Origin of the sequence: Gudongella ferriphila, from assembly GCF_046224405.1 — a bacterium.
Lineage (GTDB): Bacteria > Bacillota > Clostridia > Tissierellales > Tissierellaceae > Gudongella.
In genome coordinates this window covers 1-107,436 of sequence record NZ_JBJXRK010000006.1, presented here as the reverse complement: position 1 = coordinate 107,436, position 107,436 = coordinate 1, and the positions used below count along the sequence as shown (strand labels likewise).

Annotated in this window: 106 protein-coding genes, 1 tRNA gene, 1 other RNA gene, 2 pseudogenes and 3 riboswitches; of the genes and pseudogenes, 13 read left to right on the top strand and 97 right to left on the bottom strand. The window is 41.7% G+C overall.

Annotated elements, in window-relative coordinates; all coding sequences use genetic code 11:
- Positions 1–25: 25 nt before the first annotated feature.
- The 41 genes and pseudogenes from ACKVDP_RS06020 to queG all read right to left on the bottom strand — a co-directional run bounded on the left by ACKVDP_RS06020 (position 26) and on the right by queG (position 43,075).
- Positions 26–202: a hypothetical protein gene (locus ACKVDP_RS06020; RefSeq protein WP_409227909.1), complete on the bottom strand. Its 177-nt coding sequence runs from the start codon at positions 200–202 to the stop codon at positions 26–28.
- 100 nt (positions 203–302) lie between these two features.
- Positions 303–1,475, bottom strand: a complete 1,173-nt coding sequence (locus ACKVDP_RS06015) for a cation:proton antiporter (protein WP_409227908.1) — start codon at positions 1,473–1,475, stop codon at positions 303–305.
- Between the two features lie 355 nt (positions 1,476–1,830).
- A complete protein-coding gene (locus tag ACKVDP_RS06010) occupies positions 1,831–2,277 on the bottom strand; it encodes an SRPBCC family protein (RefSeq protein WP_409227907.1) in 447 nt (148 codons plus the stop codon).
- A gap of 327 nt (positions 2,278–2,604) precedes the next feature.
- Positions 2,605–2,955, bottom strand: a transfer-messenger RNA (tmRNA) gene (ssrA, locus tag ACKVDP_RS06005).
- A 55-nt stretch (positions 2,956–3,010) separates the two neighbouring features.
- Positions 3,011–3,475, bottom strand: a complete 465-nt coding sequence (smpB, locus tag ACKVDP_RS06000) for an SsrA-binding protein SmpB (RefSeq protein ID WP_409227906.1) — start codon at positions 3,473–3,475, stop codon at positions 3,011–3,013.
- Between the two features lie 44 nt (positions 3,476–3,519).
- On the bottom strand, positions 3,520–5,652 hold the full coding sequence (rnr, locus tag ACKVDP_RS05995) for a ribonuclease R (protein ID WP_409227905.1): 2,133 nt from the start codon (positions 5,650–5,652) through the stop codon (positions 3,520–3,522).
- Positions 5,653–5,724: 72 nt separating this feature from the next.
- On the bottom strand, positions 5,725–6,894 hold the full coding sequence (locus tag ACKVDP_RS05990) for a D-alanine--D-alanine ligase family protein (RefSeq protein ID WP_409227904.1): 1,170 nt from the start codon (positions 6,892–6,894) through the stop codon (positions 5,725–5,727).
- Between the two features lie 17 nt (positions 6,895–6,911).
- Positions 6,912–8,426, bottom strand: a complete 1,515-nt coding sequence (locus ACKVDP_RS05985; protein ID WP_409227903.1) for a UDP-N-acetylmuramoyl-tripeptide--D-alanyl-D-alanine ligase — start codon at positions 8,424–8,426, stop codon at positions 6,912–6,914.
- Between the two features lie 30 nt (positions 8,427–8,456).
- Positions 8,457–9,233, bottom strand: coding sequence for an alpha/beta fold hydrolase (locus ACKVDP_RS05980; RefSeq protein ID WP_409227902.1), 777 nt, complete (start codon positions 9,231–9,233; stop codon positions 8,457–8,459).
- Between the two features lie 111 nt (positions 9,234–9,344).
- Positions 9,345–11,345: a sodium-translocating pyrophosphatase gene (locus tag ACKVDP_RS05975; protein WP_409227901.1), complete on the bottom strand. Its 2,001-nt coding sequence runs from the start codon at positions 11,343–11,345 to the stop codon at positions 9,345–9,347.
- 16 nt (positions 11,346–11,361) lie between these two features.
- Positions 11,362–11,586 carry a preprotein translocase subunit SecG gene (gene secG / locus ACKVDP_RS05970; protein WP_409227900.1) on the bottom strand — a complete coding sequence of 75 codons (225 nt, stop codon included), beginning with the start codon at positions 11,584–11,586 and terminating at the stop codon, positions 11,362–11,364.
- Between the two features lie 101 nt (positions 11,587–11,687).
- Complete coding sequence (locus ACKVDP_RS05965; RefSeq protein WP_409227899.1) at positions 11,688–12,134, bottom strand: Fur family transcriptional regulator; 447 nt, start codon at positions 12,132–12,134, stop codon at positions 11,688–11,690.
- 18 nt (positions 12,135–12,152) lie between these two features.
- Positions 12,153–12,977, bottom strand: coding sequence for a metal ABC transporter permease (locus ACKVDP_RS05960; RefSeq protein ID WP_409227898.1), 825 nt, complete (start codon positions 12,975–12,977; stop codon positions 12,153–12,155).
- A complete protein-coding gene (locus tag ACKVDP_RS05955; RefSeq protein ID WP_409227897.1) occupies positions 12,977–13,705 on the bottom strand; it encodes a metal ABC transporter ATP-binding protein in 729 nt (242 codons plus the stop codon). The genes ACKVDP_RS05960 and ACKVDP_RS05955 overlap by 1 nt, the downstream gene beginning before the upstream one ends.
- Entirely contained in the window at positions 13,698–14,696 is a 999-nt protein-coding gene (locus tag ACKVDP_RS05950) for a metal ABC transporter solute-binding protein, Zn/Mn family (RefSeq protein ID WP_409227896.1), read from the bottom strand. The genes ACKVDP_RS05955 and ACKVDP_RS05950 overlap by 8 nt, the downstream gene beginning before the upstream one ends.
- A 145-nt stretch (positions 14,697–14,841) precedes the next feature.
- Positions 14,842–16,134 (bottom strand): phosphopyruvate hydratase, encoded by a 1,293-nt coding sequence (eno, locus tag ACKVDP_RS05945; RefSeq protein ID WP_409227895.1) that lies wholly within the window; start codon positions 16,132–16,134, stop codon positions 14,842–14,844.
- A 19-nt stretch (positions 16,135–16,153) separates the two neighbouring features.
- On the bottom strand, positions 16,154–17,686 hold the full coding sequence (gene gpmI / locus ACKVDP_RS05940) for a 2,3-bisphosphoglycerate-independent phosphoglycerate mutase (RefSeq protein ID WP_409227894.1): 1,533 nt from the start codon (positions 17,684–17,686) through the stop codon (positions 16,154–16,156).
- 13 nt (positions 17,687–17,699) lie between these two features.
- A complete protein-coding gene (gene tpiA / locus ACKVDP_RS05935) occupies positions 17,700–18,446 on the bottom strand; it encodes a triose-phosphate isomerase (RefSeq protein WP_409227893.1) in 747 nt (248 codons plus the stop codon).
- A gap of 12 nt (positions 18,447–18,458) precedes the next feature.
- Positions 18,459–19,646 (bottom strand): phosphoglycerate kinase, encoded by a 1,188-nt coding sequence (locus ACKVDP_RS05930; protein WP_409227910.1) that lies wholly within the window; start codon positions 19,644–19,646, stop codon positions 18,459–18,461.
- A gap of 70 nt (positions 19,647–19,716) precedes the next feature.
- Positions 19,717–20,724 carry a type I glyceraldehyde-3-phosphate dehydrogenase gene (gap, locus tag ACKVDP_RS05925; RefSeq protein ID WP_409227892.1) on the bottom strand — a complete coding sequence of 336 codons (1,008 nt, stop codon included), beginning with the start codon at positions 20,722–20,724 and terminating at the stop codon, positions 19,717–19,719.
- Between the two features lie 16 nt (positions 20,725–20,740).
- Entirely contained in the window at positions 20,741–21,784 is a 1,044-nt protein-coding gene (locus tag ACKVDP_RS05920) for a sugar-binding transcriptional regulator (RefSeq protein ID WP_409227891.1), read from the bottom strand.
- 101 nt (positions 21,785–21,885) lie between these two features.
- Positions 21,886–23,265 carry an RNA polymerase factor sigma-54 gene (gene rpoN / locus ACKVDP_RS05915; RefSeq protein WP_409227890.1) on the bottom strand — a complete coding sequence of 460 codons (1,380 nt, stop codon included), beginning with the start codon at positions 23,263–23,265 and terminating at the stop codon, positions 21,886–21,888.
- Positions 23,266–23,413: 148 nt separating this feature from the next.
- Positions 23,414–24,595 (bottom strand): glycine/sarcosine/betaine reductase complex component C subunit alpha, encoded by a 1,182-nt coding sequence (gene grdD / locus ACKVDP_RS05910; RefSeq protein ID WP_409227889.1) that lies wholly within the window; start codon positions 24,593–24,595, stop codon positions 23,414–23,416.
- A 10-nt stretch (positions 24,596–24,605) separates the two neighbouring features.
- A complete protein-coding gene (grdC, locus tag ACKVDP_RS05905; RefSeq protein WP_409227888.1) occupies positions 24,606–26,144 on the bottom strand; it encodes a glycine/sarcosine/betaine reductase complex component C subunit beta in 1,539 nt (512 codons plus the stop codon).
- Between the two features lie 73 nt (positions 26,145–26,217).
- The gene (grdB, locus tag ACKVDP_RS05900) at positions 26,218–27,528 is read right to left on the bottom strand and encodes a glycine reductase complex selenoprotein B (protein WP_409227887.1); all 1,311 of its coding nucleotides are present in this window, start codon (positions 27,526–27,528) and stop codon (positions 26,218–26,220) included.
- A gap of 33 nt (positions 27,529–27,561) precedes the next feature.
- A complete protein-coding gene (grdA, locus tag ACKVDP_RS05895) occupies positions 27,562–28,035 on the bottom strand; it encodes a glycine/sarcosine/betaine reductase complex selenoprotein A (RefSeq protein ID WP_409227886.1) in 474 nt (157 codons plus the stop codon).
- 45 nt (positions 28,036–28,080) lie between these two features.
- A complete protein-coding gene (gene grdA, locus ACKVDP_RS05890) occupies positions 28,081–28,554 on the bottom strand; it encodes a glycine/sarcosine/betaine reductase complex selenoprotein A (RefSeq protein ID WP_409227886.1) in 474 nt (157 codons plus the stop codon).
- A 56-nt stretch (positions 28,555–28,610) separates the two neighbouring features.
- Positions 28,611–29,897, bottom strand: a complete 1,287-nt coding sequence (locus ACKVDP_RS05885; RefSeq protein WP_409227885.1) for a glycine/sarcosine/betaine reductase component B subunit — start codon at positions 29,895–29,897, stop codon at positions 28,611–28,613.
- Positions 29,898–29,957: 60 nt separating this feature from the next.
- Positions 29,958–30,275: a thioredoxin TrxA gene (gene trxA, locus ACKVDP_RS05880; protein ID WP_409227884.1), complete on the bottom strand. Its 318-nt coding sequence runs from the start codon at positions 30,273–30,275 to the stop codon at positions 29,958–29,960.
- An 11-nt stretch (positions 30,276–30,286) separates the two neighbouring features.
- Positions 30,287–31,240, bottom strand: a pseudogene (gene trxB / locus ACKVDP_RS05875) (thioredoxin-disulfide reductase); the annotation flags it as partial.
- A gap of 76 nt (positions 31,241–31,316) precedes the next feature.
- Positions 31,317–31,397: riboswitch (glycine riboswitch) on the bottom strand.
- A 2-nt stretch (positions 31,398–31,399) separates the two neighbouring features.
- Positions 31,400–31,502: riboswitch (glycine riboswitch) on the bottom strand.
- A gap of 118 nt (positions 31,503–31,620) precedes the next feature.
- Complete coding sequence (locus ACKVDP_RS05870; protein ID WP_409227883.1) at positions 31,621–33,228, bottom strand: Na/Pi cotransporter family protein; 1,608 nt, start codon at positions 33,226–33,228, stop codon at positions 31,621–31,623.
- Between the two features lie 70 nt (positions 33,229–33,298).
- Positions 33,299–33,766, bottom strand: a complete 468-nt coding sequence (locus ACKVDP_RS05865) for a tRNA (cytidine(34)-2'-O)-methyltransferase (protein ID WP_409227882.1) — start codon at positions 33,764–33,766, stop codon at positions 33,299–33,301.
- A gap of 22 nt (positions 33,767–33,788) precedes the next feature.
- The gene (locus ACKVDP_RS05860; protein WP_409227881.1) at positions 33,789–34,607 is read right to left on the bottom strand and encodes a Cof-type HAD-IIB family hydrolase; all 819 of its coding nucleotides are present in this window, start codon (positions 34,605–34,607) and stop codon (positions 33,789–33,791) included.
- Positions 34,608–34,700: 93 nt separating this feature from the next.
- Positions 34,701–35,948 (bottom strand): heme ABC transporter ATP-binding protein, encoded by a 1,248-nt coding sequence (locus ACKVDP_RS05855; RefSeq protein WP_409227880.1) that lies wholly within the window; start codon positions 35,946–35,948, stop codon positions 34,701–34,703.
- Between the two features lie 19 nt (positions 35,949–35,967).
- The gene (locus ACKVDP_RS05850) at positions 35,968–37,017 is read right to left on the bottom strand and encodes a FecCD family ABC transporter permease (RefSeq protein ID WP_409227879.1); all 1,050 of its coding nucleotides are present in this window, start codon (positions 37,015–37,017) and stop codon (positions 35,968–35,970) included.
- 13 nt (positions 37,018–37,030) lie between these two features.
- Positions 37,031–37,966, bottom strand: a complete 936-nt coding sequence (locus tag ACKVDP_RS05845; protein ID WP_409227878.1) for a helical backbone metal receptor — start codon at positions 37,964–37,966, stop codon at positions 37,031–37,033.
- Positions 37,967–38,057: 91 nt separating this feature from the next.
- A riboswitch (cobalamin riboswitch) is annotated at positions 38,058–38,240 on the bottom strand.
- A gap of 38 nt (positions 38,241–38,278) precedes the next feature.
- A complete protein-coding gene (locus tag ACKVDP_RS05840) occupies positions 38,279–39,796 on the bottom strand; it encodes a VanW family protein (protein WP_409227877.1) in 1,518 nt (505 codons plus the stop codon).
- Positions 39,793–40,443, bottom strand: coding sequence for an endonuclease III (nth, locus tag ACKVDP_RS05835; protein WP_409227876.1), 651 nt, complete (start codon positions 40,441–40,443; stop codon positions 39,793–39,795). Before nth ends, ACKVDP_RS05840 begins: the two co-directional genes overlap by 4 nt.
- 9 nt (positions 40,444–40,452) lie before the next feature.
- Complete coding sequence (locus tag ACKVDP_RS05830; protein WP_409227875.1) at positions 40,453–40,734, bottom strand: DUF503 domain-containing protein; 282 nt, start codon at positions 40,732–40,734, stop codon at positions 40,453–40,455.
- An 87-nt stretch (positions 40,735–40,821) separates the two neighbouring features.
- Positions 40,822–42,009: a glycine C-acetyltransferase gene (locus ACKVDP_RS05825; RefSeq protein ID WP_409227874.1), complete on the bottom strand. Its 1,188-nt coding sequence runs from the start codon at positions 42,007–42,009 to the stop codon at positions 40,822–40,824.
- 52 nt (positions 42,010–42,061) lie between these two features.
- The gene (gene queG, locus ACKVDP_RS05820; protein ID WP_409227873.1) at positions 42,062–43,075 is read right to left on the bottom strand and encodes a tRNA epoxyqueuosine(34) reductase QueG; all 1,014 of its coding nucleotides are present in this window, start codon (positions 43,073–43,075) and stop codon (positions 42,062–42,064) included.
- A 106-nt stretch (positions 43,076–43,181) separates the two neighbouring features.
- Here queG and rodA point away from each other — a divergent pair, with 106 nt between their 5' ends.
- From rodA to ACKVDP_RS05800, 4 genes are all read left to right on the top strand, one after another.
- On the top strand, positions 43,182–44,291 hold the full coding sequence (rodA, locus tag ACKVDP_RS05815) for a rod shape-determining protein RodA (RefSeq protein WP_409227872.1): 1,110 nt from the start codon (positions 43,182–43,184) through the stop codon (positions 44,289–44,291).
- An 89-nt stretch (positions 44,292–44,380) separates the two neighbouring features.
- Positions 44,381–44,707, top strand: a complete 327-nt coding sequence (locus ACKVDP_RS05810) for a PadR family transcriptional regulator (RefSeq protein WP_409227871.1) — start codon at positions 44,381–44,383, stop codon at positions 44,705–44,707.
- Positions 44,691–45,269: a DUF1700 domain-containing protein gene (locus tag ACKVDP_RS05805; protein WP_409227870.1), complete on the top strand. Its 579-nt coding sequence runs from the start codon at positions 44,691–44,693 to the stop codon at positions 45,267–45,269. Before ACKVDP_RS05810 ends, ACKVDP_RS05805 begins: the two co-directional genes overlap by 17 nt.
- A gap of 11 nt (positions 45,270–45,280) precedes the next feature.
- Positions 45,281–46,315 (top strand): DUF4097 family beta strand repeat-containing protein, encoded by a 1,035-nt coding sequence (locus ACKVDP_RS05800; protein ID WP_409227869.1) that lies wholly within the window; start codon positions 45,281–45,283, stop codon positions 46,313–46,315.
- A 38-nt stretch (positions 46,316–46,353) separates the two neighbouring features.
- On the opposite strand, the gene ACKVDP_RS05795 is transcribed toward ACKVDP_RS05800, so the two are convergent.
- The 4 genes from ACKVDP_RS05795 to ACKVDP_RS05780 all read right to left on the bottom strand — a co-directional run bounded on the left by ACKVDP_RS05795 (position 46,354) and on the right by ACKVDP_RS05780 (position 49,269).
- Entirely contained in the window at positions 46,354–46,965 is a 612-nt protein-coding gene (locus ACKVDP_RS05795) for a thymidine kinase (protein WP_409227868.1), read from the bottom strand.
- 227 nt (positions 46,966–47,192) lie between these two features.
- On the bottom strand, positions 47,193–47,954 hold the full coding sequence (locus ACKVDP_RS05790) for a hypothetical protein (protein WP_409227867.1): 762 nt from the start codon (positions 47,952–47,954) through the stop codon (positions 47,193–47,195).
- Between the two features lie 2 nt (positions 47,955–47,956).
- Positions 47,957–48,565, bottom strand: coding sequence for a peptidylprolyl isomerase (locus ACKVDP_RS05785; protein ID WP_409227866.1), 609 nt, complete (start codon positions 48,563–48,565; stop codon positions 47,957–47,959).
- 20 nt (positions 48,566–48,585) lie between these two features.
- The gene (locus ACKVDP_RS05780; RefSeq protein WP_409227865.1) at positions 48,586–49,269 is read right to left on the bottom strand and encodes an MgtC/SapB family protein; all 684 of its coding nucleotides are present in this window, start codon (positions 49,267–49,269) and stop codon (positions 48,586–48,588) included.
- A gap of 96 nt (positions 49,270–49,365) precedes the next feature.
- Between ACKVDP_RS05780 and ACKVDP_RS05775 the strand changes: the two genes are divergently transcribed.
- A complete protein-coding gene (locus tag ACKVDP_RS05775; RefSeq protein ID WP_409227864.1) occupies positions 49,366–49,719 on the top strand; it encodes a DUF1667 domain-containing protein in 354 nt (117 codons plus the stop codon).
- On the opposite strand, the gene ACKVDP_RS05770 is transcribed toward ACKVDP_RS05775, so the two are convergent.
- The 8 genes from ACKVDP_RS05770 to ACKVDP_RS05735 all read right to left on the bottom strand — a co-directional run bounded on the left by ACKVDP_RS05770 (position 49,716) and on the right by ACKVDP_RS05735 (position 57,961).
- Positions 49,716–51,074, bottom strand: a complete 1,359-nt coding sequence (locus ACKVDP_RS05770) for an MATE family efflux transporter (protein ID WP_409227863.1) — start codon at positions 51,072–51,074, stop codon at positions 49,716–49,718. The genes ACKVDP_RS05775 and ACKVDP_RS05770 overlap by 4 nt on opposite strands.
- Positions 51,075–51,170: 96 nt before the next feature.
- Positions 51,171–52,283 carry a M20/M25/M40 family metallo-hydrolase gene (locus ACKVDP_RS05765; protein WP_409227862.1) on the bottom strand — a complete coding sequence of 371 codons (1,113 nt, stop codon included), beginning with the start codon at positions 52,281–52,283 and terminating at the stop codon, positions 51,171–51,173.
- Between the two features lie 68 nt (positions 52,284–52,351).
- A complete protein-coding gene (locus tag ACKVDP_RS05760) occupies positions 52,352–53,890 on the bottom strand; it encodes an AbgT family transporter (RefSeq protein WP_409227861.1) in 1,539 nt (512 codons plus the stop codon).
- A gap of 233 nt (positions 53,891–54,123) precedes the next feature.
- Positions 54,124–54,765, bottom strand: coding sequence for a PAQR family membrane homeostasis protein TrhA (gene trhA / locus ACKVDP_RS05755; protein WP_409227860.1), 642 nt, complete (start codon positions 54,763–54,765; stop codon positions 54,124–54,126).
- 10 nt (positions 54,766–54,775) lie between these two features.
- Positions 54,776–55,534 (bottom strand): type I methionyl aminopeptidase, encoded by a 759-nt coding sequence (map, locus tag ACKVDP_RS05750; RefSeq protein WP_409227859.1) that lies wholly within the window; start codon positions 55,532–55,534, stop codon positions 54,776–54,778.
- Positions 55,509–56,477: a tetratricopeptide repeat protein gene (locus ACKVDP_RS05745; protein WP_409227858.1), complete on the bottom strand. Its 969-nt coding sequence runs from the start codon at positions 56,475–56,477 to the stop codon at positions 55,509–55,511. Before ACKVDP_RS05745 ends, map begins: the two co-directional genes overlap by 26 nt.
- A 66-nt stretch (positions 56,478–56,543) precedes the next feature.
- Positions 56,544–57,353, bottom strand: a complete 810-nt coding sequence (locus ACKVDP_RS05740) for a nitroreductase family protein (RefSeq protein WP_409227857.1) — start codon at positions 57,351–57,353, stop codon at positions 56,544–56,546.
- A gap of 50 nt (positions 57,354–57,403) precedes the next feature.
- The gene (locus ACKVDP_RS05735) at positions 57,404–57,961 is read right to left on the bottom strand and encodes a phosphatase PAP2 family protein (RefSeq protein ID WP_409227856.1); all 558 of its coding nucleotides are present in this window, start codon (positions 57,959–57,961) and stop codon (positions 57,404–57,406) included.
- 133 nt (positions 57,962–58,094) lie between these two features.
- On the opposite strand from ACKVDP_RS05735, the gene ACKVDP_RS05730 reads away from it, so the two are divergent.
- On the top strand, positions 58,095–59,963 hold the full coding sequence (locus ACKVDP_RS05730) for an ATP-dependent helicase (protein ID WP_409227855.1): 1,869 nt from the start codon (positions 58,095–58,097) through the stop codon (positions 59,961–59,963).
- Between the two features lie 26 nt (positions 59,964–59,989).
- Here the strand turns inward: ACKVDP_RS05730 and ACKVDP_RS05725 are convergent, their stop codons facing one another.
- From ACKVDP_RS05725 to ACKVDP_RS05710, 4 genes are all read right to left on the bottom strand, one after another.
- Complete coding sequence (locus ACKVDP_RS05725) at positions 59,990–61,060, bottom strand: GerMN domain-containing protein (protein WP_409227854.1); 1,071 nt, start codon at positions 61,058–61,060, stop codon at positions 59,990–59,992.
- Between the two features lie 100 nt (positions 61,061–61,160).
- Entirely contained in the window at positions 61,161–61,886 is a 726-nt protein-coding gene (locus ACKVDP_RS05720; protein ID WP_409227853.1) for an HAD family hydrolase, read from the bottom strand.
- 36 nt (positions 61,887–61,922) lie between these two features.
- Positions 61,923–62,978, bottom strand: a complete 1,056-nt coding sequence (locus ACKVDP_RS05715; RefSeq protein ID WP_409227852.1) for an endonuclease/exonuclease/phosphatase family protein — start codon at positions 62,976–62,978, stop codon at positions 61,923–61,925.
- Between the two features lie 30 nt (positions 62,979–63,008).
- On the bottom strand, positions 63,009–63,872 hold the full coding sequence (locus ACKVDP_RS05710; protein WP_409227851.1) for a DegV family protein: 864 nt from the start codon (positions 63,870–63,872) through the stop codon (positions 63,009–63,011).
- Between the two features lie 134 nt (positions 63,873–64,006).
- On the opposite strand from ACKVDP_RS05710, the gene pepT reads away from it, so the two are divergent.
- Positions 64,007–65,239: a peptidase T gene (pepT, locus tag ACKVDP_RS05705; RefSeq protein WP_409227850.1), complete on the top strand. Its 1,233-nt coding sequence runs from the start codon at positions 64,007–64,009 to the stop codon at positions 65,237–65,239.
- Between the two features lie 24 nt (positions 65,240–65,263).
- Here pepT and ACKVDP_RS05700 read toward each other — a convergent pair whose 3' ends face one another.
- The 4 genes from ACKVDP_RS05700 to ACKVDP_RS05685 all read right to left on the bottom strand — a co-directional run bounded on the left by ACKVDP_RS05700 (position 65,264) and on the right by ACKVDP_RS05685 (position 69,938).
- A complete protein-coding gene (locus tag ACKVDP_RS05700; protein ID WP_409227849.1) occupies positions 65,264–66,082 on the bottom strand; it encodes an aminotransferase class IV in 819 nt (272 codons plus the stop codon).
- A gap of 20 nt (positions 66,083–66,102) precedes the next feature.
- On the bottom strand, positions 66,103–67,560 hold the full coding sequence (cls, locus tag ACKVDP_RS05695) for a cardiolipin synthase (protein ID WP_409227848.1): 1,458 nt from the start codon (positions 67,558–67,560) through the stop codon (positions 66,103–66,105).
- Between the two features lie 29 nt (positions 67,561–67,589).
- Entirely contained in the window at positions 67,590–69,404 is a 1,815-nt protein-coding gene (gene typA / locus ACKVDP_RS05690; protein ID WP_409227847.1) for a translational GTPase TypA, read from the bottom strand.
- Between the two features lie 144 nt (positions 69,405–69,548).
- On the bottom strand, positions 69,549–69,938 hold the full coding sequence (locus ACKVDP_RS05685; RefSeq protein WP_409227846.1) for an ATP-binding protein: 390 nt from the start codon (positions 69,936–69,938) through the stop codon (positions 69,549–69,551).
- Between the two features lie 162 nt (positions 69,939–70,100).
- On the opposite strand from ACKVDP_RS05685, the gene rd reads away from it, so the two are divergent.
- Complete coding sequence (gene rd / locus ACKVDP_RS05680; RefSeq protein ID WP_128426380.1) at positions 70,101–70,259, top strand: rubredoxin; 159 nt, start codon at positions 70,101–70,103, stop codon at positions 70,257–70,259.
- A 51-nt stretch (positions 70,260–70,310) separates the two neighbouring features.
- On the opposite strand, the gene yihA is transcribed toward rd, so the two are convergent.
- From yihA to ACKVDP_RS05605, 15 genes are all read right to left on the bottom strand, one after another.
- On the bottom strand, positions 70,311–70,913 hold the full coding sequence (gene yihA / locus ACKVDP_RS05675; protein ID WP_409227845.1) for a ribosome biogenesis GTP-binding protein YihA/YsxC: 603 nt from the start codon (positions 70,911–70,913) through the stop codon (positions 70,311–70,313).
- Entirely contained in the window at positions 70,900–73,254 is a 2,355-nt protein-coding gene (gene lon / locus ACKVDP_RS05670; protein ID WP_409227844.1) for an endopeptidase La, read from the bottom strand. Before lon ends, yihA begins: the two co-directional genes overlap by 14 nt.
- A 46-nt stretch (positions 73,255–73,300) precedes the next feature.
- On the bottom strand, positions 73,301–74,578 hold the full coding sequence (gene clpX, locus ACKVDP_RS05665; RefSeq protein ID WP_409227843.1) for an ATP-dependent Clp protease ATP-binding subunit ClpX: 1,278 nt from the start codon (positions 74,576–74,578) through the stop codon (positions 73,301–73,303).
- Between the two features lie 11 nt (positions 74,579–74,589).
- Positions 74,590–75,174 (bottom strand): ATP-dependent Clp endopeptidase proteolytic subunit ClpP, encoded by a 585-nt coding sequence (gene clpP, locus ACKVDP_RS05660; RefSeq protein WP_409227842.1) that lies wholly within the window; start codon positions 75,172–75,174, stop codon positions 74,590–74,592.
- An 11-nt stretch (positions 75,175–75,185) separates the two neighbouring features.
- Positions 75,186–76,481 carry a trigger factor gene (gene tig / locus ACKVDP_RS05655; protein ID WP_409227841.1) on the bottom strand — a complete coding sequence of 432 codons (1,296 nt, stop codon included), beginning with the start codon at positions 76,479–76,481 and terminating at the stop codon, positions 75,186–75,188.
- 174 nt (positions 76,482–76,655) lie between these two features.
- Positions 76,656–76,739: transfer RNA gene (locus tag ACKVDP_RS05650), tRNA-Leu, on the bottom strand.
- 96 nt (positions 76,740–76,835) lie between these two features.
- Entirely contained in the window at positions 76,836–77,672 is an 837-nt protein-coding gene (locus ACKVDP_RS05645) for a DegV family protein (RefSeq protein WP_409227840.1), read from the bottom strand.
- A gap of 16 nt (positions 77,673–77,688) precedes the next feature.
- A complete protein-coding gene (gene glmM, locus ACKVDP_RS05640) occupies positions 77,689–79,038 on the bottom strand; it encodes a phosphoglucosamine mutase (RefSeq protein WP_409227839.1) in 1,350 nt (449 codons plus the stop codon).
- A gap of 27 nt (positions 79,039–79,065) precedes the next feature.
- The gene (locus ACKVDP_RS05635) at positions 79,066–80,406 is read right to left on the bottom strand and encodes a CCA tRNA nucleotidyltransferase (protein WP_409227838.1); all 1,341 of its coding nucleotides are present in this window, start codon (positions 80,404–80,406) and stop codon (positions 79,066–79,068) included.
- Between the two features lie 94 nt (positions 80,407–80,500).
- Positions 80,501–81,739: a beta-ketoacyl-ACP synthase II gene (fabF, locus tag ACKVDP_RS05630; RefSeq protein ID WP_409227837.1), complete on the bottom strand. Its 1,239-nt coding sequence runs from the start codon at positions 81,737–81,739 to the stop codon at positions 80,501–80,503.
- Positions 81,740–81,758: 19 nt separating this feature from the next.
- Positions 81,759–81,989 (bottom strand): acyl carrier protein, encoded by a 231-nt coding sequence (gene acpP / locus ACKVDP_RS05625; protein ID WP_409227836.1) that lies wholly within the window; start codon positions 81,987–81,989, stop codon positions 81,759–81,761.
- An 18-nt stretch (positions 81,990–82,007) separates the two neighbouring features.
- The gene (fabG, locus tag ACKVDP_RS05620; RefSeq protein ID WP_409227835.1) at positions 82,008–82,745 is read right to left on the bottom strand and encodes a 3-oxoacyl-[acyl-carrier-protein] reductase; all 738 of its coding nucleotides are present in this window, start codon (positions 82,743–82,745) and stop codon (positions 82,008–82,010) included.
- Between the two features lie 3 nt (positions 82,746–82,748).
- On the bottom strand, positions 82,749–83,702 hold the full coding sequence (gene fabD, locus ACKVDP_RS05615; protein WP_409227834.1) for an ACP S-malonyltransferase: 954 nt from the start codon (positions 83,700–83,702) through the stop codon (positions 82,749–82,751).
- Positions 83,695–84,654: an enoyl-[acyl-carrier-protein] reductase FabK gene (gene fabK, locus ACKVDP_RS05610; RefSeq protein WP_409227833.1), complete on the bottom strand. Its 960-nt coding sequence runs from the start codon at positions 84,652–84,654 to the stop codon at positions 83,695–83,697. Before fabK ends, fabD begins: the two co-directional genes overlap by 8 nt.
- Entirely contained in the window at positions 84,647–85,654 is a 1,008-nt protein-coding gene (locus tag ACKVDP_RS05605) for a beta-ketoacyl-ACP synthase III (protein WP_409227832.1), read from the bottom strand. The genes fabK and ACKVDP_RS05605 overlap by 8 nt, the downstream gene beginning before the upstream one ends.
- A gap of 164 nt (positions 85,655–85,818) precedes the next feature.
- Here ACKVDP_RS05605 and fabZ point away from each other — a divergent pair, with 164 nt between their 5' ends.
- Both fabZ and ACKVDP_RS05595 read left to right on the top strand, forming a co-directional pair.
- Positions 85,819–86,250 carry a 3-hydroxyacyl-ACP dehydratase FabZ gene (gene fabZ / locus ACKVDP_RS05600; protein WP_409227831.1) on the top strand — a complete coding sequence of 144 codons (432 nt, stop codon included), beginning with the start codon at positions 85,819–85,821 and terminating at the stop codon, positions 86,248–86,250.
- A 15-nt stretch (positions 86,251–86,265) separates the two neighbouring features.
- Positions 86,266–87,324 (top strand): NAD(P)H-dependent flavin oxidoreductase, encoded by a 1,059-nt coding sequence (locus ACKVDP_RS05595; RefSeq protein WP_409227830.1) that lies wholly within the window; start codon positions 86,266–86,268, stop codon positions 87,322–87,324.
- A gap of 34 nt (positions 87,325–87,358) precedes the next feature.
- Here ACKVDP_RS05595 and ACKVDP_RS05590 read toward each other — a convergent pair whose 3' ends face one another.
- Positions 87,359–88,504: an aminotransferase class V-fold PLP-dependent enzyme gene (locus ACKVDP_RS05590; protein ID WP_409227829.1), complete on the bottom strand. Its 1,146-nt coding sequence runs from the start codon at positions 88,502–88,504 to the stop codon at positions 87,359–87,361.
- A 183-nt stretch (positions 88,505–88,687) separates the two neighbouring features.
- Here ACKVDP_RS05590 and yedE point away from each other — a divergent pair, with 183 nt between their 5' ends.
- Genes yedE through ACKVDP_RS05575 form a run of 3 tightly spaced genes read left to right on the top strand, consistent with a single transcriptional unit; the run spans position 88,688 to position 90,213 of the window.
- Positions 88,688–89,752: a YedE family putative selenium transporter gene (gene yedE / locus ACKVDP_RS05585; RefSeq protein ID WP_409227828.1), complete on the top strand. Its 1,065-nt coding sequence runs from the start codon at positions 88,688–88,690 to the stop codon at positions 89,750–89,752.
- A 13-nt stretch (positions 89,753–89,765) separates the two neighbouring features.
- Positions 89,766–89,972, top strand: a complete 207-nt coding sequence (locus tag ACKVDP_RS05580; RefSeq protein ID WP_409227827.1) for a sulfurtransferase TusA family protein — start codon at positions 89,766–89,768, stop codon at positions 89,970–89,972.
- A 1-nt stretch (position 89,973) separates the two neighbouring features.
- Entirely contained in the window at positions 89,974–90,213 is a 240-nt protein-coding gene (locus tag ACKVDP_RS05575; protein ID WP_409227826.1) for a DUF3343 domain-containing protein, read from the top strand.
- A gap of 34 nt (positions 90,214–90,247) precedes the next feature.
- Here ACKVDP_RS05575 and ACKVDP_RS05570 read toward each other — a convergent pair whose 3' ends face one another.
- From ACKVDP_RS05570 to ACKVDP_RS05475, 20 genes and pseudogenes are all read right to left on the bottom strand, one after another.
- On the bottom strand, positions 90,248–90,805 hold the full coding sequence (locus ACKVDP_RS05570; RefSeq protein WP_409227825.1) for a 2-oxoacid:acceptor oxidoreductase family protein: 558 nt from the start codon (positions 90,803–90,805) through the stop codon (positions 90,248–90,250).
- A gap of 2 nt (positions 90,806–90,807) precedes the next feature.
- Positions 90,808–91,554 (bottom strand): thiamine pyrophosphate-dependent enzyme, encoded by a 747-nt coding sequence (locus ACKVDP_RS05565; RefSeq protein ID WP_409227824.1) that lies wholly within the window; start codon positions 91,552–91,554, stop codon positions 90,808–90,810.
- A complete protein-coding gene (locus ACKVDP_RS05560) occupies positions 91,554–92,615 on the bottom strand; it encodes a 3-methyl-2-oxobutanoate dehydrogenase subunit VorB (RefSeq protein ID WP_409227823.1) in 1,062 nt (353 codons plus the stop codon). Before ACKVDP_RS05560 ends, ACKVDP_RS05565 begins: the two co-directional genes overlap by 1 nt.
- Positions 92,616–92,629: 14 nt before the next feature.
- Positions 92,630–92,857 (bottom strand): 4Fe-4S binding protein, encoded by a 228-nt coding sequence (locus ACKVDP_RS05555; RefSeq protein WP_409227822.1) that lies wholly within the window; start codon positions 92,855–92,857, stop codon positions 92,630–92,632.
- Positions 92,858–92,875: 18 nt separating this feature from the next.
- Complete coding sequence (locus ACKVDP_RS05550) at positions 92,876–93,550, bottom strand: nucleotide-binding protein (protein WP_409227821.1); 675 nt, start codon at positions 93,548–93,550, stop codon at positions 92,876–92,878.
- Positions 93,551–93,559: 9 nt separating this feature from the next.
- Positions 93,560–94,633 (bottom strand): butyrate kinase, encoded by a 1,074-nt coding sequence (gene buk / locus ACKVDP_RS05545; RefSeq protein ID WP_409227820.1) that lies wholly within the window; start codon positions 94,631–94,633, stop codon positions 93,560–93,562.
- A 12-nt stretch (positions 94,634–94,645) separates the two neighbouring features.
- Positions 94,646–95,542 (bottom strand): phosphate butyryltransferase, encoded by an 897-nt coding sequence (locus ACKVDP_RS05540; protein ID WP_409227819.1) that lies wholly within the window; start codon positions 95,540–95,542, stop codon positions 94,646–94,648.
- Positions 95,542–96,624 (bottom strand): butyrate kinase, encoded by a 1,083-nt coding sequence (gene buk, locus ACKVDP_RS05535; RefSeq protein WP_409227818.1) that lies wholly within the window; start codon positions 96,622–96,624, stop codon positions 95,542–95,544. Before buk (ACKVDP_RS05535) ends, ACKVDP_RS05540 begins: the two co-directional genes overlap by 1 nt.
- Positions 96,625–96,648: 24 nt before the next feature.
- The gene (locus tag ACKVDP_RS05530) at positions 96,649–97,866 is read right to left on the bottom strand and encodes a CdaR family protein (protein WP_409227817.1); all 1,218 of its coding nucleotides are present in this window, start codon (positions 97,864–97,866) and stop codon (positions 96,649–96,651) included.
- Positions 97,847–98,656, bottom strand: a complete 810-nt coding sequence (gene cdaA, locus ACKVDP_RS05525; protein WP_409227816.1) for a diadenylate cyclase CdaA — start codon at positions 98,654–98,656, stop codon at positions 97,847–97,849. Before cdaA ends, ACKVDP_RS05530 begins: the two co-directional genes overlap by 20 nt.
- 98 nt (positions 98,657–98,754) lie before the next feature.
- Entirely contained in the window at positions 98,755–99,987 is a 1,233-nt protein-coding gene (locus ACKVDP_RS05520; RefSeq protein WP_409227815.1) for a CapA family protein, read from the bottom strand.
- A 45-nt stretch (positions 99,988–100,032) separates the two neighbouring features.
- Entirely contained in the window at positions 100,033–100,581 is a 549-nt protein-coding gene (locus ACKVDP_RS05515) for a DUF5317 domain-containing protein (protein WP_409227814.1), read from the bottom strand.
- 54 nt (positions 100,582–100,635) lie between these two features.
- Positions 100,636–101,181 carry a rubrerythrin family protein gene (locus ACKVDP_RS05510; protein ID WP_409227813.1) on the bottom strand — a complete coding sequence of 182 codons (546 nt, stop codon included), beginning with the start codon at positions 101,179–101,181 and terminating at the stop codon, positions 100,636–100,638.
- A 264-nt stretch (positions 101,182–101,445) separates the two neighbouring features.
- A complete protein-coding gene (locus ACKVDP_RS05505) occupies positions 101,446–102,069 on the bottom strand; it encodes a class I SAM-dependent methyltransferase (protein WP_409227812.1) in 624 nt (207 codons plus the stop codon).
- A 44-nt stretch (positions 102,070–102,113) separates the two neighbouring features.
- Positions 102,114–103,301: pseudogene (metK, locus tag ACKVDP_RS05500) on the bottom strand (methionine adenosyltransferase).
- A gap of 357 nt (positions 103,302–103,658) precedes the next feature.
- Positions 103,659–104,333: a DsrE/DsrF/DrsH-like family protein gene (locus tag ACKVDP_RS05495; RefSeq protein WP_409227811.1), complete on the bottom strand. Its 675-nt coding sequence runs from the start codon at positions 104,331–104,333 to the stop codon at positions 103,659–103,661.
- Between the two features lie 77 nt (positions 104,334–104,410).
- Entirely contained in the window at positions 104,411–106,150 is a 1,740-nt protein-coding gene (locus ACKVDP_RS05490; RefSeq protein ID WP_409227810.1) for an FAD-dependent oxidoreductase, read from the bottom strand.
- 2 nt (positions 106,151–106,152) lie between these two features.
- Complete coding sequence (locus ACKVDP_RS05485) at positions 106,153–106,443, bottom strand: ArsR/SmtB family transcription factor (protein WP_409227809.1); 291 nt, start codon at positions 106,441–106,443, stop codon at positions 106,153–106,155.
- 113 nt (positions 106,444–106,556) lie between these two features.
- Positions 106,557–107,039: a ferritin gene (locus tag ACKVDP_RS05480; protein WP_409227808.1), complete on the bottom strand. Its 483-nt coding sequence runs from the start codon at positions 107,037–107,039 to the stop codon at positions 106,557–106,559.
- A 104-nt stretch (positions 107,040–107,143) separates the two neighbouring features.
- Positions 107,144–107,436, bottom strand: a 293-nt coding sequence (locus tag ACKVDP_RS05475; RefSeq protein WP_409227807.1) for a hypothetical protein, incomplete at its 5' end; no start/stop codon positions are given.

Genomic DNA, 107,436 nt, shown 5'->3' with positions numbered 1-107,436 from the left:
TTTTTTCACCCATTTTTTTATTCTTTTACTTTATAATTATCTGACCGGGGTTTTCAATCAGAGTTTGCTTTACTGGATTCTCTGGAAATGCAGGTGAGCAATTCAATCTTTCTTCCTGTGACGGAAGTACTTGTTCACTGCTGTATGCTGCAATTATAGTTGCAACAATAATAGCCACTATTAGGTATTTCTTTATACTCATGCTAACACTCCCTTCAAACCTCATAATGTTGATTTTTGTATATAGCCTCTAATTATTCATTTTGTATAGTTTTCATGCTGTATCCTTATAATAACAAGTTTTAATCCATAGGTTTTTTTTCGAGTAAGCACATTTTATTGCGAGTACACAAATATTCCAATACACGAAAGCCAATAGTACTAATAAAAGCTGTACCTAGGATAAGAATGACAGAAAAGGACTGAAATGGAAATACCTGACTTCCCACAATCCCTGAAATTAACAAGGAGAACTCTCCTCTAGATACTGTCACTAAGCCGATGAATACTCCTTTGTTCTTAGAACATCCCAAAGCTTTTCTAATCAACTGTCCTCCAAGCAATTTTCCCAACGAAGCAAAAATTATTGCTATAGTCACCCATCCTACATAATTTCCTAAACCTTGAAGATTTAGCTGCATACCGAAATAAAAAAAGAATATACTCCCAAAAATATCTCTAAATTTCAGAGCCGTACGCTCAACCTTCTCTCTGCTCTTTCCTTGAGATACCGCAACCCCAAGGAAAAATGCGCCAAGTGCTTCTGATACTCCAAGTTGTATGCCAATATAAGTTACAGCAAATACAAGTCCTAAAAAATTAAGAAGCATAATTTCCTTGGATGTACTATGTATAAACCAATCAATTTGAGTATGAAACTTAACACCGATAAATACCAGTAATACACAAAATATTATGGCCATCCCCAAATCAATACCAAGGCTAATCATATTAAATCCATTTGCTTGGTTAGCCATTGCGGATATCAAGACAAGATAAATAACCATCACCAAGTCTTCAAAAATCATAATCCCCATAACCAGTTCCCCTTCCGGATCCTTTACAGAATTCAACTGAATTAAGGTTTTAGTTATGATTCCCGAACTACTCATATATATGATCCCTGCAATAACAAAACTGTAAAAAATATCTAATCCTATTAGTTGACCTAATAAAAATCCGATTGAGAAATTAAAGAAAAAATCAATCATTCCTGCAATTATGAGTGTTTTTTTTCTTTCCAACAAGGTTTGCAAAGAAAATTCAAAGCCTAAATAAAAGAGTAAAAACACCACCCCTATCTCCGAGAAAAGTCCTATTACCTCATGATCAACAACTATGTTTAATATCGGAGGACCCATTAAAATACCCGCAAGAATATAAAAGGGTGGATAAAAACTTTCAGTTTTTTCTGCGATGCGGCCGAACAAAGCCAAAGAAACAAATGCGATAGCCACTTGTCCGTAAATACTCATTTTTTCACATCCTTAAAGTTCTTGTTTCTCCCAACTTATCTAACATTTTCCAATAAGACTGGTTTTCCAGATAATCACAGATATTATTTATAGAAAGTCAATCAAAAAAATATTTTTAACCGTATTCCAAAGCAAGTCATTAATTCTCAATCCAAGCCATAGCCTAATTGCTTGAAATAAAAAATAGCACGAATCTAATATTTCTGATATTGTAAGCTTAAATTCCTAAGAATCAAATACCAAAAAACTAGACTCATGCTACAAATTTGTACAACATATTATCCCAATGTTTCTTTGGCATAGAAATCATTCAAATCATTTATTCCTCTAACCAGTTCCAACACAACTAATCAAATTACATACTTTCACATATAGCTTTAAGGTTCTTCAAAGTTGCTATAGTCGCGTTCTCCTGAATTTTCTCAACAACCAATAAATTAGCTACCTTACCGATTATATTTTCAGGCATGTCATATTCAATGTCAGCGACAACTTCAGTTCCACCATCTTTATCCAAATAAGTGAATGTTTGTGTACCAGATAACGGTCCCTCAAATGTTCCTTTCCAAACATGTTTATCCGAACCATGACTACATTCTTTCACTTCAACAGTCATCGGTAAGTGTACACCAAGAATTGTATACTTAAATTCACCTACAGTACCAGCCTCACCATCACCAGTGAGTTTAATCGGTTCTGATAAATGAGCATACCAATGAGCCCATTCTTTTGGATCCATACCATATCCAGCCACTTTTCCCAAAGGAGCATTAATAAAAATACTTTCCCTAAGGCTAGACATTGAAAACATCTCCTCTCCATCTGAAAGATATGATTTTTCGACTTCTTCCCAAAAACTTATTAGGATAAGTACACTGATGATTAATTATATTATGTATTTATACAGTACCCCAAAATTTTAGCTCCAAACTTATGCCAAGAGGTCAAATTATGTAATGAAAACCATCCAACACATGCAAACTTCTAATGGCGCTTAACTTGAACTGACCTAAAAGGTTATATGGTATTATTTGGTTATTATTGGAACCGTCCCCTATTTCTGCATACAAAAAACTTAAACCCACTGAAATCAGTGGGTCTATTTTGTATCAATATTTGAGTGTTTTAATGGTGGAGGCGGTGAGAGTCGAACTCACGTCCGAAAATCCTTCCACAAGAGCTTCTCCGAGCGCAGCCAACAATTTGGGATTCCCCCGACTCATCTCCTGCTGACTGGATATGAGCTTCGGTAGCTTCATCAGTTCCGTTTCCGGCTCAAAGCTTTACCGGACTCGGTTCCCCACTAAAATGACGATTCAATCCAGGTCGTGGGACTCCCGGTTAAATCGAGCGGCCTTATTAGGCTGCTAGTGCGTAATTATCGTTTGCGTTTAATTTAGTTTGCCACTTTTAACGTTGCTTGGCGACAACGGCTCGCTACTCCTGATTCCGTATCCCCGTCGAGACCAAATTCGCCCCCATTGGTTATTACATAAGAATTATAACATATGTTCGACTTTATGTCAATCTAATCCCTACTGGTATTTTTCACTGGAGTGCTGCTGTATCCTCCGTTCAGCATCCTTCTTTGCCATGGTCTGTCTTTTGTCGTAAAGTTTCTTACCCTTTGCAAGTGCAATCTCAATCTTAACAAGACCATCCTTCAGGTAGATTGAAAGAGGCACAAGGGTGAAACCCTTTTGCTGGGTTTCACCGATGAGCTTTCTTATTTCTCGCCTGTGTAAAAGAAGCTTCCTTTTTCTTACCGGATCAACATTGTATATGTTCCCCTGCTCATAGGGGCTGATGTGCATGCCGGTAATATAAACCTCTCCATTCTCTATAGAGGCATAGGATTCCTTGATGTTGACCTTCCCCTGTCTTATGGACTTCACTTCAGTTCCAGTAAGGACAATTCCGGCCTCAAAGGTTTCTTCAATAAAGAACTCATGCCTGGCCTTTTTATTTGAAGCAATCAATTTTGTGCCTGTTTTCTTCATATAATTCCATCCCTTATCGTTTGTCGTTTTCCAGTGTAGCAGAATTACTCATCTGTGTCAACTTCCTCATTTATAAGCTGAAAATCTATGTTTTTCTTACCAACATCAGCTCCAATTACTTTTACCTTGACGGGATCCCCCAGTCTGTATGTGGTTTTTGTCCTTTCTCCGACTATCATATAGTTGTCCTCATCAAAGAAGTAGAAATCATCAACCATGTTGCTGAAGTGGACAAGCCCCTCAATTGTATTTTCAAGCTGAACGAACAAACCAAAGCTGGTAACTGAGGACACCAGGCCCTCGTATTCCTCTCCAATTCTTTCAGCCATATATTGGGCCTTCTTAAGGTCGTCAACCTCCCTCTCGGCCTCCTCAGCCCTTCTCTCGGTCATTGAGGTGTGTTCTGCTATCTCGGGTAGCAATCCATCCAGCATGTCCATCTTCTTCTGGTTCATTCTCCCATGGATTGAATCCTTAATTATCCTGTGAATCTCCAGGTCAGGATATCTTCTGATTGGCGAAGTGAAGTGTGAATAGTATTGGGCAGCCAATCCAAAGTGAATGCCTGGGTCTGCACTGTAAACGGCCTTTTGCATGGTTCTAAGAAGCAACGTGGAAATTACGGGCTCCTCTCTCTTTCCCTTAATTTCCTGGGTCAAAATCTGGAAATCCTTTGGATGCAGCTCCTTTCCCTTTATTGAATAGCCAAAGTTATGGATGAATTTTTGAAAATCCTCAACCCTTTCACTGTTTGGTTCTTCATGGATTCTGTAGAGGAAGGGTATTTCCTCCCAGAAGAAACGTTCAGCAACCGTTTCATTGGTAACGAGCATAAATTCCTCTATTAGCCTGTTTGCAACCCTTCTTTCCAGCTTCCTTACATCAACTGGCTTGCCGTTTTCATCAAGCTCTATATAGCTCTCCGGAAAATCGAAGTCTATGCTTCCTCTTTTATCCCTGTGCTTCCTTAGAATATCCATCAATTCCTTCATGATGAAAAGCTCTTCAGCCACAAGGGAGAGCTTCTCTGCAGCCTTTTCATCAGTTCCTTCAATAAGATCTGATACATCATCATATACTAGTCTGGCCTTACTGTTGATTACAGATTCATGGATTTCATGATAGACAACCTTTCCATTCTTGTCTATGTCCATGAACACCGACATTGTAAGCCTGTCAACATTGGGATTCAAGGAGCATATTCCGTTGCTCAGCTCGTGTGGGAGCATAGGTATTACTCTGTCCAGAAGATACACCGAATTCCCTCTGTTCAAGGCTTCTCTATCAAGCTGGCTCCCTGGTCTTACATAATGGGACACATCTGCTATGTGAACACCTAGCCTATACTTATCATTATCAAGCTTTTCTATTGATATTGCATCGTCCAGATCCTTTGCATCTGCTCCATCTATGGTAAAGGTCTTTAAATCCCTTAAGTCCTTTCTATTCTTAATTTCATTTTCATCAATGGTTGACGGTATTTTAATTGCCTCAGCTCTAACCTCTTCGGTAAACTCCTCTGGTAGCTTGAACTGCCTTATTATGGATAGGATATCAGTGCCCTTGTCTGTTAGAAATCCAAGTACCTCTATAATGGAACCTTCAGGATTCCTTCTGAATTCTGGCCATTTTTCGATTCCTACCACAACCTTCTGACCGTCTTTAGCCTCCATTGTTTTTCCTTTAGGAATGAATATATCATATGCAATCTTATGGTTATCAGGTATTACGAATCCAAAGTTTCCACTGTCTTCATACGTCCCTATCACCGATTCATTTGCTCTTTCAAGCACCCGAATTATCTCGCCTTCCTGCTTTCTGCCAGCCTGTCTGCCCTTTATCAGGTTTGCAATTACCTTGTCTCCGTGCATTGCAGTGTTCATGGAATCTGCAGGAATAAAGATATCCTCTCCAGGTCTGTCCTTTGATATTACAAAACCAAAGCCCTTTTCATTTCCTTCAAGTCTTCCTATTACAAGAAACTCAGGATTTATCAGACCGTATCTGTCATTCCTGGCCTTTAGGAGTACCCCTTCCTTCTCCATTCCGTCCAACACCTTAAAGAATTCCTTCTGCTCCCCCTTTCCGATATTAAATCTTGCAGCCAGTTCCTCCTTGAGTAACGGCTTATATTTCTTTCCCTCCATAAGCTTTATTATTTCTTCCCTTATAGCCATTGTAAATCCCCCTTCTTTCAATACTTAGTATTTACCCTTTCTGTTAAAAAAATGTAAGATATATAAAATATCTTACATTTTACCTGTTTTCGCGCCAAATTGGGTTCTTTTAAATAGGTTTGACTCATAAACATACATGTTGGAGTTCTTTTCCTTGTGTGTTATCAAGGAAATTTCGATCATCTTGTTAACAAGAGCCTTGAAGTCATAACCCTTTCCTTCCCAAAGGTAGAATGCAATCGAACCGGGAAGGGTATTAATCTCATTTACAAAAACCTTTCCACTTTTGTCTATAAGGAAATCTATTCTGGCATTCCCTCTTCCGTCTATTACGGTAAAGGCTTCCTTGGCAAGTTTCTCTATTTCAAGCCTAGTATTTTCTTCAATATTTGCTGGTATTGCCCTATTCTTGTTGGCAGAATCTGATGTTTTGGAATCCTTCCTTACATACTTGTCATCAAATGAAAGTATTTCATTCCAGCCCAGTGGCTCTTCGCATTCAGATACCTCAACCTCGTGATTGTAGCCCATCACTGCGCAGTTGATTTCCCTAGGTTCCTCTACTGCCTTTTCCACAATTATCTTTCTGTCATAGCTTGCTGCTATCTCCAAGGCAACCTGGAGCATTTCCTTGTTCTTTGCTTTGGAAATTCCTATACTTGAACCAAGATTTGAAGGCTTAACGAAAACTGGGTAACCAAGTCTTGATTCAACCTCAGCAATGGAACCAGCCTTGTCAGCTTCCCACTGGGTTCTGTAAAACCACATATAGTCCACTACAGGAATGCCATTTGCCTTGTATACATCCTTCATCACAATTTTATCCATACCTACTGACGATGCGAGAAGTCCTGCTCCAACATAGGGTTTGTTTACAAATTCCAACAGACCTTGAGCTGATCCATCCTCACCGTTGGTTCCATGAAATGCAGGAAAGAATATGTCAATGGTTTCCACGATCTTCTTACCAAACAACCCGGTCTCCTCAGGGTGAGCATAAAGGTTCCCGTCGTTATGATTTGGTGAGATCATAATTCGCTTAGCATCCTTAAAATCATTGTTTTTGAAGCTCTCAAAATTTAACAATGATTTTCCTGTTAACCATTTGCCTTCTTTGGTGACATAGATTGCGACTGGCTCGTATTTACTTCTGTCCATATTCTCAATAATCTGCATTGCCGTTATTACAGATACTTCGTGTTCAACACTCCTGCCTCCAAAAAGCACTCCTACTTTTTTCATTGTCAGACCTCCTCTTGCTATTCGCTGTAATTGTCCGGTAGATCATTCTCAAACAACACTACGTCCTTTGGCTTGGTTATCTTACCTATCTCCTCGGTAGCCTCCTGAAGATTATTCACTACGAAAATATTGGATGGATTAAAGGATGTTTCCATTAGTCCCTCATAAATAGGTTTAGTTCTCTGTTCGCCTACCAGAATGACATAATCACACACCTTACCAATATTTACCCCAAATTCACGATTTGCCGACTCCTCCATTTCACCCAGCTCAATCATTCCAGGAGTTACTATGATTTTTCTGCCCTCCCTGAACTGAGAAAGCACTTCAAGTGCAGCTTTTGTACCCACTGGATTTGAGTTGAATGCATCATCTATTATTATGACGCCGTTCGCCGATTCAATCAGGTTCAATCTGTGTTCAACAGGCTCAATCTTTTCAATTCCCATACTTATCTCCTCAAAGGAAAGACCAAGAATTTTTGAGGCACATGCACCCGCAAGGAGGTTATAGATGTTATGCTTACCTAAAAGCCTTGTCTTGCATCTGACGCTGTTTCCTTCCTTATCCCTAAGGGTAAATTCAGAGCCCTTCTCATTTACAACTATATCCTCTGCATAAATGTCAAGCTCCTCTACATTCTCAAGTCCATAGAGCATCTTTTCCTTGAATGTTTTATCCGCAAGCTTCTTAACATATTCATTGTCATAGTTGAAAACAGCTATTCCATCAGTTGGAAGAGCTTCAATAAGCTCGTATTTTGTTTTCATTATGTTGTCAATGTTCTTGTAGGTATCCATGTGGACTGGACCGATTGATGTCAATATTCCAATCCTAGGCTGCGCAAGTTGTGCAACCTCCCTGATTTCACCTATTTTCTTGGCTCCCATTTCCGCAACGAAAACTTCATGCTCATCTGAGAGATCGTTGTTTATTACTTTCGATAGTCCCATAGGTGTGTTGTATGATTCAGGTGTGTTTAGGACATTGAACCTCTGTGAAAGAATAGTCCCCACAATGAACTTGGTGCTTGTTTTCCCGAAGCTTCCAGTTACGCCAACCACCTCTAGGTTTTCTCTTGACTTCACCTTGTTCTGGGCGGCCCTGTAATACCCCATGTTGATATTGTCCTCAATAGGCTTCATTACCATTGTGGAAAGGACCATTACTAAAGGTTGGTAGTAATATACGGCTGCCATTGCCACAACAAGAAGTCCAACTCCCATAATCAGATTACTTGTAACCGAATATACAAGAATTGACGGCAGTGCAACAAATACCGCAGATATGATGAAATTAGCTCTAAATAGCCTGGTTGCCCTTTGCGTCATAACCAATGGTTTCTTTATGGGAGCTTCATTTCCTGAAAGGCTGTATGCCTTTTTCTTGTTCATCGAAAGCCACTTCAGATAGTGGTCCGCCAAATAGCCTTCAAGCTGTACCATATGAAGCGAATCCTTTGTCCTCTTGCTCATAAGCTGCACTGAAATAGTTGCAACCAGTATAAATATTGAAATTATAATTAAACTCATCATTTTCCTCCAAATTTGTTTGCCAAATGATTATTGGGCTTCTGATTTGAAAAAGGCTTCCATCACTCTGGTAAACTTATTGTAGTCATCCAGGTATGAATAGTGCCCCGCTCCTTCAAAGACCACAAGACCGCTATCATTGATCTCCTTTTCCATTATATGTCCCATGTATAGGGGAGTTGAATCATCCTGATCACCCCAGATCAGTAGGGTCGGTGCCTTTATGTCCTTTAGAATTGGCTTTAGATTCTCATTTACAACCCTTACCAATATCTTTCTCATTACACCTGAGCTGTTCTGGTAGTCGTCAGAACCGAATTTCTTGTAGAGCTTCTCCAACCTCTTTTCCTTGTTTTCCCAAAATACAAAGGTTGTATACAGTTTTTTTAGAAGCTTAAATGCTTTTACCTTAAGGTGGTACTTCAAGGTCCTTTTTGGTATAAGACCTGCACTGTCAATCAGCACAACCCTGTTGATTCGGTCTGGATACTTGGATGACAAAATTATTGATAGCTTGCCACCGAAGGAATGCCCCACCAGTGATAGTTTCCCTGGAATTAGTCTATCCATAAACTCCTTCACTATATCCGCATAGCAGAAGGATCCGAATACCTCCTCCGGCATCTGGGATTTTCCAAAGCCTGGTAGGTCAAGAGCAAATATGGTGTGGTCCTTCTTCAGGGTATTCACAATTGGCATTACTGTTTCTATGCTGGCCCCCCAGCCATGAAGCACTAGGACTGGTTCTCCTGAGCCCGTCTTTATGTAGTTGATTTTTAGGCCATCTATTTCAACATAGTTTTCCATTCTCTCCATCCTTCTTCTCAACTGTGTCACAACATAGAATTATATCATATTCACAGAAATTTATACAGTGTAATACACAAGAAAAAACCCTCCATAGGGAGGGCTCTTTATCTAGAACAATATTCCACCGTATAGTACAAACATCTGTGCAAATACAAGTGATACGATTGTCATAAGCTTTATCAGGATATTCAATGAAGGGCCTGATGTATCCTTGAATGGGTCACCTACTGTGTCTCCAGTTACTGCAGCCTTGTGGGCCTCGCTACCTTTTCCACCGTGATGTCCTTCTTCAATGTACTTCTTGGCATTGTCCCATGCTCCTCCAGCATTTGACATGAAGATTGCCATCAATACTCCTGTTACAAGTGCTCCTGCTAGAAGTCCACCAAGAGCTTCCGCTCCCAGTAGCAGTCCAATGAATACAGGTACTGCAACAGCCAGCAATCCTGGTATTATCATTTCCTTAAGTGCTGCCTTTGTGCTGATGTCAACACAGGTTGCATACTCAGGAGTTGTAGTCCCTTCCATGATTCCAGGGATTTCCTTGAACTGTCTTCTTACTTCCTCAATCATGCTGAACGCAGCTTTTCCAACAGCGTCCATTGTAAGGGCTGCAAATAGGAATGGAAGCATTCCTCCTATTAGAAGACCTGCTATAACAGCTGGCTTTGTAAGGTCAATTGCGGTCAGTTGAACTGCCTGTGTGTAGGATGAGAATAGGGCCAGTGCTGTAAGTGCCGCTGATCCGATTGCAAATCCCTTTCCGATTGCAGCTGTTGTATTACCAACTGAGTCAAGCTTGTCGGTTATTTTTCTAACATCTTCAGGTAGCTTGCACATCTCTGCAATTCCACCTGCATTGTCTGCTATGGGTCCGTATGCATCCACGGCTATGGTCATACCTGCAGTTGAAAGCATTCCTACCGCAGCAAGCGCAATTCCGTAAAGTCCTTTAGCAGGCTCTGCAGCTCCACCTGAAACAAAATATGCAACCAGGATACCTATAGCTATTACAATTATCGGCAGTGCTGTAGACATCATTCCTACTGATAATCCACCGATGATGTTTGTTGACGCTCCAGTCTCTGATTCCTTGGCAATCCTTTTTACAGGATTATACTCAGCTGATGTAAAGTACTCTGTAATCTTGGCAATAGTAAGTCCAACAACAAGACCTGCTATTATTGCTACAAACGGTTGGAATGATCCTAAAATCATAATGCTAAGTAAAGCTCCAACTATCATTGTCAACAATGAACTGACAAGTGTTCCCTTGTCTAGTGATTTTTGAGGATCTCCATCTCCTCTGACAAAGAAAACTCCAACTATTGAAGCAAGAATTCCAACTGCTGCAAGACCGAATGCAAAGAAGACTCCATTATCTCCATAGGCAATAAGTCCCAAGGTTACTGCTGATACGATAGCTCCGACATATGATTCAAAAAGGTCTGCACCCATTCCAGCAACATCGCCTACGTTGTCTCCAACATTATCTGCGATTACTGCAGGGTTTCTTGGATCGTCCTCAGGTATTCCAGCTTCAACCTTACCTACAAGGTCAGCTCCAACGTCAGCGGCTTTAGTGTAAATACCTCCACCTACTCTGGCAAACAGGGCTATTGATGATGCTCCAAGTCCGAATCCGGTTATTATTGCAGGGTCTCTAAAAACTATATAAGATACGCCTATTCCCAGAAGACCAAGACCTACAACGCTCATTCCCATTACTGCTCCACCTGAGAATGCAACATTCAGTGCCTTTGTCATACCGCTTTCCATTGCTGCATTTGCTGTTCTTACATTCGCCTTTGTAGCAACTCTCATACCGAAGAAACCAGCCATTATTGAGAAAAGTGCTCCAAATAGGAATGTAATTGCAGTTGTCATTCCAATTACCACTGCAAGTATTACGAATAGTACGGCAACAAAAATACCCAGGGATTTGTACTGTCTTGACAAGAATGCCATTGCACCTTCCTGAATATACGCTGCGATTTCCTTCATCCTGTCATTTCCAGGACTAACCTTATTGATTGATGATGCTTTGTAGAATGCAAACAACAAAGCAACCACTCCCACAATTGGAGCGGCATATAAAGCAAAACTCATTTTACCTTCCTCCTTATTATACCGCTGCCAACGCAACAGCTGAAATCATAAATACCACTGCTGACACAATTGTTACCTTCCTAAGCATTGCCTGTCGGCTTGTTCCCACACTTTTGCCAAACATGGAATCAGTACCACCGCCAATGGCTCCCAAACCTTCAGATTTACTTTCCTGCATAAGAATACTTCCTATGAGGGTACCGCTGGAAATCAACATTAAAACTGAGAATAAAGTCGTCATAACTACACCTCCCGTACATAAAAAAATATTTAATATTCAAGTCTATAACATTACCATTTTAACATAGGCAAAATTTAAAAGCAATGTAATTTAAGCTATACTTACTTATCTTTTCTGTTTGTCACATCCTGGCAATCAGGGCATATTCCCTTTATTTCCAAGTGGTGCTCAAGAATCTCAAAATCTGTTGTCTCCGCCAGGTAGCTTTCATATCCTTCCAGGGGACAACCCTTGATAGGTACAATTTTATTGCACTTAACGCAGACAAGATGATGCCTATGGTCCATATGATTGATCTCATAAGTGGATTTCCCCTCTATGTTAATGCCAGATTTTTGAACCAATCCCTTTTTTGTGAAGGTATCAAGAATTCTGTATACGGTGGACAGGTTCATCCTGGTCTTTTCCTTTTTAGAAAGCATCATGTAGATTTCTTCCGCAGTTATGGGTTGCTTCTTGCGACTCAGGAACTCATAGATCAAATGTCTTTGCTGAGTGTTCTTTATACCTCTTGACTTGAACAATTCCCTTGTTTTTTTACTGCTCATGCTCTACACCTCCCACGGTCATATCCTTATAAATCTCTTCATGCCCAGGAAGAGCAGGAATAGAAATGCATTGACCATTACTATGCTGGCACCCGATGGCAAATTGAACACATACGAGCCTATCACACCTGTCATTACAGCAATAATCGAGACTATTGCCGAAATAATTATGGTGGACTTAAAGCTCCTTGATATTTGAAGCGCTGTTACTGTTGGGAATACAATCATGCTGGAAATCAGCATTGTACCAACAACCCTTATTCCCAAAACTATTGTTATGGAGGTCAGTGTAGCTATCAGATAGTTCATCCGTTTTGTTCCTATCCCAATTACACTGGCGAAAGCCTCGTCATGTGTAACTGCGAAAAGGTCGTGGTAAAAAAGTATTATCAGTGATACTATCAGTCCAGCCAGTACGATTGATAGATACATGTCCATCTGCTTGATTGCAAGTATGCTACCAAATAAATAGCTGAACAGATCCACATTGAATCCACCTGCCACGCTTGATATCAACACACCCAAAGCTACTGAAAATGAAGATACAAGACCTATTGCGGCATCTCCATGAATCCCTGCCTTTTCATTGAGTTGCATTATGAATATTGAAGCTACTGTAACAATTGGAATTGAAACCAGAAGTGGTGAAGCACCCAAAAGAAGTGCTATCGCAACAGTAGCAAAACTTACATGAGCCAGTCCATCTCCAATCATGGAGTACTTCTTCAAGACCAGGAAGATTCCAAGGAGTGCACTGCTTAGTGCAATTGCAGTTCCAACAATCATGGCTCTTTGCATAAAGGCAAGACCCATTGCCTCTCTTATGAGTTCAACTATCTCCATCAGCTCACCACCCTTCCATGGTCATGAATTCCCTCTACGAAATTTACGTTCATGTTAAAATCCTCTGTTGCTCCAAAATACAAAAGCTCCCTATCCAATAGCATGATTTTTGATGAGCATTTCTTTATGCTGCTTAAATCATGGGAAACAAGTATTATGCTTGTTCCCTCCTCCTTATTTATCTTCTTGATCAAGCTGAAGAATTCCGTTCGTACCTTGGGATCCAGTGCACTTGTAGGCTCATCGAGAATCAGGAGTCTTGGACTGCTTACCATTGCTCTTGCAAGCAGCACCCTCTGCTGCTGGCCTCCAGAAAGGTCCCCTATTTTGTTGTGCTTTAGATGATATATATCAAGCCTTTTCAGAATCTCGTCTATTCTTCGGTTATCCCCTGAGGTTATCCTTTTGGGGAATTTCTTCTTCCCCAATAGACCAACCGCAACGATTTCGTGAACCTCTCCTGGAAATAAGGTGTTCCCAGTTACTGCAACCTGAGGCAGGTAGCCTACACCTTTGTGAACTCCTCCTGATCCATGGTAGGTGATGCTTCCCTTGGAGATTGGTACCAAGCCAAGCATCGACTTTACAAGGGTTGTCTTCCCTGAACCGTTTGCTCCAACAAGTCCCACATAGTCCCCCTGCTCTATGACAAAGGATACATCCTTCAGAACCTGCTGCTGACCGTAGTATACGGAAAGATTCTCTACTTCTATTAACCTGCTACTCATATCCCAATCCCTCTTTCAGATTCTCTAGATTATCATACATTATCTCTATATAGGTTTTACCCGAGTCCAGCTCCTCCTTGGATATGTTATGTGCTCCATGGAGAAGCATCAGTTTTACACCTGTTTCATCCACAATTACCTGTGCAACCTTTGGATCTATTAGTTCCTCGTGGTAAATTGCATTTGCTCCAGTTTCCTCAATGGTCTGGATCAAGGCTGTTATTCTCTGGGGGGTAGGTTCAGCATTTGGAGAAAAGCCAGCATATGGGGACATGTGCTCAAGGCCGTATTGTCTGGCAAAGTAACCGAATGCAAAGTGACCTCCCGAAAGGATTGTTTTTGATTTGGTCCTTGACAATGCCTCTCTTATATCACTGTCAAGGGTCATAAGATCTTCAATCAAGGCAGCTTCCTCATTCTTGTATTGTTCAGCATTGTCAGGGTCTGCTTGGGACAAGGCACCTCCTATTGTTTTAACCATGATAATAGCCATATTTGGATCAGTCCAGTAATGTGGATCAACGGCTTCATCCCCATGGTCATCATCATGGTCATCATCGTGGTCGTGATCATCAGCTGTCAAAAGTGGAATTCCCTGGCTCAGGTCAATAACCAGCACATCCTCCTCCTTGAGGTTTTCCACTATATTCTTGGTCCAGGGTTCCATGAAATCACCTGTGTACAAAAAAACATCTGCAGTTAGAAGCGATACCATATCCTGGGGAGTAGGCTCGTAGGAGTGGGCTTCTGTTCCGGTTGGCAATAGGTATCTTACTTCCACATTTCCTCCACCTATTCTCCTTGCAAAATCATATTGCGGAAACAGAGTGGCAACCACTGATATCTTCTCCTGGGCTTCCTCTTCATTTGATATGTCGTCGCCTTCAGCTTCATAGGTTGGGGCCTGTGTTTCGACTTCCTCTGTGCAGCCTGATACTGCAACTGCAAATATCATAAGCATTATTAAAAACAATATTCCTTTTCTTTTCATGATTAACCTCCAAATCTCAACAAATATAATCATATGATTCAACTTTACCTTTGTATATTACCCAAAGGCAAAAAAATAAAACGCAAATGCAAATTATTTGCATATGCGTTTTATTTTACTCTCTTATCCTCTTGTTGTCAACTATCTACTTCTTAAGGTTATATAGGGATTTCAGTCCCTTGTACTCTGACATCTCACCAAGTCCATCCTCAATTCTAACTAGCTGATTGTATTTCGCAACCCTGTCAGTCCTTGAAGGTGCTCCTGTCTTGATCTGCCCTGCATTTGTAGCCACAGCTAGGTCAGCTATTGTTGAATCCTCTGTTTCGCCGGATCTGTGGGAAATTACTGCAGTATACCCATTGGTCTTAGCCAGCTCTATAGCATCCAGAGTCTCTGTGATAGTACCTATCTGATTAAGTTTGATTAGTATTGAGTTTGCAACTCCCATGTCAATTCCTCTTTGAAGCCTTTCGGTGTTGGTTACAAACAGGTCGTCACCTACAATCTGAATTTTCTTCCCAAGCTTCTCAGTCATCAGCTTCCAACCATCCCAATCATCTTCACCAAGTCCATCCTCTATTGAGATTATTGGGTACTTGTCGCAAAGCTCACCATAGTAGTCAACCATTTCCTCAACGGTCATCTCTCTTCCCTCACCCTTAAGGTTGTAGGTCTTCTTCTCTTCATCATACATTCCACTGGCTGCTACGTCCAATGCAAGCACAATATCTTCACCAGGCTTATATCCTGCCTTTTCAATTGCTTCCATAATCGTGATCAGAGCTTCCTCATTGCTCGAAAGGTTTGGTGCAAAGCCACCCTCGTCTCCAACTGAAGTACTCATTCCCTTTGCCTTTAGTACAGCTTTCAGATTGTGGAAAATTTCAGTTCCCATTCTAAGGCCTTCCTTGAAGCTTTCAGCCCCTATTGGCATTACCATGAATTCCTGGACATCAACATTGTTGTCAGCGTGCTCTCCTCCGTTTAGGATATTCATCATTGGAACAGGAAGGGTCTTACCGTTTACTCCCCCAATATACTGGTACAGTGGCATTCCCAACTCATTAGCAGCAGCTCTTGCCACTGCCATGGATACTGCTAGTATGGCATTGGCTCCCAGTTTCCCCTTGTTTTCTGTCCCATCAATTTCAATGAGCACCTTATCTATCATTACCTGGTCAAATACCTCCATGCCTATTATTTCGTCAGCAATGATGTCGTTTACATTCTCAACTGCCTTAATTACACCTTTTCCTAGATATCTTGATTTATCCATGTCCCTCAACTCAACCGCTTCGTATATCCCTGTTGAAGCTCCTGATGGCACAATTGCTCTTCCAAATGCTTCAAGTTCAGTCCAAACTTCCACCTCAACTGTTGGGTTACCTCTTGAATCAAGTACCTCTCTTGCATAAATATCAGTTATTAAACTCATTCATATCACTCCATTCTTTTTATTTTTCGATTAGGGATGATCCAGTCATTACCTGAGGCTTTTCAAGGTTCATCAGTTCAAGAATCGTTGGTGCCAAGTCAGACAGTATTCCTTCTCTAAGGGTGACTTCAGTTTCACCTACAAGTATCAGGGGAACCCTGTTGCTTGTGTGGGCTGTCACGGTTCCCCCTGACTCCTTGTCAAGCATTGACTCGGCATTTCCATGGTCAGCGGTTACTAAAATCTTTCCACCGATTTCCTCCATAAGCTGAACTATTTCTCCCATGCATTCATCCACGGTTTCAACAGCCTTCACAGCAGCTGGAATTACTCCTGTATGGCCAACCATGTCAGGATTTGCAAAGTTGAGAATAATAAGGTCATACTTACCTGATCTGACTTTCTCGAGAACCTCATCCTTTACCTGGTATGCACTCATTTCAGGCTGCAGATCATAGGTTGCAACCTTTGGAGATGGTACCAGAACCCTGTCCTCGCCCTCAAAGGGCTCCTCTCTTCCTCCATTGAAGAAGAAGGTTACATGCGCATACTTTTCGGTCTCAGCAATCCTGAGTTGAGTCTTCCCCTTCTTGCTAACGTATTCTCCAAGAGTGTTTTCAAGGCCTTCATTTGTATATGCAACATGAACATTCCTTATGGTTTTGTCGTACTCTGTCATGGTCACATAGTAGGTGTTTACCTTTTTCTTTCTCTCGAAACCATCGAATTCATCATCCACGATTGCTCTTGTTATCTGTCTGGCCCTGTCCGGTCTGAAATTGAAGAATATCAGGGAATCACCATCATCAATTGTTGCAATAGGCTTTCCATCCTCTTCAATTACAGTTGGAAGCATAAACTCATCGTTTATGTCCTTTTTATATGATTCTTCCACTGCCACCACAGGGTCCTCGGCCCTTTCTCCTTCTCCAAGCACCATTGCATCATAGCCAAGCTGGGTTCTCTCCCACCTCTTGTCCCTGTCCATGGTGTAGTATCTTCCTGCAACAGTCGCTATCCTGCCCACACCAATTTCATCTATTTTTTCCTGCAGCTCCTTTACGTGTTGGCTTCCAACAGTTGGAGGTACATCCCTTCCATCAAGTATGACATGGATGAACACATTATCCATACTGTGCTTCTTCATAAGCTCTAGAAGAGCATAAAGGTGAGTGTTGTGGCTGTGAACACCACCATCCGAAAGCAATCCCATTAGATGAATGGATGATTTTTTTGCCTTCGCATTTTCAATGGCATCAAGGAATTCCTGTTTTCTAAAAAAGCCACCCTCCTTTATTTCCTTTGTGATTCTGGTTAACTCCTGATATACAATCCTACCGGCACCTATATTTAGATGACCTACCTCTGAGTTACCCATCTGTCCTTCAGGCAAACCCACATCCAAGCCGCTTGCCTTCAAGGTTGTATTTGGATACTTGGATATTATACGGTCAAAGTTTGGTTTATTGGCTAGTGCAACCGCATTGCCAGGATATTCCTCTCCCAGGCCGAACCCATCCAGTACCATTAACATTACTGGTGTTTTTGACATTTGTTTCCTCCGATCAATAGTTAATTAGCTTTACGAAATCCGAGGACTTTAAGCTTGCTCCGCCTACCAGTGCCCCGTCTATATTGTCCATGGACATAAGCTCTGATACATTTCCAGGCTTAACACTTCCACCATATTGTATTCTGATTGATTCTGCCGTTTCAGCATCATAGATTTCTTCTATTGTGTTCCTTACAAGAGCACACATCTCCTCAGCCTGCTCGCTTGAAGCCGTTTCCCCGGTACCTATTGCCCATATAGGCTCATATGCGATTACCGTCTTTTTGGCATCGTTCTTATCAATATCCAGGAATGCTCCCTTTACCTGATCCCTGACAATTTCCTTGTGTCGATTGTCCCTGCGTTGCTCAAGTGTCTCACCAACACAGACAATTGGGGCAATTCCATGTGCTATTGCTGAATGAACCTTTTTGTTAACAGTTTCATCTGTTTCATTGAAATACTGTCTTCTTTCAGAATGTCCGAGTATCACGTAATCCACCTTTAGTTCATTTAGCATGATTGGCGAAATTTCCCCTGTAAAGGCTCCATTCTCCTCCCAATGCATATTCTGTGCACCAATCTTAATTCCAGACCCCTCAGTCATTTCCTTTGCTTTTCCAATTGAAAGGTAAGGCACACAAAGTACCGCTTCCACGGATTGGTTCAAGGTTTCTCTTTTTATATCTCCGATAAGCTGTGCCGCCTCGGATATTGTCTTGTTCATTTTCCAGTTTCCAGCTATTATTGGCTTTCTCAAAAGACTGCCTCCTTATTCGCTAATTGCATCTATACCCGGTAATACCTTGCCTTCAAGTAATTCCAGAGATGCTCCCCCACCTGTTGAAACATGCGTAATCTTGTCTGCCAAACCTGCCTTTTCAACAGCTGAAGCTGAGTCGCCGCCTCCAACTATTGTTACAGCACCTGATTGGACCAAGGCCTTTGCGACAGCGTAGGTTCCCTTATTGAAATTATCCATCTCAAAGACTCCCATTGGACCGTTCCACACAACTGTCTTGGCTTCCTTTATTACACTTTCAAACAGTTCAATTGACTCACTTCCTATGTCAAGACCCATCATGTCTGATGGGATTCCATCTGCAAGAACCGTTCTAAAGCTGGTGTCATTCTTGAACTCCCCTGCAACAACAACATCCACAGGGAGTACCATCGCGACTCCGTTTGCCTTTGCCTTTTCCATAAGTTGCTTTGCCAGTTGAACCTTATCCTCCTCTAGAAGGGAAGTTCCCACTTCATAGCCCTTTGCCCTCAGAAATGTGAAAGCCATACCTCCACCTATGATAATTGCGTTAACTTTGGATAGGAGGTTTTCGATTACGCCAATCTTGTCTGAAACCTTGGCTCCACCCAGTATTGCAACGAATGGTCTCTCAGGATCTTCCAAGGCCTTGCCCATAATTGAAACTTCCTTTTCCACAAGATAACCCAATGCCGATGGTAGGTATTTTGAAACACCTACATTTGATGCATGGGCTCTGTGAGATGTCCCAAAAGCATCATTTACATATAGATCTGCAAGAGAGGCAAGCTCCTTGGCAAAGCTATCCTCGTTTTTCTCCTCCTCTTTCCTGAATCTGGTATTCTGTAGAAGCATGACATCTCCAGGATTTAACCCTTTTGCCATTTCTCTTACCTTGTCTGAAACCACCCTGTCATCATCTGCAAACACAACTTCCTTCTTCAGTAGCTGTGACAGTTTGTTTGCCACCGGAAGCATTGAAAACTCTTCCTTTGGCTCTCCCTTAGGCCTTCCAAGATGCGACATCAGTATGACAGCTGCACCATTTTCAAGCAGGTACTCAACCGTTGGAAGTGAGCTACGGATCCTTATGTCATCTGTTATTACACCTTCAGAATTCATTGGAACATTGTAATCAACCCTTACGAGAACCTTTTTTCCCTTTACATCCATATCCTTCAAGGTCTTTTTATTCAGCAAGCAATCCACCTTCTTTTCTTATTGTTTTTTTAATTGATATGTCGGGTCAAAAGACCCGACATAGTTACTACCATTTTTTAGCTACAAGTCTTGCCAGGTCTACAACTCTGCTGGAGTAACCCCACTCGTTGTCATACCATGACACTACCTTAACCATATTGTCTATTACCATTGTGGAGTCGGCGTCAACTATTGATGATCTTTCGTCACCTAAAAAGTCTCTTGATACCAAAGGCTCTTCTGAAAAGCCCATTATACCCTTCATTTCGCCTTCACTAGCTTCCTTCAACAGTCTGTTAACCTCTTCCACTGTTGTGGGCTCGTTCACCTCAAATACTGTGTCAACCAGAGATACCGTTGGAACTGGTACCCTAACTGAAAATCCATTCATCTTACCCTTCAACTCAGGTAATACAAGTGCAACTGCCTTGGCTGCTCCAGTAGTTGTGGGTATGATATTCTCTGCTGCAGCTCTAGCTCTTCTCATATCCTTGTGTCTCTTATCATGGATCATCTGGTCATTTGTGTAGGCGTGAACTGTAGTCATGAGACCTTTTTTGATTCCAAGCTTATCCAGAATGACCTTTGCGACAGGTGCAAGACAGTTTGTCGTACATGATGCATTGGAAATTATATTGTGATTCTCTGGATCATATTTATCTTCATTTACTCCAAGAACTATTGTTATGTCCTCTCCCTTGGCAGGTGCTGTTACGATAACTTTTTTTGCTCCTGCATCTAGATGCTTTTGAAGTCCCTCTCTATCTCTGAATGCTCCTGTAGAATCTATTGCAATATCTACTCCCATTTCCTTCCAGGGAAGTTCAGATGGGTCTCTGAAAGCAATTACCGGAATCTTCTTGCCGTTTACAACAAATCCCTCTTCATAGGTCTCAATTGTCCCGTTGAATTTTCCATAAATGCTGTCATACTTGAGAAGATGCGCCAGATCCTCTATTTTACCTGATGCGTTGATGGCCACAATGTCAAACTCCTCAACATTGTTCTCTGCCCATATCCTGAATACATCTCTACCTATTCTTCCAAATCCGCTTAAACCTACTTTAAGTGCCATTAAAATTCCTCCTTATTTAATTTAATATTTTAATTATTTTATTTCCTACTTCCTCATCAATAATCAGGGTTATGTCCTTCCTGATCGATGCTATAGCAATAATAGCCTCAGCCTTGTCGGCTCCACCAGCCACTCCAATAACCTGCGGAATCTCTTTGTAAGTCTCAAGAGACAATCCCACAGTCTTGTATTCCCAAATGTCGTTGCCCCTAATGTCAAAGTAGTGCCCAAATGCCTCCGCAACAGCTCCATTTTCCATAAGGTGATTGATCCTGTCTGATGATAAATTTCTTCTTTTTGCCAATATGTCAGCTCTTCCTATGCCGAAAATCAGGATCCTCATTTTTTCAATAAGCTGAAGCGACTGACGTATTTCATCATTTGATTGAATTACCTGAAGAGCTTCCTTTTCCAAGCTATCGGGAATGTATAGCAGTCTGTACATCGCCCCGAGATTTTTTCCGATCTTTGCTGCAACTGAATTTGATTGGGCCATCAGTTCCTTGCCAAGTCCTCCCCTTGCCGGTACTACCGTAACCTTGGGGAATTTTTTTTCAGATGTAACCTGATCAGATACCGCGGCCATTGTGCTGCCACCTGTCACACCAACAACATCGCACTCGTTCATGATTTCCACCAGATACCTTGAGGCGCTTCTACCCATTTCCTGAAGTACGAGGTCATTGGACTGGGAATCTCCAGGGACTATTATTATGCTATCAATTCCCAAAACTTCCTGAAGCCTCTTCTTCAAATCAGGTATACCCCTTATGCTCTGGTAAATATCACTTAGCTGTTCAAGAAGCTCTTTGCCGTCATCTGTAACATACATACCCATATTGTCGGCGTTTAACAACTTAAGCTCCTTGAGTTTGTCAACCTCTGACCTGACTGTCCTCTCCTTCAATCCTAATTCCACAGAAAGTGCTCTTCTTCCAACTGGCTGTCTGAATTCAACCGCCCTTAAAATTGAGTATCTCCTTTCGATTGACTGAAAGCACTCAGGTGAGAGTCTTCCAATAAGTTTTAGAAGATCTATAGTACCACCTCCGTTGGACATATTTTGTCCCTATTGTTCTTATTTGTCCCACATAGGGTAAAAAAATATCCTTAATGTCATTATATACCAGAGACAGCCATTTTTCAAGCCATCTCTGATATTTAAAACCTTCTTCTTCGGGATGATGATGGAATCTTTAGCTCATCCCTGTACTTTGCCACAGTTCTCCTGGAAACCTCCATGCCTCTTTCCTTAAGCAAATTTGAAATAACCTGGTCACTAAGTGGTTTCTTTTGGTCCTCACCATCTATTATACCCTTTATTATTGATTTCACACTGGTTGCTGAAACTTCTCCAGATTTTCCTGACAATCCAGTTGTAAAAAAGTATTTAAGCTCAAATACACCCCTTGGAGTCTGAACATATTTGCCGCTTGTTGCTCTTGAGATAGTAGATTCATGCATTTCAATATCTTCAGCAACATCCTTCAATGTCAAAGGCACCAGTCTTTTTTCACCGTGAATAAGAAACTCCTTCTGATATTTCAATATGGATTCCACAACCTTGTAAAGTGTCTGTCTTCTTTGTTCAATGCTTTTGATCAACCACATTGCAGAGTTGAGCTTCTCTTGGAGGAACTCCGTTGTCTCCACATCTCCCCCATCCTTTAAAAGACTTTTATAGTACTGGTTAATATTCAATCTGGGACCGGTCACATCATTTATGAATATAACAAACTCTCCATCTATTTCCTCTATGGATGCATCCGGGGTAATGTATCTGGTATCATCCCCATCACCCCTAAAGGTTCTTCCTGGCTTTGGTTCCAGACACTTTATGAAATCAACATACTCCTGTGCCTTCTGAATTGTTATATCCAACTCCTTGGCAATCAAAGCTATTTTATTTGAGGCTATATCCTCGAGATGGTCGTTTATAACTCTCTTTAGAAGGAAATCCTTTTCATCCTTCACCTGTATGAGCAGACATTCCTTTAGACTTCTGGCACCAACACCATAAGGTTCAAAGGATTGTATTACGGTTAAGACAGCCTCCACTTCCTCTTCAGAAACACGTAACTGTGAGGAGATTTCGGAAGTGGTTGAATCCAAGTAGCCATTGGAATTGATGTTTTGGATAATATAGTCTGCAATCCGATATTCCGCAGCATCTAGACTTATCATATTAAGCTGTTCTATAAGATAATCCTTTAATGAAGGTGTATAGGACACGAAGTTTTCAAAGGAATACTCCTTACGGTTTCTATCGACCTCTGACCTGTAGCTTATATCATCATAGCTTTCAAGAAATTCCTTCCAGTCTATATCCTTTTCTTCCTTGACTGTTTCCATGCTGTGAGCATCATCAGAAGGTCCTTCAAGTTCAAGAAGAGGATTTTCCTCCATTTCCCTTTTTAAATAGCTATTCAGTTCAAGACTTGTATATTGCAGCAGTTGTATGGCCTGTCGCAGTTCAGGTGTCATAATGAGCTTCTGGCTTTGTTCAAGTGTCAGGTCATAATTCAACCTCAAATGTCCCACCTCCTTTTATCTAATTATGATTATATCAGAATTATCTACCTTTAACAATTCACAGCCTACTTTTGTATCCACTACAAAAAACACAGAGGTTCCGGTTCTTTTTGTGTTATTTAAAACCCCCGGAAATTAATTTCCGGGGGTTTTTTTACTAACAGGGGTCTGCCTCTCCAACTTCATAGCCAGCCTGGGCCAATACCACCAAAGCCTCATTTAACTTGGTCTCATTGACCATAACAATCGGTCCGGTACAGCCCATTCCTGACTCAGCATATATCTTGTTCTTCCAAAGAACTTCAACTGCATCGTCAAGCTCCATTATATCGATTCCATCGATTGTGCCAGTAACTGGTTCCTTTTCAGGTGCCACTACCTTCTCATCGCTGGTTTCCTTTTTAGTTTCCTTAGTCAGTGATGCAAGGACTTCCTTGAATCCAGCCTTGTTTACTGCCTCAAATTCCTGCTTAGCAACACCGTGTACATCTCCCTTTACGAGATCAGCGGCATAACTGATAGCATTAGCCACTACAGGAGATCCTGAAGCTCTTGATAGGATCAATACCAGCCTTCCATATCCTTCTCCGATTCCAGGACCATAGCCAAAGCCCTGTGATTCGTAGCTTCCACCTGTAGTGAAAGATGAAAATATCTTCATGAGAATATTTCCTGTAAGAGTATCGGTAACCATTACATCTGGTGTTCCTGCAAGAAGGTCATTCCCTCTCATTACAGCTCCTCCGTCAGCCCTTGCTGATTCAGTGAAGTTTAGGTCATAGCCATTTGCAATAAGCTCCTTGAATGCTCTTTCAACCTGTCGTGCCCCATCCACATTAAGGATTCCAAGTGTTGGATTCTTAACTCCCATTGCCTTGGCAGAAATAATACCATACACTCCGTTCTTCACCATCGCTTCAACTCTGTGTGAAGATGAAGTACCAGTCGTAGTTGCAACAAACATTTCCTTTCCTCTGCCAGGAGTTACTACCCTACCTACTGTGGAAACGCCTATTGGGAAGCTGTAGTGAAGAGTTACACATCCACCAAGCTCGCCCTTGTCAAGCATTTCCTCCATCTTCTTGTAGCCTTCCTCTTCTGTATCTACGACTACCTGGGTAAGGTCAGATTCAACCTTTGGTCCAATAAGAACCACCTCTACTGAACTGTCCCTCTTTTGGGCAAGCTCTGCACCCTTTACCATGTTATCTACGCCCAGTTCACTTCCAAGAGTAGTGATTCCCACTCTAACTCTTTGTCCAAACTGGCCGGTTTCCATGGCGTCGGCAATGTCGTTGAATACCTTGCCAATCATGGCTTTTACATTGTTTTCAGACATCATATCACCTCTAACCTTGAAGGAGATGTGAAGCAAAATCTCTCATAGCCTCAGCTACAAGACCTCTGACCTCTTGCTCAGATACGCCTTTGCTTTCCTCCACTACTCCAGGATTTTTCTCCATAACTATTGAAACTCCATCGAACTGGTTCGTCATTCTACCCAGGAAAAGACTTCCCTTGCCAATTATCATGGCCTTGTTTATATTTCCTGCCTCAATATCCTCCTTTGCAAAGCCTACATAGGGAACTCCTGAAGGGATATGACCCTGAGTTGGTGCCCATCCTTCCATTCCATGCTCTACAATGAAATCATTAAGTGCCGTTCTCTCAATTTCCCCTCTTTTTACACCAAGGGCTGCAATCATTTTATAGTTTGCATTTGGTACATCTCCAGCTCCTGCCGGCTTTGTAACATCTGGGTTCTGCATTTCAACTGAGTACTTGTCAATATCAGTGATTTTCAGTCCACCTCTGTCAAGTGGCTCCGTTACAAGTGAAGTTATTACTGCCTGTGGTGATGAACCTGTACCCACGGTATGTCTTCCAACAAGATCTGTTCTAAGAACAGGGCTGGTTCCGTCGTTTTCACTTACAAGCACTGCAAATCCTCCAATTACATCCTCAAGTATTGGCAGTTCCTTCTTAACGTGGTCCTTACCGTTCATTCCAAGCTTTGCAGTTGACCCGCCTGATACAATAAGGACATTCTTGAAGGTTCCAGCCTTGACCATTGATGCAGCTGAAATCATTGCATGGGTTGGTGCTGCGCAGAAGCCTCTTACATCAGATCCTGATGCCTTTGTAAGCCCAGCAACTTCAGCAATCGCCTTGGCAAAGTTGCCTCCGCCTCTCTGGTTCATATCTCCGCAGGCTTCCTCTGAACACTCCAGTACATACTCAATTTCCTCTGCATTGATATCTGTCTTGTCAAGAAGATGTAGTGCAGCAAGGACTCCTGATGCCTTTGATACAAGGTTTTCAAATATTACGTGGGCATTGAGGTTTATATCAACATCATGTGCTCTCTTGATGCATCCAATCACTTCATTGTTCATATACAGGGGCTCTGCTCCCTGCTCGTCAACAAGCTTCTGGATGTCGGCCATATCCTCGCCTTCCTTAAGCTTGGCCACCAATTCATCCTTGACAAGAGGATGGTCATTAAGCTTTTTCTTTACGTCTGCAGTAAACTCCTTGTTTAGCTTAACAAGTTCAAATGCATCAACAATCTTGATAAGTCCAATGAACTCATCCTGTGGCATTATCTCGCCAAGCTTGCCATTCTTTGATGCTCCTTCTACATTTTTTCCAACCCAAGGCTGTGGATCTTTTCTCAGGTCTGCAGGTTTATTGTTTCCAATATAGACCTGGTTAGGAAGATAGTTTACGGCCTCATCAAAACTCCTTAGGCTCTTTGGTAAATTTTTAAGATACTCTGAATTTGGATTCAGATGCTTCTCAGTTGTCTGTGTGGTTCCATTGTGAAGTACCATATCTGGTGCATGCACAAGTACATAACTTGTTCCTTTTACTACTGAATAACTCAAACGAGTCACCTCCATTGAAAATAGGTTTTACAAATGGGTGTAGCATCAACTATCACCCATTTGCAATCAATTATTATTTATCAAATACCGTCTGCTCAGTAACCTCTGTTTCAAGAGCCACTAGAGATTTTTCAACAATTTTTCTTCTTAATGCTTTTTCCTCTTCCTTGTCCAATGAAGGATTTCCCAGTGGATGAGGAATTGCAATTGCAGGAACTATTCTGTTTGCTCCTACTGTAAGGGATATTGGAACTACAGTACATATGTGAACTACAGGAATACCTGCTCGCTCAATTTCCTTAACCATCGTTGCACCGCAACGTGTACAGGTGCCTCAGGTTGAGGTAAGGATAACCGCATCAACTCCGTCAGCAATCAATTCCTTGCTGAACTCTTCTGCAAATTTCTTTGAGCTTCCAACTGCAGTACCATTTCCAGTCGTTGAGTAGAAATATCTATGAAGCTCTCCAATTTTACCTTCTTTTTCAAGGTCTCTAAGAACATCCACAGGTAGTACTCTGTCTGAGTCTTCATTACAGTAAACAGGGTCAAATCCACCATGGGCTGTCTCATGGGTCTCAGCTGTCAGGTCCATAACTCCGTCAATGTCATACTTTCCATATTTTGAAGCTGAAGATGACTCTATGTGATCTGGATTTCCCTTTGGTACAATTCCACCAGATGTTACAAGGGCAATCTTAGCCTTTGTAATATCCTTTATTGCAGGATTAGGATCAACTCTGTCAAAATCAGGCATTGGATATTCAGTGGTGAACGCCTCGCCCTTCAACTTCTTAAGAAGCATGTCAACAGCTCTTTCAGAGCCTCTCTTTTCAGTGAAGTAGTTCTTTCTTATTCCTCTTTCAATGTAGCCTTCCTCTGAAGGTGATCCAATTTCCTCACCATTTAGAAGTTTCTTGGCAAGAGGAACCATTTTTGCAACTGCATCCTTCATACCAGCTGCACTGTTCTTGGTCTCAACAACATATACAGCTTTCTTGTACATATCTGCTCCAGGATTCTCAATATACATACCTGTAAGAGCAGGAATATTCAGTTCGCTTTGCACTGCTTCGGTGATTGTTCCACATGCAACACCATATCTTCCTGCGTTAAATGCGGGTCCTGCAATAAACAGGTCAGGGCTATATCCCTTTACCATTTCAAGAACCTCTTCCTTGGCGGCATCGATATTTTCACCAAAATAGCTGTCTCCACAGATTACTGTGGCTACGATCTCAGCCTCTCCACCAAATCCAGCCTGTATTGCCATTCCAGGTCCTACAGCGCCTTCTCTTACCTCTGGCTTGATGTCAGCCTTTTCTTCACCACCAATACCAGCGAAGAATTGGTTTATATAGTGTACAATTCTTATTTTCGCCATAATATTCCCTCCTCTCCTCTATTCTTAAGGAGTTTAGTATTTGCCATGCTCTTTTCTCATTGATGCAACTTCTTCTACTATAGCATCCACATCAAGCACCATTTCCATCATGCCGATTTGGTCATCATATACATCTGCGTCTACTGATTCCTTAAATTCTGGCTCTACTGCGTGGTATACTTTAAGTCCCAACGGAACTCCCGCCAATGGTCCTGCGAATGTAGGGTCTCCTGCTGTTACTGTCTCTGCAGCCAATCCTGCTGATTCAGCTTCTGCTCCACCGATCAATACTACAACGTTCTCCGCTCCGTATTTCTCAGTCAGGTCTTTTACCCTCTTTTGATTCTCAAGATCCATTGCTCCTGCAGCCGTTCAGACGAAACATTCTGTCGCTGAAAATACTACCTCTGCAGGTGTGGTCTTTATGCATTCTTCCATGGCTGGCCCTGGAATACCGTCTCTATCGCCAATTACGATTACTTTTGAGTTCTCGTTAAATATTGACATCTTGCCACATCCTTTCCTTTGTTTTTTATTCTATTGTTCTTGTTTTTAGTATTTGCCGTGCTCTTTTCTCATTGATGCAACTTCTTCTACTATAGCATCCACATCAAGCACCATTTCCATCATGCCGATTTGGTCATCATATACATCTGCGTCTACTGATTCCTTAAATTCTGGCTCTACTGCGTGGTATACTTTAAGTCCCAACGGAACTCCCGCCAATGGTCCTGCGAATGTAGGGTCTCCTGCTGTTACTGTCTCTGCAGCCAATCCTGCTGATTCAGCTTCTGCTCCACCGATCAATACTACAACGTTCTCCGCTCCGTATTTCTCAGTCAGGTCTTTTACCCTCTTTTGATTCTCAAGATCCATTGCTCCTGCAGCCGTTCAGACGAAACATTCTGTCGCTGAAAATACTACCTCTGCAGGTGTGGTCTTTATGCATTCTTCCATGGCTGGCCCTGGAATACCGTCTCTATCGCCAATTACGATTACTTTTGAGTTCTCGTTAAATATTGACATCTTGCCACATCCTTTCCTTTATTTTTTTATTCTATTTTTATACCTGATTTATATTCCTAAAATCCTTTTGCTGACATCTTGTTGAATCCCATTTCGTTTGTAGCACCTGTGATGGCCTGAATCTCAACTGTGATTGTTCCATCGTCCGCCAAACTTCCATCGAATCCGCCTGCAATTATATCAGTGTATGCTAGTGTACCAATGACCTTGTCCATTTTTGGAAGGGTTATTACTTCATTTGCATTTCCGCCTGTAACCACTGCATCTGCTGACTTGTCAGCATCAGCAAGTGACTGGCTGGCACCATCTCTTCCAGCGTACTCATCAGTGATTATTACCGTCTTGATGTCCTTTGCTTCTATCTTCTTACAGTTCATGATAAGGTCAGTGTCTGGGTTGCCGAATCCTTCCTGTGATATTACCACTCCATCAAGGTTAAGGTATTCAGCCAATTTCGCTGTCCAGTTTGATGATCTCTCCTTGTCTGCAAGGTAGACATTTTCGTTGGTGATTATGTTTCCAACATAATTGATCTCTTTTCCGTGTGCTGCCATCAGGTCATGGACAACTGGATTGTTCAGATGATGATAGGTTGTGTTTTTGTCACATGCAGATACGCAGTTTCCACTTACAATTGCCCCATCCATGATTTCTGTAGGATAAAGAATTGTCGGTACAATCTGCTTTGCATCCACTCCATATACATAGGTGTCATGAAGTAGTCCTTGTGTCTGAAGCATGTGGACGTATCCAACCTTAGGAAGATTAGGATATTTTTTCATTCCATCTACAAAAGTGTCAGTTTCAAAAACTTCAACTTCATCTGGGGTCAATGATTTTGCAGTTTCAGCTATATATGCCGCTGACTTGAAGCCTGCAAATCTTACTGCCTTTTCATGGTCATGCTGCTTAAGACCATCAACAGGCTCACAATTTACTACAATGTTGATCAACTTTGAAAACGGAGTATAATCAGCACCAGGTCCACACATATCAACGATACCTTCCTGGAATCCAACAATCTTACCGGTTGTCATAACTGAACAGCCCTTCAGCACATTGGTCTTCCCAGAACCTACAACGTCGACCTTTGAAAGCACTCCTGGGAATACCCCTCCAGGTCCTTCAACCTTAACCCTTGGTTCAACTACGTCCTTAACAGGTGTGATTCTTACACTCTCACCTGGTTTGGCAATATCAACATCAACTGATTTAATGTGTTCATCCTCCATAACAAGATCAATCAACTCTGATTTGTTTATTGTAAGAACTCCATTCTCAAGCTTGGTTGAATCGCCGAATACTACATCTTTAATTAGTATCTTTCCTAACTCAAGACGCATTTGCTTCACCTCCTCAAAATATTGGTTGCTATCTTAGTGTAAATCCTTTAACTCTTGGGGCTAGCTGTATTTTTCTACAAGCTCCTTAACAGATTTGGTTGTAGCTTCATCGCCCACAACTCCGTCCACTCTTTCGCCATTCTGATAGATTGCTATTACTGGAAGTCCTAGTACCTTTTGTCCTATTGCAACTCTTCTGGCTTTTGTTATGTCAAGTGAAGTGAATTTGATCTTGTCTCCAAATCCTTCCTCAAGCTCGTGAACATGAGGCATTAGTGCCTTGCAAGGCTCGCATGAAGGACTCCAGAAATCAACAAGAACCGTGCCCTCTGCATTTAGTACCTCTTGCTCAAAATTCTCTTTGTTTAATTCGATCATAGTATTTCCCCCTATTCTTCGAAGTTATTTTCTATATACTTCTCTGCCTGGGTTGCTGCTATTGCACCATCCGCTGTGGCAGTTACCACCTGTCTCAATGACTTTACCCTATTGTCTCCTGCTGCAAAGACTCCAGGAATGTTTGTGGCCATATTATCATCAGTAACTATATACCCATTCTCCATTTGGACGAGACCTTCAAAAAGTTTATTTGCCGGATCATATCCAATGAATACAAATACACCAAAGGTTCCGTCATCCTCATCAGCAAAGACTTCTTTTTCCTCGCCTGTTTTGACGTTCTTTACAACCATGGATTCAAGTAGTCCATCGCCCTTAAGCTCAGTAATCACAGAATCCCACAGGTATTCGATCTTTTCGTTCTTGAATGCCTTTTCCTGAATTGACTTTGCAGCCCTTAGCTGATCTCTTCTGTGGACAATTGTAACCTTTCTGGCAAACTTTGTAAGGTACATTGCCTCCTCAACAGCAGAGTCGCCTCCACCTACAACAAATACTTCCAGATCTTCAAAGAATGCCCCGTCACAGGTTGCACAATATGAAACTCCTCTGCCTGTAAGCTCCTTCTCACCTGGGCACCCTATATGCTTTGGTACAGCCCCAGTTGCCACAATTACAGTCTTGGCCTGGTATTCTTCCTTTTCACCCTTGAGGATCTTGATTTTACCCGTAACATCAACACTTTCAATTGTGTCAGAAACCCTTTTTGCTCCAAATCCTTCAGCCTGTTCAACCATCCTGGCTACAAGGGATGGCCCGGTGGCATCTTCCACTGATCCAGGATAGTTTGCAACCTCATCTGTAGTGGCAATCTGTCCTCCCGCTGCTTCCTTCTCGATTATCAGGGTGCTCATTCTGGCTCTTGCTGCATACAAACCTGCAGAAAGTCCAGCTGGACCAGCTCCAATAATCACTACATCATAAATCATCCATTTCCCTCCTTTTTCAAAATATCGTTAGGTATAAAACTTTCTATAATTCTGCTAAAAAAAAAACAGAATAAATAGACCTTGCCTACTTACTCTGTTTATTGACCTGAGAGATTCTTCCATTTTCCAGAAACGGAATTGCTCCTTCGGTGTAAACGACGCTTTCCAGAGTTCTGTCCGGCAGCGGTCCTGTTGCCTGAGAGGTTCGCAACAGAGGGGCTAGCTCTGTTAATTACTCCTTCGGCGCCACAATTGTGGTCTCTCCCGCTACTATCATCCAGAAATGTTCAGAATTTTCCTAATTATTTCGTTACGTTTTTAACAACTCTGACAAGCTCATTATACTGTATTTACTTATACTAATCAATAGCTAATTTACATTTTATTTATAAACATTATTCCTTAAATTTATCCAGCACATACATTGCGATATTCCTTGAGTGATCGGAAATTCTTTCAAGGTTGCTGATGCCATCCAGGAACACAATTCCAGCTCCTGTACTGCACATCATCTTATTTAGTCTGTCTATGTGGTTGGTTCTATTCTGTCTTTCAAGCCTGTCAACCTCATCCTCAAGAATCAGAACTTGTCTTGCCAAGGCTTCGTCAGTGTCCTTGTATGAGGTTAAAGCTGATTGGAAGACCTCTGTACACAAGTTATACATCTCATCCATTTCCTCCACAGCCTGAGGTGTAAAGTAGAGATTGTTGTCTGACTTGTACTGTGCCAGCTCACTTAAGTTCTCGATATGGTCTCCAACCCTTTCAATGTCCCCAATGATGTAGAGCATTGCATTGACATCAGCGTGCTGCTCGTCTGAAAGGGATGCATTGGAAAGCCTCACGAGGTAATCGGTAATTTCCCTTTGTATTCTATTTATAACCCTTTCCCGCTCTAAAATTGAATCTATCAATTCTATTTTGTCCTCTAACATCACAGTTCTTGCCGCTGCAAGATTCTCAAGGACGAGATCCCCCATTCTCAGTGCCTCTCTGGTCGCCTGACCAAGAGCAATGGAAGGTGTCTCAATTATACGTTTATCCAGGAACTTGGATTCAGTAATCTCCTCCTCATCCACACCAGGTACCAACTTCTCTGCAGCCTTTACCAAAAGAAGTGCAAATGGGAATTGAACTACAAGGTTAATCAGGTTAAAGGATGTATGGGCATTTGCAATCTGCCTTTGGACATCATTTGGTGAAATATAGGTTACCAGCCACTCTATGGGATACCTGAATATGGTCATAAACATTATAGTTCCCGCAAGATTGAACAAGAAGTGAATGACTGCTGCTCTTTTGGCAGTCTTGTTGGCACCGATACTTGATATCATGGCGGTAGTTGTGGTTCCGATGTTTCCCCCAAAAAGTATTGGGAATGCCAGGTTCATTGAAATCAGACCTTCCCCTGCAAGAGCCTGCAATAGTCCTATTGAAGCGGAGCTACTCTGCACTATTGTTGTAAGTCCAAGACCCACAAGCATTCCAAGAAACGGATTGTTAAGGCTAACCATTACATTTGTAAAGGCTGGAAGGTCGGCCAAGGGTTTAAGTCCATCACCCATCATATCCATACCAATAAACAGTATACCAAAACCTATAAGTATTTCTGAGTAGGTTTTTGCCTTCTTGTTTTTTGCACCTATCCAGATGGCAACCCCTATGGCAACCGCCAAAGGTGCGACCTCTGTCAGCTTAAATGCAACAAGCTGAGCAGTGACTGTGGTTCCCAGGTTTGCACCCATTATTATTCCAACAGCCTGAGGCAGTGTCATCAGTCCAGCATTAACAAAACCTATTACCATTACTGTGGTGGCACTACTGCTTTGCACAGCTATTGTAACAACAATACCTACCAATACTGCCATCAAGCGGTTTCTGGTCAGTCGTTCTATCATCTTTTTTAGCTTGTTTCCTGCAGCCTTCTCAAGACCGTCACCCATGGTGTTCATTCCAAAAAGAAACAATCCCAAACCACCTAGTACCGGAAGAGCCGTATCCATTTTTGTTTCCCCCTTTGTCCCCTTAGATTTTAAGAATAGAATTCAATAATTGCATAACATTGAAAATATATCATTTAAGCTCTGGAAAGTCCAGCTGCCTTAATGCTTCATAGATAATAATATTTGCTGAGTTTGAAAGATTGAGAGATCTTGCTATGTTTTTCTTCATAGGTATCCTGATTGCCGTCTCAATATTGTCTCTGACCAGACTCTCGGGAAGGCCCTTTGTTTCCTTTCCAAACACAAAAAAGGAATTGTCCCTGTAACTGAATTGGGCATAATTCTTCTCTGCCTTGGTGGTTGCAAAATAAAAATCCCCATCAGGATTATTGTCAAAAACCTCCTGGAGGCTATCATAATATTTCAGCTGCACCAGTGGCCAATAATCGAGTCCCGCCCTTTTAAGATGCCTATCATTTATTGAAAATCCCAGTGGTCTAACAAGATGCAGCACTGTTCCCGTCAATGCACAGGTCCTGGCAATGCTACCTGTATTGTGTGGAATCTCAGGCTCCACAAGAACGATATTTAAAGCCATTTTCTACCTCCATTTATCATAATCAAAGAACAAACCTTTCAATTGCCTTGGCAACCCCATCATGGTCGTTATCCTCTGTGATGTGGTCAACTCTTTCCAGAACCGCTCTTGCACCATTTCCCATTCCTACACTTAGTCCTGCTACGGAAAGCATTGACAGATCATTTTCATTGTCACCTATGGCCATTGTGTTCTCCAGAGGTATGTCCATCAGTTGGCAGAGATGTTCCAGACTTCTACCTTTTGATATTCCTTCCTCCATTACCTCAAGATTGTTAGTCCAGCTCTTTGATATAGAAATTCCCTCTACAGAATGGAGCTTTTCCCTGAGCAGTTGCAGTTTATCCAGATTGTTGTCAATAAAAAGAAACTTAAACACATCGAGGTTCGTTCTACTGGATATATCCTCTACGCTCTCATATATATCGACATCTATGGATTGGCCTGTGAACTTCCCTTTTGACGAGGAATAATAGTCTACTATTTCCTTTACGTAGGTTTTGGTGAAAAAAGTATCTTCGTTGTAAAAATGAAAATACACTGACATATTATGCCCGATTTCCATAATCTTTTCAAGCTTTTTCTTGTCAATGGGTTTTCTGAAAATATCCTTCCCTTTGTTGTCAACTATAATTGCTCCGTTGCAGGCCGCAATGTAACTGTCCAGCTTTAGCATTTCTGAATAGTACATAGCTGATTTTAGAACCCTTCCCGTGGCAAGAACCACTTCAACATCCTTATCCTTTGCCATTTCTATTGCTGTTCTTGTCCTTTGGGTCAGCTCATTTCTGCTATCAAGCAGAGTCCCATCCATATCTATTGCGATTAGCTTTATATCCATATGATTCCTCCTATCACAAATAATATACCATACAGATTGAGAAAATAAAAGAAGAAAGGGTCCAGGTGAATATACCCCGACCCCTTGTCACTCTTATGAAATTCCCCTTAACAGCTGCTCCATTGAGTCCACAGAACACAGTCCATTCTTAACCATTTGCTCTAAGATAAAAGTCGCTTCACCACCTGTGTAATCGAACTCATCATATTCTTTGTCTCTTAGATAGTAGACCTTTTTACCATTCTCCAGGAACTCTGAGGCCATTTTCAGATTTCTTAGATTTCCACTTCCTATGGGTACATTGGTCATTATCACAAGGTCTGCTTCTGCAAGCATCTCCCGGTTCTTCTTTTCCGCCCTGTCGGAAATACCTGAAAACGGCTTTTCCTCGGCTATTTGAACCTTTAGGCTCTTTGCATACTGCCAATCTGTGTCTCCTGCATTAAGTACCCCCATACTTAGTTGGTATCCCCTATGGTAAAGCACATTAACCAGATCCTGGCCTGAGCCACCCCCAGATATTACATGAACTCTTATATTCAACTCGCTACGTATTCGTTTGTTTACCTCCAGTGGAATAACTGAGATATGTCCTGTGTATCTGTTTCTTTCCACCGCAGCCCTCATTCCATAGGCATTTAGAATGTTTTCTGTGGTTATTACATCCTCGGGAGTTCCTTGAGCGATTATGCCTCCCTTTTTCAGAAGCAAAATCCTGTCAGAATACCTGGTGGCAAGGTTTATGTCGTGAATCACCAATATGATGGTTATTCCCTTCTCCTGGTTCATCCTTCTCAGGAGATTGAGGATATCAATCTGATGGTTTATATCCAGATGTGATGTTGGCTCATCCAGAAGAATTATCTCTGTATTCTGTGCCAGTGCCTTTGCAATAAAGACCCTTTGCCTTTCTCCTCCTGAGATTTCAGTTATGAGCCTTTCCCTGATATCAAAGGTGTTGGTCATTTCCATGGCTTCATAGATAAGCTTTCGATCCCTTTCATCCTCTTTTTCAAACCTTCCTTTAAATGGATGCCTTCCCATGGTAACAACTTCCTCCACAGTAAAATCAAACTGAAGACTTGTATCCTGTGGAACCAAGGAAATTTTTCTGGCAATGTCCCTCCGCTTGTACTTTTCGATATTTTCACCCATCAATTCAATTCTTCCCGATGATGGTATGTAAAGACCGTTGATGGTTTTTAAAAGAGTGGATTTTCCAGATCCGTTTGGTCCTAAAATACTTATGAACTCCCCTTTGTCCACCTGAAAGCTGACATCTCTTATAACTGGAGTTGCTGTGTATCCAAACACTATGTTCTTTGCACTGACTGAGTTCATCATATCACTACCTTATCAATTAGAGAGCCTTCTTCTTGCTTCTTAAAAGATAAATAAAGAAGGGTCCTCCAAATATTGCTGTTATGATTCCCACTGGTATTTCCATTGGGGAGATAACAGTTCTCGCTATTGTATCCGTGAAAACCATAAATATGCTTCCCACTACTGCAGATGCTGGAAGAAGTATTCTATGGTCAGGTCCGACGATCAGTCGAACTATATGTGGAATTATTAGACCTACAAAGCCTATTATTCCGCTAATTGATACTGCCATTGAAGTAATGAAGGTCCCAAGAAGGAGAATATATACCTTTATCCTTTCAACATTTACACCAAGACTTTTAGCAGATTCTTCACCTGTAAGCATTATGTTGATGTCCCTTGAAAAAAACAGCAGAATAACCATGGCAGCTATTATCGGAACTGACATAGTAGTTATTGGATTCCATCCCTTGCCTGCTAGGCTACCCAATGTCCAGTAGATGATTTTTGTCATATCCCTGTTGTAGATTACCATCAGAAGAGATGTTATTGCAGTCAGGAACTGGCCTACAGCTACGCCTGCCAGAAGCAGGGTGGTTACAGGCACCTGGCTTCTGATTCTTCCGATGTTGTACACCAGGGTCACTGCAATCAAAGCCCCAACAAAAGCCAAGATTGAGATACCTGAAAATCCCAGGAAAGCCGCTTCAAGCTTAAGAATAATTGCAATTGCAGCACCAAGTGCCGCACCTGAGGAAATCCCCAAAATATAGGGATCTGCCATGGGATTCTTAAGTAGACCCTGAAAGGAAGCTCCAGATATGGAAAGTCCGGCTCCCACAATCACACCTAACAATAGCCTTGGAAGTCTAACGCTCCATATGATTGAATGCTGGGAAGGTGTTATTGAATTGGAATCGACCAGCTCTCCAAGAACTGGTATCTTTGATGCTACAACCCTGTACACATCAATTGTACTTATGCTTGCAGATCCAATGGTTGCAGTTATTCCAACCATCAATATCAATAGAACTACCAGCACCAGCATGGTGAATCCGTATGACCTGATCCGGATATTATCCTTCATTCTAATCACAGCCTTAATTTTTCAATTCTGGATGTATGGCTTCCACAATCAACTCAAGAGCCTGGATTATTCTCGGTCCCGGCCTTGAAATAACATTCCCGTCTATTAGGTACACCCTACCATTCTTGATGGCATCTATTTCACTGTATCCTGGTCTTTCCTTTATGGAATCAACTGTTTTCTCAGGTAGGTCGTTTGCAGTTAAATAAACTTCCGGATTCCTTTCAATCAGTTGCTCCAGGTCATATTGGGGATACTCTCCCTCAGCATCATTAGCAACATTTTCTCCGCCTGCCAGGCTGATAAGCTGGTCTATAAAGGAACCAGGTCCAGCTGCCATAAGTGGCTCATGCCAGATTTCATAGAAAACAGTCTTCTTTTCAAGACCTTCAATACTTTCCAGTATTTCTTCTTCCTTTGATGCCATTTCATCCACAAGCTCCAGAGCCTCCTGCTTATGTCCTGTCATTTCTCCAATCCTTAGAATAGTGTCCCTAATCTCCTCTATACTCTCAGGCTCAAATCCAGCAATCTGAATTCCTGCTTCAAGGAGTCTTTCATTCTCTTCCGTTACTCCATCACCATAATTAATGACAAGGTCAGGCTCAAGCTCAATTATTCTCTCAAGATTGATACCATTGAAATCGCCTATTTTTTCAATATCCAGAACATCTTCCGGATAGTCATCATAGCTTGTTACTCCCACAACCTTGTCTCCTGCTCCTATTGCGAACAGTATTTCAGTGTTGCTGGGCGCAAGTGAAATAATCCTTTGTGGTGGATTATCAAAGATGATTGTATTTCCAAAATCATCCATTGTCTCCTCAGCATTTCCATCTACAGCCCCAGACTGTTCCTCTGGCTGGACAGTTTCTGTCTCTGTGCTGCAGCCTGCCAAAAGTCCCACCGTAAGCATCATAATAAGTAATAGCACTATCCCTTTTTTCACGATTCATCTCTCCTTTTTTTTACATAAGTTAAGCCCATCAGGAGATGGGCTGTTTTGGCAAAATACATACATCCCTCCCTCCGAGGTAAAGCACTAGCAAATGTCACAGGCAGATATCCTGACTTACGGTTCATCCTCAATTCAGCGCCTTCCCGGTTTCCCAGTGGCTTATTGCTGATTTCGTTCCCGTTTACAGTAGCGGGGGCTGTAGTGGATTTGCACCACTTTCCCTATTAAATCTCAAATGTGAGATACCTGTTACAAATATTAATTGATTATCTTCATATATGATATCAGAACCAGGTAACTAAATCAACCTGCATTCTCCGTCCATGTATCCGACTCTTCATTTTGCTGGGAATCAGAGCCGTCTTCCTGCTCCCGGTTCTGCTGGGGCTCTTGCAATTGACTCGGCTCCTCTACATTGCCAGGATCCTCCCCAGGGGTATCAGCATCAATATCAGGAATTTGCTGTTCTATTACCGGGTCTGGGCCTACCTTGTATATAAAGCCCCTTTCCCTGTAGTAATCATATGAAATCTGCTCAGTGCTTACGATCTCTCCATTCCTAACTATTGATTTAAAAGAGTTCACCTTGTAGCCGTTTCTTCCCTCCTGCACAAGCTCCCTGGCACCCGGTTGCAATGTATTGTCCAGATTTTCGTGAACCTTATAGGGTATAGTTGAAATTTGGTTGGTTGTAATCCTTACGGTGTAATCTCTGTTTTCCTTGTCTCCATAAACTTGGAAGTACACCCTTGTACCTTCTACCTTACTATCAATCAACACCGGGTAGTCAAAATCATTTCTGAATACAAGATCGAGATAGCCAGTTGCAACAGCTGCATCTGTACCTCTTGGAACGTATGCCGGTGGTATTGAGTGGGGGCTTCTCTCCAAAATGGTCATATCAGCCAGCAGCAATGCATTGTATAGTGTTGTGGATGTCTGACATACTCCGCCTCCCATCCCTGGTATCAATTCACCGTTTTCAATTACAGGAGCTTCCCTGTAACCAAGGCTTGCCTGTCTAGGTCCGGTGGTTTTATTGTAGGAGACCACCTGTCCAGGCATAACTACCATTCCATCAAAGGATTCAGCTGACAAACGAATGTTGTGGATCCTTCCAGCTGAACTTCCTGCAAAGCTCGTTGAAAATTCTCCAATAATTCCATTGATCTTTGAGTAGTAATCCTCCCCCACCTCTGGTTGAATAATCTTCAGTGGAATTGCCAAATGTTCTGCTTTAAGAATATCATCTCCCATATTGGAAATGTTCTTTAAAAACGACTCCCTATCCAGCATTATTCCTTCAGCAGCTTCAGTAATTACCATTTCTCCATCCTCAAAGCTGAACTGGGCGTCAATTGGCGCCTTTTCAACTATGACAGCAATTTCTTCAAGAACATCTTCCAGATGATCCACCTTGAAGCTGTGCTCAAGGTTGAAGCTTACGGGATTTTTTTCAAGATTACGGATCTCTGTATATCTCTCCAGGATGTTTCCAGACCTACCAATCTGAAATGCTTCGGTTGCAATCTCCTGGATGTTGTATTCCAATTGGAGGTCCCTTAGTGACACTTTGGTTGAGTATCCATCCATACCATCAACATTTATCTCAATTGTCTTTTCAAGCTCTTCCTCCCTTGACTCCGTGAGGAGAAGGATCCCTTCCCCAAGGGTCAAGCCGCCCATTTTCTGTCCATCGATTATGATACCCTCATAAAAAGTATCCCCTGCTACATGGCTGTCAAGGTAATAGTAGCTTCCCATTCCAGTTAAGGTTAGAAGAAGTACTATTACAATTGCAATGATACCACCCTTTTTCATTTTCCCACCCCATTTATATAGTAAAGACAACAAGCGCTTATTTGACACTCCTCGCAAATAGGCTTTCTAGCCTTGCATACTCTTCTTCCATGGAAGATCAGCTGATGATGTGCCCTAGTCCACCTATCTTTAGGTATAGCCTTCATAAGGTCTTCCTCTGTGCCCTCTACGTTTTTTGAAGCAGCCAGGCCAATGCGATTGGAAACTCTAAAGACATGGGTGTCAACTGCTATGGCTGGTATTCCAAAGGCATTGCTGGCCACCACATTTGCAGTTTTCCTGCCAACTCCTGGTAGCGTCATAAGGTCCTCTATTGTCCCAGGAACCTTTCCGTCATATAATGAAACTATTTTTTCACAGGCCCCTATAATATTCTTGCTCTTTGACTTTGAAAGTCCGCAGCTTCTTATTTTCCCTTCCAGGGCTTCCTCCCCCAAAGCAATATAGTCCATTGGAGCTTTCAACTCCACAAACATTTTTTCTGTAACCTTGTTTACCCTAACATCCGTACACTGTGCTGAAAGGATAGTTGCAATCAAAAGCTCGAAGGGATTTCTGAAGTTAAGCTCAGCTCTGGCATTTGGATAAAGCTCTTCCAAAATATCCAGAACCTGCAGTTTCTCTTTTTTTGTCAATCTTTTTCTCATGTCTGTCTCCTATAGTATTTCAATCTCGTGATTTGTTATTTCCACTCTTCCGTCAGCATCCACGAAATTCATAACGCTGCTGATCATGCTTCTGACATGCGTTGCCTCATTGGATACACAGGCAATTCCAATTACCGAAGACTGCCAAACATCAAACTTGTCCACCTCGGCAACTGAGATGTTGAATCTGGATTGGAGTCTGCCTAGAATACTCTTTATCACGTGCCTTTTTTCCTTAAGTGAATGTACTTCAAATATGTGAAGTTCAATTGAGCATGCTCCTATTATCATAGCTCCACCTCTTGCAATTTGTTAATATCATATTATACTATTTTGCGTATAAAGAAAAGAGGGGGTACCCCCTCTTTATCAATACAACTATAATATTCCCATCTCTTCTCCAACCTGCTTGAAGGCTTCAACTGCCTTATCAAGCTGAACCCTGGAATGGGCTGCCGTTACCATGCATCTAAGTCTTCCTGTTCCCTTTGGAACTGTTGGGAAAACAATGCCTGATACAAACACGCCTTTTTCAAGAAGTCTTTTGCTAAACTCCATTGTCTTGGCCTCATCCCCTATGATAACAGGTGTTATTGGGGTTTCACTGTGACCGGTGTCAAATCCAAGTGAGCCCATCTTTTCCTTGAAATATGCTGCATTGTCCCATAGTCTGTCCGTATATTCCGTAGACTCCATAAGCATGTTAATGGCCTCTGTTATAGCACCCACCGCGGCAGGAGGAAGCGACGTTGAGAAAAGAACAGGTCTCGCCCTGTGGCTTAACCATTCATACATTGTCCTGGACCCTGCCACATATCCTCCAATTACTCCAATAGCCTTGGAAAGTGTTCCTATTGTGAAGTCAATCCTCCCATGAAGCCCAAAGTGGTCAACCGTCCCCCTTCCACTTTCTCCAAGGACTCCTGATCCGTGGGCATCATCCACATAGGTCATGGCACCATACTTTTCTGCCAGTTCAACTATTTCAGGAAGCTTTGCAATATCTCCATCCATGCTGAATACACCATCGGTAATTATCAGCATATTTCTGTATTTGTCCTTGTTTTCCTTTAGGACAGCCTCCAGACTTTCCATATCTGAGTGTTTGTATATTGTTTTTGAAGCCTTGGAAAGTCTTGCACCATCGATTATTGAAGCATGATTAAGCTCATCTGAAATTATAATATCCCCTGCTTCGGTTATAGCCTGAATGGTCCCTGCATTACAGTTAAAGCCGGACTGATAGATAAATGCTGCTTCTTCCCTTTTAAATTTGGCAAGGGTCTCCTCCAGCTTTTCATGAATATCCATGTTCCCAATGATAGTACGCACAGCACCTGAACCTACTCCATATTTTTCAACCGCTTCAATTGCGGCTTTCTTCATTCTGGGGTTGTTGGCAAATCCCAAATAATTGTTTGATGAAAGGTTTATCACCTTTCTGCCATTAAGCTCAACCTCTGCATCACTTGCAGAACCCATCACCGGCAGCTTCCTGTATACTCCTTCATCCTTGAGCTCCTGAATTTTCTCCTTCAGAAATCCCAGTTCATGTACATTTGACACTATAATCCCTCCTTAAAGGTTTAAATAATTCTTAGTTGAAAATCAACATTAGCTATTTTACCATATCTTTCAATATCCTTGAAGTGTAAGGTTTCAATAAATCAATATTCTTTTTATGCAAGGTCCTAATCAGATCCACATGGAGATGTGCACCCATGTTTTCGAGAGCTAAGACGGAATTTCTCAGTAGTACTGTTTTTCCCCTCCAGCTTCCAGCCATATCCCCATACTTTTCCTGGAACTGCTTTTTTGACATGTGCACCAGTTCCTCAATGTCTACAATCCCTCCCGTCTTCACAGGATCGAAATCTCCATGTGATGACAAGCGAACCTTTTCATTTTTTGGGCATACAACCTGACATGTGTCACATCCATATATTTTTATACCCATTCTAGCAGATAAATCCTCAGGTATTAAATCCTTGGTCTGGGTCAGGTAGGAGATGCACTTCTTTGGATTAAGGATACCTGGTCCTTCCAGTGCACCGGTTGGACAAGCATCCATGCATAATGTGCAGTCACCGCAAAGGCTCTCCAATCTATCTTCTCGGGCTCCAATTTCAAGGTCAGTCAGTATATATCCAATAAAAATAAATGAACCAAATTCTGGATTTATAATGCTGCAGTTTTTTCCATAATATCCGATACCTGCCCTGTTGGCGACCTCCCTGTCCACAAGAGGACCAGTATCACAATGGGAAATATGATTGAAATCATGCTCCTTTTTCATTTCCTTCACTAGGGCTTCCATCTTCTCCTTAATAACAAAATGATAATCTCTACCCCATGAAGATTTGGACAGGCTCCCCTTTACACTTGCTTCTTTCCTATAATCATTTTCTTTATTATAAGAAAGTGCAATCACTATAATGGATTTGCATTCCTCCATTGTAAGCCTTGGCTCAACTCTTAACTCCACATCCCTTTCCTCAAATTCTGTGATCCTTTCTTCCTTTAATCTGCATTCAAGCTGCTTACGGATTCTGTCAAGTGGACCTGTGTGTGTGAATCCTATCAGATCAATATTAAGTTGTATCGAAATGTCTACTATTCTATCCCTATCCATGCCAATACCTCCACTGATAATTATATCAAATAATAAACAATAAACCCACTACTTGAAAAAACCATTGTATGATATAATAGTGCTTGATGCAAAGGAGTAGATGATAATGTTTAATCTTAGAAAAAAAGCCTTCAAGAGATTTGATTTCCTGTTGCTAATAACGGTTGTTCTCTTGAGCATATATGGACTGGTAATTATATATTCGGCAACCTTAAGCTTGGATAATATAAGATTTGTTCGAACTCAGGGAATTGCCACCATGATAGGATTCCTGGCCATACTGTTTTTGGTGTTTTTTGATTTCCAATTTTTGGGCAAGCTATACATCCCAATATATATAGTTTCAATAGCACTTCTGTTGGCAGTGCTGTTCATGGGCGTTGGTGAAGACCAGTGGGGTGCCCGATCATGGCTCTATATAGGATCTTTTGGATTCCAGCCCGCTGAATTTGTGAAGGTTGGACTGATAATTTCTCTAGCCAAGTATATGGACAACAACAAGGATGAGATCAATTCTCCCTTTGTCCTGCTTAAGATATTGATTTTCGCGTTTTTCCCAGTTGGGTTGATACTTCTTCAGCCTGATGCAGGTACGGCAATGGTATTTATTTTCTTTATAGCCGCAATGCTTTTTGTAGCCGGTGTCAAATGGAAATATATAGGAATAGCACTTGCAATGGGACTGATGAGCCTACCAGTCCTTTGGTCGAGACTTGATACGTTTCAGAAAGATAGGATCCTCAACTTCATGGATCCTGAGCGGGATACCAGTAATACAGGCTATCAAGCCATCCAGGGTAGAATCGCCATTGGTAGCGGCAAGATTTTTGGAAGAGGATTGTTTGAAGGAACCCAAACCCAGTTTAACTACATCCCAGAGAAACAGACAGATTTTATCTTCGCTGTTCTTGCGGAGGAGCTTGGTTTTATTGGAGGCAGCCTTCTTATTCTCTTATATTTCATAATGATCAATAGAATTATTAGGATTGCACGTAACAGCCCTGATAAATTCGGATCATTCATGTCAGTTGGATTGGCTGCAATGTTCCTATTCCATATATGGGAGAACATAGGCATGACCATTGGTCTGATGCCTATTACCGGTATACCTCTTCCCTTTATGAGCTACGGAGGAACCTTTCAACTTATAAACCTTATATCAATCGGCATCGTCCTAAGTGTTGGATTACACAGGGAAGGCTTGAGCTTTGAATGATGGGAGAAAATTTCTCCTATTTTTTTTATTTAGTACCTTGCATTATAAGGTAGTGTGTGATATGTTATAGCTGTGAAAGGAGACTGGCCATGAATATACAATTCAAAAAAGGGGTTCTTGAGCTTTGTGTTCTGACTCTACTGAAGAGAAAGGATTATTATGGGTATGAATTGGTTGAAAACATCTCCCAGTTTATTAAGATATCAGAAGGCACAATCTATCCTCTCCTGAGAAGATTCAGAAGTGACGGTTATGTTACGACCTATCTGGAGGAGTCCCAGGAGGGACCCCCAAGAAAGTATTACAGACTCACTGACAAGGGGCTGGATGTTCTCCTGGCTCTCCAGGAGGAATGGGAGAATTTTGTGAACGGTGTCAATTTATTGTTAAGGGGTGTGGATGATGACCAGGAATGAGTATTTGAGCAAGCTTAAATCATATCTTTCAAGCTTAAGAGAAGGAGAATTGCGAGAGATATTACTTGATTACGAAGAGCACTTCAATATCGGTAGGGACAAAGGAAAGACAGACGATGAAATATCCTCGGAGCTTGGATCTCCAAGGGAGGTAGCAGACAGTATCTTGAGCACTTTAAAAACTGATGGAAACAATAAGAGTGCCACTTCACAGGAGAGAACCTCCAATGACAGCACCAGAAGATTCTTGGTGTTCCTGCTGCTGTTAGGACTTAATATAGTATTTGTACTTGGTCCTGTGGTAGCAATAATGGGGATGATAGTTGGAATCTTTGGAGCGGGAATTGGATTTGTGGTCGGTGGAATAGGGTTGGTCTTTGGAGCTCCTTTTGCTAGTTTTGTTTCAGGCTTTGTTCCTGGAATACTTACTTCAATATCCTTTGGGATTGGGCTAAGTGCTTTGGGAGCATTGGTCTTTATTCTGGGCATCGTTGTCAGCAAGCTGTTCTACAGAATCATGTCCATGTATATAGAATGGAATAGAAGAATAATAAATGGTTAGGAGGAAATGAGATGGATTTAAAAAAACTCTCCATAGCGCTTGCAGGGATTATGCTTATTGCTTTTGGTATAGGGCTCTACTCACTTCTTTATATTGACAACTTCAGAATGGAGGATATTTCAGGAAAAGGGTCTCTGGAAATAACCGGCGATGGTGATTCAGTTAAAATAGATTCAGATGGAATTCAGGTTTTTGAAGATGGCAAGTCTGTTACCATAAGCTGGAATGGAATTGAAGTGATAGAGAATGGGGAAAAAACAATTGTAGGTTTGAAGGATATTGATTTTTTTCAACGTTTCAATGTTTTTTCCAATCTCACATCCTATCAAGCAGATGAATCAAAGAGTGTAGATCTGACTGATGAAATTGAGTCAATCTCTATTTACAGCACCTTTGCGGATACTGAATTAATCAAAACAAATGAAAATGACTTGAAGATTTATTTAAAGGGAAGCTACAAATCCAACCGCCAGGTTTCCCTGAGTGTACAGGACCTCGGCGACAACATAAGAATCTCAATCACACCTGAAACAGGGAGTTTTACCGTTTCACAATCAAATCTTTTGCTGGAGATTCATCTTCCTGAGAGTTACGACGAAAACCTGGAATTCACTTCATCATCAGCAGGTTTAAAGGCTGAAGCATTGAAGGTTGATAGCCTTAAGGTTGAATCAAGCTCAGGGAGTATCGAGATACGTGAGCTCCGTGCTCAGGACTCCAGGATTGTAACCTCTTCAGGTGAAATCAGTATTCCCCTGGTTACTGGAAAGACATTTATCACAAGCAGTTCCGGTGATGTAAAACTTGGTCCTGCTGAACCATTTGGTGAAGTCAAAATCACCACCAGCTCAGGTGACATTGAGGTTGGTCCTCTAAGTGGCCTATCCCTAAGAGTTAATGGGACGACCTCTTCAGGTAGAATCACCTTTGAGGGATCAGCCACCTCAATACAAAACGATTACGATCGCTTGTTCATGACGCTTGGCGATGGTTCATATCAGATGGATCTTACAAGCTCGTCGGGAAACATAACACTCTTTGAATAGACAAGGATAACGGGTTGACAATTGTCATCCCGTCTTAATTACTCTATAAAGGTTACCTGGTTCTTGTTTACTATCGCCTCTTCTTTCTTCTTCTCCTTCAGAAAACAGGCTCTGCACAAAGGCTCGTACTCCTTTGTTGCACCTATTACAACCCTTTCCCTTTCCTTGGTCTTTCTATGGCTTACCCAGGCATCTGTTCCACACTTAACACAGACAGCATGATGCTTGTTCAGATAATCCGCTATGGGCATCAGCTCCTTGAGTATTTCAAAGGGTCTACCTGAAAAGTCTATGTCCAGTCCTGCCACAATAACAGTTATGTTCCTGCTCAGCAGCCAGTTGATCCCCTGGATAATATCCTCCATCTCACCACCTAAAAATTGCACCTCATCTATTGCAACGACCTCAGGATTCATCCTTTCACAATGCTTGATTATCTGGTCTATATCATCCACCAGTATCCCTTCTAGGGATGTTTTGTCATGAGTAACTATTTCTGATGTCGGCACCCTATTGTCCACTGATGGTTTAAAGGCAACCGTTCTGTATCCGGCAATCATAAATCTCTTTACTTCCTTTTCAAGGCTGGATGTTTTCCCTGAGAACATAGAGCCGGTGTGTATTATTAATTTCCCTTTGTATTGATGCATTTATGTCCCTCCTTATACTTGACCTATTCATTATATCAAGAATTTAAGGATAGTTAAACTGATTGAAGCAAAACAATCATAAATTTTGTTCATAAAATTACAGTAGAGGAAGCGTCTGAAGATGCATTAAGGAAGTCTTTTATGATACTCAGATGCTGTAATTTCTTAATGCAAGGATGATACAAAAAGCTTCATATCCGCACAAAAAAAGACTCCTAGGAGTCTTTTCATACCACGGGATTCTTCAAGGAACAGGGCAAATTGACCAAACACTTGCCACACACCGATGCATCACCCAGATATTTATACTTTTCACCATTTTGGACCAGCATCTCGTAGCATTTGAATCTGTCAAAGTCACCCAAATGCAACGCGCCATTTACGCAGCTATCAACACAAGCTGTGCAGCTTCCGTCGTGCTTATAAAGACAATTCTCCTTTTCCAATCTTTCATCCGCCTCAAGCTCGAGGCTTGTAACAACATTGCCAAGTCTACCACAGCATCCATTTTCAGTTATGAGCATGTTGTTCATGCCAAAGGTTCCCAAACCTGCAACATAGGCCACATGCCTGTTGGACCATACACTGACCAAATTTTCATAATCCATATTAAGGGAAGGAGGCAATTTGGCTGTACCATATCCAAGTCCTGTCAACCAACGGATAAGATGGTCATTTATCTCGCCAATTAGGATATTTGTCTCAACATATGCCCTTGCCCATTCCTCAGAGCTCTCCCTATTATTGATATTGCTTTTTGGAATCCATTCCTGGTATGGAAGAAAGTAGGCAATTACAGTTTTTCCACTGGCTAGTATGTCCTTTGGATGCAAATGCTCTGGAACCGCTACATCCTTCAACAGATTGAACATTGGATCCTCTGAGGATGCAAACCCCACCATGGGAGTTTTCCAGCGTGAAACTATACCTTCCCTTCTTTGAAAACCCATGACAAAGTTATCAATCTCCTTGGAAATTTTATCTTTCATGGTTATTTTCCCTTGTATTCTGTGATTTCTATTGTCAATATCATAACGGGTTCCTTGGGCATATCATTCCTCCCCACAGGTAGCTTTGCTATCTTATCCACAACATCCATTCCATCAAATACCTGGCCAAACACTGTGTGCTTACCATCAAGCCAGTATGTTCCTCCCTGCTCCTGGTAGGCTTCAATTACATCCTCGGGAAATCCCTTGGCTTCACCAAGCTGTTTCATCTGATCTATTATGCTCTTCTCCATATCACTTTTCTGGACAATAAAGAATTGGCTTCCATTTGTCTTTGGTCCTGCATTGGCCATTGACAGAGCACCTCTTATGTTCCTGAATTCCATGCTGAATTCATCCTCAAAGGGTCTTCCCCAGATGCTTTGTCCTCCACGTCCAGTCCCATCAGGGTCTCCTCCTTGGATCATAAAGTCCTTAATTATCCTGTGGAAGCTTATCCCGTCATAATATCCATCCCTGGCATGGGTTGTAAAGTTTTCAACAGCCTTTGGTGCCACCTGAGGAAACAATCTTAACTTAATGTCACCATGATTTGTCTTTATTATAGCAATCTCTTCATTGTTTTCAGGCTTCTTTAATTGCTCTAGCATTATATTCCCTCCTAAAATTGTTATACATCCCTTATCTTACTTTCATCAAAGTCAATGGACTTGATCCCTTTTATCTGAAGCAGCTCGCTGTCAAGTACCCTATTGTCAAAACCCATTGGTTTCTTGATGTAGAACTTCAACTCAATCACTCCAGATGGTTCGTCCTCATTGTCAGTTACATCCTCAATTGAAATATTTCTGATGCTGATATTATACTTTCCAAACAGCACTCCAATCTCTCCAATCAAACCAGACCTGTCAACAGCAGTGACCTTGACGAGCCTATTGGCTCCCCTGAGGACGTTTTTTTCGACCTTGGATAACACAACAAGCGAAATCAGCACTATCATGGCTGTGACAACACCACCAAAATAATACCCAGACCCAACTGCAAGTCCTATTCCTGCACATACCCAAAGACTGGCAGCAGTTGTAAGACCTCTTATGTGATTTCCTGTTCTTAAAATTGTTCCTGCTCCAAGAAAACCTATCCCACTAACCACCTGGGCCGCTATTCTGGCTCTGTCAGCAGGCTGAGGAACTGCATACATTGATACAAGCATAATCAGGGTGGAACCGACACTGACCAGTATGTGAGTCCTGAATCCAGCTGGCCTGTTGCTCGCTTCTCTTTCAATTCCGATTATACCTCCCAACAAGGCAGATATAAGCAATCTTGCAAGTACTTCCGGGTAGCCTATCATACTGTACCTCCATAGGATGTGACCTTACCTTAAATTTTACTCTAAATCTGGTATTTCTTCAACTCAATATGGTATAATCTCCTGGAGGTGTTTAGGATGAGAGGACAAATAACCTGTGCCATATGTCCCATGGCATGTGAAATTCAAATATCTGATGATGATGGAAATCTTCAAATAACAGGTAACCGATGTGGTAGGGGTTATCAGTTCGTCCAGAAGCATTTGGATGAAGAACAAAGGATAGTAACTGGAAGATGCCTGCTTTCAGGAGGTCAGATGAGCAGACTGCCTGTTTCAACCAACAAAAAAGTTCCTGGGAGCCAGGTCAGCGATATACTTGAAGTGATACAAAACACTCGTGTCCAGGCTCCAATAAAACGAGGGCAGGTCATAATAGAAAATATTCTTGGAACTGGAGCAGATGTAATCGCTCAGAGAAAAGCCCTTTAGAAGTCCGATATTAATCGGACTTCTTTTAGTTTATGCAGTTCCTTTTGATACCAGATAAAAAGGATTGTTCCCTTTAAAATACTGCTGCCGCTTATGGCCCACCAAATGCCGGAAAGTCCCAAAACAGTATAGGTTGATAGAAGGATGGCCGCCGGTATTCTCAAGGCATTCAGGGTTACACCGGTTATGGTTGGTGGAATGGTCTTGCCAAGTCCATTGAAGGCTCCAGCTGTACCTATTTCTATGCTCATGAACAGCTGTGACAAACCAAGAATTCTTAAGTATATTATTCCTTCAGCTATGGCCCTTGGATCCTCTGGTGTAAATATGGTGAACAAAGGTCTTGCAGCAAAAATCAGGAGCAGAGAAGCAAATACACCAAATGTTCCAAGAACCTTAATACCCTTGTAATACCCCTCCTTAATCCGAGATATTTTATTCGCACCGTAGTTCTGACCGACAAAAGCTGAAATTGCTGCTGCAAAGCCCTCTGATGTCATCCATGAAATAGACTCAATCTGGGATCCTATGGTTTGGACGGCAACTGCCACTGGTCCATAGCCTGCAATTATTCTTGTGAGTACAATGCTTATGATGGCATGAAGTCCCATTTGCGTTGAAGGTGGTATTCCAAGTTTCAGAATCCTTTTTGCCTTCCCCAAGTCTGGCATTGAGAATATCTTAAAGGTTGAATACAAAGCATTTATTCTTTTGCCAATAACAAGGAATATGACTGTAACCGCCATCTGAGATACTATTGTGGCTATGGCAGCTCCCTCTATACCTAACCCAAAGGTAAAGATCAACAAAGGATCCAATATCATATTGGCAACCAATCCTATTGTATTGACCTTAAAGGGAGTCATGCTGTCTCCAGAGCTGTTCAGTGTTGTGGACAAGACAGGATTAAGAAAATGAAATATTATTCCCATTCCAATTATCCTAAGGTAGCTTTGTGCCATTCCGATTACCTCTGGATCCCCAAGGTTAAAGAATGAAATGATTTGACTGTTAAAAGTATATAGGGAGAATCCATATACCAAACCTATTATTATATCCATCAAGAGGCCCACTGTTATGTATTCCCTTGCGGATTTTATATCGGATCTTCCATAGCTTTGGGATACACTAACCCCAACACCTATCTGAGTTATCATTATTAGGGCTGCTCCCAGCCAAAGAAAGAAACCACCAGTCCCAGCAGCAGCAACAGCATTTGTTGAGAGTCTTCCAAGCCACATTGCATCTGTAAGGCTATAGGCCATCTGAATGAACGATGTCCCCATAATTGGAAATGCAAGTCTGGTAAGGGTCTTTATGATGTTGCCTTCCGTAAGATTTATCTCTCTTCTCATTATGTACTCCTCGACTTTTATTTCTCCTCATCATTCTACACCATCTAGATGTGTATTACAACATTGAAGGATAGCCAAAACGGCTATCCTTCAATGTTATGCAAACTGTTTTATAATCTCAATTGCCAGTCTTGCTGAATTTTCAAGATCCTTTATATGCAGATGTTCTTCAAGGGTATGGGGCTTTCTCTCTCCAATTCCAAGATTGATTGCATCAATTCCATTGGCATTGAAGATGTTTGTATCACTTCCACCACCTGATTTTGCAGTATTTGCTGGAATACTCAATTCTTCGCATGCTTTCCTGACAACATTTACCAAGGGATGGTCCTCAGAAATTTTAAACGCACCATAGGCATTCTCTATGTTCACCTCAACTGAACCACCGAATTTTTCAGCAGCCTCCTGACAGCATTTTGCCATATGATCGGATTGTTCCCTCAGCTTTTCATCGCTGAGACTTCTTGCCTCAGCAAAGAATTCAACTACCTTGGGTACAATATTAGTAGGTCCCTCAGCATTTATTGAGCCAATATTTGCAGTGGTCTCATCGTCCACTCTCAGCAGTCTCATATTTGAAATAGCTTCACCTGCCATTTGTATGGCACTGATTCCGGTTTCAGGAGCTACTCCCGCATGAGCTTCCTTACCAATAAACCTAACATCAATTTTGTTCTGTGCAGGTCCTTGAACTATTATTGTCCCTGGGTCTCCACCGCTATCCAATACAAATCCCTTTTTTGATCTGATTTTTGAATAATCTATATTCTTTGAACCAAACAAACCGCCTTCTTCAAATATTGTAAATGCAACTTCAATATCCCCATGTGGTATATTATTCTCACGAACGGACTGAATTGCCTCCACTACAGCCGCAATTCCAGCCTTGTCGTCGCCTCCTAATATTGTAGTCCCGTCAGAATATATTACCCCATCCCTTATTTGAGGTTTTACTCCCCTTCCAGGTGCAACAGTATCCATATGAGCACTGAAAAGGATACTCTCTCCCTGGGTGGTCCCCTTAAGATAACCTATCAGGTTCCCTGAGTTGCTACCTACCTTTTCACCTGCATCATCCATATGGACCTTCATACCCAGTTCTTCAAGCTCGGATTTCAATGCCACAGCAAAATCCAGCTCTTCCTTTGTTGGACTGTCAATCTGAACGTATCTTAGAAATCTTTCAAGCAGTCTTTTTTCATTTATCATTTCCTCAAACCTCCATTTCTATATTTAGAAAAATGAGGCTTTATAAAAAGCCTCATTTAAGTCATCTATTATACGTGAATCATCGCTCCAGGTCCCAATGGCAATCCAAGGAAATACCATATAACCATCATCAGTAACCATCCAATCAGGAAAACAACCGAGTAAGGAACCATTGTAGCAATTAGTGTTCCCAAGCCACTTTCCTCATCATATCTCTTTGCAAACACTACAATCATGGCAAAGTAGCTCATTAGCGGTGTTATGATGTTCGTGGTTGAATCACCAATCCTGTATGCTGCCTGAGTAAGCTCTGGACTAAGACCCAGTCTCATCATCATAGGAACAAAAACAGGTGCCATTATTGCCCATTTAGCAGATGCAGATCCCATAAACAGGTTTAGAAAAGCCGAAATAAAGATAAATCCAATAATCAGTGGAAGGCCTGTAAAGCCTATGCTTTCAAGGAAGTCTGCTCCCTTTACCGAAAGTATTGTTCCAAGATTTGTTCGTCCAAAGTAAGAAACAAACTGAGCTGCAAAGAATGCAAGAACCAGATATGCTCCCATGCTCTTCATGGCTTGAGTCATTGACTCAACAAGGTCATTGCTGTTCTTTATTTTACCAGTTGTCTTACCATATACTGCTCCTGGAATCATAAATACCAGAAGTATCATAAAAATAAGTCCATTACTCATGAATTCATTTATTGTTAAGTTTCCATCAGCATCAGCTGATCTTAACAGTCCATTGGCTGGAACAGTTAAAGCAAGCATCACTATACCAAATATTAGAAGTGCTATTCCTGCATTCCTAAGACCCTTGCTCTCGATTTCTGTTATCTCTTCCTTGTTGGGCTTGTATGAGCCGGTATACTCTCCAAGGTTTGGCTCAACAATTTTTTCAGTAACGAATGTTCCTAGGAAGGTCAAGAGGAATGTTGATACAATCATGAAATAATAGTTGGCTGTTGGAAGGATTTCATAATCCATTCCTGCACTCCTTAAAGCCTCGTTGGTGATACCTTGTAGCAATGGATCAAGTGTACCAATCAATAGATTTGCTGAGAAACCTGCTGATACTCCCGCAAATGCTGCAGCAAGTCCTGCAATTGGATGTCTTCCTGCCCCTGCGAATACAATAGCTCCCAAAGGTATTACTACTACATATCCGGCATCAGATGCAATGTTTGACATGATTCCCGCAAATACAACTACTGCAGTAAGCAGTCTTGGATGTACATTGCTTAGCATCTTCTTAAGTGAGGTATTGATAAGTCCTGACCACTCTGCAACACCAACACCAAGCATTGCTACCAAAACTGTACCTAGTGGTGCAAATCCTGTAAAGTTCTTTGTTGCACTATTGAAAATATAGCGAAGACCATCAGCTGAAAGCATGTTTACCGCTGATACGGTTGTTTCAGCACCTGCTCTTGCATCGTAGAATGTTACATTAACTCCTGCCTGTGCTACGAAAAATGAAATAACCACTACTGCCGCACTTAGGATGACAAATATTATTGCTGGATGTGGCAATGCGTTACCCGCATTTTCGATTGCCTTTAAAATTCCGTTGTTAACGGATTTTTTAGAATTGTTCTTAGACATCTTTTTCCTCCTTTTAATATATTATGTCTTTACATTATATAAGCCACATATTTCATTGTCAACTCTATGCATAAAAGTGATAAACGATTAAATGCCTTGTAAGCGCCTATATTACTTATCATCCATTTTTAGTGATTATATTAATATTCATTAATATACTGTTTTTTCTGAATTTTCTCGACAAAAAAGATACCTATCCCAATGATAGGTATCCAGATATGCCTATTTTAATGCTATGCTAAATACAATCCAATTCCGATAAAATGCGAAATACTGGCTGCTAGGACAAACAGGTGCCATATGGCATGGTTATAGGGTATCCTCTTTATACTATAAAAAACTGTACCAATGGTGTAAAGCAATCCTCCAGCCAGAATAAACCCGAAGAATCCCCAAGAAGTAGCTTCAATAATGGCCTTTATTGGAATAATGGCCATCCATCCCATTCCGATGTACAGAATCAGTGACGGCACCTTATACCTGTCAAATTTTCCGTAGGTAACAATTTTGAAGATTATACCAGAAATCGCCACCAGCCAAGTACCAACCAGTATCCAAATTCTAGTGGGTCCTTGAAGGGTAAGCATTACCACAGGGGTATATGTCCCTGCAATGAAAAGGAATATTGAGGAATGGTCAAAAACTCTCAAAACCTTTTTGACTTTCTCTTTCCTAAAGCTATGATACAGGGTTGATGCAGAGTACATTATTATTATGCAAACACCATAGATCCCAAATGACACGGCGGCTGCAATACTTTCCTTGGCGCCTGGCGATATGAGTAATACTATCAGGGCTATTATCCCAAAAAGTATTCCCAGACCATGAGTGATGCCATTCATTATCTCTTCACGAACAGTGTAGTTCTTAGACATTTATCTCACCTTATCTTTCCTCTCCCTGGTCGGTCAGTATCACCGGACCATCTGCAGTGATTGCTATTGTATGCTCATACTGGGCTGATAGGCTACCATCAACAGTTCTCGCAGTCCATTTGTTATCATCCAGTTTCATGTTCCATTCTCCGCTATTTACCATTGGCTCTATTGTTATTACCATACCCTCGACAAGTCTTGCACCTCGTCCAGGTTTGCCATAGTGGGGAACCTGAGGATCCTCATGCATATCCTTCCCAATTCCGTGACCGACAAAATCTCTCACAACAGAAAATCCATTTTTTTCAACATGCTCTTGTATTGCATGTCCAATATCTCCAAGTCGATTACCCGGCACGGCTTTATCAATTCCAAGATAAAGTGCTTCCCTGGTAACCTCCATCAATTTCTTCGCACCTTCCGAAATTTCTCCAACTCCATAGCTCCAGGCTGAATCAGCTAACCACCCATCATACCTCACAACCATATCTATGGAAACAATATCTCCGTTTTGAAGGGCCTCATTCCTTGGAAATCCATGACATATCTCGTCATTTATGGAAGCGCAGGTAGCATAGGGATAGCCGTGATAACCCTTTTGTTCCGGGTAGGCTCCCCTCTCCTCTAGATACTCCTCAACAAACTTGTCTATTTCCATTGTTGTAATACCAGGCTTGATTATATTCTTAATTTCCTTGTGTAGACCTGCCAGTATCTCTCCTGCTTTCTTCATCTTTAGGATTTCATCGTTGGTTTTGACCATTATCATCTGTTTCTTCCTTTCCTTTTGTCAAGTTGTACTTTTCTATTATTTTTTTAAGTCTTTTGTCTTCTCGCAGTGAATCTAAATCCTTGTCCCATAGAACCCATTTCATAAGCGGAGGATGCATTTTCAGGGATCTTTCAATGTCATCCATGGCCTCTTCCTTATTTTCAAGCATTGCAAGGGAACAAGCCCTATTGTAGTATAGGTCGTGGGCACCTGGATTTGCAACTATTCCCTTGGTCAATATCTCGATGGCTTCCCTGTACTCTCCCCTCTCAATGTAAATTGCTGACATATTAAGGTATGAATAGTGATACCGGGAATTCAACTCAATAGACCTTTCATAGTGGCGAAGTGCCCTCTCATACTCTCCCAAGGCCTTTAAAACGACACCCATGTTAAAGTGGGACATAAAAAAGTCGTCCTTTGAATCAATACTTCTACTTATAAGCTTGTAAGCTTCTTCATATCTCTCTTCTGATTCAAGTATAGCACCTAAATTGTTTAAGGTGTAGGGATGATCAGGTTCAAGCCTTAGAATTTTTTGGTATAGACCCCTGGCTCTTTCTTCTTCACCCTTCAGGTCATAGAGATTGGCAAGGTTATACATGCTTAAGGTGTCCTTCGACTCAATCCTCAATGCACTTCTGTAAAAATCCATTGCAGCCTCATAATCTCCCCTGTCCTCGCTTATTACTCCAAGTTGATAGTACGCATCAACATATGCTGGGTTAATGTCAATGATTTTATTGTAGCATTTGACAGCCCCATCAATTTTTCCCAGTTCTGTTAGAATAACACCTACGTTGAAAAGGAGCAGGCTGGTATCTTCCTTGGTTCTTGAAAATTTAAGGGCTTTCCTATACATTGACAAAGCCTTGGATATGTTACCCTCCAAATAAAAATCTTCAGCCATCACTCTATAATTTCTCATTCTTCTAATCATTTTTTCTCCCTCTTATTTTAACACAACCTGAGAAAAAAGTAGAGGTTCCCCCCTACTTTTTAAATTCTAAAGTACATACTTTCCAATAAACATGAACTTTTTGCCCTTTACTTCAACAGGTTCCATATTCACTGCCCATTTGTTTTTTATCCCCTGGGTTCTTGCCAGTTCCTCAAAGTAGTACATTGCAATTCCAGCATCAGTATAGCAAAATTCATTGTTAATCTCTTCTATTGCAAGCTCCACATGATTATCGTGAATAATGAATCTCCAAGGTTGAAGATTCTTGCTTGAAGGTGCAAACCTTACATAAAACATAATATCTCCCAAGCCTCTTTCCTCGAGGAAATTCATGTCGGCAGGCTTTGACAAGGTTTCGTGAAAGGCTATTTCCTCAACTCCAAGTCTTTCACTGAATTGTTCATGGATAAATGGATTCTTTGGCTTTGGATATCCTATGGCCAACAAATAATCATTTTCCCCTGTATCCTCTCCAAATATGGCCTTCATCCTTTCCATATCAAGATCGTTTATTGTTACCCAGCATGTTCCAATACCCATATCATTTAATCTTGTAACCATTTTTTCCATATGGTAGCCGCTGTTAAGCTTCTCCTCAGGACCATGAGCCTTCAAATCCAAAGCTATATAATGAGGACTCTCTATCATGACTCCGGCATAGCCACCAACACCTTTTAGACTGTCATATATCCTCTTTCCAAATTCATAAAGCTTAACCTCCATATTGATTTCCTTGATCTCTTCATTGATCTTTTCAATTAGCTCTTTAACCTTTAGAAGATCCTTTTCGGTTAAATTTTTCTTCTTGAATTCCCTGGTTGATTTTCTGCTTTTCAAAAAACTTGTCATGTTCATTTCCCATTCCTCCTTGTTTGATCAGATTATATTTTTGATTGCATCCCTTGTCAGTTAACTCCAAGGAAAAACGCAATTCTATCAACAGTTTCAATAAAATAGAAATGTATTACAAGGCTTGCAAATACTCCAAGCAATATTCCTGCAGCTACATCGGTTGGGTAGTGTACTCCCAGATATATTCTGCTAACGCCAATCAACAATGCCAATAGGAAAATAAAGACAGTTAGCCTAGGCATGTTAACTGCGATTGTAGTGGCCAGCGAAAAGCTTGCAGTTGTATGTCCAGATGGAAAAGAGTAATCCCTAAGGTCAATCCCGAATGTATGCAGCTGCTCAATGATCTTGTAGGGTCTTTCCCTACTCATGAGCTTTTTTAAGGACTGAACAAATATCTGCCCGAAGAAAAGTGCCAGTATTGCTTCAAGTCCCAGGAGTTTAGTGTTCTTGTCACCTAAAAGAACCAATCCAGATGCAAATATAGAGGTAAAAACAGCTCCCCCCAGATCGGTTATCCTTAGCATAAATCTATCCAGGTAAGGGTTCTTTATCCTGGAGTTCAATAATTGTATAAAATGGTCATCAAACCTTTTAAATATATCTTTCAAAGTATTCACCTCATTTAAACTACCACAATTATATTACATTGTTACCCGATTATAAAGGGTCTAATATCAGTTTACTACATTATTCCCCATTTTTGTGTTAAAATTTAAGTTGCAACAGCATAGGAGGAATAATATGATACTCAGCAAGACACAGATGGATGCGATAAATCACAAAGATGGCCCTGCTCTAATCCTGGCTGTCCCAGGCTCAGGCAAGACCACCGTTATAATTCACCGAGTGAACAAATTAATAAACGACCACGGTGTCAAGCCAGAACGAATACTTTCAATAACCTTTAGCAAAGCATCCGCCATGGATATGAACAGAAGGTATTCAAAAACTTTTTCCCAGGAAGATTCCCGTCCTGACTTTTCAACGATACATGCTTTCTGCTTCAGAATAATCAAGGATTACTCGAGAAAAAAGAAAATCACCTATCGTCTTATTGAGGATGACAGGGAATCAATAAATAAATACAGGATTATCAAGGACATATATAAGTCCCTCTACTCCTCGGTCATAACAGAGGAAAAGCTGGAGGCATTCTTAAGCTATTATGGTTATGCGAAGAACATGATGATCGCACCTGATGCTTTAGGCAAGACTAAAAGAATAGAAGCATCTGAGTTTACACAGATGTTCAAGCTTTACGAAGATGCGAAATACAAGAACAGACTTCTGGACTTTGACGATCTCCTGACTATGAGTCATAGGCTATTGGTGGAGAATCCCAAAGCTCTTGACTACTATAGAAGAAAGTATGATTATATACAGCTTGACGAGGGTCAGGACACTTCAAGAATACAGCTGGAGTTGCTTAAGCTTATGGCTGCACCAAGAAATAATATTTTCATAGTTGCAGATGATGATCAATCAATTTATGGCTTTAGAGGAGCTTATCCTCAAGGATTACTAGATTTCAACAGCAGCTACCCCGAGGGAAAGGTATTTTACATGGAAATTAACTATCGTTCCTCAAGAAATATCGTCAAACTTTCCAACAGCTTCATCAAGCAAAACAGATCCAGGTATGTAAAGAATGTTTCTACGGAGAATCCCTACAACAAGGCTGTCCAGGTTATGAAGTTCAGAACCGTGGAGGACCAGTACAGCTATATCCTTAAGCAAATCAGCAAGTCTCCACAAAACAAGGCTGCTGTGCTCTACAGGAACAATCTTTCAGCTCTGGGCCTGATGAACTATCTTGAAAAGAACAACAGGCAGTTTTACATGAGAGATGTGAAGTTGAAGTTTTTCAACCATTGGCTAGTGAAGGATATTTATGCCTTTATGGAGTTGGCATCTGATGGTTCCAGTGTGGAGGTATTCGAGCAGATTTTCTATAAGATGAAGGGTTATATTTCAAGAAAAATGATAGATTGGCTTAAGGTAAGAACCATAGAACGTAATGTCTTTAAGGAGCTTTTAAAATATCCAGGAATATCCGAGTTCTACAGAAAGAAGCTTCTTGAATTGGAGATTGACTTTAAGAAACTACAAAAAATGACTCCTGCAAAGGCCTTAAGATATATACGGATTCACCTGAACTATGATAGCTATATCCATGAAAATTCCCTAAGATTCGGCTACACCTTTGAACAATTAAAGGAAATGCTGTACCACATGGAGTTAATAGCAGCGCAAACCGGCAATTACCCTCAGTTTAAGGAAAGAATGAATTCCTTGAAGGAGCTAATGGTTCAATCCTCCAATAACTGGTGCAATCTAACCCTGTCAACCGTCCATTCAGCAAAAGGCCTTGAATTTGACAATGTATTTATCATCGATCTGGTTAATCGTTCATTTCCTTCGGCTGCAAGTATCGAAGCTATGGAGGAAGGCGACCCTTCTCTTCTGGAGGAGGAAAGAAGACTGTTCTATGTAGGAATGACAAGGGCAAAAGCTTCACTTGACCTAATGTTCTACGAAACACTGGACGACAAGAATACTGAGGCTTCAGGCTTCCTTTCAGAGCTTGAGATGATCACAAAAGAAGGATAGTTCCCGTTTTGAACTATCCTTCCATATCATTTATATTCTTCGATTCCTTCAGTATTTACCTGAAAAACTTCATTCTCAAGTGAGCCATAGTGTCCTGATTCAAATGGGACTCCCTCTATGGAAAGGTATACCCTGTCCGTGTCGTAGAATTCACCAAAAGTACTTACTATACTATTTATAAGCTCAAACTCCAATGATGACCCAGCATTCCAGCCTGGAATGAGCTCTCTTGAAAAGTCAACCTTAACAGTCCATGTTCCCTTGTCAAGGAATATGCTGTTTATCATTGTATCATCAGATATAACCTTGCTTAAGCCTTCACTGACCGGTTTTTTGAAAAATTCCTCAAAAACATTCTCCAGTTGATCATTTGTGTTGAATTCAAATTTATGGTCCACATATTTTGTCACAATGTCTCTATCGCTCTCTACGGGATAAAACAATCTAGCTTCCTTTTCGTAGGAGCCTTCCACAATCACGCTTAAAAGACTGCTAATCATTGTTTCTCCATCCTCATAGACAGTCCCTACCAATCCAACCTCCTTTGCGTAATAATCCCTCTGGATCCTGCCTTGATCAAGATAGGTAGTCACCTCAAGGGCTTTGAAGCTATCAAAGGGTGTCATAAAATCAACATCAATTCCAGTGATCTCTCTCTTGTTGCCATCTTCAAGCTCCCATTCATTACCTACTTCCAATGGCTCCTTAATGAGTACATTATTCTTTGCAGCGGCTATTGATAAAATATTCTCTGTGTGATAGAACTCACCTTCCAAATAGACTTCCCGTATTGAACCCGCTGTCCGTTCAATGATTTTTACCGCTTCAGTTCCAGGATTTTTTATCCTATACTGCCCTCTCTGACCATTCTCATATTCCAAATAAATACTCTGTTCAGCATATTCATTTCCATAACCTTCATATTCGTAGGTACTATTATGGATAAATGGATAATAATCATTTATGGAAGCCTTATCCACAACCACCTGTTCCTGATTTGTTTCATCAGATATTTCAGTCACAGGCGTACAGGCTATCATCAACATTGATATTGTCGTAATTAATGCCATGGCTTTAAATGCATTCCATCCTCTCACTGTCAATCACCTCTTTCGTATATCCTTACTCACTATGATTATACATCAGCTTGAAAGAGAAAAATTTACGAATTCTTTACAATAACTATAGCAAGTCCATCTATAAAAGTTCTATATCAGCACCACATTTATATATGACATTCTTTCTCTCCACAATGATAGATATTCTTTTGGAAAGGTATTCATCTTCCTTTATCATTAGAAGCAATTCCTTATTGGGGTTGATTGCAACAGGATTGCCCATCCTTCTAAGCATTGAAAGGTCTCCCTTTGTGTCGCCGTAGGCATAGCTTCTAACCAAGTCAACCTGATACTTGTCAATTATTTCATCCAAAACCTTTTTCTTGCTTGTCGAATCCCACATTCTGATAATCTCACCCGTATAGCAGTTATCAGCATCAACAAGATACTTGGTTCCTCTATATTCGGTGGCTCCATATTTTTCTGCCATTTTGGAAACCAGAAAGTCAGGGCTTCCCGATATGAAAAATACCTCATGCCCCATTTTTCTGTGCCATTCAATCTGCTCACGTGAATACTTGTAAACCATGTCCCAGTTTGACTCTATTACATTGTTTGCCACAAATTCTATATGTTCACGCTTTATACCCTTGAGTTCCTCAAGATATACGCCTGCCAGGATCTCTAGATATTCCTCAAAATCCGCGTACCGTTTTTCCCAGTCATCATATGCCTTCTTAACCTTTGTGTACCATACCTCCGGATTGATTATTTCAAAAGCGATTAATTTCTTAAAATGCTCTATCATTAGAGAATTCCTGAATATGGTTCCATCTATATCAAAAAAAGCTGCCGTTTTCTTCATCCTATCCCTCATTTCCGTATTGGTTTCAAAAGTATGTTATTTCAAGACGATATCCAATTTTACAGGATTGTGATCTGTATTCTCAAAATTAGTGTCAATGCCCTCTACAGCAATTATCTCAATATTGTCTGATATGAGAAATCCATCTATTACCGCCTTGAAATTGTACCCATCCACATAAGGCCTTTCCAGGGTTCTCACAGTCGGACAGCTTGGATCCACTGCCCAATCATATCCCTCCACATGATAATTCTCTGGAATATCCTTTAGCCAAAATGGCCAGGCCTCAGAAGCATCGAAGTCCATAGGATCGGTTCCCGGCAAATTGTGGTTCCAGTCCCCACCTGCAATTATGTAGTTTCCCTCTTTGTACTCCGCTTCAAGATAATCTTTCAGGTATTCCAGCTGTCTTAGCCTTATTATTCCACCCTTGTCAAAAGCCGACAGATGAAGGTTTACAACAACGACTTCCTTGCCATTTGAAGCCTTAAGTCTTGTTTCCATGAAGCATCGGTCCAGCTCAAACAGATTGACAGGCCATTCCTCTTCTCCAGGAAGCTGATATCTCACTGCCCTTTCAACATTATATCTGGTCATGGTCATTATCCCTGATGTTGCCTTACCCATTGGATTTGTAATTGGCACCGGAACCCATGGAACCCTGTAGTTAAGTCCAAATACATGACCCAGGTTCGGGTAGGAGTTTTCCAAAATATCCACCTGGTCCATCCCAAAGCTTCTTGATGAATCCTGATCAACCTCCTGCAGAATCAGAATATCTGATTCCGTCCTGTCCAGAGTTTCAATGACAGCCTCCAAATTTAGAACCACAGCATCCAGACTCTCAGCCCTTGACCTTGCTCCTCCGTCTGCAAAGAAGTCCTGGGTCTTGTCAAGGCCTGCATACCCTATATTGTAGGTTGTTATAACAATAGGTTCACCCACTGGGACTTCCTTCATTTGGTTGTTCTTTACAGATAGAACTTCAATCTCTTCCGGCTTCATGTCTGTTGTGGTAATGTAAATTAAGAAAGACGCAAAAAGAAGGATTATTATGCCCGATATTGTAAGTATTGCTCTTAGAACTCTCATAAAATCCTCCCTCTGCGTCATTTGATTATTTTATCTTTTCCGCTTTGAATAAAAGAGCGTTAGTGAGCCGGGACCCACATGTGCTCCTATTGCTCCACCGATATGGTTAACTATAAAGTCCTTCGCTCCATACTTTTCACTTATCATGGATTTTAACTTCTCTGCTGTCTCCAGATCATCTCCATGTGTGATGCAGAATATTGTGTTGGAAAGATCAGAATCAATGTTTCTTTCTTCAACAAGCTCAACCATTCTCTTGAGGACCTTGTTCTTGCCCCTTATCTTTTCAAGAGGTATCAGCTTTCCATCATTGACTTCAAGTATTGGCTTTATATTTAACATTCCTCCCAATATGGCATTGGTCCTTGATACTCTTCCTCCTCTATAGAGATACTCGATATTGTCCACGGTGAATATGTGGTCTATGTTTTTACTGAAAAATTCCGCAGTTTCAATGATTTCTTCCTTAGTACCTCCATTCTTGAGTGTCATTCCTGCCTCATACACCACTAGACCATATCCACCAGAAGCAGCCTTTGTATCTATGATTGTAATGTCAGCATCAGGGTGTTTTTCCTGAACTGAAAGCTTTGCAATGTTGGCTGACTGAAAAGTGGAAGACAAGCCTGAAGAAAATCCGATGTAGATGATCTCATCTCCATTCTTAATGTGCCTCTCGAATGAGTTCTCAAATGTAATAGGAGTAATCTGAGCAGTCTTGAAGACCTCACCATCTCTCATACTGTTATATACTTCCACCGGCTCTATATTCACCTTATCAAAGTACTCTTTCTCTCCCTTGATTACAACAATGGGAAGCTCCTCGATTCCCAGGTCATCAATTATTGATGCCGGCAAGTCACATGCACTGTCACAAATTATCTTGATGCTCATTAAAACCCCTCCATTAATAAATGCATTTTTTAATATTTACCCAATATACTACTATTTTAGCACATTTGCTTATTTTTTGATATTATTGGACACATTTATTGAGAAAGGGGTACAATAGAAGCGGAGGGATGAAAATGGAAAAACTAGTAGAAAGATTCTTAAGGTACGTTAAGGCTGAAACCACATCGGATGAAAGTTCCATCAGTGTCCCAAGTACTGATGCACAGTTGAGATTCTCAAGAACTCTTGCAGATGAGCTGGATGAAATCGGCATGTCAAATGTAACGGTGGACACCAATGGCTATGTAATGGCAACATTACCATCCAACACACATAAGAAGCTGCCTGTCATTGGATTTATTGCCCATATGGATACAAGTCCTGACATGTCTGGGAAGGACGTTAATCCAAAGATTTTTGAAAATTACCAGGGAGGCCCGCTGATTTTGAGCAGCGAAAATAATATTGAGTTATCACCGGTTGATTTCCCGGAGTTGAATGACAATATCGGCAAAACAATCATAGCTACAGATGGTACTACACTGCTTGGAGCAGACAACAAGGCCGGAATTGCGGAAATAGTCACCGCCATGGAATATCTCATAAACAACCAGGATATCCTCCATGGAGAAATCAAGGTGGGTTTTACTCCTGATGAGGAAATCGGTAGAGGTGCGGATCATTTCGATGTTGAAAAATTCGGGGCTGACTTTGCCTACACAGTAGATGGAGGTCCGGTTGGAGAACTTGAATATGAGAATTTCAACGCTGCAACTGCAAAGATAACCATCCAGGGTAGAAATGTGCATCCTGGTTCAGCTAAAAACAAGATGATCAACTCCCTTATAATTGCACAGGAGCTGAATGGAATGCTCCCCGTCGACCAGCGTCCTGAGCATACTGAAGGCTACGAGGGATTCTTCCACCTTATGAGAATAGATGGAACTGTTGAAAAAACGGAAATGGTCTATATAATACGAGATCATTTCATGGATAAGTTCGAGGAAAAGAAAATGCTTATGGAGAAAACGGCAGATTTCTTGAACTTAAAATATGAAAATGCCGTTAGGCTTGAGATAAAAGACTCCTACTACAATATGAAGGAGAAGATTGAGCCTGTCCTGGAAATAGTGGATCTTGCAAAGGAGGCCATGGAAAACCTTGAAATAGAAGTTGACATCAAGCCTGTACGGGGTGGTACCGACGGTTCAAGACTGTCCTACATGGGTCTACCTTGTCCCAACATTTTTACAGGGGGCTATAACTTCCATGGAAGGTACGAATATATTACAGCTGAAGGCATGGAACTTGCCTGCAGAACCATACTTGAAATAATAATGCTTGCAGAAAAGAGACCCTTGGCTTAGCCAAAGGTCTCTCTTATTCTTTAATCAGGATAAATCACTCATAAGGCTTTTATACCCTTCAACAAGTTTTTTGATAATCTCGTTTTCCATTGTGGGAAGATCCATATTATCAACCTTGGACACAGGAAGGACCCCAATGCTGGTTCCGGATACAAACAGTCCCTGAACACTTCCCAACTCGTTCCTGTGAAGTCTTCTTTCATGGACAGGATAACCCAGCCTTAAGGATAATGCAATGATATGCTTTCTAGTTATGCCCAGTAGAACGTCGCTTGCAGGTGCTGTATAAAGCTTACCTTCAAGTATATAAAACATGTTTGATCTGCTACCTTCCAGAATGTGGCCTTCTTCATTAACAAGAAGAGCCTCAAAGGCATCTTCCCTATTCATGGCATCCTTCACCCTTTGTCTGAAATCACTGTGCTGCACTTTTGCATTTGGGTTATCACGCTGGTGGTTAAACAGAATCACCTTTATTCCATTGCGATAGTAATCTTCAGGAGGATAGAAGCTTTCAACTGCATATGCCATAAACAATTCCTTTCCAGAATCATCAGTAGTCGCCAGCAATTTAATATTGTTGCTCACTATCCCATTTGCTCCAATCAATCTGATTACATGATCTCTAATTTCATCTGCATCGTAAGTAAGATTAAAATCAGCTAGCTCAGCAGAACCATACATTCTTTCAAGATGATCCTCAAGAAACATGGGGTTTCCATTTACAACCCTAATAACTTCATATATGGCTGATCCAGTTACCCTTTCAAAAAAGGAGGTCTCCCCTACCCTCTCCATCTTCCCATTTACCGATACATAATCAAAAGTTGCCTCATGTTGCATTCTGACTACCTCCTGTTATTTTATAGTATTGGTGATAATAGCCTGGATACTGATTCCTTTATCTTTATGACTCTGGATCTGGAACTGTAAATGTCCATGGTTATCTCTCGGCAGTTATCCAAATCTCTAAGAAATCTCTCTGCTAGCATCCCGTTGGTATCCTTGTCATAAATGAAAGCATTTATTTCAAAGTTCAGCTTAAAGCTCCTTATATCAAGATTGGCGGTTCCAACTGTAGAAACCGTATCGTCCGTAATGATCACCTTTGAATGAAGAAATCCTCTTTCGTAGGTATAAAACCTGACGCCCGCCTCCAGGAGCTCTCCCATGTAGCTTAATCCTGCCCAATAAACAAATGGATGATCCGGCTTATTGGGTATCATCACCCTTACATCCAGGCCAGACAAACCAGCTATTTTCAATGCCTCAAAGATACTGTCATCCGGTATGAAATAGGGTGTCTCTATATAAAGTCGATTTTCAGCATTGTTGATCATCTTAAGATATCCATCCTTTATGCTAGGCCATTTGGAGTCGGGACCACTACTTACAATCTGTATCCCTACCTGGTTGTCTTCACCCCGATCACCAATGTAGCTTTGGCAGCCTCTTATTTCCTCTCCAGATGCAAATCTCCAATCAAGGAAGAATTGCCATTGTATGGAGCTTATTGCTGATCCCTCTATCCTTATATGGGTATCCCTCCAGTATCCGAACTTCTTGGACAATCCCAAATATTCATTTCCCACATTAAATCCACCCAGATAAGCCTCTTTACCATCGATTATGCAAATTTTCCTGTGGTTTCGGTAGTTGATCCTAACATTGAACACCGGGATAAAAGGAGGGAAAAAATAAACCACTTCACCTCCAGCCTCCCTTAGGACATTGGTCAAGCTTCTTCCTAGCTTTCTGCTTCCCATTCCATCGATAAGCAACTTGACCTCTATACCCTCTGAAGCCTTTGTCGCCAGGGTCACCATTACCTCCCTACCGAGGGCATCGTCATTGAAGATATAATATTCCATGTGGATATACTCCTTTGCTCCTTCTATGCTTTTCAAAAGGTCCGCAAATTTATCCTCTCCACTGAAATATAGCTTAACCTTGTTATCTGATGTGAATACGGAATTGCTACCCATTAGGTGGAGCTTGACGATATCATTATATGCCTTGTACTCAGGGTTTCTTTTTAGGAACTCCCTGGTACTGAAGTTTTTTTCCTGGTCAGCTATGAGTATGTCAAAGCAATCGTCCTCCTCTGCCTTTGTCTTGAAGGTCTTTTTCTTTGACATGTCCTGTCCTAGAAAAAGGTACAGTATAAACCCGATACCAGGCAAAAAAAGCAGGACCATAAGCCACAACCATGTGGATGTCGGGTTTCTCCTTTCGAAGAAAACCAACACCAATGCAAGTAGTATATTGATCCATATAAGGTTACTGAATATGAACATGTAGGATGAAAACAGGCTTTCCATTGGAGCCTCCCCTTTTCTTGTTCTCTATGTTATTTTTTTGATTTGTATCTTTTATTTGTCTCCAATATCCTCTTCCTGATTCTGAAATTAAGAGGTGTTACCTCGATAAGTTCGTCCTCTTCTATGAACTCAAGAGCTTCTTCAAGAGACATGATTTTAGGAGTTGACAGTCTCAATGAATCATCTGAACCAGAGGCTCTTACATTTGACTGCTGTTTTCTCTTTGTAACGTTGACCTCAATATCCAAGCCCTTTGGATTTGAACCGACAACCATTCCTTCATAGACTGACTTTCCAGCCTCTATGAATAATATACCCCTTTCTTGGGCTGAGTACAAGCCATAGCCAGTAGCCTCCCCCGTTTCGAAGGCTATTATTGAGCCTGTTTTTCTTCTTGGAATATCACCTTTGTATGGGGCATATCCATCAAAAATAGTGTTCAATATTCCATTACCCTTTGTGTCTGTCAGAAATTCCTGCCTGTATCCAATCAATCCTCTGGCAGGTATTGAAAAGATAAGTCGTGCATAGCCTCCAACAGGCTCTGACATGCTTGCAAGCTCCCCTTTTCTTTGTCCAAGCTTGTCAATTACTGCCCCAACAAACTCATTTCCCACATCTATGGTGACCTTTTCCATTGGCTCATGCTTTTTACCGTCAATTGTCTTGTAAAGGACTACCGGTTTCGATACCTGGAATTCATAGCCTTCTCTTCTCATGTTTTCAATAAGAACGGACAGGTGAAGCTCTCCTCTTCCAGATACCCTGAAGGCATCGGTTTGGTCTGTATCCTCCACCCTTAAACTTACATCCGTCTGAAGCTCCTTGTAGAGTCTATTCCTTAGCTGTCTTGACGTTACAAAGTCACCTTCCCTTCCTGCGAAAGGACTATTGTTTACAGAAAATGTCATTGCAAGAGTTGGCTCAGAAATTTTTACGAAATCGATAGCCTCTGGGGTATCCAGATCACATAGGGTATCTCCTATTTCCAGGTCTGCAGGTCCAGAAAGAGCTACAATACTTCCTATGGTTGATCTTTCAACCTCCACTCTGTTCAAGCCTTCAAACTCATACAGCTTGTTTATCTTTGCCTTAACTTTCCTATCTGGCTTTGCCTTGTTTACAATTATTACTTCCTGGTTGGTGTGGATTACTCCTCTTTCAACCTTTCCAATTCCTATCCTGCCCACATACTCATTGTAGTCTATTGTGGAAATCAAGATTTGTGTGGCTCCCTCTGAATCTCCTTCAGGAGCTGGAATGTATTCGACAATTGTCTCAAACAAATCCTTCATTGTTTCTGTACTGTCTTCAAGATCCAAGGTTGCTGTTCCTTCCTTGGCAGAGGTAAATACAAATGGACAATCCAGCTGGCTATCCTTTGCACCAAGTTCTATAAAAAGGTCCAGTATTTCATCAATTACCTCTTCAGGTCTTGCTTCTGGTCTATCGATCTTGTTTATTGCAACCACTACCGGCAGCTCAAGTTCAAGAGCCTTTCTCAAAACAAACTTTGTCTGAGGCATGGCTCCCTCAAAGGCATCCACAAGTAGAACTACCCCATTTACCATTTTAAGGACTCGTTCCACTTCTCCACCAAAATCAGCGTGTCCAGGTGTATCGACAATATTAATCTTAACTCCCTTGTAGGTAACAGCAGTGTTTTTTGCCAGTATTGTGATTCCTCTTTCCTTTTCTATGTCATTGGAATCCATTACCCTTTCCTGAACAACCTGGTTTTCCCTGAATATTCCAGATTGCCTAAGAAGACTGTCCACCAAGGTGGTCTTCCCATGGTCGACATGGGCGATGATTGCTACGTTTCTAATATCATTTCTTTTCATAAACTTATTACAGATCCCTTCTATAATCAAATTGTCATATGCTTAACTTTATAATATTATCACACTTTCACACAAAACACAAAAATAAAGTATTATCCATCTTGGAATAATACTTTAATCACAAATATAATAATTTATAAGTGCCTAAACAATATTTTTAACCGAGACCACTCTGTTCCTGTCTACATAGAACTCGTCTGAGAGTCCATTTACAAGAACCAGGCCCCTTCCCCAAGACTTAAGGTCTGAAGGGTTGTATTCCCCTGGATCATATTGAATTCCGTCTCCCTCGTCCTGAACCTCAATTGTAAGTTTATCCTGACTCATTTTCAGTGTCAGGCTAACGCATTTTGAGGACACGCATTCGTTGCCATGGAGAGCTCCGTTGACAATAAGTTCATTTAGAATTACCTTTATATCAAATATAAGGTCTCTATCGGATATTAAGCTGTCGAGATTAGTTACAGTCTTGTCGATGAAATTCTTAATGGTTTCAAGATCGCTGCAGACTGTACCCTTATAAATATAATTCATTTCTATCACATCCAAATATTCTAGTCATATGTATTTTACCCATCTTTTCCAGATATAATCTAATATAACGGTTTCCTCCAAAAAATTTACCTGTTTCTTTTTAGTGGAAATATGGTATAATAAGGTAACTAAGTAAATTCACAAACGAAAGGAGAATGCACAATGGACAAATGGGTATGTGGACCATGCGGTTATGTTTATGATCCAGCTGAAGGAGATCCAGATGGAGGTATAGCTCCAGGAACAGCTTTTGAAGATCTACCAGAGGATTGGGTATGCCCCGTATGTGGAGCAACTAAGGATATGTTTGAAAAAGAGTAAAAGTACTTACAAAGAGCCAGTGGAAACCACTGGCTCTTTATTTGCACTCTTTTATCCTTCCAATGTCTCTTGTATGAGCATTGGCTCAAATATGTCCCATAGCTTGTCAACATTAAGTTTCTTTGATGAAGAGAAGGGTACTACAAAGTCATTTCCCTCTATCTCAAGTTCTTCCCTGATAATCTTCATGTGTCTTTCCCATTGTCCCCGTGCTATTTTATCTGCCTTAGTGGCAACAATAATCGCGTCATACCCAAAGGTTTTAATCCAATGGTACATGTCAACATCCTGTGCAGAGGGCTTGTGTCTGATGTCAACCAAAAGGACTATGGCCTTAAGGTTATCTCGTTTTCTTAGATACAACTCGATTATGTCTCCCCACTTTTTACGCTCACTCTTTGAGACCTGAGCATATCCATAACCTGGTAGATCCACAAATCTAAATATCTCGTTTATAAGATAAAAGTTTATGGTCCTTGTCTTCCCAGGCTTTCCGCTTGTCCTTGCAAGGTTTGTCCTATTTAGCATGGCGTTTATAAATGATGATTTTCCAACATTGGACCTCCCTGCAAAAGCAAGCTCCGGCAATCCATCATCCGGGTAGCCTTTCGGTGCAACAGCCATTGTCTGTAGGTCTGAGCTAATTATCTTCATCAATCTCACCCTTTTCCAATGCGTGTTCCAGGACCTGGTCCAGATTTTTCACCAGCACAAACTCCATCTTCTTCTTGATCTTGTCAGGTATTTCCTCAAGATCCTTCTTGTTGTCGAACGGCAAAAGGACCATCTGGATCCCCATTCTATGAGCAGCAAGCAGCTTCTCCTTAATTCCTCCTACAGGCAGGACCCTGCCTCTAAGTGTTATTTCTCCAGTCATGGCAACCTCTCTTAGTATGGGCCTTTCAGTCAAAGCTGATATCACCGCTGTTGCTATTGTAATTCCAGCAGATGGTCCGTCCTTTGGAATTGCACCTTCTGGTACGTGTATGTGAATATCAACATCCTTATAGAAATCAGGTGATATCTTAAGTCTTTCGGCATTTGCCCTTACATAGCTTATTCCAGCCATTGCCGATTCCTTCATCACATCTCCAAGCTTTCCCGTAAGCTGGGTTTTTCCCGTACCCTTCATTGTAGTAACCTCTACGGAAAGAGTTTCTCCACCTACAGCAGTCCATGCAAGACCATTTGCTACACCAATCTGGTTTTTCTCTTCCAGCTTGTCATATCTGAACTTTTTAGTTCCAAGATATGATGTTATGTTCCCGGCATTTATGGACACGGACTTTTTACCTTCCTCAACTATCTTCTTTGCAGCCTTTCTACATAGATTTGCAATATTCCTCTCCAGATTTCTAACTCCCGCTTCTCTGGTATAGTAGTTTATTACACCTCTAAGTGCTGCATCTGACACCTTGATCTGGTCATCCTTCAGTCCATGCTCCTTCATTTGTTTAGGCAACAGGTATCTCTTGGCTATCTGGAGCTTCTCCTCCTCAGTGTAGCCACTGATTCTGATTACCTCCATCCTGTCCAAAAGGGCAGGAGGTATTGTTGATGTCGTATTTGCAGTTGTTATAAACATAACCTTTGAAAGGTCAAAAGGAGCCTCCAGGAAGTGGTCAGTAAAGGTTGAGTTCTGTTCAGGATCCAATACCTCCAGAAGTGCACTGGCTGGATCTCCCCTGAAGTCACTGGCCAGCTTGTCTATTTCATCGAACAGGAACACTGGATTTCTTGTTTCCGCTTTCTTGATGGAGCTGATTATCCTTCCAGGCATGCTGCCAACATAGGTTCTTCTGTGACCTCTTATTTCAGCTTCGTCCCTTACTCCTCCCAATGACATTCTAACAAAGTTTCTGTTAAGTGAAGATGCAATTGATCGGGCGATTGATGTCTTACCTACTCCAGGAGGTCCAACGAGGCAAAGTATCGGTCCCTTAATAGAATTTGTAAGTTTTCTGATGGCTATAAACTCAAGAATCCTTTCCTTTACGTCCTTTAGACCGTAATGGTCGTTGTCAAGAATCTCCCTTGCCTTTTTAATATCAATTTTTTCCTTTGTTTCCTTATCCCATGGAAGGTCAACAATCCAATCAAGATAGGTCCTTATCACTCCCACCTCAGCCGAATGGGGAGACATCTTCGCAAGCCTGTCAACTTCCTTCAATGCCTTTTCCTTGACTTCCTTTGGCATCTTGATTTTCTTTATTTTACTCTGATATTCCTCTATTTCACCTGAAAAGCTGTCATCCTCGCCAAGCTCCTTCTGGATTGCCTTCAGCTGCTCCTTCAGGTAATACTCCTTCTGGACCTTGTTTATCTGCTTCTTGACCCTTTGGTTGATCTTATCCTCGATCCTCAAGAGTTCAATCTCCCGTTGCAATATCTCATGAAGAATCTCCAGCCTCTGAAAGAAATCAAAGGTCTGTAGTATCTTCTGGTCATCATCCTGCTTTAGGAAGATGTATGAAGCTATAACATCTGCAAGTCTGCCTGGGTCTTCTATGTCTGAAATGGTGTATATGACCTCTGAGGAGACCTTTGGATTAAGGCTTATATACTCCTCAAGATCCTCGATTACAAGTCTCATTGCAGCTTCAGTCTCTTGACTCTTCTCCAGGTCTTCACTTTCATAGCTATAGATATCGGCAACAGCCTCAAAGTATGGCTCTTCCTGGCTTAGACTCTTCACTTTTCCTCTGTTGATTCCTTCGACCAACACTCTTATGCTTCCCCCTGGAAGCTTGAGCATTTGTTTTACCTTTGCTATGGTGCCAACATGATAGAAATCATCAAAATCAGGCTCTTCAACCTTGGGATTTATCTGTGTACAAAGCATTATCAGCGAATCGTCCATCATGGATTTTTCCAGAGCCTGTACCGACTTCTCCCTTCCCACGTCAAAATGTATGACCATGTGGGGAAATATAGATATTCCTCTAAGGGGTATCAGGGGAATTTTTCTCTCTTCAATAATATAGGGGTTATTCATTTTCGTACCTCCTAAATGCAAAATAAAAGCTCACAGTTGTGAGCCTTTAAGATGCAGATTCCTTACTGCTATTTTCTTTTGTCCTACTTTTTTTCTTGTCAACCAGCACAAGTGTAGGCTCTGTTCCATTTTCAATTGTATCCTTGGTTACAATGCATTTTTGAACATTTTCCATTGTTGGAAGCTCATACATTATATCAAGCATTTTTTCTTCGATTATGCTTCTGAGGCCTCTTGCCCCTGTCTTTCTCTCGATTGCCTTTCTTGCTATTAGTTCCAATGCCTCTTCCTCAAATTCAAGCTCGATATCATCCATGCTGAATAGCTGGGTATACTGCTTGACAAGTGCATTCTTCGGCTCTGTAAGAATTCTTACCAACGCCTCTTCATCCAGCTCTTCAAGGGTTGCCAAAACCGGTAGTCTACCAACAAACTCTGGAATCAGACCGAATTTTATAAGGTCCTCAGGCTGAATTTGCTTCAAAAGCTCACCAATGTTTTTCTTTCTTGACTTCACATCTGCTCCAAAGCCCATGGTCTTTTTGCCGACCCTGGATTGTATGATGCTATCCAGGCCGTCAAATGCTCCACCAACTATGAAAAGAATATTGGTTGTGTCAATCTGAATGAACTCCTGGTGGGGATGCTTTCTTCCACCCTGTGGAGGTACATTGGCCACGGTGCCCTCAAGAATCTTGAGGAGGGCCTGCTGGACTCCCTCACCACTTACATCTCTTGTAATTGAAGGATTCTCAGTCTTTCTTGCCACCTTGTCGATTTCATCTATATATACTATACCCTTTTCTGCCTTTTCAATATCATAATCAGCAGCCTGGATAAGCTTTAAGATAATATTCTCAACATCCTCTCCTACATAGCCTGCCTCAGTAAGTGAAGTGGCATCCGCTATTGCGAATGGTACATTCAAAATTCTGGCAAGGGTCTGTGCAAGAAGAGTCTTACCTGAACCTGTGGGTCCAATCATAAGAATATTACTTTTCTGAAGCTCCACATCCTCTGCTTTTGATGTCTTTCTATTTATCCTCTTGTAGTGATTGTAAACTGCCACTGCAAGATTTCTCTTTGCCCTCTCCTGTTGTATTACATACTCATCAAGAGTTTCCTTTATACCTGAAGGCTTGGGCAGATCACTAAGTTCGTAATCTTGGTTGTAATCAACAAATTCCTCGTCGATTATCTCCTGACATAGCTCGATGCACTCATTACAGATATACACATTCGGACCCGCTATAAGTCTTTTTACCTGATCCTGTGGTTTCCCGCAGAACGAGCATCTCAATTGCTTGTCATCATTTTTTGCCATGGAATCACCTCTTATTTCTTTCTCTCCATAACAGCATCGATTATTCCATACTCCACAGCTTCTGCAGCACTCATATAATAATCCCTGTCTGTATCCTTTGCTATTCTTTCCAGGGGTTGTCCTGTTCTCTCAGCAAGTATTCTGTTTATTCTTTCCCTGATTTCAATTATCTTCTCAGCCTGTATTCTGATGTCCTCGGCCTGTCCCTGAGCTCCTCCCAGCGGCTGATGAATCATTATGTCAGAATTAGGCAAGGCAAACCTCTTACCCTTCGTTCCGGCTGCCAGCAGGAATGCTCCCATGCTTGCGGCTCTACCTATGCAAATGGTAGTGACATCAGGCTTGATATATTGAATTGTGTCATATATTGCAAATCCAGCACTTACAGAGCCACCTGGACTGTTGATATATATCTGGATGTCCTTTTCTGGATCTTCTGCCTCAAGAAACAGCAGCTGAGCTACTACAAGATCAGCAATAGCATCGTTTATCTCAGAACCAAGAATTATTATCCTATCCTTTAACAGCCTGGAATAAATATCATATGACCTTTCTCCTCTGTTAGTCTGTTCAACAACTATTGGAACCAATGACATATATATTCCTCCTATCCAATATACTTAACTTTTTCCTTTAGTAAATCCAAAACCTTGGTATTGGATATACCCGCTTTAAGGAATCCTAAATCTCCTTTTTTCATTTGTTCAATGAAATTATCCTTGTTTTCAACTTGATTGTACTGCTCAGCCAGTTTCTCAAGCTCAGCGTCCAAATCTTCGTCGGTCACCTCTACACCTTCAGCTTCAGCTATTGCTTCAAGAACAAGATCAGCCTTGACTCTTTTTTCCGCCATAGGTCTAAAGTTCAGTTCAAGGTCGCTCATTGATGTTCCGGTTAACTCAAGATATTGCTCAAGCTCAAAACCCTGATTTTTTACTCTATATTCGAAATCTTTTATTTCGTTCTCAACCTGTGATTGGATCATGGCCTCAGGAACCTCTACCTCTGACATTTCAACCACTTTGTCAACCAGGTTGTTTTCAGTCTCGATTCTTTCCTGATTTTCAAATGACTTGCTTAGCTCTTCCCTAAGGCTGTCCCTATACTCCTCAAGGGTATCGAACTCACTTACATCCTTTGCAAACTCATCATCCAGCTCAGGAAGCTCCTTCACCTTAATTTCCTTTATTGTAACCTTGAATACTGCTGGTTTTCCCTTAAGTGATTCTTCGTGGTATTCCTCTGGGAAAGTTACTTCAACATCCACTTCATCACCCTTTGATTTTCCCACAAGACCTTCCTCGAATCCTGGAATGAATTGTCCTGCACCGATCTCAAGAGTTTGGTCTTCCGCTGTTCCGCCTGAGAACTGCTCGTCGTCAACAAATCCGGCAAAATCTATAGTTAGAATGTCGCCTTCCTGTACTTCCCTGTCTCCGGCATCAACCATCCTTGAGTTCATGTCTCTGGCTTTGTCAAGCTCTGCCTGTACCATCTCATCAGTCACTGAATAATCGACCTTTTCCAGCTGGATTTCGCTATAGTCTCCAAGCTTTACCTCAGGCTTCACTTCAACACTGAAGTTCACCTTTATAGGCTCGCCACTCTTTATCTCTTCAACATCCACTTCTGGACTGTCTACTGGCTCAAGCTCAAGCTCTTCCACAGCACTTGAATAAGCGTCTGGAAGAAGCATATTGATTGCATCCTCATAGAAGATTTCTTCCCCATAGTTCATTTCAATAATCTTTCTTGGTACTTTGCCCTTTCTGAAGCCAGGAACATTGAATCTTCCCCTGTTCTTGAGATAGGTCTGCTGAAGAGCCTTCTCAAAATCACCAGCTGGTAATTCCATATTAAAGTGTACCGTATTTTTTTCCTTCTTTTCAAAAACTGCCTTCATTGATGAACCCCCTAGTATATTTTTTTATTCTGATCCGAATTTTAGTCCCCATCACATTATTATACCATATCTGTAATAGTTTTGGTATATTTAGAAAAGCATATCTCAGACATTAAGGCGCTTTTCCTGATACTCATATGAAAAAAACCAATGGCAATAACCACTGGTTTGATCTGGTGCGGGAAAGAGGACTTGAACCCCCACGTCAATGACACTAGATCCTAAGTCTAGCGCGTCTGCCAATTCCGCCATTCCCGCATGGAATGTTAAGTGAATATCACTCACTCTTACTATTATAGCATCGAAAAGGGATTTGTCAAATATTTTTTGACAAATCCCTTTAAAAAATCTCCACTACCCAAAGGATACGATTATTCCTCCATCGTTTACATATGCAGTTGACAGTCCTTTGGTTTCAACGATTATAACTTCCTTGAAGTTTAATTTTTCAATGTCCTTTTTCAACTCAAGTGCTTTATCCAAGGCATTCGCATGGGAAATTGCTATGATCCGCTCCTCAAAATCAGACCCGTTCTCACCAATAATCTCCGCCAATCGTTTGAATGCCTTTTTGCTACCCCTTATTTTCTCAACTGCTACGATATTCCCATCCTCATCCCTTTTCATAATGGGCTTAATGTTCAATACGTTTGCTATCAAACCCTGGGTTTTTGAGATTCTACCATTCTTGATAAGATTTCCCAGGTCTTGAGATATGAAGAATGTTTTTGAGTCTTTAATGAAATTCTCCACAGTTTCTACAATCTCTTCCCTTTTCATTCCCCTGTTGACACATTCCTGGATTTTCATGGCTGCAATTGTCTCACCTATGCTGGCAGACTTGGAATTGAAGACATGAACAAACTGACCTTCATGTTCCTCCATCGACATATCCCTTGCCAATGTGGCGCTGTTGTAAGTTCCGGACAGCTCTTTGGAAATGGTTACAACAAAAACATTTTCAACATCTCCGTAGGCTTCCTTGAAATCACCAGGTGAGGGACAGGAGGACTTGATTGGATTGGGACTCCCCTTCATGGTCTTTACCATGTCCTCCAGGTCTAGCTCATCATTGTCAATAAAAGACCTCTTATCGATGTCAATCTTGAATGGTACCTTGTGTATTTCCATGTACTTGTCAAGCTGTTCATTTGTATCACAACTGCTATCTGCTACGATTTTGTACTCCATATCATCACTCCCTGGCTTATTTTGGTCCTATCACTGATTCAATAAATGCAGCAAGCTCATGAGCTTTTTTGGATATCATATCCTGGTCCTTACCCTCTATCATAACCCTGACAAGAGGTTCTGTCCCTGAAGGTCTTATTAAAACTCTACCTTCTCCGTCGAAATGACTTTCCAGCTTGAGTATCTCTTCCTTGATTTCAGGTATTTCCATATACTTGGTCTTATATGAATTCTCTACCCTTGCATTTACAAGAACCTGAGGGTAATTCTTCATTATTCCATTAAGCTCCGAAGCCCTCTGTCCAGTCTCCTTGATCACCTGAATCAGCTGTAGAGCTGTTGCCAAACCGTCTCCGGTCGTATTATGCTCAAGAAAGATTATATGCCCGGATTGTTCTCCTCCCAGGGAGTAGCCTTTCCTAATCATTTCTTCAAGGATATACCTATCTCCCACAGCTGTTTTTACTATATCCATTCCGTTGTTACCTAGAAATTCATCAAGGCCCATATTGGTCATAACAGTTCCCACAACCGTATCCTTCTCCAGCTTTCCCTTTTCCTTAAGGAATCTGCTGCAAATTGCAAGTATATGGTCACCGTCAATTATTTCGCCTTTTTCGTCAACCGCTATTATCCTGTCAGCATCTCCATCAAAGGCTATGCCAAGATCCGCCTCCTTTTCCAATACAAGCCTCTGTACAAGCTGAGGCTTGGTGGATCCACAGGCATCGTTGATATTCATTCCATCAGGGTTTGTGTTTATTGGGAATACTTCTCCACCCATTTCCTCAATCAACTGTGGTCCAATCTCATAAAGTGCTCCATGACCACAATCCATAGCAACTTTAATTCCTGATAGGTCGGTTTCAATAGTGGACTTGAGGAATTCCTTGTAATCATCCGCTGCATTCTCGTTAATATATACCCTTCCAATCAGGTTTTTAATTGGTCTCTCCTTTATTTCTCCCTTATTGTTCATTAAATCTTCAATTTCATTCTCTGTTGCATCCGGAAGCTTCAAACCATCACCGCTGAAAAATTTGATTCCGTTGTACTCCCCCGGATTATGCGATGCTGAAATTACAACACCGGCAACCGCTCCATATTTTCTTGTTAAATAGGCAACCGCCGGTGTGGGTATGATTCCCACAGATTCAACATCCAAGCCCATGGAACAAATACCTGCAGTCAATGCAGCTTCCAGCATATCCCCTGAGATTCTTGTATCCTTGCCTACCAGAACCCTGCCTTTTCTCTCCCGTGCCAGTACATAGGCCCCTGCCCTACCGATTTCAAATGCCAGCTCCGGTGTAAGCTCCTCATTTGCAACGCCTCTAACTCCGTCAGTACCAAATAGTTTTCCCATCAATATTCCCCCATAATAATTAATATTCTAATCCAAAGGATAAATTTCCTTTGCAATCCTTTTCAATGTATCATGTTTATTCAGCTCAGGTTTTTCCAATACGCAATTCAAAAGGTACTCCAGTATCTTCCCGATTATCCTTCCCTGTGAATAGCCCATCTCCTTAAGGTCATCCCCGTTTATGGCCAGGTGCTTCCTGCAGAAGGGCTCCTTTGCTAAAAGGATTGAATCGATGGCTCTTTTTTTTGCCAACAGATTTGACACATCGTTGTTCCCACTTTTACTAAGTCTATCGGCAATCTGAAGATCTATAAGGTCGTGGATCCTATCCTCTCCCACTCTTTGCAGCTGCCTTTTCAAACCTTTTTTCTTCAAGTCAGGGTGGTGTATCATGTGCTCCTTTACCAGCTTAAGAGTCCACTCAGTAAGCTCCGTAGAGCAATTAAGCCTTGCAAGTATTTCCTTTCCTATCTTCACACTGGCCTTATCGTGTCCATAAAAGTGTCCAACTCCCTTGTCATCCAAGGTAAAGGTGTATGGCTTGCCTATATCATGGAGCAGTGCAGCAAGTCTAATATGAAGTACAGGTGGCGTATTGTCCATAACTGTCAATGTATGCTGAAATACTGACCTGTCGTGGTATGGATTCCTTTGGTCAAAGCCAATTGCAGGAATCAGTTCCGGAATTACCTCCTTCAGTATCCCCAAGCTTCTCATTAGAAGAAATCCCCTGGAAGGCTTCTTTGAGAGAAGTATCTTGAAAAACTCCTCCCTTATTCTATCAATGCTGACCCTTTCAAGCTTTGGTGCCAAATCCATACACGCTTCAGAGGTCTTAATATCTATCAGAAAGTCAAGTTGAGTAGCAAATCTTACTGCACGCAGGATTCTAAGATAATCCTCCGAGAGCCTTTCTCTGGGGTTTCCCACGCACCTCACTAGACTATCCCTGATGTCCTCAGTTCCATTGTATGGATCAAGCAAACCCCGTTCAGGGTGATATGCCATTGCATTTATTGTGAAGTCCCTTCTTCTGAGGTCCTCCAGTATATCCTGTGTGAAGCTGACATTCTCAGGCCGCCTTCCATCCAAATAAATACCTTCTGTCCTGTAGGTTGTAACCTCAACATTTCCTTCCTTTTCAACAATAACAACGGTTCCGTATTCACTGCCTATCTCAACTGTTTTCCTATCCTTGAACAGAGTCATTATCTGAATAGGCGTAGCCGAGGTAGCCAGGTCATAATCGACCGGCGGTTTATCCAAAATAAAATCCCTTACACAACCTCCCACAAGGTATGCAGTAAAGCCTGCCTCTTCTATTCTATCTATTATGTTTTCTATATATTTAGGTATCGATATGTCCATTTTCTACCTCCATTACTCTACATATTAGTATAGCATAAAATAGGATTTACTGGGAATAAAATAGCTGATCGGTCAACGCCGATCAGCAAAACTTCTAAGACTTGTATTTTTTCAATAATATACTTGCGTTATGTCCACCAAATCCCAATGAGTTTGAAAGAGCATGTTCTATGTCCCTGTGAACTGCCTTGTTTGGGGTGTAATTAAGGTCACATTCCTCATCCTGAGTTTCATAGTTTATTGTCGGCGGAATGATTCCCTCCTTAAGGGCCAATGTTGTGGCAATTGCCTCTATTCCTCCTGCTGCTCCAAGTAGATGACCAGTCATTGATTTGGTGCTGCTAATGTTTAGCTTGTTGGCATGGTCTCCAAAAAGGGTCTTAATTGCAAGAGTCTCAAGCTTATCATTGAAATACGTGCTGGTTCCGTGTGCATTTATATAGTGCACATCCTCCAGTCCAATGTTTCCTTCATTTATAGCCATTTCCATTGCATTTCTGGCACCCTTTGCTTCAGGGTCAGGCTGTGTGATGTGAAACGCATCAGATGTGGAGCCATAGCCTATTATTTCTGCATATATTGTTGCTCCTCTCTTAAGGGCATGATCTAAATCCTCCAGAACTATTATACCAGCTCCTTCACCCATAACAAATCCATCCCTGTTTTTGTCAAATGGCCTGCTTGCAGATTGAGGATTGTCATTGTTGCCTGAAAGAGCCTTCATTGAAATAAATCCTCCCATGGACAGTGGAGTAATCGAGCTCTCCGTACCTCCAGTTACAGCAAAGTCAAGATTTCCGTACTTGATCATTCTGAAGGCTTCACCTATGGCGTGTGTCGCAGATGCGCACGCTGTTGTAATTGTCATAGATGAACCCTTCAGCCCGAAAGCCATTGATACCTGACCTGCAGCCATATTTGAAATCATCATTGGAATAAAGAGGGGGCTAATTCGTCCTGGTCCCTTCTCGTCCATTTTTTCCTTTTCCGACTCCAGTGTGGATACACCACCAATTCCAGAACCAATTATTGTACCGGCTCTATCAAGGTCTACCTTCTCAAGGTCAATCCCCGAATCGTCAAGTGCCTGCTTTGTAGCAGCTATGGCATACTGACTGAACAGGTCCATTCTCTTGGCATCCTTTTTACCCATGAACTCCGTTGGGTCAAAATCCTTTACTTCAGCTGCAATCTTTACGTCATGATCCTTAGTGTCGAACTTTGTTACATATCCTATCCCGGATTTTCCGGATATTATGGAATTCCAGAATTCTTCTTTGCCTGATCCCACAGGTGTTATGGCTCCAAGCCCGGTGATTACTACTCTATTCATCCTTACACCTCTCTTTAGTTTAGGCTAACTTAGCCTCCACGTATTTTACAATATCTCCGATGTTGGCAAATTTTTCAGCATCTTCATCGGGTACTTCAATTTCAAACTCGTCCTCAAGAGCCATCATGATTTCCACAGCATCTAGTGAATCCGCTTCAAGATCCTTCATCAGTGAAGTCTCCATAGTTACTCTCTCAACCTCTACGTCCAATTGCTCTGCTATAATTTCCTTTACCTTATCAAATACCATTTTGTCTCCTCCTTGAATTTAAATGTTCATTCCACCGTCTATCTGTATTACCTGGCCAGTTATATAATCTGATTTCTCACTTGCCAGAAATGCCACCAAATTGCTTACTTCATCAGGCTCCGCAAAATACCCCAAGGGTATGTTTGAAAGCATTGCCTCTTTGACTTCATCCTTTAAGCCGTTTGTCATATCAGTGCTTATAAATCCTGGCGCAATTGCATTAACCCTTATTCCGCGGCTTGCAAGCTCCCTTGCCATCGATTTTGTAAATCCTATGAGTCCTGCCTTTGAGGCTGAATAGTTACCCTGTCCGGGATTACCCATGACTCCTACCACAGAGGAAATATTGATTATTTTCCCATATCTTTTTTTCATCATACCTCTTGCAACCGCTTTGGTTGTTAGGAAAGCTCCCTTAAGATTGACATCCATAACGGAATCCCAATCATCCTCAGACATTCTTATAAGAAGATTATCCTTGGTTATTCCTGCATTGTTAACAAGAATATCAACCGTACCCAGGTCTTTCTCAATTTCCTTGAAAAGATTGTCCACCTGGTCCTTAACGCTGATATCGGCTCTGTAACAAGCGGCCTTTACTCCTGACTTTTCAAGCTCACTAACCACTTCCATTGCCAGTTCTTCATTGCTATTGTATGTTATGGCCACGTGGAAGCCTTCATCTGCAAGTTTCCCTGCAATGTTTCTCCCAATTCCTCTGCTTCCTCCAGTGACCAACGCTACCTTACCATTCATACTCTAAGCCCCCTTTGTCAGCTTTTCAACCGTGCCTCTAAAGCTGTCCATATCACAAATATTCATGGAATTTACATCCTTACCCATAGACTTTCCAATTCTCTTGACAAAGCCTGATAAGGATTTCCCGGGACCAATTTCAACAAAGGTATCAACTCCATCGTTAATCATATATTCAATTGATTGATGCCAAAGCACTGAATGCGAAACCTGGTCAACCAGCTTTGATACAAGCTGATCCTTACTGTCAAGTGCCTTACCGTCAACATTTGTTATGACCTTCTTTTGGAAGTCACCTATGCTTATCTTCTCAAGTTCAACCTTGAGTCTCTCTCCAGCCGGAGAAAGCATTGATGTATGGAAGGGGGCGCTTACAGGAAGCTCTACAGCTCTCTTAGCTCCTTCCTCCAAAGCCTTTGCACAAGCTATTCTAAGTCCCTTCTTCTCTCCAGATATAACTATCTGCTCTGGGCTATTGTAGTTGGCAACCTCAACGATTCCAAAATCCTTAGCTGCAAATAGCACCTCCGGCAATCTCGATCTGTCAAGACCAAGAATTGCTGCCATTCCGCCAACTCCATGGGGTACTGCCTCCTGCATGAACTTACCTCTCTGTCTTACAATTGACAGGGCATCTTGAAATCTCAAAGCCTTGCTAAGTACAAGCGAGCTATATTCTCCAAGACTTAGTCCTGCTGTGTAATCGCAGTCAATGCCTTCCTTTTGGAGTGCCCTGAGCATTGCGATGCTTGCAGTAAGTATTGCAGGCTGTGTAGTTTCAGTCTTCTTAAGGTCCTCTTCATCACCTTCAAATATAACCTTTGAAAGTGAGCTTTTTAAAGTATCATCAGCTTCCTCAAAGACCATCTTGGATTCCTTTATCTGCTGAAAGAAGTCCTGACCCATTCCTACGTACTGAGCTCCTTGACCAGGAAAGATAAATGCGCGCTTACTCATGTACCTCACCTCCTTCCAGGTTATTCAGCTTGCCCAAGACCTGCTGAGCTTCCTGAATCAACTGTTGTATGATCTCGTGACAGGGCTTGATATCATTGATCATTCCTGCAATTTGTCCAGACATTACAGAGCCCTTATCAACGTCCCCTTCAACAACTGCCATCCGAAGTCTACCTGAACCCATCTTCTCAAGGTCCTCTATGGACGCTCCAGACTTTTCAAGCTCAATGAACTCTCTAGTAAACTGATTCTTTATCACTCTTACAGGGTGACCCGTGCTTCTACCTGTTACAAGGGCATCCCTGTCCTTTGCATTGATGAGCTTGTCCTTGTAATTCTGGTGTACCTTGGCTTCAGTGGAGCAAACAAATCTTGTTCCAAGCTGAACACCATCCGCCCCAAGAGCCAATGCAGCAACAATTCCCCTGCCATCGGCTATTCCACCGGCAGCAATCACTGGAATGCTAACTGCATCTCGAACCTGAGGTACAAGAGCCATTGTTGTAAGTTCACCAATATGGCCTCCGGCTTCAGTTCCCTCAACAATCAATGCATCCACTCCCTGCTTTTCCAGTCTCTTTGCCAAGGATACTGTAGGTACCACAGGTATGACCTTTATGTTGTGTTTCCTGAACCTTTCAAGAAACTTTCCCGGATTTCCCGCACCTGTGGTAACAACAGGAACTCCCTCGTCGCATACTATATCCACAATGTCCTCGGCAAAGGGTGATAAAAGCATAATATTCACGCCAAATGGCTTATCGGTCATTTCTTTCAATTTTCTTATTTCTTCTCGAACATAGTCCCCCGGTGCATTTCCAGCTGCAATTATTCCAAGTCCCCCGGCTTCAGATACTGCAGCTGCCAGCTCACTTGTTGCAACCCAAGCCATCCCTCCTTGGAATATGGGGTACTTGATTCCAAGAAGCTCCTTTAATCTTGAATCAAACATTTCTTACCTCCTTGTTCCACTTAAGGACAACAGATGCCCATGACAATCCTGCCCCAAATGCTATGAGAAGTAGGTTGTCACCCTTCTTTATAAGCTCACCTTTAACAGCCTCATCCAGTGCAACTGGCACGGAGGCTGCAGAAGTGTTCCCATATTTTGTAAGATTAACATGGGTCTTATCCTTGTTAAGTTCCAGCTTTTTCATGGCTGCATCAATGATTCTACTGTTTGCCTGGTGGGATATCATGAAGTCCAGATCCTCTTTAGCCAGTCCTGCGCTCTCCAGAACCCTAAGTGAGGATTGCTCCATTACTCTCACTGCAAACTTGAAGACCTCCTTGCCATCCATCCTGATGGCATGAAGCTTGTTCTTCACCGTCTCTTCAGAAGCAGGGTTTTTGGACCCTCCTCCAGGTATTATTAAAACGTCTCCTTTGACACCATCTGACCCAAGCTCTGAAGAAAGAATTCCAAAACTTTCGTCACATGGTTCCAAAATGCACGCCCCCGCTCCGTCTCCAAACAAAACGCAGGTATTTCTGTCCTCCCAATCCACTACCGAGGAAAGGATTTCTGCTCCAATTACCATTACCCTTTTATACATTCCCGTCTGTACGAAGTTTGCTCCGGTTACAAGTCCATATACAAAGCCTGAACAACCTACGCTCATGTCAAAGGCTGCCGCCTTGACTGCTCCGATATTCTTTTGAACCATTGCTGCCGTTGATGGAAACATATAGTCCGGAGTTGCGGTTGCCACGATTATCAGGTCAAGGTCCTCAGGTTTCATTTCTGCATCTTCAAGAGCCTTCAATGCCGCTATGGTTGAAAGATCTGATGTTGCCTGATCCTTGTCCGCAATTCTTCTCTCCTCTATACCGGTTCTTGAGACTATCCATTCATGACTGGTATCAACCATTCTTGAAAGGTCATCATTGGTCAGGATATTCTCGGGAACATAGCTCCCAATCCCGGTGATTCCTACGGATATTTTATTCAATTTACCACCTCCTGTTTTTAGGGGGATTAAAAGTTTGCAAATTTTTCGTTTTTAAATTATTATTGAATATAGGCACATGCAAACTTAAGAACAGTATAGTACAAAATGATGATTTAATCAATATTTTATTTTCTTGCTATTAAATCAAAAGGAGGTGTACAAGATTGAAATCCTATGATATCAACCATATTATGGAGCTTATTCCTCACAGACAGCCTTTTCTTTTTGTGGATAGGATCGATGTAACCGAGGAAGGTAAAACCGGAACCGGTTATAAGATGGTTACGATCAACGAACCTTTTTTTCAGGGTCATTTTCCTGGAAACCCTGTGATGCCAGGTGTCATAATCATTGAGACAATGGCTCAAGTGGGGGCAATTATCCTCTTGGCCAGAGATGACTTTAAGGGAAAGACTCCCTACTTTGCAGGGATAAACAAGTTTAGGTTCAAGAGGAAGGTTAAGCCCGGAGACGTGCTGAAGATGGATGTTGAAATTACTAAGCTTAGAGTTTCAATAGGAATTGGCCAGGGCGTAGCCTATGTTAATGGCGAGGTTGCCGCTGAAGGTGAATTCCTATTTGCCATAGATAAATAGAGAGAAGGTGTGTTAATGAAACAATTGCAAATCGGAGAAAAAATAACACAACTGCCAATTATCCAAGGTGGTATGGGTGTAGGAGTATCTCTTTCAGGGCTTGCCTCAGCCGTTGCCAACAGAGGCGGAATTGGTGTCATATCTGGAGTTCAGATTGGATTTAGGGAACCTGATTTCATGACAAACACCAAGGAAGCAAATATTAGGGCCTTAAGAAAGGAAATAAGAACCGCAAGGGAAAAGAGTCCCCTAGGTATCCTTGGAGTTAACCTAATGGTTGCCATAGAGAATTATGCAGATACAGTTAAGGCTGCAGTTGAAGAAAAAATTGATTTGATAATTTCTGGAGCAGGTTTGCCAAATGACCTACCGGGACTGGTTAAGGGAAGCAAGACAAAAATTGCTCCAATAGTCTCCTCAGGTAAGGCTGCTGCAGTAATTACCAAGTTATGGATAAAACGTCATAACTATTTCCCTGAGCTTATAATAATCGAAGGTCCCCTGGCGGGAGGTCATCTTGGATTCAGCAAGGAAGTTCTTTCAGCTGGTCCAATTCCAAAGCTTGAGGATATTTTCACCGAGGTTAAGAATGCCATCAGACCCTTTGAGGAAAAGGCCGGGAAAACAGCCCAGATTGTGGTAGCAGGTGGGATATACAACAGCGAGGACATAAAAAAATTCCTCGATCTTGGAGCAGATGGAGTTCAGATGGGAACAAGGTTTGTTGCAACAGAGGAATGTGATGCCCATAATGATTACAAGATGGCCTATGTAAATGCAGATGAGGCGTCCATCGATTATATAGTCAGTCCTGTAGGAATGCCTGGACAGGCTATAATGACACCCTTTATTGAAAAGGTCTCCCTTGAGAGGGAAAAGATTACCAAGTGCTATAATTGCCTAAGTGCCTGTAATCCAGCCACTACGCCCTATTGCATCACCAGCGCCCTTGTGAGGGCCGTTCAGGGAGATGTGGACAACGGGTTGGTTTTCATAGGGAAAAGAGGCTATCTTGTAGACAAAATAACAACAGTAGATGCGCTTATGGATGAATTTGAAGCTGCGCTGATATGATATGAAAAGCCAGACCTGACGGTCTGGCTTTTCATTAGGTTAGTTTCTTGATTGCCTCCAGGGTGTATTCCACCTCTTCCAGGGTATTGAAGTGGGAGAAGCTGAATCGTACTGTTCCCCTTGGGAAGGTCCCCAGTGTCTCATGAGCTGAGGGGGCGCAGTGCATCCCGCATCTAGTTGAAATACCATACTCATCATTAAGCCTAAAGGATATATCTGCATTGTCCTTTCCAGGTACATCTATTGAAACCACACCTGTACGGTCATTAACAGACTTTTTCCCAATTACTTCTATTCCATTGATTTTCCTCAATCCATCCAAGAATTCCTGGACCAAATTCATTTCAATACTTCTGAGGTTTTCGATACCTCTCTTTTCAAGATACTCCAAAGCAGCATTGAGCCCATAAATTCCAGGAATGTTTTGTGTACCAGCCTCAAGCTTATCTGGCATATATTCAGGTTGTATCTCCTTATCAGAAAGACTGCCGGTGCCACCCTCTATGAATGTCTCTATTACCTTTGCAAGGTCATCGCTGATTAAAAATCCTCCCATACCTTGTGGACCAAGTAGACTCTTGTGTCCGGTAAAGGCAATTACATCAGCATTTAGCCTCTTGAAATCAACATCCATAAATCCAGCTGTTTGTGCTGCATCCACTATAAACATCAGGCCTTTATCCTTACATATTTTCCCCACTTCCTCCAGATTCAGTATGGTCCCGCAAACATTGGACGCATGGGTCATAACAACTGCTCTTGTATTGCCATTGACTTGTCTTAGAATATCCTGAGGGTTTAGCTCACCTACTTGATTACATTGTATTCTTGAAAATGAAACACCCTTCTTACCCAGAGAGTTCAATGGCCTCATAACTGCATTGTGTTCCATGGAAGAAACTATTACATGATCATTTTTCGTCAGTAATCCCTTTAGAACTATGTTTAGACTTTCTGTTATGTTTTTCGTGAATACCACATTGGCTGGCTCATGGAAGTGAAACATTTTTGCCAGCTTTTCCCTTGTTTCATAGACAATGTTTTCTGCTTGAAATGAACTTTCATAAATTCCTCTCCCTACATTTGCACCGTTATTCATTATGTAATCCATCATAGACTCTGCAACCCCTGGAGCCTTGGGAAAACTAGTAGCTCCATTATCAAGATACACCCTTTTCATAGATACCATCCTCCACTAATTGTTAATTTGATGCTACTCCCTTTTTACTTTTATTTCAATTGGTATTAAATTTTCTAATAGATAAATATTTTCCATTAATAAATTCAATTTAACTTATTTCTCAGGTATTGTTATAATCATAACGAATATATGTCATCATTACATAGGAATAGGGGGATTGAAATGAAAGAAAAAAGAAGTATTATCTTTGCCGGGGCGGTGGTTGGAATACTCTCCGTACTGCTTGTGTATTTTGGAAATCCGACAAATATGGGATTTTGCATTGCATGTTTTCTTAGAGACATAGCAGGTGGCATAGGCTTGCACCGTGCAGGAGTTGTTCAGTACATAAGACCTGAGGTTATAGGTCTGGTCCTAGGTGCATTTATAGTGTCCATCAAGAACAAGGAATTTAAAACAAATGGAGGTTCTTCACCCTTCACTAGATTTGTACTTGGTGCTGTGGTCATGATTGGGGCCTTGATGTTTTTAGGCTGTCCCCTTAGAATGGTACTGAGGCTTGCAGGAGGGGATCTTAACGCACTGCTTGGCATCGGAGGATATGCTGTAGGAATATACTTTGGAGTATTGTTTTTGAATAAGGGCTTCAGCTTGAAAAGAAGCTACAAAATGCCTTCAATTGAAGGGTACATATTTCCAGGCATAAATATCGGATTGCTTATTCTCTTGATTTCCGGCGCAGGTTTTCTGTTTTTCAGCAATGAAGGTCCCGGCTCCATGCATGCACCTATCTGGATTTCCCTTGGTGCAGGGTTGATTGTTGGATGGCTTGCCCAAAGGACCAGACTATGTATGGTAGGCGGAATTAGAGATATGATCCTCTTTAGGGATTCCCATCTTATTTCTGGATTTGTTGCAATTCTAATTTTTGCCTTTGCAGGTAATGTATTTATGGGTTATTTCAATTTGGGATTTGTAGACCAGCCTATTGCCCATAGCGATGGTTTGTGGAATTTTATGGGGATGCTGCTGGCGGGATGGGGTTCAGTTCTTCTTGGAGGATGTCCCATGAGACAGCTTATCCTTGCAGGTGAAGGTAATACCGATTCAGCTGTCAGTGTAATCGGGATGGTGGCTGGAGCAGCCATCGCCCATAATTTTGGCTTGGCTTCAAGCGGTGCCGGACCTACTGTGAATGGACAGATAGCCGTAATGATAAGCCTTGTATTGGTTGCGATAATATCAGCAGCCAATTCCGAGTTTGCAACAAAACGCGCAGAAGCATAAAGGAGGAGAATAAATGAATATAATTGATGCAAGAGGAATGTCCTGTCCACAGCCTGTGCTCATGACTAAAAACGCTCTTAAAAAAAGTCCAGATATTGTTCAGATACTAGTGGACAATGAGACAGCCAAGGGCAATATAGAAAGATATTTGAGCCATGAAGGCTTCTTTTTGGAATTTCAGAATCAAGATGATGATATTTTGATCATGGGTAGAAAATAGCATGAAAAGCTATATGGTCCTTTTCTTTACCCATTCAGGAGCAATAAAGTTTCAGAGAAAACTTAAAGGGTTGAATGTTTCCTGCAAGTTGATGCCTGTACCAAGAGCATTGAGCTCCAACTGTGGAATAGGAGCTAGAGTCAGCCATGATGGTGATATACTTATACTTACTGACAACGAGGTTGAAAAGGTATACGAAATACGAGATAATGACTATAGGGAAATATTTCATCAAAGCTAGCAAAAGCCAGACCTGTCGGTCTGGCTTTTTTATTCTATGCGTTTACCTTCATCTGCTCTCTTACTACCTCTGCCCCTCTCTTAAGGGCATCCTTGTTAATTGGAAGGAGGTGAGCCTTTGTTTCTCCAAATACCTTTCCAAATGCTTCATATACTGATTCAATCTTGATTGCTCCAGTTATCTCAATATATGCTCCAAGCATAACCATGTTTGCAATTCTGGCATTGCCTATTTCATTTGCTATTTCATTGGCTGGTATATAGTAAACATTTATGTCATCCCTTTCAGCCTTTTTCTCTATTAGAGATGAGTTGATCATAAGGTTTCCACCTGGTACCACACTGTCTTCAAACTTGTCAAGTGATGGAAGGTTAAGTACAACGGCAGTTGTTGCCTCAATTACTACAGGTGATCCCACTGGATCTGAGGATATTGTAACATTACAGTTTGCAGTACCTCCACGCATCTCAGGACCGTATGATGGTAGCCATGATACATTTTTACCCTCTATCATTCCAGAATATGTCAATAGTTGTCCCATTGCCATTACACCCTGTCCACCAAATCCGGCGATAATTAATCTTTCATTCATCTCTATTCTACCTCCTCTGGCTTTTTGAAGTTACCCAATGGATAGTAAGGAATCATATCCTTCTCCAACCATTTCATTGCTTCCACAGGTGTAAGACCCCAGTTTGTCGGACAGGTTGAAAGAATCTCAACAATACCGAATCCCTTCCCTTCAAGCTGAACCTTGAATGCTTCCCTGATAGCCTTTTTTGCTTTTCTTATGTTGGCAGGTGTGTTCACTGCAACCCTCTCCACAAACTTGGCACCATCGATTGTTGCCAACATCTCTGACATCTTGATTGGCTTACCTGTTGTAGCTTCTTCTCTACCATAAGGGGATGTTGTTGTTTTTTGTCCTATCAATGTAGTAGGAGCCATTTGTCCGCCAGTCATCCCGTATATTGCATTGTTCACGAAAATAGTTGTGAACCTCTCTCCTCTATGGGCAGCATGGACAATTTCTGCAGTACCGATTGAGGCAAGGTCACCGTCTCCCTGATATGTGAAGACAAAATTCTTAGGATGAACCCTTTTGATACCGGTAGCAACTGCTGGCGCTCTACCGTGAGCCGCCTCGTGCATATCTACATTGAAATAGTCGTATGCCAATACTGAACAGCCTACAGGTGCAACACCAATGGCTTCGTCCAGAAGATCCATCTCCTCCATTACCTCGGCAACAAGTCTGTGAATTATTCCATGTGTACAGCCTGGACAATAATGGGTAGGCTTGTCAGTTAATCCTTTTGTTTTCTCAAATACAATTGCCATTATTTATCACCTCCAAGAATTTCCTTAACCTTCTCAACAATTTCCTCAGGCTCAGGAACCATACCACCTGAACGTCCATGGAAGTATGTTGGAATTCTTCCCTGCAGTGAAAGCTTAACATCGTCAATCATCTGACCTGTACTCATCTCAACTGTAAGTACTCCTTTACAGTCGTCTCCAATCTTCTCATATGCCTCATTTGGGAATGGATAAAGACTGATAGGTCTTATCATTCCAACCTTGTAGCCTTCTTTCTCAAGCTTAGCTATGGCTGTTTTTGCAATACGTGATGTGGTACCATATGCTGTTATTACTATATCTGCACCCTCTATATTATACTCTTCAACCTTCTTCTCATTCTCCCTGATCTTGGCGTATTTCGCCTGAAGGTGATGGTTGTGCTTTTCAAGCTCCTCAGCTTGAAGGTAAAGTGAGTTGATTACGTTTCTTTGCTTGCCCTTGCCTTTTCCTCTAGTTGCCCAGTCCTTCTCAGGAAGGTCGGTTCTAGCCTGATATCTGAATTCAACAGGCTCCATCATCTGGCCAATCATACCGTCTCCAAGGATCATTACAGGAGTTCTGTATAGGTCTGCAAGGTCAAAGCCCTCCATTACAAGGTCCACCAGTTCCTGTACATCTGCCGGTGCAAGTACAATCAGTCTGTAGTCTCCGTTTCCTCCGCCTCTGGTTGCAAGGAAATAGTCACTTTGAGCTGGTTGAATGGTTCCAAGTCCTGGTCCGCCTCTCATCATATCTACTATTACGCATGGAAGCTCAGCTCCCGCACAGTATGAAATTCCTTCCTGCTTAAGTGCAATTCCAGGACTTGATGATGATGTCATGACCCTTGCTCCTGAACCTGCTGCACCGTATACCATGTTTATTGCAGCAACTTCTGACTCAGCCTGTACATAGGCTCCTCCAACCTTTGGTAACTCTCTTGACATATATTCAGGGACTTCACTTTGAGGAGTGATCGGATAACCAAAGAAATAATGGCATCCTGCTGCAATGGCAGCTGCTCCTACTGCTTCATTCCCTTTCATGAGAACTTTTGTCATATGTAACCCCTCCTTTATAATCTCTCTACAGTAATAACCACATCTGGACATATTGTAGCGCAATTTGTACATGCAATACATTTGTCCATATCTTCATCTTCTATAGCTGCTGGGTGATACCCTTTCTTATTGATTCTGGAATTATCTTGCGAAATGATGTTTACAGGACAAACCGTTACACAAAGCCCACAACCCTTGCACAGGTCCTCCTCAAATGTTGTTCTGCCTTTTACCTTAGCCATATCTCTGATCCTCCTTTTTTATAGCATCCACTCTTCCCTCATGTAAAGCTTTATTGGGAAAACGTTGTCTCCAAGTTCCTCAGGCAGCTCATCCACCAAAGTCTCGAGACATACATTATACTTAATTGGCAAGCCGGTTTTTTTCGAAACCTCCCTGGCCAAATTATAGCCTCTAATAACATCTTCAGATGTAGTACTTTTTAGAAGATGTGTGTTGTTTATGATTCCTGTAACCTTTGCTCTGGCAACATCCTGTATTTTTACGATATACTCTTCAACCTGCTCCAAGGTCTGTGTTTCAGGCCTGTTAGCATTGAGAACAAAAAACATGTCATACTCTCCGTCATTGAAATAGCTGTGGTACCTTCCAAGGGTTCTTGCCCCTTGTGGATTCCCGCCTACATCCAGGATCGCTTCGTATGACTTGTCCTGAAGAGGTGTAAGGACCTCTCCTGAAATAGCTGGAAGATCCATGCCGGAGCCTTTTATGGCTCCGCCAATTACCCTTATTCCCATATCTTCGAGGATTTCTGCCTTTTCTCTGCTTCTGAAGTAAAGGTTTACCACATCCAGATCAGCCAGGGCAACCTTTTTACCCTTCTGAGCCAGCTTGACGGCATAGTTTACGCTAAATTCAGTTTTTCCGCTGCCGTAGTGTCCAATTATAATCCTGATCCTTTTGTCTTGTCCCATTCCATTCTCCTAACTGTAAACCTTGGGAGCTTCCTCATTTCTAAGTACTCTCAAGCCACCTTCAGCAAGTGCCTCAAGCTCATCCTCTCCAGGATAAACCGTAACACCGCTTATATAACCAACCATTTCCTTGATCCAGCCAGTAAACATATCATCATAGGCTATACCACCTGTAATAAGGATCTGGTCCACATCACCCTTTAGAACAGCTGCACATGCACCGATGTCCTTAGCTACCTGATAAGCCATGGCTCTGTAAATAAGCTTTGCATACTCATCGCCATCCTCAATTCTCCTAACAACCTCCCGGCCATCATTTGTTCCCAGATAGGATACAATCCCGCCGTTCCCGACAATCATTTTTTTCACTTGTTCCAAGGTATACTTACCTGAAAAGCAAAGCTTTATAAGATCTCCTACAGGAAGTCCACCAGTTCTCTCCGGAGAGAACGATCCTTCACCGTCAAGGGCATTTCCTACATCCACTACCCTTCCCTTTCTGTGGGCCCCTACAGAAATACCTCCACCAAGGTGTGCAACAATAAGATTCAGATCAGAATATTTCATATTCTTTTCCTTTGCATATCTCCTTGCCACAGCCTTTTGGTTTAAAGCGTGAAGTATGCTTATTCTCTCAATTTCCTTCAAGCCTGATATCCTTGCAACATCCTGCAGCTCATCCACAACTACGGGATCCACAATAAATGCTCTTCCATTCCCGGTTTTGGCAATCTCATAGGCAAGAATTGCTCCAAGGTTGGAGGCATGCTCCCCTCTCTTGAATTCCTTGAGGTCTTTGAGCATTTCTTCGTTAACTTCATAGGTTCCTCCTTCAATTGGCTTAAGGAGTCCCCCTCTACCTACAACTGCGTGAAGGCTTTCAACCTCAATATTGTTTTTCTCCAGTGCCTCCATAATAATGTCCATTCTAAATTGGAACTGGTCAATTATCTTATCGAATTTGGAAATCACGTCCACATCATGCCTTAGTGTTTCCTCAAATAGAAGTTTTTCATTCTCATAAACCCCAATCTTTGTGGAAGTCGATCCAGGGTTTATTACAAGTAATCTATAATTATCCATATATCCCTCCCGTTATGCCATCAAAGTTGCCAGAACAATTGAGTTAAGCTTAGCTTCCTCGTTGTCCGCTCTGGATGTCAATACAATCGGCTTGCTTGTTCCCACAATTAGACCAGCAGATTTTGCATTTGCCAAAAAGCTCAGCGCCTTGTAAAGTACATTTCCTGCCTCAATATCAGGTGCAAGCAAAATATCAGCATCACCTGCAACCACACTGTCTATGCCCTTTATTCTTGCTGATTCCTTGCTAACTGCATTGTCCAATGCGAAAGGCCCGTCAACTATACATCCAGTTATTTCTCCGGCCTTGTTCATATCAGCAAGTTCCTTTGCATGGACAGTAGCCTCCATCTTAGGACTTACCTTTTCCTTGGCTGCAAGAACCGCAACCTTTGGCTCAGGAATATCCAATGAGTGGGCCAGCTTAACTGCGTTTTCAATTATTTTCTTCTTTTGGTCCAGGTCAGGTGCTATTATCATTGCAGCATCAGTAACCATAAAGACCTTGTGATAGGTTGGCACATCAAATACCGCAACATGACTTATTACGCTGTCTGTCCTAAGCCCAATCTCCTTGTCGAGAACCGCCTTCATTATAACGGATGTGTCAATCAGACCCTTCATCAAAACCTGAGCCTTTCCACTGCTCACCAAGGCAGTGGCTTTTCTTGTAGCCTCCACTCCATCCTTCTCATCCACTATTTCAACATTTGAAAGGTCAAAGGACATTTCATTGGCCAACTTCTCAATCAACTCCCTGTCCCCAACCAGAATGGGTTCAACAATTCCCTTTTCATAGGCAAGTTTGATTGCGCCAAGTACATCCTCATCCTGTGCAACAGCTACTGCAATTTTCTTAGGTCCCTTTTCCTGAGCAAGCTTGAATAAACTTTCAAAATTCTTTGCCATTATTCCACCTCTTCCTCATATATCTTAAAGCCTTCTTCTCCATCCAGCACTCTTCTGGCACCCTTGTTCAGGGCTTCCATTTCATCCTCACCTGGATAAACCGTAACTGGTGCCATAAACGAAACCATGTCCTTGATATAGTCAACCAGGTATTCCGAATATGCCAAGCCTCCAGTAAGAATGATTCCTTGAATATCCCCTTTTAATACCGGGCCGCAAAGCCCAATCTCCTTACCTATCTGATATGCCATTGCATCGTATATCAGTTTTGCATATTCATCCCCTGAATCGATTCTTTTCATGACCTCTCGACCGTCAAAAGTCCCAAGGTATGACATCAATCCACCTTTCCCCTGTATCATCTTTTTCATATCCTGCTCCGAATAATCACCTGAAAAACACATTCTGGCCACATCACCCACAGGCAATCCTCCAGCCCTTTCAGGGGAAAACGGTCCCATCTGATTCGCATTATTGGCATCTACAATTTTTCCCTGTAAGATAGGTGAAACTGTTATCCCACCCCCTAGATGTGCAACAATTAGGTTAAGCTTATCGACAGTTGTATTGTTTTCTGTTGCATACCTGTGGCATACCGCCTTTATGTTAAGCGCATGGACCAGGGACCTTCTTTCAATTTCCTTCAACCCTGAAATTCTCGCCACATCATGAAATTCATCGACAGCAACCGGATCCACTATGAAGGAAGGTATTCCTTCCTTTTCTCCTATTCCCTTGGCCAGAAGCCCACCAAGGTTAGACGCATGCTGCCCTTGTACCCCAATCTTAAGGTCCTTGGCCATTTCTTCAGTCACCTTGTAGGTGCCGCTTGGTATGGGTTTTAGCAGACCGCCTCTCCCTACAACACACTCAAGTTCTTCCAAAGGGATTTCTTCTTCTCTAAGCCAATCCAGTATTATATCCAGCCTGTACTCATACTGATCAGCAATGGATTCGAACCTGCTCAGCTCTTCCATCACATGGTCAAGTTTCTTGGTCCTGAACTCCTTATGACCGTTAAAAACGGAAACCTTGGTCGATGTAGATCCCGGATTTATTGCCAATACGTATTTCCTTTCCATAGCATCCCCCTTGTTATATGAATATTATTCTTCTGTGATATTTATCTGAACTATCGGTGGTTCAACATTCCCGATAGACAGGTTTTGAATTTCCTCCCAGCGAATCTCAACTTCATGCTCTCCCTGGTCAAATCCTTCAAGGTCAATATAGAGATTAATGTCCTCGAGGGTTATTTCTTCCATCTCAGCATCATAGCCTGTAAGCTCCAGAGTATACGTCAGGTTTTGAGCCAACGCATCAGCAACCAAGCCTTCCTGAAGATTTCGAAGCTCAATGTCTTCAAAAGAAAATTCCAGGGTTGTGGTGACAACTTCTCTAACTTGATAGTTAACTGTTATCTCTTGGTCAGGATTAAGCAGAGTAACTCCTTCCGGCAAGTCCAGGTCAACCGTGATGCTATCATTATCAAGCATGGAGTTAATATCTATTTCAACCGTCCTTAATTCAGTTAGCTGAGTGATTGAGTTATCACCTTTTACAGCCACTGTTTCCGGACTAATTTGAATATCAGTTATTGCATAGTTGTCGGGGAGCTCATTCACTGTTACCAGTTCCACCGGAAGCTCCACTGTTCTGTAAACAGGAAGTGTCACATCCACAAAGCCTGGTTCCTTCTCAAGCCCCCTTACTTCTTCTCCGTTGTCATTGAGAATCTTGATAGGTGTGGATATTGTCGTGTTCTCAGTTTTGTTGGTCAAATCAATAACTCCCTGAGCCATTTCAACTTCATTTATCCACGTACGGGGCCCACTGACCAAAATACTCTGGGGTCTGGATACTGCATCTCCACGGACATAATTCTCAGGTAGGGTCCCTTGATAAGCAATTGTCACTGGTATTTCCCTGCTTATGATTCTGTCAAAAGTAAACAGTACTTCCTTGGGCTCGTAGTTTATTACTCTTATTCCTGAGGCCTGGTCCAATAGTCCCACAGTAACAGGAATCTTAACCTGCCCTTCACTGTAACCGCTCAGATCAACCTGCGCATATATCTTGGATGAGCTGAACTGGCTAAAATCAGATCTTTTCCCATTTACCCTCACATCAATCTTTATCTCCTCAGGCTCCATTATTACAAGACCATGTCTATCCAAGGCAGCTGTATTGGTATAACTTACAGTTACATTCCTATACTCCTGGGTTTGCACAGGATCAGTCTCACTCATAACATAGCTCCAAAGGAATATTGCAATTACAAGAGTGAGAATTTTTGCTGTTACATCACTTTTGCCCATCTTCATCTTTATTCCTCCATCTTGTTATAAATGTCTGGTCGCTGCTCTTTGGCTTGTACATCTCCAAAAGTATCTGCTTAAGTGTTTTTGCATCCAGATATCTTGATATTGTTCCATTTTCCGCTATGGAAATAGCTCCTGTTTCCTCGGACACAATAATTGAAATACTGTCAGAACGTTCTGAGATGCCCAATGCAGCCCTATGTCTGGTTCCAAGCTCCTTGCTTACGGAAGAACTGTCGGTAAGTGGCAAAAAGCATGCCGCCGCCTTTATGATATCATCCTTTATTATAACTGCTCCATCGTGTAAAGGCGTATTTGGAATAAAAATATTGATAAGAAGGTCACTGCTTACCGTACCACCGATTTTTGTTCCGGTCTCAACAACCTCGTTTAGTCCCGTTTGTTTTTCCAGGACAATCAGGGCACCGATTTTCTGTCTGGCGAGGGAGGCTGTCGCCTCTACTATTTCATCAACAACCCTGGACATGTTTTCTCCCCGAATCTCAATTAGGGATTTGGAAAAGAATCTGCTTCTGCCTATGTACTCCAGCCCTCTTCTAAGCTCAGGCTGAAAAACTATTAGAATTGCAAGTGTCCCAACTGTCATGGCATTACCTAGAATCCAGTTTATGGTATATAGTTCAAGCCATTCACTGACCTCTGTAAGCACTAAAAGAACCCCTATGCCCTTGATTAGCTGCTCGGCACGGGTCTCCCTTATGAGGGTGTACAGCTTGTAAAACACAACTGCAACTATTAAAATGTCAACAATATCTCTGATCCTGATGTTCATAAATAAATCACTTAGGAATTGCAATAAAACCCCGCCTTTTTGGTTTAGTCTCTACTATTCATTATACCCTATAAAGCAATGTATTTGAACATAAATAATCAATTGTGCAGTCGATTGATGGTGTCGGACAGTGACTTCTCCAGTCTGTCTCTTGTCACTGGGTCAAGCTCCAGATCAATATCCCCCGCAATAGCCGCTTCAACTGGCAAAATTCTGTAGCTGTATGCATTTCCCTGCCATACTCTTTGTATCCAACTGGGGACAAATTTAACGTTACTTAAATATGTAGGGCCATCTGGAAGGGTCTTAACCACATCAATCTCTACCAACATTCCATCTTCAGTTGCCGAGACTCCCATTGTATCGTATCTCTGATTGGAAATGAAATTTCCCATGGAATAGACCACCAATGTCTTTTTTGTTTCTGAACTGATGTACTCCACCTCCTGGATCACATGTGGATGTGTTCCCAGTACTATGTCAACGCCATTATGATTCAAGAACTCCGCAAGCTCTCTCTGCCCCTGGGAGGACTTAGAATGGTACTCGTTCCCCCAATGCATATATGCTATGACCAGATCAACCTCTTCCTCCTTAACTGATAGGATATCCTCCCGGATAAGGTCTCTGTCAATAAGGTTGACCATATTTTCTCTTTCTTCCCGGGTCAATAGTGAGTCTAGACCATTTAGACCATAGGTGTAGGATAGTATTCCAAGTTTAATGTTGTTTTTATCTATTACAACATAGGGTCTTCTTAGGTCCTTACTTGTACCAATATATTCCATTCCCCGGTCTGTAACCTCATCAATTATGTTAATAATTCCTTCCTTGCCTCCATCAAGACTGTGGTTATTAGATGTTACAAGTAAATCAAAGCCGGTTCCCGCTATTGCATCCAAGACAGCTTCTGGACTGTTGAATCTTGGAAATCCACTGAATCCCTTATGGTCTCCCGCTATCACTGTTTCCAGATTAGCAATTGCAAGGTCGGCATTCTGTATTCTTTCAAATACATACTTGAAGGGAGGATTGAAATCAAATAAGCCATCAGACCCTCTTGCAGCGTTTATTTGAGGCATGTGGAACATCAAATCCCCAACTGAGACTATTTTCAATGTACTTACCTCAACCGCTTCCACCTGTTCAGGCTCTGCACCAGGAGGGTCCGCAAATGACTCCTCATCAGGTTCTGGGGCGATGGTAACGTTTTCACCGGTCTCGCTCCCCTCGGTAAAATCATCGGCACCCATGTTACCCTGAATACTCATGCCGATTATTACTGTTACCAATAAAACCATGAGCATTGAAATTCCGATCCATTTTTTCATGCTTAAACCTCTCCTATTTGCCCTTGTCTATATTTTACCTCTAAATCATCTTCTCTGCAACGGCTGAGAGGAAGTCATATATTTTAGAATAATCAGAAATATACCTGCAGCTATTAATAAATCCCCGATACTGATGACTTTATAGATTAACGGAATAATGTCAGAAAAAATCTTGAAGCTTGTATCCTCCAACAATATCGTGTGTGTCACTATCCTGTTATCAGCTATGAGCACCAGCTCATGAAGAAGTCCTGATTTCTTTAGGGCCCATTCACTAACGGGCATTCTGCCACCATTAAGGGCCATTGGTAATGTGTTGAGGATAATTCCTGCTGACACAAGGTTGTAGGGCCAGATTTTTCTGTTGTAGAACAATACCATCAGTAGCAGAAAATTTGAGGCAAGCTGAATATATGCGAAATTGTCCAGTAAAAAACTGTTTCCTTTTGTAATGAGATAGATAGAAGTGTAGGATAATAAAAAGCTTGCGGGAATGAATCCCCACATATCTATTGAAATCTCTGACAGGTTACTTAATTTTCCACCCTTAAGTTTGCCGTATAAAATTGCCAGTAATAGTGTTTCAACTATCATAACATTGACTCCCTATATATTAGAATTATAATAGGACGCCCGAAGGCGTCCTTATTAGTAGGCTACAAATACTGATTTTTTGGCGTTGCAGATCGGACATGTGTCCTCTTCGCCTGTAAGGGTTATATAACCACATACTGGGCACATCTCAATTACCTCTGCTTCAAGGTCTTTACCGTGATCCACAAATTTCTTCGCATAGGTATAGCAATCAGCATGAACCTGTTCAGCTGCAACTGCATATCTCATTGCATTGATTGCTTCCTTTTCTCCCTGCATTTCTGCTACCTGTATGTAAGCTGGATACATCTGAGTCACTTCATGCATTTCACCTTCAATTCCACCTGCAAGGTTCTGTGATGTTGACCCCAGTCCGAACTCTCCACCTGAAACCACTGAAAAAGCTCCATGAACATCTCTTAGGGCTTTGAAGTGTAGCGTTGCATGGACCTGTTCAGCGTCTGATGTTGCCATAAAAAGTCTTGCTACGGTTGGAAATCCGTCCTTCTTAGCCTTGTCTGCCCATATTCTGTATCTCATATGTGCCTGGCTCTCTCCTCCAAATGCTGATCTCAGATTGTCTTGTGTCATTGCATTCATTAAAATTCCTCCTTTTTTGTCTTTGTTAATATTGATTCACCCTTTAAAAGTGAAATCATTACAATTTATATTATACAGCATTTCCCTTTTTAAGTCCATATTCAGTTGGCCGAAAATGCTTCTTGCTTAGTATACCCAAAATTATGTATTTATCACATATTTGATGGACTTTAAAAAACAACACAAAAAGAACCGGTCCCTTTGTGTTGTTTCGGAGGAAATGGCATAGGTTCCAAAATGTCTTACTCATATGGATTCGTCCAATTACAGCTTTTTTGCCTTAATTATGGCAAAAATCCCTTCTCCGATTCCGTCCTTTACTTCTTGGAGTTTGTTCTCCAGGCTGAATATAGTCAGTTTTTTATCAACAATTGAAAACCCTGCATTCTCAAGTAGTCCAATCATCTCATCCCCAGTATGAAATTTTGCATCCCTATAGCTCTCATGAAGGTGTTTTGTTTCCTCATAAAACTGTCCCAATGGGGTAGCGAGGTCAAGAAAAGCGACCACAAATACACCACCCTTTTCCAGAATTCTTCTGATTTCAGAAAAAGACTTGGAAACATCACTTAGATAACAGTCTACTGTGATCATTGTAGCAAACTGGTAGGATTCATCTTCTAAAGGCAGGCTTTCCGCCTTGCCCTCTATAACATTTACCCCTCTGCTCCTTGCCACAGCAGCCATTTGTGGTGAAGGCTCGATTCCATCCATGATTTCCAATCTAGACGCAAATATCCCTGTGCCTACCCCTATATCAATTCCTTTTCCTTTTGTTGGAAGCATCTGCTTAATGGCATGCAGTTCAGACTCAAGTAATTTGTCATTTCGCTTAAACCACTTTTCATATGACTCCACAATTCCGTCAAATAAGTTATTTTTAACCATATCCCCTACCTCCATTAATCCACTTATTATAACCAGGATGGTATCTAATTCCCCATAGCTTCCATTCTCAAGATTTTGGCTTTATCAGTTTTCTCCCATGGCAAATTCAGATCAGGTCTTCCAAAGTGACCATAGCATGCCACCTGCAAATAAATCGGATTTCGAAGTCCAAAATCCCTGATTATTGCTGCGGGTCTCAAATCAAAGTGTTTCCAGATCAGGCCCTCTATTCTCTCTTCTGGAATTGTGGCGGTGCCAAATGTTTCCACCATCAAGGACAGGGGTCGAGCCACCCCTATGGCATAGGATATCTGGATTTCGCACTTGTCCGCCAGACCTGCCGCTACAATATTCTTGGCGACATATCTGGCCGCATATGATCCGGACCGGTCAACTTTTGTGGGATCCTTTCCTGAAAAGGCTCCACCTCCGTGCCTTGCATAACCTCCATAGGTATCCACCATAAGCTTTTTGCCTGCCAGTCCTGAGTCACCTTCAGGTCCACCTACCACAAACCTGCCTGTCGAGTTCACAAAATACTTTGTATCCTCATCAAGCATATCTTCACTAAAAGTTTTCTTTATTACCTTTTCGATAACATCCTGTCTTAGCTCTTCATAGGAAACTGACTCATCATGCTGACAGGCAACTACAACAGCTGAAATTCTTACGGGCTTGTTGTCCATATACTCCACTGTAACCTGGGTTTTACCATCAGGTCTAAGGTAGGGAAGTTCCTTTTCTTTGCGGGCATCCGCAAGTTTTTTGGCAAGCTTTTGTGCCAATGTAATTGGCATTGGCATCAATTCAGGAGTTTCATTACATGCGAATCCAAACATCAAGCCCTGATCCCCAGCACCTAGAATATCCAATTCGTCTCTTGAACCCTCCTTTTACTCCAAGGATGTCCCCACTCCTATGGAAATATCTGAAGATTGCTTATCAACTCCAGTCAACACTGAGCACTTCTCTCCATCAAATCCATAATCTGTGTCTGTGTAACCAATATCCTGGATAATTTTTCGTGCAACTTCTGGTATATCAACTATTGCATTTGTTGTAATCTGTCCAAAAATCATGACCAATCCCGTACTGGTTGAAACATCACAGGCCACTCGACTCAAAGGATCCTGCTCAAGGATTGCATCCAATATCCCATCCGCCACTTGATCACATATTTTATCAGGATGTCCTTCCATAACGGATTCTGAAGTAAAAAACCATTTTCTCATAATTACATCCTCCTGACTTTAGTAACCCCTCTACTACACAGATAACCCAGAGGATATTTAAATGGTTAATAAAATATATAGCTTGTGGACATATCCCCTTTTCTATCTTATACCTCTCATTTCAGAAAACACAATTATCCGTTATAGTAACCCACTCATGTGGGAATTTGAAACAAAAACCTGCTAATAAAAATCAAAAAAGCACCCCGCAAAAGCTGGATGCTACATGGAATATCCTTCTTGTGATTTCTTCCATCGCCTGGTATTTCTTTGTATATTTTTAAAAAATAACACAAAAAGAACCGGTCCCATTGTGTTATTTTAAAGGGCAGTCCCAATTGGGACTGCCCTCATACTCTAGATAAACAGATTTACATTTGAATCATCAGCGGAGTCAAGATATGTTGCAACTCCACCAATTTCAACGCCATCAATCAATTCTTCCTGTGTTATTCCCATTACATCCATTGACATCTGGCAGGCTACGATTCTGATTCCTGAATCAATTCCTGTCTTAATAAGGTCTTCAAGGGATGAGATGTTTTTGTCAGCCATGACCTTTCTGATCATCTTTGGACCCATTCCACCCATGTTCATCTTTGACAGGCCAAGCCTTTTGCTTCCCCTTGGCATCATCCTGGAGAACATGCTTGCCATAAAGTCCTTCTTGACACTTACAGGTTCATGCTTTCTAAGGACATTAAGTCCCCAGAAGGTAAAGAACATTGTTACTTCATTACCCATTGCAGCTGCACCGTTTGCTATTATGAAGGATGCAATTGCCTTGTCAAGGTCTCCTGAAAATACCACCATGGTCTTCTCTTTGGATCTTAAGGGTGCTGGAGCCGCTTCACCCTTGGCAGCAGGCTGGAATTCTCTTCCCTTTTGGATCTCCACAACCCATTTGTTTGATTGCTTCTCATCACAGATAAATGTGTTGCCGGTATTGTTACACCATGCCTTTATGTCACTTATAAAACCGGGATCCGTGGCCGATACCTCAAGTACCTGACCATCAGTCAAGGTCTTCATCTTTTCAGCCACCTGTATTATTGGCCCCGGACAGGATAGTCCACAAGCATTAAGCTTAATGGATTCACCTGCCGGGGTTACTGCTTTCCCACATTTGTTTCCACCACTCCTGATTCATTGAATGACTTTGGCTCCTGGCTGATTGTAGTTTCACTTTGCATATACATGTTCTTGTAGGTGTTGAAGCCACCTGCAAGATTCATGGCCTTAATACCGTTATCCTTAAGAGCCCTTTCAGCAAGGTATCCTCTAAGTCCAATTGCGCAGAAGGCAACATAGGTCCTGCTTTTATCCAACTCGTCCAATCTGTCCCTGAGCTCATTTAGAGGTATATGCACTGAACCCTCAATTGTTCCAAGTTCCATTTCAACATCCTCCCTGATATCAAGAAGCGTATACTCGTCCTTGTCCAGGTCGTCTAGCTCTCTCCAAAGAACCTGCTCAGTCATTCCATTCATAATGTTATCTGCTACAAAGCCAATCATGTTAACCGGATCCTTTGCTGACCCATAAGGGGGTGCATAAGCAAGCTCAAGATCCATAAGGTTTTCTACCTTTCCACCAAATCGAATTGCAGTTGCCAGGACGTCAATTCTCTTGTCAACTCCATCATAACCTACAATCTGAGAACCCAGAACCTTGCCCTCCATATCGAAAAGCAGCTTCATGGTCATTGGAAGCGCACCAGGATAGTAGCCTGCATGTGAGTTCTGGTGTATCAAGGCAATATCGTAGTCCTTCTTGTACTCCTTGCCCATTCTTATCAGTGTCTTTTCATTTACGCCTGTGCTAGCAACATCAAGATCAAATATCTTAGCTATGCTTGTACCTTGAGTACCTTTATACTCCTCTTTTATGTCACCAAGGATGTTATTGGCTGCAATTCTACCCTGCTTGTTTGCAGGTCCAGCCAGTGGAACCATTGTCTGGACCTTGTTAACATAGTCCTCAACCTCTATTACATCACCAATTGCATATATGGAGTCGTCTGAGGTCTTCATGTATTTGTCTACGATTATTCCGCCTCTCTGGTTCTGTTCAAGTCCGGAAGCCTTTGCCAGCTCACCGTTGGGTCTGATTCCAATTGAAAGGATAATGATGTCTCCCTCAATCTTATCCCCTGATTGCAGGGTGATAGTAGTCACTCCATCCTTGTATTCAAATGTACTTACCCCATCCTTAAGGTGAAGATGTACTCCTTTTGATTTCATGTGCTCGTGTACTATCTGAGCCATTTCAAAATCTATTGGAGCCATTACCTGGTCCTGCATCTCAACAACTGACACATCCATTCCTTGGTCATGTAGGTTTTCAGCCATCTCAAGGCCTATGAATCCTCCACCCACAACGATGGCTCTCTTTGGCTTTTCTTTGTCAACGTAATTCTTTATCATATCAGTATCTGGAATATTCCACAGACTGAAGATGTTTGGTGAATCTATTCCAGGTATAGGAGGCTTAATTGGGCTGGATCCTGTTGACAGGATCAGGTAGTCATAGCTCTCAGTGTATTCTTCTCCAGTTTTGCTGTTCTTAACCTTTACGGCCTTCGATTCCCTGTCTATGTCAGTAACTTCAGAAAAGTTCCTGATATCCACATTGTATTTTTCCATAAGAGCTTCAGGTGTATTTACAATCAAAGCGTCTCTTTCCTCTATGGTCCCGCCTATATAGTAGGGTAGTCCACAGTTTGCAAAGGAAATATACTCCCCTCTTTCAAACATTATGATTTCTGCCTTTTCATCCAATCTTCTAAGTCGTGTCAATGCAGTAGCTCCTCCGGCTACTCCACCGACAATCAATACCTTTTTACCCAATTCTACTCCTCCTCTGATTTAAATAACAAGTTTACGATCCTTCTAACCTCTTCATCCACCAGGGAATAATAAACCTCTGTTCCCCTTCTCTCATCCTGCACAACTCCAGAAAGCCTAAGCTTTGCCAGATGCTGTGACAGGGTAGACTGAGGCACATCAAGACATCCCTGAATGTAGGAGACATTTTTTTCTCCTTCCTCAGACAGACCTCTAAGTATACACAGTCTTATTGGATGAGATATAAGTTTAAGTATAGATGCCTTTTCCTCCAAAATAACCTTATCAAATTTCATTTAACCCCTCCTGCATCCGTATATTTATATATTAGAATACTTGGATGTTCTTGTCAAGAAAATATCTATCCCACACAAAAAAAGACACGGTTCCCCGTGCCTTTCATTTTAACTTATCTTGAGCCAAGCTCCCTGTCCACCATCATCAATCCGTGGAAGTGCTTCTGTACACCCTCAAGCTTAAAGATGATGTCCTTCATGCTGTTTTCCTCTTCAAGCTGCTCAGAAACAAACCACTGAAGGAACTGAACAGTAGGATAGCTTTTTTCCTCTTCAGCAAGCTTTAAAAGATCATAGATTCTACCTGTTACCTTCTTCTCATGCTCAAGTGCAGTTTCAAACACCTCCAGGAATGAGCTATAATCATTCTTTGGCTCAGGTATTGCCTGCATTTTAACCCTTCCGTCCATATCATTTATGAAGTCATAGAACTTCATTGCATGCTCATATTCCTCTTTTGCCTGTTCAACCAGGAAATGTGCCATACCCTTCATGTTTTCTGATTCACAATAGGAAGCCATGGCAAGGTAATAATACCCTGACAGCATCTCAAAGTTGTACTGGTCATTCAACGCTTTTAGTAATTTTTCACTCATAGTTATCCCTCCAAATTTTAATTGATTACACTTCTAATAAATACCCATCTATCTCAAATATAATCACAAACTAAATTATTTGTAATGATTACATTTTATTCTCCTTATAGCTTCGGATTATACACTGCATATACTCCATAAATTGGAATGTTATTCTCTGCAAGCAGCTTTACCAGAATCGGTATGGACTGTGTAAGGATATTCACTTCAAAACCATTGTACTTATACATTACGTCCTTTTCGTCAATCAGTCTGCTGCCTCCTATGAGGTCCATCAGCTTGCCTTCTACCCTGGGCAGATGAATTTCTCCCACCTGGAAAAACACCTTCTGCTTTTCACCGCTGAAGTCCTTGTGATTGATTTTATTGACCAGTAAAATATCATTCATATGCAATG

Excerpts from the sequence above, each read along its gene's own strand:
- ACKVDP_RS06020 (WP_409227909.1), bottom strand. The coding sequence starts at position 202 with ATGAGTATAAAGAAATACCTAATAGTGGCTATTATTGTTGCAACTATA.
- ACKVDP_RS06015 (WP_409227908.1), bottom strand. The coding sequence starts at position 1,475 with ATGAGTATTTACGGACAAGTGGCTATCGCATTTGTTTCTTTGGCTTTG.
- ACKVDP_RS06010 (WP_409227907.1), bottom strand. The coding sequence starts at position 2,277 with ATGTCTAGCCTTAGGGAAAGTATTTTTATTAATGCTCCTTTGGGAAAA.
- smpB (WP_409227906.1), bottom strand. The coding sequence starts at position 3,475 with ATGAAGAAAACAGGCACAAAATTGATTGCTTCAAATAAAAAGGCCAGG.
- rnr (WP_409227905.1), bottom strand. The coding sequence starts at position 5,652 with ATGGCTATAAGGGAAGAAATAATAAAGCTTATGGAGGGAAAGAAATAT.
- ACKVDP_RS05990 (WP_409227904.1), bottom strand. The coding sequence starts at position 6,894 with ATGAAAAAAGTAGGAGTGCTTTTTGGAGGCAGGAGTGTTGAACACGAA.
- ACKVDP_RS05985 (WP_409227903.1), bottom strand. The coding sequence starts at position 8,426 with ATGAGTTTAATTATAATTTCAATATTTATACTGGTTGCAACTATTTCA.
- ACKVDP_RS05980 (WP_409227902.1), bottom strand. The coding sequence starts at position 9,233 with ATGGAAAACTATGTTGAAATAGATGGCCTAAAAATCAACTACATAAAG.
- ACKVDP_RS05975 (WP_409227901.1), bottom strand. The coding sequence starts at position 11,345 with ATGAGTTTTGCTTTATATGCCGCTCCAATTGTGGGAGTGGTTGCTTTG.
- secG (WP_409227900.1), bottom strand. The coding sequence starts at position 11,586 with ATGACGACTTTATTCTCAGTTTTAATGTTGATTTCCAGCGGTACCCTC.
- ACKVDP_RS05965 (WP_409227899.1), bottom strand. The coding sequence starts at position 12,134 with ATGAGCAGTAAAAAAACAAGGGAATTGTTCAAGTCAAGAGGTATAAAG.
- ACKVDP_RS05960 (WP_409227898.1), bottom strand. The coding sequence starts at position 12,977 with ATGGAGATAGTTGAACTCATAAGAGAGGCAATGGGTCTTGCCTTTATG.
- ACKVDP_RS05955 (WP_409227897.1), bottom strand. The coding sequence starts at position 13,705 with ATGAGTAGCAGGTTAATAGAAGTAGAGAATCTTTCCGTATACTACGGT.
- ACKVDP_RS05950 (WP_409227896.1), bottom strand. The coding sequence starts at position 14,696 with ATGAAAAGAAAAGGAATATTGTTTTTAATAATGCTTATGATATTTGCA.
- eno (WP_409227895.1), bottom strand. The coding sequence starts at position 16,134 with ATGAGTTTAATAACTGATATTTATGCAAGAGAGGTACTTGATTCAAGA.
- gpmI (WP_409227894.1), bottom strand. The coding sequence starts at position 17,686 with ATGTCAAAAACACCAGTAATGTTAATGGTACTGGATGGGTTCGGCCTG.
- gap (WP_409227892.1), bottom strand. The coding sequence starts at position 20,724 with ATGGCACTTAAAGTAGGTTTAAGCGGATTTGGAAGAATAGGTAGAGAT.
- ACKVDP_RS05920 (WP_409227891.1), bottom strand. The coding sequence starts at position 21,784 with ATGTCCAACGGAGGTGGTACTATAGATCTTCTAAAACTTATTGGAAGA.
- grdD (WP_409227889.1), bottom strand. The coding sequence starts at position 24,595 with ATGTCTGAAAACAATGTAAAAGCCATGATTGGCAAGGTATTCAACGAC.
- ACKVDP_RS05885 (WP_409227885.1), bottom strand. The coding sequence starts at position 29,897 with ATGCGTCTTGAGTTAGGAAAGATACTAATTAAAGATGTAGTATTCGGC.
- trxA (WP_409227884.1), bottom strand. The coding sequence starts at position 30,275 with ATGATCGAATTAAACAAAGAGAATTTTGAGCAAGAGGTACTAAATGCA.
- ACKVDP_RS05870 (WP_409227883.1), bottom strand. The coding sequence starts at position 33,228 with ATGGATACGGCTCTTCCGGTACTAGGTGGTTTGGGATTGTTTCTTTTT.
- ACKVDP_RS05865 (WP_409227882.1), bottom strand. The coding sequence starts at position 33,766 with ATGGCTTTAAATATCGTTCTTGTGGAGCCTGAGATTCCACACAATACA.
- ACKVDP_RS05860 (WP_409227881.1), bottom strand. The coding sequence starts at position 34,607 with ATGGATATAAAGCTAATCGCAATAGATATGGATGGGACTCTGCTTGAT.
- ACKVDP_RS05855 (WP_409227880.1), bottom strand. The coding sequence starts at position 35,948 with ATGAACTCAGTCAGTGCAAAGAACATAGTGTTTGGATACACAGCAACT.
- ACKVDP_RS05850 (WP_409227879.1), bottom strand. The coding sequence starts at position 37,017 with ATGAAGGATAATATCCGGATCAGGTCATACGGATTCACCATGCTGGTG.
- ACKVDP_RS05840 (WP_409227877.1), bottom strand. The coding sequence starts at position 39,796 with ATGAAAAAGGGTGGTATCATTGCAATTGTAATAGTACTTCTTCTAACC.
- nth (WP_409227876.1), bottom strand. The coding sequence starts at position 40,443 with ATGAGAAAAAGATTGACAAAAAAAGAGAAACTGCAGGTTCTGGATATT.
- ACKVDP_RS05830 (WP_409227875.1), bottom strand. The coding sequence starts at position 40,734 with ATGATAATAGGAGCATGCTCAATTGAACTTCACATATTTGAAGTACAT.
- queG (WP_409227873.1), bottom strand. The coding sequence starts at position 43,075 with ATGGATAGGGATAGAATAGTAGACATTTCGATACAACTTAATATTGAT.
- rodA (WP_409227872.1), top strand. The coding sequence starts at position 43,182 with ATGTTTAATCTTAGAAAAAAAGCCTTCAAGAGATTTGATTTCCTGTTG.
- ACKVDP_RS05810 (WP_409227871.1), top strand. The coding sequence starts at position 44,381 with ATGAATATACAATTCAAAAAAGGGGTTCTTGAGCTTTGTGTTCTGACT.
- ACKVDP_RS05805 (WP_409227870.1), top strand. The coding sequence starts at position 44,691 with ATGATGACCAGGAATGAGTATTTGAGCAAGCTTAAATCATATCTTTCA.
- ACKVDP_RS05800 (WP_409227869.1), top strand. The coding sequence starts at position 45,281 with ATGGATTTAAAAAAACTCTCCATAGCGCTTGCAGGGATTATGCTTATT.
- ACKVDP_RS05795 (WP_409227868.1), bottom strand. The coding sequence starts at position 46,965 with ATGCATCAATACAAAGGGAAATTAATAATACACACCGGCTCTATGTTC.
- ACKVDP_RS05790 (WP_409227867.1), bottom strand. The coding sequence starts at position 47,954 with ATGAAAGATAAAATTTCCAAGGAGATTGATAACTTTGTCATGGGTTTT.
- ACKVDP_RS05785 (WP_409227866.1), bottom strand. The coding sequence starts at position 48,565 with ATGCTAGAGCAATTAAAGAAGCCTGAAAACAATGAAGAGATTGCTATA.
- ACKVDP_RS05780 (WP_409227865.1), bottom strand. The coding sequence starts at position 49,269 with ATGATAGGCTACCCGGAAGTACTTGCAAGATTGCTTATATCTGCCTTG.
- ACKVDP_RS05775 (WP_409227864.1), top strand. The coding sequence starts at position 49,366 with ATGAGAGGACAAATAACCTGTGCCATATGTCCCATGGCATGTGAAATT.
- ACKVDP_RS05770 (WP_409227863.1), bottom strand. The coding sequence starts at position 51,074 with ATGAGAAGAGAGATAAATCTTACGGAAGGCAACATCATAAAGACCCTT.
- ACKVDP_RS05765 (WP_409227862.1), bottom strand. The coding sequence starts at position 52,283 with ATGATAAATGAAAAAAGACTGCTTGAAAGATTTCTAAGATACGTTCAG.
- ACKVDP_RS05760 (WP_409227861.1), bottom strand. The coding sequence starts at position 53,890 with ATGTCTAAGAACAATTCTAAAAAATCCGTTAACAACGGAATTTTAAAG.
- trhA (WP_409227860.1), bottom strand. The coding sequence starts at position 54,765 with ATGTCTAAGAACTACACTGTTCGTGAAGAGATAATGAATGGCATCACT.
- map (WP_409227859.1), bottom strand. The coding sequence starts at position 55,534 with ATGATAATGGTCAAAACCAACGATGAAATCCTAAAGATGAAGAAAGCA.
- ACKVDP_RS05745 (WP_409227858.1), bottom strand. The coding sequence starts at position 56,477 with ATGATTAGAAGAATGAGAAATTATAGAGTGATGGCTGAAGATTTTTAT.
- ACKVDP_RS05740 (WP_409227857.1), bottom strand. The coding sequence starts at position 57,353 with ATGAACATGACAAGTTTTTTGAAAAGCAGAAAATCAACCAGGGAATTC.
- ACKVDP_RS05730 (WP_409227855.1), top strand. The coding sequence starts at position 58,095 with ATGATACTCAGCAAGACACAGATGGATGCGATAAATCACAAAGATGGC.
- ACKVDP_RS05720 (WP_409227853.1), bottom strand. The coding sequence starts at position 61,886 with ATGAAGAAAACGGCAGCTTTTTTTGATATAGATGGAACCATATTCAGG.
- ACKVDP_RS05715 (WP_409227852.1), bottom strand. The coding sequence starts at position 62,978 with ATGAGAGTTCTAAGAGCAATACTTACAATATCGGGCATAATAATCCTT.
- ACKVDP_RS05710 (WP_409227851.1), bottom strand. The coding sequence starts at position 63,872 with ATGAGCATCAAGATAATTTGTGACAGTGCATGTGACTTGCCGGCATCA.
- pepT (WP_409227850.1), top strand. The coding sequence starts at position 64,007 with ATGGAAAAACTAGTAGAAAGATTCTTAAGGTACGTTAAGGCTGAAACC.
- ACKVDP_RS05700 (WP_409227849.1), bottom strand. The coding sequence starts at position 66,082 with ATGCAACATGAGGCAACTTTTGATTATGTATCGGTAAATGGGAAGATG.
- cls (WP_409227848.1), bottom strand. The coding sequence starts at position 67,560 with ATGGAAAGCCTGTTTTCATCCTACATGTTCATATTCAGTAACCTTATA.
- typA (WP_409227847.1), bottom strand. The coding sequence starts at position 69,404 with ATGAAAAGAAATGATATTAGAAACGTAGCAATCATCGCCCATGTCGAC.
- ACKVDP_RS05685 (WP_409227846.1), bottom strand. The coding sequence starts at position 69,938 with ATGAATTATATTTATAAGGGTACAGTCTGCAGCGATCTTGAAACCATT.
- rd (WP_128426380.1), top strand. The coding sequence starts at position 70,101 with ATGGACAAATGGGTATGTGGACCATGCGGTTATGTTTATGATCCAGCT.
- yihA (WP_409227845.1), bottom strand. The coding sequence starts at position 70,913 with ATGAAGATAATTAGCTCAGACCTACAGACAATGGCTGTTGCACCGAAA.
- lon (WP_409227844.1), bottom strand. The coding sequence starts at position 73,254 with ATGAATAACCCCTATATTATTGAAGAGAGAAAAATTCCCCTGATACCC.
- clpX (WP_409227843.1), bottom strand. The coding sequence starts at position 74,578 with ATGGCAAAAAATGATGACAAGCAATTGAGATGCTCGTTCTGCGGGAAA.
- clpP (WP_409227842.1), bottom strand. The coding sequence starts at position 75,174 with ATGTCATTGGTTCCAATAGTTGTTGAACAGACTAACAGAGGAGAAAGG.
- tig (WP_409227841.1), bottom strand. The coding sequence starts at position 76,481 with ATGAAGGCAGTTTTTGAAAAGAAGGAAAAAAATACGGTACACTTTAAT.
- ACKVDP_RS05645 (WP_409227840.1), bottom strand. The coding sequence starts at position 77,672 with ATGGAGTACAAAATCGTAGCAGATAGCAGTTGTGATACAAATGAACAG.
- glmM (WP_409227839.1), bottom strand. The coding sequence starts at position 79,038 with ATGGGAAAACTATTTGGTACTGACGGAGTTAGAGGCGTTGCAAATGAG.
- ACKVDP_RS05635 (WP_409227838.1), bottom strand. The coding sequence starts at position 80,406 with ATGGACATATCGATACCTAAATATATAGAAAACATAATAGATAGAATA.
- fabF (WP_409227837.1), bottom strand. The coding sequence starts at position 81,739 with ATGAATAGAGTAGTAATCACCGGGCTTGGAGCCATAACACCTGTGGGA.
- acpP (WP_409227836.1), bottom strand. The coding sequence starts at position 81,989 with ATGGTATTTGATAAGGTAAAGGAAATTATAGCAGAGCAATTGGACGTA.
- fabG (WP_409227835.1), bottom strand. The coding sequence starts at position 82,745 with ATGAATGGTAAGGTAGCGTTGGTCACTGGAGGAAGCAGAGGAATTGGG.
- fabD (WP_409227834.1), bottom strand. The coding sequence starts at position 83,702 with ATGAGTAAGCGCGCATTTATCTTTCCTGGTCAAGGAGCTCAGTACGTA.
- fabK (WP_409227833.1), bottom strand. The coding sequence starts at position 84,654 with ATGTTTGATTCAAGATTAAAGGAGCTTCTTGGAATCAAGTACCCCATA.
- ACKVDP_RS05595 (WP_409227830.1), top strand. The coding sequence starts at position 86,266 with ATGAAACAATTGCAAATCGGAGAAAAAATAACACAACTGCCAATTATC.
- ACKVDP_RS05590 (WP_409227829.1), bottom strand. The coding sequence starts at position 88,504 with ATGAAAAGGGTGTATCTTGATAATGGAGCTACTAGTTTTCCCAAGGCT.
- yedE (WP_409227828.1), top strand. The coding sequence starts at position 88,688 with ATGAAAGAAAAAAGAAGTATTATCTTTGCCGGGGCGGTGGTTGGAATA.
- ACKVDP_RS05580 (WP_409227827.1), top strand. The coding sequence starts at position 89,766 with ATGAATATAATTGATGCAAGAGGAATGTCCTGTCCACAGCCTGTGCTC.
- ACKVDP_RS05575 (WP_409227826.1), top strand. The coding sequence starts at position 89,974 with ATGAAAAGCTATATGGTCCTTTTCTTTACCCATTCAGGAGCAATAAAG.
- ACKVDP_RS05570 (WP_409227825.1), bottom strand. The coding sequence starts at position 90,805 with ATGAATGAAAGATTAATTATCGCCGGATTTGGTGGACAGGGTGTAATG.
- ACKVDP_RS05565 (WP_409227824.1), bottom strand. The coding sequence starts at position 91,554 with ATGGCAATTGTATTTGAGAAAACAAAAGGATTAACTGACAAGCCTACC.
- ACKVDP_RS05560 (WP_409227823.1), bottom strand. The coding sequence starts at position 92,615 with ATGACAAAAGTTCTCATGAAAGGGAATGAAGCAGTAGGAGCAGCTGCC.
- ACKVDP_RS05555 (WP_409227822.1), bottom strand. The coding sequence starts at position 92,857 with ATGGCTAAGGTAAAAGGCAGAACAACATTTGAGGAGGACCTGTGCAAG.
- ACKVDP_RS05550 (WP_409227821.1), bottom strand. The coding sequence starts at position 93,550 with ATGGGACAAGACAAAAGGATCAGGATTATAATTGGACACTACGGCAGC.
- buk (WP_409227820.1), bottom strand. The coding sequence starts at position 94,633 with ATGGATAATTATAGATTACTTGTAATAAACCCTGGATCGACTTCCACA.
- ACKVDP_RS05540 (WP_409227819.1), bottom strand. The coding sequence starts at position 95,542 with ATGGCAAAGAATTTTGAAAGTTTATTCAAGCTTGCTCAGGAAAAGGGA.
- buk (WP_409227818.1), bottom strand. The coding sequence starts at position 96,624 with ATGGAAAGGAAATACGTATTGGCAATAAATCCGGGATCTACATCGACC.
- ACKVDP_RS05530 (WP_409227817.1), bottom strand. The coding sequence starts at position 97,866 with ATGAAGATGGGCAAAAGTGATGTAACAGCAAAAATTCTCACTCTTGTA.
- cdaA (WP_409227816.1), bottom strand. The coding sequence starts at position 98,656 with ATGAACATCAGGATCAGAGATATTGTTGACATTTTAATAGTTGCAGTT.
- ACKVDP_RS05520 (WP_409227815.1), bottom strand. The coding sequence starts at position 99,987 with ATGAAAAAATGGATCGGAATTTCAATGCTCATGGTTTTATTGGTAACA.
- ACKVDP_RS05515 (WP_409227814.1), bottom strand. The coding sequence starts at position 100,581 with ATGATAGTTGAAACACTATTACTGGCAATTTTATACGGCAAACTTAAG.
- ACKVDP_RS05510 (WP_409227813.1), bottom strand. The coding sequence starts at position 101,181 with ATGAATGCAATGACACAAGACAATCTGAGATCAGCATTTGGAGGAGAG.
- ACKVDP_RS05505 (WP_409227812.1), bottom strand. The coding sequence starts at position 102,069 with ATGGTTAAAAATAACTTATTTGACGGAATTGTGGAGTCATATGAAAAG.
- ACKVDP_RS05495 (WP_409227811.1), bottom strand. The coding sequence starts at position 104,333 with ATGAAGACCTTGACTGATGGTCAGGTACTTGAGGTATCGGCCACGGAT.
- ACKVDP_RS05485 (WP_409227809.1), bottom strand. The coding sequence starts at position 106,443 with ATGAAATTTGATAAGGTTATTTTGGAGGAAAAGGCATCTATACTTAAA.
- ACKVDP_RS05480 (WP_409227808.1), bottom strand. The coding sequence starts at position 107,039 with ATGAGTGAAAAATTACTAAAAGCGTTGAATGACCAGTACAACTTTGAG.